Annotated in this window: 111 protein-coding genes and 5 tRNA genes (2 of these 116 only partly in view); 37 read left to right on the top strand and 79 right to left on the bottom strand. The window is 70.1% G+C overall.

Annotation, left to right across the window (positions count from 1 at the left end; genetic code table 11):
- The 4 genes from QRO03_RS09470 to QRO03_RS09455 form a co-directional block, all read left to right on the top strand.
- Positions 1-996, top strand: partial view of an App1 family protein phosphatidate phosphatase gene (locus QRO03_RS09470; protein ID WP_285137249.1) — the 3' portion only. It extends 45 nt beyond the left edge of the window; 996 of the gene's 1,041 nt are visible here — the last part of the coding sequence; the start codon falls outside the window, past its left edge; the stop codon is at positions 994-996.
- Positions 997-1,170: 174 nt separating this feature from the next.
- Complete coding sequence (locus tag QRO03_RS09465) at positions 1,171-1,881, top strand: SOS response-associated peptidase (protein WP_285137248.1); 711 nt, start codon at positions 1,171-1,173, stop codon at positions 1,879-1,881.
- Positions 1,878-2,786, top strand: a complete 909-nt coding sequence (locus QRO03_RS09460) for a 3-methyladenine DNA glycosylase (protein WP_285137247.1) — start codon at positions 1,878-1,880, stop codon at positions 2,784-2,786. Before QRO03_RS09465 ends, QRO03_RS09460 begins: the two co-directional genes overlap by 4 nt.
- Positions 2,787-2,826: 40 nt before the next feature.
- Positions 2,827-2,899 (top strand) — tRNA-Ala (locus tag QRO03_RS09455).
- Between the two features lie 432 nt (positions 2,900-3,331).
- Here QRO03_RS09455 and QRO03_RS09450 read toward each other — a convergent pair.
- Positions 3,332-4,714 (bottom strand): MFS transporter, encoded by a 1,383-nt coding sequence (locus tag QRO03_RS09450; protein ID WP_285137246.1) that lies wholly within the window; start codon positions 4,712-4,714, stop codon positions 3,332-3,334.
- Between the two features lie 189 nt (positions 4,715-4,903).
- On the opposite strand from QRO03_RS09450, the gene QRO03_RS09445 reads away from it, so the two are divergent.
- Genes QRO03_RS09445 through QRO03_RS09435 form a run of 3 tightly spaced genes read left to right on the top strand, consistent with a single transcriptional unit; the run spans position 4,904 to position 7,877 of the window.
- Positions 4,904-5,560: a response regulator transcription factor gene (locus tag QRO03_RS09445; RefSeq protein ID WP_285137245.1), complete on the top strand. Its 657-nt coding sequence runs from the start codon at positions 4,904-4,906 to the stop codon at positions 5,558-5,560.
- Positions 5,557-6,945: a sensor histidine kinase gene (locus tag QRO03_RS09440; protein ID WP_285137244.1), complete on the top strand. Its 1,389-nt coding sequence runs from the start codon at positions 5,557-5,559 to the stop codon at positions 6,943-6,945. Before QRO03_RS09445 ends, QRO03_RS09440 begins: the two co-directional genes overlap by 4 nt.
- Entirely contained in the window at positions 6,942-7,877 is a 936-nt protein-coding gene (locus QRO03_RS09435; RefSeq protein WP_285137243.1) for a TAXI family TRAP transporter solute-binding subunit, read from the top strand. The genes QRO03_RS09440 and QRO03_RS09435 overlap by 4 nt, the downstream gene beginning before the upstream one ends.
- Before the next feature lie 73 nt (positions 7,878-7,950).
- Here QRO03_RS09435 and rsfS read toward each other — a convergent pair whose 3' ends face one another.
- From rsfS to rplU, 9 genes are all read right to left on the bottom strand, one after another.
- The gene (gene rsfS, locus QRO03_RS09430; protein WP_055954363.1) at positions 7,951-8,331 is read right to left on the bottom strand and encodes a ribosome silencing factor; all 381 of its coding nucleotides are present in this window, start codon (positions 8,329-8,331) and stop codon (positions 7,951-7,953) included.
- Positions 8,328-9,392, bottom strand: a complete 1,065-nt coding sequence (locus QRO03_RS09425) for a hypothetical protein (RefSeq protein ID WP_285137242.1) — start codon at positions 9,390-9,392, stop codon at positions 8,328-8,330. Before QRO03_RS09425 ends, rsfS begins: the two co-directional genes overlap by 4 nt.
- Entirely contained in the window at positions 9,389-9,985 is a 597-nt protein-coding gene (gene nadD, locus QRO03_RS09420) for a nicotinate-nucleotide adenylyltransferase (protein ID WP_285137241.1), read from the bottom strand. Before nadD ends, QRO03_RS09425 begins: the two co-directional genes overlap by 4 nt.
- A gap of 10 nt (positions 9,986-9,995) precedes the next feature.
- Positions 9,996-10,220, bottom strand: a complete 225-nt coding sequence (locus tag QRO03_RS09415) for a hypothetical protein (RefSeq protein ID WP_055954353.1) — start codon at positions 10,218-10,220, stop codon at positions 9,996-9,998.
- A gap of 50 nt (positions 10,221-10,270) precedes the next feature.
- Positions 10,271-11,530, bottom strand: coding sequence for a glutamate-5-semialdehyde dehydrogenase (locus tag QRO03_RS09410; protein ID WP_285137240.1), 1,260 nt, complete (start codon positions 11,528-11,530; stop codon positions 10,271-10,273).
- Positions 11,531-11,534: 4 nt separating this feature from the next.
- Positions 11,535-12,371, bottom strand: coding sequence for a glutamate 5-kinase (proB, locus tag QRO03_RS09405; protein ID WP_285137239.1), 837 nt, complete (start codon positions 12,369-12,371; stop codon positions 11,535-11,537).
- Positions 12,368-13,912 (bottom strand): GTPase ObgE, encoded by a 1,545-nt coding sequence (gene obgE / locus QRO03_RS09400; RefSeq protein WP_285137238.1) that lies wholly within the window; start codon positions 13,910-13,912, stop codon positions 12,368-12,370. Before obgE ends, proB begins: the two co-directional genes overlap by 4 nt.
- Positions 13,913-14,021: 109 nt before the next feature.
- The gene (gene rpmA / locus QRO03_RS09395) at positions 14,022-14,282 is read right to left on the bottom strand and encodes a 50S ribosomal protein L27 (protein ID WP_055836932.1); all 261 of its coding nucleotides are present in this window, start codon (positions 14,280-14,282) and stop codon (positions 14,022-14,024) included.
- Between the two features lie 18 nt (positions 14,283-14,300).
- On the bottom strand, positions 14,301-14,609 hold the full coding sequence (gene rplU, locus QRO03_RS09390; protein ID WP_055836929.1) for a 50S ribosomal protein L21: 309 nt from the start codon (positions 14,607-14,609) through the stop codon (positions 14,301-14,303).
- 212 nt (positions 14,610-14,821) lie between these two features.
- On the opposite strand from rplU, the gene QRO03_RS09385 reads away from it, so the two are divergent.
- The gene (locus tag QRO03_RS09385; protein ID WP_285137237.1) at positions 14,822-15,097 is read left to right on the top strand and encodes a DUF4031 domain-containing protein; all 276 of its coding nucleotides are present in this window, start codon (positions 14,822-14,824) and stop codon (positions 15,095-15,097) included.
- A 239-nt stretch (positions 15,098-15,336) separates the two neighbouring features.
- Here QRO03_RS09385 and QRO03_RS09380 read toward each other — a convergent pair whose 3' ends face one another.
- On the bottom strand, positions 15,337-18,054 hold the full coding sequence (locus QRO03_RS09380; protein ID WP_285137236.1) for an Rne/Rng family ribonuclease: 2,718 nt from the start codon (positions 18,052-18,054) through the stop codon (positions 15,337-15,339).
- Between the two features lie 330 nt (positions 18,055-18,384).
- Between QRO03_RS09380 and QRO03_RS09375 the strand changes: the two genes are divergently transcribed.
- The gene (locus QRO03_RS09375; RefSeq protein ID WP_285137235.1) at positions 18,385-18,981 is read left to right on the top strand and encodes a vitamin K epoxide reductase family protein; all 597 of its coding nucleotides are present in this window, start codon (positions 18,385-18,387) and stop codon (positions 18,979-18,981) included.
- 366 nt (positions 18,982-19,347) lie between these two features.
- Here QRO03_RS09375 and ndk read toward each other — a convergent pair whose 3' ends face one another.
- The 9 genes from ndk to QRO03_RS09330 all read right to left on the bottom strand — a co-directional run bounded on the left by ndk (position 19,348) and on the right by QRO03_RS09330 (position 31,705).
- Positions 19,348-19,764: a nucleoside-diphosphate kinase gene (ndk, locus tag QRO03_RS09370; RefSeq protein WP_285137234.1), complete on the bottom strand. Its 417-nt coding sequence runs from the start codon at positions 19,762-19,764 to the stop codon at positions 19,348-19,350.
- 3 nt (positions 19,765-19,767) lie between these two features.
- Complete coding sequence (locus QRO03_RS09365; protein WP_285137233.1) at positions 19,768-20,181, bottom strand: DUF4233 domain-containing protein; 414 nt, start codon at positions 20,179-20,181, stop codon at positions 19,768-19,770.
- A complete protein-coding gene (locus QRO03_RS09360) occupies positions 20,178-21,530 on the bottom strand; it encodes a bifunctional folylpolyglutamate synthase/dihydrofolate synthase (RefSeq protein WP_285137232.1) in 1,353 nt (450 codons plus the stop codon). The genes QRO03_RS09365 and QRO03_RS09360 overlap by 4 nt, the downstream gene beginning before the upstream one ends.
- On the bottom strand, positions 21,527-24,979 hold the full coding sequence (ileS, locus tag QRO03_RS09355) for an isoleucine--tRNA ligase (protein ID WP_285137231.1): 3,453 nt from the start codon (positions 24,977-24,979) through the stop codon (positions 21,527-21,529). The genes QRO03_RS09360 and ileS overlap by 4 nt, the downstream gene beginning before the upstream one ends.
- 669 nt (positions 24,980-25,648) lie before the next feature.
- Positions 25,649-27,196 (bottom strand): dipeptide ABC transporter ATP-binding protein, encoded by a 1,548-nt coding sequence (locus QRO03_RS09350; protein ID WP_285137230.1) that lies wholly within the window; start codon positions 27,194-27,196, stop codon positions 25,649-25,651.
- Positions 27,193-28,008, bottom strand: coding sequence for an ABC transporter permease (locus tag QRO03_RS09345; protein WP_285137229.1), 816 nt, complete (start codon positions 28,006-28,008; stop codon positions 27,193-27,195). Before QRO03_RS09345 ends, QRO03_RS09350 begins: the two co-directional genes overlap by 4 nt.
- A complete protein-coding gene (locus QRO03_RS09340; RefSeq protein ID WP_285137228.1) occupies positions 28,005-28,982 on the bottom strand; it encodes an ABC transporter permease in 978 nt (325 codons plus the stop codon). The genes QRO03_RS09345 and QRO03_RS09340 overlap by 4 nt, the downstream gene beginning before the upstream one ends.
- A gap of 25 nt (positions 28,983-29,007) precedes the next feature.
- Positions 29,008-30,621: an ABC transporter substrate-binding protein gene (locus tag QRO03_RS09335; protein ID WP_285137227.1), complete on the bottom strand. Its 1,614-nt coding sequence runs from the start codon at positions 30,619-30,621 to the stop codon at positions 29,008-29,010.
- Between the two features lie 451 nt (positions 30,622-31,072).
- Positions 31,073-31,705: an endonuclease domain-containing protein gene (locus QRO03_RS09330; RefSeq protein WP_285137226.1), complete on the bottom strand. Its 633-nt coding sequence runs from the start codon at positions 31,703-31,705 to the stop codon at positions 31,073-31,075.
- 609 nt (positions 31,706-32,314) lie between these two features.
- On the opposite strand from QRO03_RS09330, the gene valS reads away from it, so the two are divergent.
- The gene (gene valS, locus QRO03_RS09325) at positions 32,315-34,882 is read left to right on the top strand and encodes a valine--tRNA ligase (RefSeq protein ID WP_285137225.1); all 2,568 of its coding nucleotides are present in this window, start codon (positions 32,315-32,317) and stop codon (positions 34,880-34,882) included.
- Complete coding sequence (locus QRO03_RS09320; protein ID WP_285137224.1) at positions 34,882-35,130, top strand: hypothetical protein; 249 nt, start codon at positions 34,882-34,884, stop codon at positions 35,128-35,130. Before valS ends, QRO03_RS09320 begins: the two co-directional genes overlap by 1 nt.
- Positions 35,131-35,155: 25 nt before the next feature.
- Here the strand turns inward: QRO03_RS09320 and QRO03_RS09315 are convergent, their stop codons facing one another.
- Together QRO03_RS09315 and QRO03_RS09310 are read right to left on the bottom strand one after the other, a co-directional pair.
- Positions 35,156-35,377, bottom strand: a complete 222-nt coding sequence (locus QRO03_RS09315) for a hypothetical protein (protein ID WP_285137223.1) — start codon at positions 35,375-35,377, stop codon at positions 35,156-35,158.
- Between the two features lie 2 nt (positions 35,378-35,379).
- Complete coding sequence (locus tag QRO03_RS09310) at positions 35,380-35,964, bottom strand: winged helix-turn-helix domain-containing protein (protein ID WP_285137222.1); 585 nt, start codon at positions 35,962-35,964, stop codon at positions 35,380-35,382.
- 82 nt (positions 35,965-36,046) lie between these two features.
- Here QRO03_RS09310 and QRO03_RS09305 point away from each other — a divergent pair, with 82 nt between their 5' ends.
- Positions 36,047-38,098, top strand: coding sequence for a M3 family metallopeptidase (locus QRO03_RS09305; protein ID WP_285137221.1), 2,052 nt, complete (start codon positions 36,047-36,049; stop codon positions 38,096-38,098).
- Positions 38,099-38,128: 30 nt separating this feature from the next.
- Here the strand turns inward: QRO03_RS09305 and QRO03_RS16400 are convergent, their stop codons facing one another.
- From QRO03_RS16400 to QRO03_RS09270, 8 genes are all read right to left on the bottom strand, one after another.
- Entirely contained in the window at positions 38,129-38,236 is a 108-nt protein-coding gene (locus tag QRO03_RS16400) for a nuclear transport factor 2 family protein (protein ID WP_502883021.1), read from the bottom strand.
- Positions 38,227-38,508, bottom strand: coding sequence for a nuclear transport factor 2 family protein (locus QRO03_RS09300; protein ID WP_285137220.1), 282 nt, complete (start codon positions 38,506-38,508; stop codon positions 38,227-38,229). The genes QRO03_RS16400 and QRO03_RS09300 overlap by 10 nt, the downstream gene beginning before the upstream one ends.
- A 137-nt stretch (positions 38,509-38,645) precedes the next feature.
- Complete coding sequence (clpX, locus tag QRO03_RS09295) at positions 38,646-39,914, bottom strand: ATP-dependent Clp protease ATP-binding subunit ClpX (RefSeq protein ID WP_285137219.1); 1,269 nt, start codon at positions 39,912-39,914, stop codon at positions 38,646-38,648.
- Between the two features lie 245 nt (positions 39,915-40,159).
- Complete coding sequence (locus tag QRO03_RS09290; RefSeq protein ID WP_285137218.1) at positions 40,160-40,822, bottom strand: ATP-dependent Clp protease proteolytic subunit; 663 nt, start codon at positions 40,820-40,822, stop codon at positions 40,160-40,162.
- Positions 40,823-40,845: 23 nt separating this feature from the next.
- Positions 40,846-41,430, bottom strand: a complete 585-nt coding sequence (locus QRO03_RS09285; RefSeq protein ID WP_285137217.1) for an ATP-dependent Clp protease proteolytic subunit — start codon at positions 41,428-41,430, stop codon at positions 40,846-40,848.
- Between the two features lie 78 nt (positions 41,431-41,508).
- Positions 41,509-41,997, bottom strand: a complete 489-nt coding sequence (locus QRO03_RS09280; protein WP_285137216.1) for a tetratricopeptide repeat protein — start codon at positions 41,995-41,997, stop codon at positions 41,509-41,511.
- A gap of 245 nt (positions 41,998-42,242) precedes the next feature.
- On the bottom strand, positions 42,243-43,724 hold the full coding sequence (gene tig / locus QRO03_RS09275) for a trigger factor (protein ID WP_285137215.1): 1,482 nt from the start codon (positions 43,722-43,724) through the stop codon (positions 42,243-42,245).
- A 73-nt stretch (positions 43,725-43,797) separates the two neighbouring features.
- A tRNA-Pro gene (locus QRO03_RS09270) sits at positions 43,798-43,871 on the bottom strand.
- 183 nt (positions 43,872-44,054) lie between these two features.
- Between QRO03_RS09270 and QRO03_RS09265 the strand changes: the two genes are divergently transcribed.
- A tRNA-Gly gene (locus tag QRO03_RS09265) sits at positions 44,055-44,128 on the top strand.
- An 11-nt stretch (positions 44,129-44,139) separates the two neighbouring features.
- Here QRO03_RS09265 and QRO03_RS09260 read toward each other — a convergent pair.
- Together QRO03_RS09260 and QRO03_RS09255 are read right to left on the bottom strand one after the other, a co-directional pair.
- Positions 44,140-44,502: an A1S_2505 family phage non-structural protein gene (locus tag QRO03_RS09260; protein WP_285137214.1), complete on the bottom strand. Its 363-nt coding sequence runs from the start codon at positions 44,500-44,502 to the stop codon at positions 44,140-44,142.
- A gap of 40 nt (positions 44,503-44,542) precedes the next feature.
- Positions 44,543-45,103 (bottom strand): gamma carbonic anhydrase family protein, encoded by a 561-nt coding sequence (locus QRO03_RS09255; RefSeq protein WP_285137213.1) that lies wholly within the window; start codon positions 45,101-45,103, stop codon positions 44,543-44,545.
- Between the two features lie 168 nt (positions 45,104-45,271).
- Between QRO03_RS09255 and QRO03_RS09250 the strand changes: the two genes are divergently transcribed.
- On the top strand, positions 45,272-45,757 hold the full coding sequence (locus QRO03_RS09250; protein WP_285137212.1) for a Dps family protein: 486 nt from the start codon (positions 45,272-45,274) through the stop codon (positions 45,755-45,757).
- Positions 45,758-45,910: 153 nt separating this feature from the next.
- Here the strand turns inward: QRO03_RS09250 and QRO03_RS09245 are convergent, their stop codons facing one another.
- The 5 genes from QRO03_RS09245 to QRO03_RS09225 form a co-directional block, all read right to left on the bottom strand.
- The gene (locus tag QRO03_RS09245) at positions 45,911-47,404 is read right to left on the bottom strand and encodes an amidohydrolase (protein WP_285137211.1); all 1,494 of its coding nucleotides are present in this window, start codon (positions 47,402-47,404) and stop codon (positions 45,911-45,913) included.
- Complete coding sequence (locus tag QRO03_RS09240) at positions 47,401-48,024, bottom strand: FMN-binding negative transcriptional regulator (protein WP_285137210.1); 624 nt, start codon at positions 48,022-48,024, stop codon at positions 47,401-47,403. Before QRO03_RS09240 ends, QRO03_RS09245 begins: the two co-directional genes overlap by 4 nt.
- A 264-nt stretch (positions 48,025-48,288) precedes the next feature.
- Entirely contained in the window at positions 48,289-49,278 is a 990-nt protein-coding gene (locus QRO03_RS09235; RefSeq protein WP_285137209.1) for an Fpg/Nei family DNA glycosylase, read from the bottom strand.
- Positions 49,278-49,820, bottom strand: coding sequence for a ribose-5-phosphate isomerase (locus tag QRO03_RS09230; protein WP_285137208.1), 543 nt, complete (start codon positions 49,818-49,820; stop codon positions 49,278-49,280). The genes QRO03_RS09235 and QRO03_RS09230 overlap by 1 nt, the downstream gene beginning before the upstream one ends.
- Positions 49,821-49,910: 90 nt before the next feature.
- Entirely contained in the window at positions 49,911-51,098 is a 1,188-nt protein-coding gene (locus QRO03_RS09225) for a ferrochelatase (RefSeq protein ID WP_285137207.1), read from the bottom strand.
- 150 nt (positions 51,099-51,248) lie between these two features.
- On the opposite strand from QRO03_RS09225, the gene pepN reads away from it, so the two are divergent.
- The 5 genes from pepN (at position 51,249) to QRO03_RS09200 (ending at position 57,393) form a co-directional block, all read left to right on the top strand.
- Entirely contained in the window at positions 51,249-53,798 is a 2,550-nt protein-coding gene (gene pepN, locus QRO03_RS09220; RefSeq protein WP_285137206.1) for an aminopeptidase N, read from the top strand.
- A 132-nt stretch (positions 53,799-53,930) separates the two neighbouring features.
- Entirely contained in the window at positions 53,931-54,842 is a 912-nt protein-coding gene (locus QRO03_RS09215; protein WP_285137205.1) for an ABC transporter ATP-binding protein, read from the top strand.
- A complete protein-coding gene (locus QRO03_RS09210; RefSeq protein ID WP_285137204.1) occupies positions 54,839-55,639 on the top strand; it encodes an ABC transporter permease in 801 nt (266 codons plus the stop codon). The genes QRO03_RS09215 and QRO03_RS09210 overlap by 4 nt, the downstream gene beginning before the upstream one ends.
- An 81-nt stretch (positions 55,640-55,720) precedes the next feature.
- Positions 55,721-56,947 carry a mechanosensitive ion channel family protein gene (locus QRO03_RS09205; RefSeq protein ID WP_502883020.1) on the top strand — a complete coding sequence of 409 codons (1,227 nt, stop codon included), beginning with the start codon at positions 55,721-55,723 and terminating at the stop codon, positions 56,945-56,947.
- Positions 56,944-57,393, top strand: a complete 450-nt coding sequence (locus QRO03_RS09200) for a globin (protein ID WP_285137203.1) — start codon at positions 56,944-56,946, stop codon at positions 57,391-57,393. Before QRO03_RS09205 ends, QRO03_RS09200 begins: the two co-directional genes overlap by 4 nt.
- Before the next feature lie 174 nt (positions 57,394-57,567).
- On the opposite strand, the gene QRO03_RS09195 is transcribed toward QRO03_RS09200, so the two are convergent.
- Positions 57,568-58,467: a cation-transporting ATPase gene (locus QRO03_RS09195; protein ID WP_285137202.1), complete on the bottom strand. Its 900-nt coding sequence runs from the start codon at positions 58,465-58,467 to the stop codon at positions 57,568-57,570.
- A gap of 171 nt (positions 58,468-58,638) precedes the next feature.
- Positions 58,639-59,307 carry a DUF8185 domain-containing protein gene (locus QRO03_RS09190; protein WP_285137201.1) on the bottom strand — a complete coding sequence of 223 codons (669 nt, stop codon included), beginning with the start codon at positions 59,305-59,307 and terminating at the stop codon, positions 58,639-58,641.
- A 52-nt stretch (positions 59,308-59,359) separates the two neighbouring features.
- Here QRO03_RS09190 and QRO03_RS09185 point away from each other — a divergent pair, with 52 nt between their 5' ends.
- Positions 59,360-60,229: an acyl-CoA thioesterase gene (locus QRO03_RS09185; protein ID WP_235561243.1), complete on the top strand. Its 870-nt coding sequence runs from the start codon at positions 59,360-59,362 to the stop codon at positions 60,227-60,229.
- 166 nt (positions 60,230-60,395) lie between these two features.
- On the opposite strand, the gene QRO03_RS09180 is transcribed toward QRO03_RS09185, so the two are convergent.
- From QRO03_RS09180 to QRO03_RS09165, 4 genes are all read right to left on the bottom strand, one after another.
- Positions 60,396-60,866: an acyl-CoA thioesterase gene (locus tag QRO03_RS09180; RefSeq protein ID WP_285137327.1), complete on the bottom strand. Its 471-nt coding sequence runs from the start codon at positions 60,864-60,866 to the stop codon at positions 60,396-60,398.
- A gap of 61 nt (positions 60,867-60,927) precedes the next feature.
- A complete protein-coding gene (ettA, locus tag QRO03_RS09175; RefSeq protein WP_285137200.1) occupies positions 60,928-62,607 on the bottom strand; it encodes an energy-dependent translational throttle protein EttA in 1,680 nt (559 codons plus the stop codon).
- Positions 62,608-62,663: 56 nt separating this feature from the next.
- On the bottom strand, positions 62,664-63,167 hold the full coding sequence (locus QRO03_RS09170; protein WP_285137199.1) for a DUF6993 domain-containing protein: 504 nt from the start codon (positions 63,165-63,167) through the stop codon (positions 62,664-62,666).
- A gap of 62 nt (positions 63,168-63,229) precedes the next feature.
- Positions 63,230-63,769, bottom strand: a complete 540-nt coding sequence (locus tag QRO03_RS09165) for a single-stranded DNA-binding protein (RefSeq protein WP_285137198.1) — start codon at positions 63,767-63,769, stop codon at positions 63,230-63,232.
- A 204-nt stretch (positions 63,770-63,973) separates the two neighbouring features.
- On the opposite strand from QRO03_RS09165, the gene QRO03_RS09160 reads away from it, so the two are divergent.
- Complete coding sequence (locus tag QRO03_RS09160; protein ID WP_285137197.1) at positions 63,974-64,231, top strand: hypothetical protein; 258 nt, start codon at positions 63,974-63,976, stop codon at positions 64,229-64,231.
- 65 nt (positions 64,232-64,296) lie between these two features.
- Here QRO03_RS09160 and yczR read toward each other — a convergent pair whose 3' ends face one another.
- The gene (gene yczR, locus QRO03_RS09155; RefSeq protein ID WP_285137196.1) at positions 64,297-65,715 is read right to left on the bottom strand and encodes a MocR-like transcription factor YczR; all 1,419 of its coding nucleotides are present in this window, start codon (positions 65,713-65,715) and stop codon (positions 64,297-64,299) included.
- 61 nt (positions 65,716-65,776) lie between these two features.
- Between yczR and yczE the strand changes: the two genes are divergently transcribed.
- Entirely contained in the window at positions 65,777-66,385 is a 609-nt protein-coding gene (gene yczE, locus QRO03_RS09150) for a membrane protein YczE (RefSeq protein ID WP_285137195.1), read from the top strand.
- A gap of 160 nt (positions 66,386-66,545) precedes the next feature.
- Here the strand turns inward: yczE and QRO03_RS09145 are convergent, their stop codons facing one another.
- Positions 66,546-66,755: a methyltransferase gene (locus QRO03_RS09145; RefSeq protein ID WP_285137194.1), complete on the bottom strand. Its 210-nt coding sequence runs from the start codon at positions 66,753-66,755 to the stop codon at positions 66,546-66,548.
- Between the two features lie 102 nt (positions 66,756-66,857).
- On the opposite strand from QRO03_RS09145, the gene QRO03_RS09140 reads away from it, so the two are divergent.
- The 6 genes from QRO03_RS09140 (at position 66,858) to QRO03_RS09115 (ending at position 69,118) form a co-directional block, all read left to right on the top strand.
- A tRNA-Arg gene (locus QRO03_RS09140) sits at positions 66,858-66,933 on the top strand.
- A 36-nt stretch (positions 66,934-66,969) separates the two neighbouring features.
- On the top strand, positions 66,970-67,596 hold the full coding sequence (gene orn, locus QRO03_RS09135; RefSeq protein WP_285137193.1) for an oligoribonuclease: 627 nt from the start codon (positions 66,970-66,972) through the stop codon (positions 67,594-67,596).
- Between the two features lie 36 nt (positions 67,597-67,632).
- Positions 67,633-67,708: transfer RNA gene (locus QRO03_RS09130), tRNA-His, on the top strand.
- A 350-nt stretch (positions 67,709-68,058) separates the two neighbouring features.
- A complete protein-coding gene (locus tag QRO03_RS09125) occupies positions 68,059-68,340 on the top strand; it encodes a metallopeptidase family protein (protein ID WP_502883024.1) in 282 nt (93 codons plus the stop codon).
- A 14-nt stretch (positions 68,341-68,354) separates the two neighbouring features.
- Positions 68,355-68,639, top strand: coding sequence for an ATP-dependent Clp protease adapter ClpS (clpS, locus tag QRO03_RS09120; RefSeq protein WP_285137192.1), 285 nt, complete (start codon positions 68,355-68,357; stop codon positions 68,637-68,639).
- A complete protein-coding gene (locus tag QRO03_RS09115; RefSeq protein ID WP_285137191.1) occupies positions 68,636-69,118 on the top strand; it encodes a DUF2017 family protein in 483 nt (160 codons plus the stop codon). The genes clpS and QRO03_RS09115 overlap by 4 nt, the downstream gene beginning before the upstream one ends.
- A gap of 37 nt (positions 69,119-69,155) precedes the next feature.
- Here the strand turns inward: QRO03_RS09115 and QRO03_RS09110 are convergent, their stop codons facing one another.
- The 6 genes from QRO03_RS09110 to gatC form a co-directional block, all read right to left on the bottom strand.
- Positions 69,156-69,749 (bottom strand): nucleoside/nucleotide kinase family protein, encoded by a 594-nt coding sequence (locus QRO03_RS09110; protein WP_285137190.1) that lies wholly within the window; start codon positions 69,747-69,749, stop codon positions 69,156-69,158.
- Positions 69,724-70,044 (bottom strand): hypothetical protein, encoded by a 321-nt coding sequence (locus QRO03_RS09105; protein ID WP_285137189.1) that lies wholly within the window; start codon positions 70,042-70,044, stop codon positions 69,724-69,726. Before QRO03_RS09105 ends, QRO03_RS09110 begins: the two co-directional genes overlap by 26 nt.
- A 206-nt stretch (positions 70,045-70,250) precedes the next feature.
- Positions 70,251-71,507 carry a DNA polymerase IV gene (locus QRO03_RS09100; RefSeq protein ID WP_285137188.1) on the bottom strand — a complete coding sequence of 419 codons (1,257 nt, stop codon included), beginning with the start codon at positions 71,505-71,507 and terminating at the stop codon, positions 70,251-70,253.
- A gap of 130 nt (positions 71,508-71,637) precedes the next feature.
- A complete protein-coding gene (gene gatB, locus QRO03_RS09095; RefSeq protein WP_285137187.1) occupies positions 71,638-73,155 on the bottom strand; it encodes an Asp-tRNA(Asn)/Glu-tRNA(Gln) amidotransferase subunit GatB in 1,518 nt (505 codons plus the stop codon).
- Complete coding sequence (gene gatA, locus QRO03_RS09090; protein ID WP_285137186.1) at positions 73,155-74,675, bottom strand: Asp-tRNA(Asn)/Glu-tRNA(Gln) amidotransferase subunit GatA; 1,521 nt, start codon at positions 74,673-74,675, stop codon at positions 73,155-73,157. Before gatA ends, gatB begins: the two co-directional genes overlap by 1 nt.
- 64 nt (positions 74,676-74,739) lie before the next feature.
- Positions 74,740-75,039: an Asp-tRNA(Asn)/Glu-tRNA(Gln) amidotransferase subunit GatC gene (gatC, locus tag QRO03_RS09085; RefSeq protein WP_058231460.1), complete on the bottom strand. Its 300-nt coding sequence runs from the start codon at positions 75,037-75,039 to the stop codon at positions 74,740-74,742.
- A 156-nt stretch (positions 75,040-75,195) separates the two neighbouring features.
- Here gatC and QRO03_RS09080 point away from each other — a divergent pair, with 156 nt between their 5' ends.
- The gene (locus QRO03_RS09080; RefSeq protein ID WP_285137185.1) at positions 75,196-76,875 is read left to right on the top strand and encodes a long-chain-fatty-acid--CoA ligase; all 1,680 of its coding nucleotides are present in this window, start codon (positions 75,196-75,198) and stop codon (positions 76,873-76,875) included.
- Between the two features lie 88 nt (positions 76,876-76,963).
- On the top strand, positions 76,964-77,449 hold the full coding sequence (locus tag QRO03_RS09075; protein ID WP_285137184.1) for a hypothetical protein: 486 nt from the start codon (positions 76,964-76,966) through the stop codon (positions 77,447-77,449).
- A 63-nt stretch (positions 77,450-77,512) separates the two neighbouring features.
- On the opposite strand, the gene ligA is transcribed toward QRO03_RS09075, so the two are convergent.
- From ligA to QRO03_RS09060, 3 genes are all read right to left on the bottom strand, one after another.
- Complete coding sequence (gene ligA, locus QRO03_RS09070) at positions 77,513-80,179, bottom strand: NAD-dependent DNA ligase LigA (protein WP_502883019.1); 2,667 nt, start codon at positions 80,177-80,179, stop codon at positions 77,513-77,515.
- Positions 80,180-80,470: 291 nt separating this feature from the next.
- The gene (gene mnmA, locus QRO03_RS09065; protein ID WP_285137182.1) at positions 80,471-81,568 is read right to left on the bottom strand and encodes a tRNA 2-thiouridine(34) synthase MnmA; all 1,098 of its coding nucleotides are present in this window, start codon (positions 81,566-81,568) and stop codon (positions 80,471-80,473) included.
- A gap of 9 nt (positions 81,569-81,577) precedes the next feature.
- Positions 81,578-82,762: a cysteine desulfurase family protein gene (locus QRO03_RS09060; protein WP_285137181.1), complete on the bottom strand. Its 1,185-nt coding sequence runs from the start codon at positions 82,760-82,762 to the stop codon at positions 81,578-81,580.
- A gap of 47 nt (positions 82,763-82,809) precedes the next feature.
- On the opposite strand from QRO03_RS09060, the gene glgX reads away from it, so the two are divergent.
- From glgX to glgB, 3 genes are all read left to right on the top strand, one after another.
- Positions 82,810-84,888 (top strand): glycogen debranching protein GlgX, encoded by a 2,079-nt coding sequence (gene glgX / locus QRO03_RS09055; protein ID WP_285137180.1) that lies wholly within the window; start codon positions 82,810-82,812, stop codon positions 84,886-84,888.
- 185 nt (positions 84,889-85,073) lie between these two features.
- Positions 85,074-87,041: an alpha-1,4-glucan--maltose-1-phosphate maltosyltransferase gene (locus tag QRO03_RS09050; RefSeq protein WP_285137325.1), complete on the top strand. Its 1,968-nt coding sequence runs from the start codon at positions 85,074-85,076 to the stop codon at positions 87,039-87,041.
- On the top strand, positions 87,038-89,176 hold the full coding sequence (gene glgB, locus QRO03_RS09045; RefSeq protein WP_285137179.1) for a 1,4-alpha-glucan branching protein GlgB: 2,139 nt from the start codon (positions 87,038-87,040) through the stop codon (positions 89,174-89,176). Before QRO03_RS09050 ends, glgB begins: the two co-directional genes overlap by 4 nt.
- An 81-nt stretch (positions 89,177-89,257) precedes the next feature.
- Here glgB and QRO03_RS09040 read toward each other — a convergent pair whose 3' ends face one another.
- Positions 89,258-90,190 (bottom strand): tetratricopeptide repeat protein, encoded by a 933-nt coding sequence (locus QRO03_RS09040; RefSeq protein ID WP_285137178.1) that lies wholly within the window; start codon positions 90,188-90,190, stop codon positions 89,258-89,260.
- Positions 90,187-91,989 carry a DUF8094 domain-containing protein gene (locus QRO03_RS09035; protein ID WP_285137177.1) on the bottom strand — a complete coding sequence of 601 codons (1,803 nt, stop codon included), beginning with the start codon at positions 91,987-91,989 and terminating at the stop codon, positions 90,187-90,189. The genes QRO03_RS09040 and QRO03_RS09035 overlap by 4 nt, the downstream gene beginning before the upstream one ends.
- A gap of 172 nt (positions 91,990-92,161) precedes the next feature.
- Here QRO03_RS09035 and QRO03_RS09030 point away from each other — a divergent pair, with 172 nt between their 5' ends.
- Positions 92,162-93,235, top strand: a complete 1,074-nt coding sequence (locus QRO03_RS09030; RefSeq protein WP_285137176.1) for an AI-2E family transporter — start codon at positions 92,162-92,164, stop codon at positions 93,233-93,235.
- Between the two features lie 2 nt (positions 93,236-93,237).
- Here the strand turns inward: QRO03_RS09030 and QRO03_RS09025 are convergent, their stop codons facing one another.
- The 9 genes from QRO03_RS09025 to rpsB all read right to left on the bottom strand — a co-directional run bounded on the left by QRO03_RS09025 (position 93,238) and on the right by rpsB (position 100,037).
- Positions 93,238-93,960, bottom strand: coding sequence for an alpha/beta hydrolase (locus tag QRO03_RS09025; RefSeq protein WP_285137175.1), 723 nt, complete (start codon positions 93,958-93,960; stop codon positions 93,238-93,240).
- Positions 93,960-94,247 carry an Rv1322 family protein gene (locus QRO03_RS09020; protein WP_285137174.1) on the bottom strand — a complete coding sequence of 96 codons (288 nt, stop codon included), beginning with the start codon at positions 94,245-94,247 and terminating at the stop codon, positions 93,960-93,962. The genes QRO03_RS09025 and QRO03_RS09020 overlap by 1 nt, the downstream gene beginning before the upstream one ends.
- A gap of 9 nt (positions 94,248-94,256) precedes the next feature.
- Positions 94,257-94,973, bottom strand: coding sequence for an aggregation-promoting factor C-terminal-like domain-containing protein (locus QRO03_RS09015; RefSeq protein WP_285137173.1), 717 nt, complete (start codon positions 94,971-94,973; stop codon positions 94,257-94,259).
- 46 nt (positions 94,974-95,019) lie between these two features.
- Positions 95,020-95,592: a DivIVA domain-containing protein gene (locus QRO03_RS09010; RefSeq protein ID WP_285137172.1), complete on the bottom strand. Its 573-nt coding sequence runs from the start codon at positions 95,590-95,592 to the stop codon at positions 95,020-95,022.
- On the bottom strand, positions 95,589-96,638 hold the full coding sequence (locus QRO03_RS09005) for a phosphatidate cytidylyltransferase (protein WP_285137171.1): 1,050 nt from the start codon (positions 96,636-96,638) through the stop codon (positions 95,589-95,591). The genes QRO03_RS09010 and QRO03_RS09005 overlap by 4 nt, the downstream gene beginning before the upstream one ends.
- A gap of 5 nt (positions 96,639-96,643) precedes the next feature.
- Positions 96,644-97,198 carry a ribosome recycling factor gene (gene frr / locus QRO03_RS09000; protein WP_055954162.1) on the bottom strand — a complete coding sequence of 185 codons (555 nt, stop codon included), beginning with the start codon at positions 97,196-97,198 and terminating at the stop codon, positions 96,644-96,646.
- 76 nt (positions 97,199-97,274) lie between these two features.
- Complete coding sequence (gene pyrH, locus QRO03_RS08995) at positions 97,275-97,994, bottom strand: UMP kinase (protein WP_285137170.1); 720 nt, start codon at positions 97,992-97,994, stop codon at positions 97,275-97,277.
- A 131-nt stretch (positions 97,995-98,125) separates the two neighbouring features.
- The gene (tsf, locus tag QRO03_RS08990) at positions 98,126-98,953 is read right to left on the bottom strand and encodes a translation elongation factor Ts (protein ID WP_285137169.1); all 828 of its coding nucleotides are present in this window, start codon (positions 98,951-98,953) and stop codon (positions 98,126-98,128) included.
- Between the two features lie 154 nt (positions 98,954-99,107).
- Complete coding sequence (gene rpsB / locus QRO03_RS08985) at positions 99,108-100,037, bottom strand: 30S ribosomal protein S2 (protein WP_285137168.1); 930 nt, start codon at positions 100,035-100,037, stop codon at positions 99,108-99,110.
- A gap of 304 nt (positions 100,038-100,341) precedes the next feature.
- Here rpsB and QRO03_RS08980 point away from each other — a divergent pair, with 304 nt between their 5' ends.
- A complete protein-coding gene (locus QRO03_RS08980; RefSeq protein WP_285137167.1) occupies positions 100,342-100,815 on the top strand; it encodes a murein hydrolase activator EnvC family protein in 474 nt (157 codons plus the stop codon).
- A gap of 60 nt (positions 100,816-100,875) precedes the next feature.
- Here QRO03_RS08980 and QRO03_RS08975 read toward each other — a convergent pair whose 3' ends face one another.
- The 10 genes from QRO03_RS08975 to QRO03_RS08930 form a co-directional block, all read right to left on the bottom strand.
- The gene (locus QRO03_RS08975; protein WP_285137166.1) at positions 100,876-101,466 is read right to left on the bottom strand and encodes a hypothetical protein; all 591 of its coding nucleotides are present in this window, start codon (positions 101,464-101,466) and stop codon (positions 100,876-100,878) included.
- Positions 101,467-101,756: 290 nt separating this feature from the next.
- A complete protein-coding gene (locus tag QRO03_RS08970) occupies positions 101,757-102,722 on the bottom strand; it encodes a tyrosine recombinase XerC (protein WP_285137165.1) in 966 nt (321 codons plus the stop codon).
- 186 nt (positions 102,723-102,908) lie between these two features.
- The gene (gene dprA, locus QRO03_RS08965; RefSeq protein ID WP_285137164.1) at positions 102,909-104,081 is read right to left on the bottom strand and encodes a DNA-processing protein DprA; all 1,173 of its coding nucleotides are present in this window, start codon (positions 104,079-104,081) and stop codon (positions 102,909-102,911) included.
- Entirely contained in the window at positions 104,078-105,601 is a 1,524-nt protein-coding gene (locus tag QRO03_RS08960) for a YifB family Mg chelatase-like AAA ATPase (RefSeq protein WP_285137163.1), read from the bottom strand. The genes dprA and QRO03_RS08960 overlap by 4 nt, the downstream gene beginning before the upstream one ends.
- Positions 105,598-105,960, bottom strand: coding sequence for a YraN family protein (locus QRO03_RS08955; protein WP_285137162.1), 363 nt, complete (start codon positions 105,958-105,960; stop codon positions 105,598-105,600). Before QRO03_RS08955 ends, QRO03_RS08960 begins: the two co-directional genes overlap by 4 nt.
- 92 nt (positions 105,961-106,052) lie before the next feature.
- Complete coding sequence (locus tag QRO03_RS08950; RefSeq protein ID WP_055836674.1) at positions 106,053-106,376, bottom strand: DUF2469 family protein; 324 nt, start codon at positions 106,374-106,376, stop codon at positions 106,053-106,055.
- A 163-nt stretch (positions 106,377-106,539) separates the two neighbouring features.
- Positions 106,540-107,193, bottom strand: a complete 654-nt coding sequence (gene rnhB, locus QRO03_RS08945) for a ribonuclease HII (RefSeq protein WP_183419905.1) — start codon at positions 107,191-107,193, stop codon at positions 106,540-106,542.
- Entirely contained in the window at positions 107,190-107,939 is a 750-nt protein-coding gene (lepB, locus tag QRO03_RS08940; protein WP_285137161.1) for a signal peptidase I, read from the bottom strand. The genes rnhB and lepB overlap by 4 nt, the downstream gene beginning before the upstream one ends.
- 143 nt (positions 107,940-108,082) lie before the next feature.
- Positions 108,083-108,430: a 50S ribosomal protein L19 gene (gene rplS / locus QRO03_RS08935; RefSeq protein WP_055955342.1), complete on the bottom strand. Its 348-nt coding sequence runs from the start codon at positions 108,428-108,430 to the stop codon at positions 108,083-108,085.
- A 174-nt stretch (positions 108,431-108,604) separates the two neighbouring features.
- Positions 108,605-109,099: an MFS transporter permease gene (locus QRO03_RS08930; protein ID WP_285137160.1), complete on the bottom strand. Its 495-nt coding sequence runs from the start codon at positions 109,097-109,099 to the stop codon at positions 108,605-108,607.
- A 115-nt stretch (positions 109,100-109,214) separates the two neighbouring features.
- On the opposite strand from QRO03_RS08930, the gene map reads away from it, so the two are divergent.
- Positions 109,215-109,997 (top strand): type I methionyl aminopeptidase, encoded by a 783-nt coding sequence (gene map / locus QRO03_RS08925; protein WP_285137159.1) that lies wholly within the window; start codon positions 109,215-109,217, stop codon positions 109,995-109,997.
- Positions 109,998-110,182: 185 nt separating this feature from the next.
- Here map and trmD read toward each other — a convergent pair whose 3' ends face one another.
- Genes trmD through rpsP form a run of 4 tightly spaced genes read right to left on the bottom strand, consistent with a single transcriptional unit; the run spans position 110,183 to position 112,188 of the window.
- Complete coding sequence (trmD, locus tag QRO03_RS08920; RefSeq protein ID WP_285137158.1) at positions 110,183-110,872, bottom strand: tRNA (guanosine(37)-N1)-methyltransferase TrmD; 690 nt, start codon at positions 110,870-110,872, stop codon at positions 110,183-110,185.
- Position 110,873: 1 nt separating this feature from the next.
- The gene (gene rimM, locus QRO03_RS08915; RefSeq protein ID WP_285137157.1) at positions 110,874-111,536 is read right to left on the bottom strand and encodes a ribosome maturation factor RimM; all 663 of its coding nucleotides are present in this window, start codon (positions 111,534-111,536) and stop codon (positions 110,874-110,876) included.
- Complete coding sequence (locus QRO03_RS08910; protein ID WP_058231430.1) at positions 111,536-111,766, bottom strand: RNA-binding protein; 231 nt, start codon at positions 111,764-111,766, stop codon at positions 111,536-111,538. The genes rimM and QRO03_RS08910 overlap by 1 nt, the downstream gene beginning before the upstream one ends.
- A 5-nt stretch (positions 111,767-111,771) precedes the next feature.
- Entirely contained in the window at positions 111,772-112,188 is a 417-nt protein-coding gene (rpsP, locus tag QRO03_RS08905; protein WP_285137156.1) for a 30S ribosomal protein S16, read from the bottom strand.
- A 233-nt stretch (positions 112,189-112,421) separates the two neighbouring features.
- On the opposite strand from rpsP, the gene QRO03_RS08900 reads away from it, so the two are divergent.
- On the top strand, positions 112,422-112,665 hold the beginning of the coding sequence (locus QRO03_RS08900) for a glutamate--cysteine ligase (RefSeq protein ID WP_285137155.1). Its footprint extends 920 nt past the window's final position; the window shows 244 of its 1,164 coding nt (coding positions 1-244); the start codon lies at positions 112,422-112,424; the stop codon falls past the right edge of the window.

Below are 112,665 nucleotides of genomic sequence, written 5' to 3'. Positions count from 1 at the left end.
GCCCGACTCGAGCGCCGCTTCCACCGGTGGCGTGAGCGCCGGGCCCGCTCCCGCGACCTCCGGCCCGCCGTCACGGGGTTCCCGGGCTACGGGACCGAGGAGTGGGTACGCGTCCTCGGTCGCGTGCTGATCGCCCCGCCGCTCAAGCGCACCTCCACCGGGGAGTTCGCGAGCCTCCGCGGCTGGCGCAGCTTCGCCGCCGTGCCGGTCGGCATGGCGAAGGTCGACGTGGTCATCGACGGCGTGACCCACCGTGTGTCGGCCGATCGCGGCGGGGTCATCGACGCGAAGCTGCCCGCGCGGCTGGCACCCGGCTGGCAGTCGATCACCATGTCGGTCGAGGGCAGCGAGCCGGCCGAGACCCGCGTGTTCATCGTGGGCTCCGACGTGCGCTTCGGTGTGGTGAGCGACATCGACGACACCGTCATGGTGACGCTCCTCCCCCGGCCCCTCCTGGCCGCCTGGAACTCCTTCGTCGTCGACGAGCACGCGCGCCAACCCGTGCCGGGTATGGCGGTGATGCTCGAGCGGCTGACGCGAGAGCACCCCGGCACCCCCGTCATCTACCTCTCCACCGGCGCGTGGAACGTCGCTCCGACGCTGACCCGTTTCATGCGCCGGCACCTGTTCCCCGCGGGTTCGTTCCTCCTCACCGACTGGGGCCCGACGCACGATCGGTGGTTCCGCAGCGGCCGCGACCACAAGGAGCTCAACCTCCGCCGCGTCGCGAGCGAGTTCCCGCACGTGAAGTGGCTGCTCGTCGGCGACGACGGGCAGCACGACGATGCGATCTACACCGGTTTCGCGATCGAGCACCCCGAGAGCGTCGCGGCGGTCGCGATCCGCCGTCTGCTGCCGGCCGAGGCCGTGCTCGCGGGTGGCCGGACGGTCGTCGACGATCACTCCGCGGCCGAGGTCCCCTGGGTCACCGGGTCGGACGGCGCGGCCCTGCTGTCCCGGCTCGAAGACGTCGGGGTCATCTCGCACGACGGCTGAGTGGATTCCGGCGGCGGGCGCGAGGCCGGTGATCGGCGCGAAGTCAGCGGCATCCGAGCGTCTCGGGCTGAGCTTGCGCGGATCGCTGAGGTTGCGTCGACGGTTCCGGAGGCCGCGACGGCGGCGCGCGCCAAGGCGTGAGTCGATGTCGGAGGGTGCGCGTACGGTGGAGACATGTGCGGTCGATTCGTCGTGGCAAATGTGGCATCCGAGCTCGTCGGAGTGCTCCGCGTCGACATCGAGGCCGACGAGCTCCCGCCGCCGTCGTACAACATCGCGCCGACCTCGAAGGTCGGCATCGTGCTCGACTCGTCGAAGAGCGAGCCGCCCGTGCGGCGTCTCGAGGTCGCGCGCTGGGGGCTGATCCCGGGGTGGTCGAAAGACGTCAAGATCGGCGCGCGGGCGTTCAACGCGCGCAGCGAAGAGGTCGAAGACAAGCCCATGTTCCGCAACGCCCTGATCAAGCGTCGCGCCGTCATCCCGGCATCCGGGTACTACGAGTGGAAGACCACCGACACGGGCAAGACCCCGCACTACATCCACCCCGCCGATGGCTCGCCGCTGTTCTTCGCCGGTCTGTACGAGTGGTGGAAAGACCCCGCACGAGCCGACGACGACCCCGCACGGTGGGTGCTGAGCTGCACGATCCTCACGCGTGACGCGATCGGGCGCCTGGGCTCGATCCACGACCGCATGCCGCTGTTCATGGACCCCGACTTCGCCGACGCCTGGCTCGATCCGACCACCGAGAACGTCGGCGACGTACTGGATGCCGCGATAGACGCCGCGCCCGACGTGGCCGAGACGCTCGACGACCACGTCGTTTCGGCTGCCGTGGGCAACGTCCGCAACGACTCCCCCGACCTGATCGACGCCGTCGAGTGACCACGATCCTCCAGACGCGGGCGTTGACGCGCACCGAATGGACCGCCCTGGCGGACGCTCATGCCGAACGCGCCGACTCCCTCACCGCCGCGCACCGCGCCCGCGCGAGTCGTGCGGAGAAGCACCCGGTGGAGGACTTCCTCTTCACCTACTACTCGTACAAGCCCGCGATCCTGCGCCGTTGGCATCCCGGCCCCGACGTCGTGCTCGACGATGCGCCGGAACGCGCCGGCTGGCGCTGGTACCGCCCCGAGGGCGCCGGGGTCCGCGTGGACGCCGAGCGCTTCCGCGACGAGCGCGGGTCGCTGTTCCGCGGCGTCGTGACCCTGCTGCGCGCCACGGCGGAGCGACCCGCGCAGTTCGGCTGCTTCGGACTGCACGAGTGGGCGATGGCGTACCGCGCCGACGACGTGCGGCACGAGGTTCCCCTGCGCCTCGGCCGCGACGGCACCGACGCCGTCGTCGACGCGCACGACCTCAAGTGCACGCACTTCGACGCGTTCCGGTTCTTCACCCCGGACGCCGTGCCGCGCAACCGCACGCCCCTGACGCGCGACGACCAGGTCGAACGCGAACAGCCGGGATGCCTCCACGCCGGCATGGACGTCTACAAGTGGGCGGTGAAGCTCGGCCCGCTCGTTCCGGGGCCGGTGCTGCTCGACGCGTTCGAGCTCGCACGCGACATCCGCACCCTCGATATGGAGGCCTCCCCCTACGATCTCCGCGACTGGGGCTACCCGGCGGTGCCGATCGAAACGGCCGAGGGCAAGGCCGAATACGTCACCCGCCAACGGGCGCTGAGCGAGCGCGGACAGCGACTCCGACGTGCCGTGATCGCCGCCGTCACGGGCGGAGACGACACGCCCGGTCGCGCCGATTTCCTGCCGTCACGAACTGTGTTGTAAGCTCATGGAGTTGCCTCGAACGGGGCGGAAAACAAAACAAGGGCCTGTGGCGCAGCTGGTAGCGCACCTGCATGGCATGCAGGGGGTCAGGGGTTCGAGTCCCCTCAGGTCCACACACAGAGAAAGCCTCCGCTTCGGCGGGGGCTTTCGTCGTTTGGTCCGATGGCGCACGCCCGGGTCGCGTCGGCGGGGCTCACCGGCATCCCGAGACCACCGCGTAACCTCAGCAATCCGCACATCCTCACCCGAACGACCCCGGATGCCGCCGACTGTGCGCGGATCGCCGAGATTGCGCGCCGCGGCGACCACCACGGCATCCCGAGCCCACTGCGTAATCTCAGCGATCCTCACATCCTGAGCCGAACGACTCTGGATGCCGCCGACTCTGCGCGGATCGCCGAGATTGCGCGACGCGCCGACAACCACGGCAACCCGAGCCCACTGCGTAACCTCAGCGACCCTCGCATCCTCACCAGAACGAAACGGCATCCCCCCGCCCGCAACGGACGCCCCCACCGTGCGGCGGGGGCGTCCGGAGAGAGGGATCAGCGCGTCGACACCGGCACGCGGGTCCGGGCCGTCTGCGCCTCGCGCATGAGGACCTCGTCGTCGAGCCAGTTCGGCGCCTTGTTGCGCAGGGCGAAGATGTACACGGCGAGCGAGGCCGCGATGATGACCGTCACGTAGACGATGAACAGCGGCACCTGCTCCGTGCTCTGCGCTCCCGCATACAGCAGGGGAGCCGTCCCGCCGAACAGCGAGTTGGCGAGGGCGTATCCGAGGCCGACGCCCAGTGCACGCACGTGGGTGGGGAAGAGCTGGGCCTTCACCAGCGCGTTGATCGAGGTGTATCCGGTGAGGATGACGAAGCCGCCGAACAGGATCGCGAAGGCCGCGAACTCGTTCGTCTGCTGCGGGAGCATCGTGATGAGGAACCACGTGTACAGCACGCCGCCGACGCCGAAGAAGACCAGGAGGGACTTCCGACCGACCTTGTCGCTCAGCCACCCGCCGAGGGGCTGCATGAGCATCAGAGCGGTGAGGGCGATGAGGTTGATCACGGTGCCGGTCACCACGTCGCCGCCCGAGAAGGCGGTCTTGACGATGTTGGGGCCGGTGACCGAATACGTGTAGAACGCGACCGTACCGCCCGCGGTGACGGCGAAGCAGAGCAGCAGCGGACGCCAGTTGTTCACGAGCAGGTCGCGCATCGAGCCCGAGTCCTTCGATCGGCCCGACTTGGTGTCGTCGATGACGCTCTTCTCCAGCGACTCGTCCATCGTGCGCCGCATCCAGAAGACCGCGACCGCGGCGACGCCGCCGATGGCGAAGGCGACACGCCAGCCCCACGACGTGATCGCTTCCTCGTCGAGGGTGAGGACCATGACGAGCAGGGTCGTCTGCGCCAGCACGTGACCACCGACGAGGGTGACGTAGTGGAACGACGAGAGGAAGCCGCGCCGGCCGGGCATGGCCGCCTCCGACATGTACGTCGCGCTCGTGCCGTACTCGCCACCGGTGGCGAAACCCTGCACGAGACGGGCGAAGACCAGGATGACGACGGCGCCGACGCCGATCATCTCCGCGGTGGGGGCGAAGGCGATGATCAGGGAGCAGAACGCCATCAGCGAGACCGACACGGTCAACGACAGCCGTCGACCGTGACGATCGGCGAAACGGCCGAAGAACCACGAACCGATGGGACGCATGAGGAAGGTGACGGCGAAGATCGCCCACACGTAGATCGTCGAGTTCTTGTCGTCGGAGCTGAAGAACTGCGACTCGAAGTACACCGCGAACACCGAGTAGACGTAGACGTCGTACCACTCGACGAGGTTGCCCGCCGAGCCCTTCAGGGTGTTCGAGATCGAGCGCCGGAGGCTCGTGGGGATCGTGGTCGTGGTGGCCGGTGGTGTCGTCGTTGACATGAGAGATCCGATCGGTCGATGGACGGTTCTCGTCTCGTGTGCCCTCGGACTCTCCCGGCGACGACGACGAGGCGTATTCCGACATCCTGTCGAGAAGGAGCGGCCCTCCGCGCGGATCCTTACATCCGCCTTACATTCGCCCACGGCCCGCCGCCGTTCGCCGTGGAGGGGCATGCCTACGATGAAGGCATGCACGTACTCGTGGCCGAGGACGACGGCTCCGTCGCCGCAGCGCTCGTCTCGGCGTTGCAGCGCGCCGGCCACGCGAGCACGCGCGTCAGCCGTGGGAGCGACGTGCTGCTGCGCCACCGCGACGCGCAGGTCGTGCTGCTCGACCTCGGCCTGGAGGACATGGACGGCCTCGATGCCCTCCGCCAGCTGCGCGCGGTGAGTCAGATTCCGGTCATCGTGGTCACCGCCCGTGGCGACGAGCGGTCGACGGTGCGGGCACTGTCGCTCGGCGCCGACGACTACCTGGTCAAGCCGGTGCGCCTGCACGAGCTGCTCGCGCGCCTGATCGCCGTCACCCGCCGCTACAGCCCTCCCGAGGAGCCCACGCGCGTGCAGGTCGGATCCATCGGCATCGACGTCGACGCGCGGCGCGTCACCGCCGACGGGCGCGAGGTGGCGCTCACGCCGAACGAGTTCGGCATCCTGTTCGCCCTCGCCCGACGCGCGGGACAGATCGTCAGCCGCCAGCAGGTGCTCGACGAGGTGTGGGGCGACGCGTACGCGACATCGTCGCGCTCGTTCGACGTGCACCTGGGGCAGGTGCGTCAGAAGCTCCCCGAACTGACGATCACGACGGTGCGCGGTGTCGGTTATCGCCTCGAGGATGCCGGATGAAGCTGCGCGTCCTGCTGCCGCTGCTCGTATTCGGGTTGATCGCGGTCGTCGCCGTGCTCATCCCCGTGGCCCAGTCCCTCGCCGATTCGCGCACGCAGCAGCTCGCCCTGCAGCGCACGGCCGCCCTCGACCAGGTGGTCCAGCGCGCCCGCACCGCGCTCGTGCAGGGCGATGCCGAAGGCCTCCAGACCTACCTCCAGCGCTTCCACGCCGTCTATGGAGAATCGGTGCTCGTCCTCGACGAGAGCGGGGATGCCGTCGCCTCCGCCGGCGACCTGTCGCGCGACGAGCGTGTCGACGAGCTCGTGACCGCGGCATCCCGGGCCCTCCCCCAGCTCGTGCTCCCCCGCGTCACGCCCTGGGGTCCGGACACCGCCGTCGTGGCCGTGCCGGTGATCGCCGCCGGCGACCTGTCGACCGGCGTCGTCGTGCTGGCCGTCGACCTGCGCGACGCGCAGACGGACGTGGCGCGCGCCTGGGCCGTGATCGTCGTGGTCGGCGTGCTGCTGCTCAGCGCCTTGATGGGTGCGTCGCTGCTGTGGACCCGGTGGATCCTGCGTCCCGTTCGCGCCCTCGACGCCGCCGTGGCCGATGTCACCGCCCATCGCGACCCCTCGCCGTTGCGACCCTCCGGCCCACCCGAGCTGCGGCGCCTCAGCCGCGCATTCGGGGAGATGACCGCCGAGGTCGAGAGCAGTCTCGAGCAGCAGCGCGGCTTCGTCGCCGACGCGTCGCATCAGTTGCGGACGCCCCTCGCCGCGATCCGGCTACGGGTGGACGGTCTGCCGCGGGAGGGCGAGGCGGCCACCGACCTCGCGGCCGTCGACGACGACCTCGATCGGCTCGAGTACACGGTGGAGCGCATGCTCACCCTCGCCAACGCGGAGCACCGCGCCTCGGCCCAGTCGCAGGGGCGCGATCCTGCCCGCGACGACGGCGCCGCGCGGGAGTGCACGGTCACGGCGGCCGAGGTCGCCGAGCGTCACCGCGACCGCCTGGAGGCGGCCGGGCTCAGGCTGACCACCGCCCCCGGCCCGCCGGTCACGGTCCCCTGCGGGCGGGCCGACCTCGACGAGATGGTCGACGTGCTGCTCGACAACGCGGCCAAGTACGCCGGTCCCTCGGCCGAGGTGCGCGTGAGCCTTGCACAGGATGCCGATGGCATCCGGCTCGTGGTCGAGGACTCCGGGAAACGGCTCGCCGACGACGACCTCGTACGGATGGGCACGCGGTTCTGGCGCGCCGGTCGCGACGCCACGCAGACCGGGACGGGCCTCGGACTCGCGATCGTCGCCCAGCTGATGCGGGCCGCCGGCGGGCGGCTCGTCCTCGATCGCTCCGCGGCCGGGGGACTCGCGGCTCGCTTGGTCTGGGGGCGATCGTGACGCAGCTCACCCGACGCGGGTTCCTGTGGGCGGGCATCGCCGCCGGAGCGGTCGGTCTGGCCGGGTGCTCCCCCGCCCCGCCCCGCGCCCTGACCCTCGGGTGCGGCGAGCCGGGAGGGAGCTACCTGCAGTTCGGCGAACTGTTGAGCGCCGTCGCGCGGGAGACCGGCGGCGTCGAGATCACGGCGCTCGCGACCGAGGGCAGTGTCGACAACCTCGCACTGCTCGACGCGGGGAGCGTCGACCTCGCGCTCTCTCTCGCGGACTCCGCGGCAGCGGCCACCCCGAGCGACGATCTCGTCGCCATCGGGAGGGTGTACCAGAACTACCTGCAGTGCATCGTGCGCGCCGGCGACGGCCTGACCTCTCTCGCCGACCTGTCGGGGCGCGTCGTCTCTCTGGGAGCGGCGGGATCGGGGGCGGCCGCCACCGCCCGCCGGCTCCTGGACGCCGGCGGCCTGACGTCGGCGTCGACGCCCCCCGTCACGGTCGAGCGGCCGTTCCGCGACGCGGTGGACGACCTCGAGCAGGGTCTGATCGACGCGCTCTTCTGGTCGGGCGGCGTTCCGACGCCTCAGATCGCCGCCCTGGCCGGTCGGACGCCGATCCGCGTGCTCGACACGACACCCGTCCTGCCCGAGCTGCTGCGACGCTACCCCGACGCATACGTGGCCACGACGATCCCCGCGGGTGTCTACGGCGCCGATACGCCGATTCCGACGATCGGCGTGGCCAACCTGCTCCTCGCCCACCCCGATCTCGACGACGACCTGGCGCGCCGACTGGTCGACGTGCTCATCGACGACGCCGCGCGTCTCGTACCGCCCGGTTCCCTCGGCATCCAGTACCTGACGCCGGCGAGCCTCATCGACACACTTCCCGTGCCGTTGCACCCCGCCGCCGAGCGGCGGTACCGCGAACGGTACGGCTGACCGGCACGGCCACGAGGCTCCGGACACGAGGAACGCCCCCTGCCGTGGGGCAGAGGGCGTCGTCGGATGGTGGTCACTCCGCGGCGTGCGCCGGCGTGGGGATCTCGAGCGGGACCACGGGGCAGTCCTTCCACAGGCGCTCCAGGCCGTAGTACACGCGCTCCTCCTCGTGGAAGACGTGCACGACGAGGTCGCCGAAGTCGAGGAGCACCCAGCGGGACTCCTGACGGCCCTCGCGGCGGAGGCGCTTGTGGCCCGCCTCGAGCAGCTTCTCCTCGATCTCGTCGGCGATCGCGGCGACGTTGCGCTCGTTGCGACCGGTGACGAGGAGGAAGACGTCGACGAGGGGAAGGGGCTCCGACACGTCGAGGGCGACGAGGTCGTCGCCGCCCTTCGCGTCGGCGGCGAGAGCGGCGATCTGCGCCATCTCTTTGCCGTTGGTGGTGGCGGTCATCGGAAGACTCCTGTCGTGAAGGCGAGGCCGAGGGTTCCGACCACCGCCAGGAAGAGAGCACCCGTCGTGATGATGAGACCCACGAGGAGCTTGCTCCCCTTCTCGGGTGCCGGGGGACGGATGATCTCCCCGGGCTGCTTGACGGTGCTGATCGCGGCGCTGGCCGCGATCGGGGTGGGTGACGAGGCGGCCGGGAGCTCGCCGTCGAGGAGGACGGCGTCGGCATCGCGGCCATCGGTGGTGCCGGGGGCGTGCCCGACCGAGCCGAGGCCCTCGGGCAGGTCGAACGTGCCCGTGATCATGATCTCGCCGGTCGCGCTCACCGGGCCGACGAGCGGCGCGCCCGTCGGCGTCTGCGAGAGGATCAGCGAGTTCGGGGTCGAGACGGTTCCGGTCGCGCCGGTGGTGCGCGAGAGGAGCTGATCGAAAGACGACGGCAGCGACACGTCGGGCGACGCGCCGTCGAGCAGTTCCGAACCGAGGGCGGGGTTGACCACCGACGGCGCGGGAGCAGCCGCGGGGGCGGGGGCCTCGGCCGCCGCGGGGCGGAAGATGGCCGGCTGCGGGGTGTCTTCGGGCGTCGGCGCGACGACGGGCGCCGACGTCTCGAGGTCGGGGCTGATCACGGGCACGGATGCCGTGCGGATCTTCTCCTGCTCGCGCGCTTGTCGGCGGGTGAGGCCGGACACGCCGTGGTCGGCGCCGGCCTCGGTGTACGAGTCCAAGACCGCGGCGGGCGCCGGCTCGACCGGGCGTGCGGCGTCGGCCGACGAGCGTTCGTCAGCGGTCGGCACGGCCTCGATGACGGCGTGCGCCTCGGCCTCGGCGGCCGGAGCCACGGCATCCGAGGTCTCGGGCTCGGGGGCCGGAGCCGCGGTGTTCGAAGACGGGGACTCGGATGCCGGGGACTCGGCGGCCGGGGACTCGGCGGCCGGGGTCGCGGCATCCGGGGTCGCAGCGTCGCCGTTCGACGTGATGATCGGCGTCGCGCCGGTCTGACGCAGCTCTCGCAACTGACGGCGGGTCAGGGCGGGCGTCTCGGGGGTGTCGGGAGTGCTCATGCCTTACTCCGGTAGAGATGGTGCTTCGCGATGTACTGCACGACGCCGTCGGGCACGAGGTACCACACAGGGTGTCCTCGGCGCACACGGGCGCGGCAGTCTGTGGACGAGATCGACAGGGCGGGGATCTCCAATTGGCTCACGTTCTCGGAAGGGAGTCCCTCGGTGCTCAACACGTGGCCGGGACGCGAGACGGCGACGAAGTGCGCCAGGTCCCACAGCTGTTGGTGATTGCGCCAGCTGAGGATCTGCTCGACCGCGTCGGCACCGGTGATGAAGAACAGCTCGGCGCCCGGACGCTGTTCGTGCAGATCGCGCAGCGTGTCGATCGTGTAGGTCGGGCCGGCCCGATCGACGTCTACGCGGCTGACGGTGAACTGCGGATTGGATGCCGTCGCGATCACCGTCATGAGGTAGCGGTGCTCGCTCTCGGTGACGTCGTCCTTCTGCCACGGGCGACCCGTGGGCACGAAGACGACCTCATCGAGATCGAACGACTGCGCGACCTCGGACGCCGCGACCAGGTGACCGTGATGGATGGGATCGAACGTCCCACCCATGACCCCGATGCGAGGGGCGCGCGTCACCGACATACGGTGGGCCTCAGTGGCCGTGCGCCTCGGGGACAGGCGCGCCGTGCTTCTGCGCGTAGGCCTCGGCCTTGTGCGCGTGACGGTTCGACACGTTGCGGTACGACAGCGTGACCAGGCTCAGCAGCACGAAGACCACGAATGCCACGGCGCCGACCCAGAAGGTCTCGGCCTGCACGTTGCCGCCGTGGTGTCCGCCTTCTTCGGCGGCGTGGGCGAGAAGCGTGGCGAAAGTCATCAGTACTCCGTTCGAGTGGTCTGCGCGGCGCGCAAAGCCATTTTAGGCGGTCAGGCGCGGACCTGGCCGCCGCCGCGCCCGAGCCACTTGGTGCTCGTCAGCTCGGCGAGGCCCATGGGTCCGCGGGCGTGCAGTTTCTGGGTCGATATGCCGACCTCGGCGCCGAAGCCGAACTCGCCCCCGTCGGTGAAGCGCGTCGAGGCGTTGACCAGGACCACGGCCGAGTCGACCTCGGCGAGGAAACGGTCGGCGGCGGCCTGGTCGTCGGTGATGATCGACTCGGTGTGGTGCGTCGAGTAGCGACGGATGTGGGCGAGGGCGTCGTCGAGGTCGTCGACGACACGGACGGCCAGATCGAGGGTGCCGTACTCGCGCGCCCAGTCGTCGTCGGTCGCCGCGACGACACGCCCGTCGTGCGCCCGGGTCTCGTCGTCTCCGTGCACGGTGACACCGGCGTCGGACAGGGATGCCAGCAGCTCCGGCAGCAGGCGGTCGGCCGCGCCGCGGTGCACGAGCACGGTCTCGACGGCGTTGCAGACGCTCGGGCGCTGCGTCTTGGCGTTGAGCACGATGTCGCGCGCCCAATCGTCGCGGGCGGTGGCGTCGAGGTAGACGTGGACCACTCCGGCCCCCGTCTCGATCACCGGCACCGTGGACTCGGTGACGACGGTCTCGATCAGCCCGGCGCTCCCCCGCGGAACCAGCACGTCGACGAGACCGCGGGCGTTCATGAGGGCGCGCGCCCCCTCGCGACCGAAGTCGTCGACGCTCTGCACGGCTTCGGGCGACACGCCCTGGGACTGCAGGGCATCGCGCATGATCGACACGAGGACGGCGTTCGTGCTCTGCGCGGCGGACCCGCCGCGCAGGACGACGGCGTTGCCGGAGCGAAGGGCCAGCGAGGCGATGTCGACCGTCACGTTGGGGCGGGCCTCGTAGATGGAGCCGACGACGCCGAACGGCACCGCGACCTTCTGCAGCCGGATGCCGTTGGGCAGGGTGCGCTCGTCGAGCACGCGTCCGACCGGGTCGGGCAGGTCGGCGACGTCGCGCACAGCGGCGGCCAGGGCCGCCACCCGCGCGGTGTCGAGGCGCAGACGGTCGAGGAGCGCCTCGCCGATGGCATCCGTCCGCCCCCGCTCGAGGTCGTCGGCGTTGGCGGCGACGATCTCGTCGGTCGCGGTCACGAGGGCGTCCGCCACGGCGTCGAGCAGCGCGCTCTTGCGAGCGGAGTCGAGGAGGGCGATCTCGCGCGCCGCGTCTTTGGCGAGACGCAGGCGCTCGTCGACGGAGGCGGCGATGACGGTCATGCGCTCAGTGTACCGGCGCGCTCACGGCGCCCACGGGCCCCGTCGCCAGGGTGACGGGATCGGGATTGGGCGCGAACCACGTGCCGACCGACTCACCGGCGAGGGCGGATGCCACCAGGTCCGCGCTCGTGACGAGGACGCCGACTCCGGCGGTCGAGGCGAGCTTGGCAGCCGAGGCCTTCGTGGCCGCTCCCCCGGTCCCCACGCCGTTGACGACGCCGGCGCCGAACTCGAACTCCGACAGGTCGTGTCCCCATTCCACGTCGGTGATGGGGCGTGCGCCCGGCTCGCTCGGCGGCCGGGTGAAGAGCGTCTCGATGTCGCTCAGCAGCACGAGGGCGTCGGCGCCGATGAGCTGGGCGACGAGGGCTGCGAGACGGTCGTTGTCACCGAAACGGATCTCGTGGGTGGCCACGGTGTCGTTCTCGTTGACGATCGGGAGGATGCCGAGTCCGAGCAGTCGCTCCATGGCCCGACGGGCGTTGGAGCGGTGCGTGGCGTTCTCGAGGTCACCGGCGGTGAGCAGCACCTGACCCGCGAGCAACCCGAAGCGATCGAGCGAGGTCTGGTAGCGCCACATGAGCACGTTCTGCCCGACGGCGGCCGCGGCCTGCTGGGTTGCCAGGTCGTTGGGACGCCCGCCGAGGTCGAGCAGCGGAAGCGCGGTGGCGATGGCGCCCGACGACACCAGCACCACCTCGGTGCCGGAGCGATGGGCGCCGGCGAGGGCCTCCACGATCGTGTCGATACGGTGCGCGCCGTCGCCGCTAATCGACGACGACCCCACCTTCACCACGACCCGGGCGGCTCCGGGGATGTCGGCGCGGGACTCGGCCGTCACCGGTCGTCGTCCTCGTCGTCGATCACCGTCGAGTCGCCGTCGGGGCTGATGCCGGCGGCACGCGCCGCGCGGCGTTCGGTCTCGAGCTCGGCGCGGGCCTCGGCCTTGGCATCCATGCGCTCGTGGTACCGCTCGCGGCGTTCCGACGACGTTCGACGGGGGTTCTGCACGAGGCGCGGGTCGGTACCGCGCGGGGCGGTCATCAACTCGGCGGCGGAGGTGAGAGTGGGCTCCCAGTCGAAGACGATGCCGTCGCCGGGACCGATGACGACGGTGGCGCCGGCGACCGCTCCGGCGCGGAAGAGACCCTCTTCGACACCGAGGCGGGCAAGACGGTCGGCGAGGTAGCCGACGGCCTCCTCGTTCTGGAAGTCGGTCTGCTGCACCCACTTGACCGGTTTGTCGCCGAGGATGCGGTAGACGGGACCGTAGGTGCCGCCCTCGACCTTGACCTCGAAGTCCTTGCGCGACCCCTGCGGGCGGATGACGATGCGCTCGACGGGCGCGTCGTCGATCGTGGCCAGGCGGTGCTGCTCGACCACGTCGGCCAGCGCGAACGTGAGTTCGCGCAGCCCCGCGCGGCTCACCGTCGAGATCTCGAACACGCGGAAACCGCGGGCTTCGAGGTCGGGGCGCACGAAATCGGCGAGCTCCCGCGCCTCGGGCACATCGATCTTGTTCAGGGCGACGATCTGCGGACGCTCGAGCAGCGGCGTCTGACCCTCGGGCACGGGGTAGGCACCGAGCTCGGCGAGGATGATGTCGAGATCGCTCAGCGGGTCGCGGCCCGGGTCGAGCGTGGCGCAGTCGAGCACGTGCACCAGCGCGGTGCAGCGTTCGACGTGGCGCAGGAACTCCAGGCCCAGGCCCTTGCCCTCGCTCGCGCCCTCGATGAGTCCGGGCACGTCGGCGATCGTGAAGCGCACATCGCCGGACTGCACGACACCGAGATTGGGGTGAAGGGTCGTGAACGGGTAGTCGGCGATCTTGGGACGCGCTGCGGACACGGCGGCGATGAGGCTCGACTTGCCGGCGGAGGGGAAGCCGACGAGCGCGATGTCGGCGACGGTCTTCAGCTCGAGGACGACGTCGCCCTCCCAGCCGGGGGTACCCAGCAGGGCGAAACCGGGCGCCTTGCGCTTCGGAGACGACAGCGAGGCGTTGCCGAGACCACCGAGGCCGCCCGGCGCGACGACGAAGCGCATGCCGGGGGTGAGCATGTCGACGAGCACCGTACCGTCGGGGTCTTTCACGACCGTGCCGAGCGGAACAGGGAGCTCCTGGTCTTCACCCTCCGCGCCGGAGCGGTGGTCACCCATCCCGAAACCGCCGTTGCCCGCCGAACGGTGCGGCGAGTGGTGGTACGACAGCAGGGTCGTGACCTGCGGGTCGGCGATGAGCACGACGTCGCCGCCACCGCCACCGTTGCCGCCGTCGGGACCGGCGAGCGGCTTGAACTTCTCGCGGCGCACGGAGACGCAGCCATTGCCGCCCTTGCCCGCACGCAGGTGCAGGGTGACGCGGTCGACGAAGGTGACCATGGCGGGTCCTTCCGGGTGATCGAGCAAACCAGACGCGCGGCAGCCGGTTCGGGAAAATGAAACGAGGGGGTGGGCTTCGCCCACCCCCTCGAGCGCCGAAGCGCGGGAATTACTCCGCTGCGGCGGTGACGATGTTGACGACCTTGCGGCCGCCCTTGGCGCCGAACTGGACCGCACCGGGAGCCAGAGCGAACAGCGTGTCGTCGCCACCACGGCCGACGTTGGCGCCGGGGTGGAAGTGCGTGCCGCGCTGGCGGACGATGATCTCGCCGGCGAGGACGACCTGACCGCCGAAGCGCTTCACGCCGAGGCGCTGTGCGTTGGAGTCACGACCGTTACGGGTGGAGCTTGCGCCCTTTTTGTGTGCCATCTCTGCGTCTCCTGGCTCTTACTTGATGCCGGTGATCTTGACGCGCGTGAGGTCCTGGCGGTGGCCCTGGCGCTTCTTGTAGCCGGTCTTGTTCTTGAACTTCTGGATCACGATCTTCGGACCGCGCTCCTCGCCGAGCACCTCGGCCGTGACCGAGACCTTCGCGAGCTTGTCGGCGTCGGTCGTGACCGCGTCGCCGTCGACGAACAGGACGGCGGGCAGCTGGATGCTCTCGCCGATCTTCGCCTTCTGGCGGTCGAGCACGACGACCGTGCCGACCTGGACCTTCTCCTGGCGGCCGCCGGCGCGCACAACTGCGTAAACCACTTCACACCTGTTTCGTTCGGGAGCGCGGGGCTCCGGTTGTCTGATGACGTTGGGAGGGTCTGATGACCCAAGTCTCAGTGCGATCCGGCCGACGAAAGTCAGCGGGGTCACGCTCACGTAGAGCGGACGCGACGCACCAAGGGTCGAGTTTAGCTCACCGGGCGGCATCCGGCAAAAGCATTCGACCCGCGTGTCGACCGTAGGATCGCGGAATGGCGATCCTCATCGACGACCCGCAGTGGCCCGCGCACGGACGCCTGTGGGCGCACCTCGTGAGCGACAGCGACCTCGAGGAGCTGCACGCCTTCGCCGCGGCCGCCGGCATCCCCCGCCGCGCCTTCGACCTCGACCACTACGACGTGCCCGAGGAGCGCCACGCCGACCTGGTCGCGGCCGGTGCCGAACACATCGGCGGCAAGGAACTCGTGCGGCGCCTGCGGGCCTCGGGCCTGCGCATCACCGCTCGCGAGCGACACGCCGGCTCCTGAGTGCGGTGCCGTCGAGGTGGCGGCCGAGAACGCATAAACACGATTCGTGCGCATAAACACCCCGACAGCGTGTTTCCGCGCACCGATGGCGTTTATGCGAGAGCCCGTGCCACGGCATCCCGGGCGGTCCCGACAGCACTTGAGCGACCGCTCCACCCCGGAAAGGCGTGTGGAGTGAGGCTCCCCGTCGCGCGAGCGTTGCTCAGCGACGGGGAGCCCCCTCACGGAGGATCTCGTGTTCAGGACTCCGTCGCGGGCTGCGCGTTGACCGGGGTGCCGGTGAGGGCGGCCGTGGTCACCCGACGGCGCGAGCGGCCCTGACCCGGTGCCTTGGGCTCGGGAAGAGCTTCGAGCACCGACTCCAGCAGGGCGTCCTTCTCGGTGCGCGGCGCCTTGGGCTCGCGCTTCTTGCGCGGGCGCTTCTCGCGCGCGGGTGCCGGCGCCTCGGCTTCCGCCTTCGCCTCGAGGACGGCCTCGACGGATGCCACGACCGCCGCCTCGACGACGGCCGGGTCGTCGACGGTGGGCTTGACGGTGGATGCCGCGATCTGCGCGAGCGCCGACTTCACGCCCTCGGTGATGACGTGCGTGCCGCCGTTCGCCGCCGCCGCGGCACCGTTGCCGGTGCTGTGGCCGGTGTTCGTCGCGGAGGAGGCCGCGGTGTTCGACGAACCGCCGTTGCCCCCGCGTCCGCGACGGTTGGAGGAACCGCCGTTCGTGTTGCCGTTGCCGTTCGGGGTGCCCGACGGACGGTGCTTCACGACGGGGTCGTGGTGCACGACGACGCCGCGGCCGGCGCAGACCTCGCACGCCTCGCTGAAAGTCTCGAGCAGGCCGAGGCCGAGCTTCTTGCGCGTCATCTGCACGAGGCCGAGCGAGGTGACCTCGGCGACCTGGTGCTTCGTGCGGTCCCGGCTGAGGCACTCGATGAGTCGGCGCAGCACGAGGTCGCGGTTGGACTCGAGCACCATGTCGATGAAGTCGACCACGATGATGCCGCCGATGTCGCGCAGGCGCAACTGGCGGACGATCTCTTCGGCCGCCTCGAGGTTGTTCTTCGTGACGGTCTCTTCGAGGTTGCCGCCCGAGCCCACGAACTTGCCGGTGTTGACGTCGACGACGGTCATCGCCTCGGTGCGGTCGATGACGAGCGAGCCGCCGGAGGGCAGCCAGACCTTGCGGTCGAGGGCCTTCTCGATCTGCTCGGTCACGCGGAACGCGTCGAACGGGTCCTGTTCGCCCTCGTACTTCTCGACGCGCTCCAGCAGATCGGGGGCGACGCCCTGGAGGTAGCTCGAAATGGTCTGCAGCGCCTCCTCGCCCTGGATGAGCATGCGGGTGAAGTCCTCGTTGAAGACGTCGCGCACGATCTTGACGAGCAGGTCGGGCTCGGAGTGCAGCAGGGCGGGAGCCTGGATGGTCTTGAGCTGGCTCGACACGTGCTCCCACTGCGAGGTGAGGCGCTGCACGTCGAGGGTCAGCTGCTCTTCCGTGGCGCCCTCGGCGGCCGTACGCACGATCACGCCCGATGACTCGGGGAGCACCTCTTTGAGGATCTTCTTCAGGCGCGCGCGCTCGGTGTCGGGGAGCTTGCGCGAGATGCCGTTCATCGTGCCGTTCGGCACGTACACGAGGTAGCGACCCGGCAGCGAGATCTGGCTGGTCAGGCGAGCGCCCTTGTGACCCACGGGGTCTTTCGTCACCTGCACGAGAACACGGTCGCCCGACTTGAGGGCGAGCTCGATGCGGCGGGGCTGGTTGTTGGTCTCGACGCCCTCCCAGTCGACCTCGCCGGAGTACAGCACGGCATTGCGTCCACGACCGATGTCGACGAACGCGGCCTCCATGCTGGGCAGCACGTTCTGGACGCGGCCGAGGTAGACGTTGCCGATCAGGGAGGCGTCCTGGTTGCGGGCGACGTAGTGCTCCACGAGCACGTTGTCTTCCAACACGGCGATCTGGATGCGACCGGCCTTCGAGCGGACGACCATGACGCGGTCGACGGCCTCACGGCGGGCGAGGAACTCGGCCTCGGTCACGACGGGGCGACGCCGCCCGGCCTCGCGACCGTCGCGACGACGCTGCTTCTTCGCCTCGAGGCGCGTCGAGCCCTTGATGCGCTGCGGTTCGGTGATGACCTCGACGGCGCGCTGGCGCACGGGGGCTGCCGGCGGATCGTTCTGCTCGACGGGGGCGGGCTCGGTTCCGCCACGGCGCCGGTTGCGGCGACGGGCGTTGGCGGACACCCGCTCGGTGGGGCCCTCGTCGTCGCGGTCGTCACGATCGTCGAAGTCGTCGCGCAGCGCGAGCGGCGGCAGCGCGGGGGCGTAGAAGTGCAGCGCCGTCGATACGGCCGACACGAAGTTCTCGGGCAGCAGGCCGAGCGAGACCGCGGTGGGGCGTTCGGGCTCAGCGGGGGCTTCGGGCTCGGGTGCTGCCGGGGGCTCCGTCGCGGCGGGAGCCTCGGGGGCGGCTTCGGGCTCGTTCGCTTCGCTCTCGCCCGTCGTGGGCGTCGCCGTCTCGGCCGTGGCCGCGGTGTCGACCGGGGTCTCGATCGCCGCCGCGGCGGGCTCCTCGGCGGGGGATGCCGCGGACGCGCCCTCCTCGGACGCCTCCTCGGCGGTCTCGTTCGCCGCAGCGTCGTCCGCCGGGGTCTCGGTCACCGACACGGTGGCCGCGTCCTCGGCCTGAGCGACGTCGTTCTGAGCGGAGTCGCCCTCCACCGAGCCGGCGGCCGGCGCGTCGTCGGCCTCGAGCACCGCGGGGGCGCCGGTGTCGTCGGCGACGGCGTTCTCGGCATCCTGGACCGCCGCCTCGTCTTCGTCGGCGGTCGAAATGCCGGCCTCGGTGGAGTCGGCCTCGGCCGAACCCTCACCCTCGGTGACCGCAGCGTCGGTCTGCGGCGTGTCGGTCGCGCTCTCGTCGGTGGGGGTCTGATCGTCTGTCACATCGGCCATGTCGGGGTTCTCCCTGGCGGGCGACACCGCGCGTCGCCCGACGAAATCTCATGCAGCGCCGCACCCGGCGGGGCCACGAACTCATTCGGTCTGCAGCAGGCCTGCGGCTCGTGCTGCGAAGGGCGGTCGTCGCCCGAAGTCTTCTGGGTGATGTTCCTGCGGCGCGGCCGCGGTCACATCGGCCTTCATTATCGCACGGACCGGGGCCAGAGCCAGCGGACACGTCGGTACGCCGTCCGCGGAACACCACCCGTGCCCCCGGGCGGCAGCACGGAGGGATGGATGCCACGTCCTCAGCGCTCGGAAAAGTCACGGTGGCAGGATTGCCGTATGAGCGAAACCGTCACCCCCCGACGCCCGGTCGTCGTCGCGATCTGGCTGATCTTCGCCGGCGCCGTCGGCTGGTGGGCGGCCTTCTCGCTGACGATGGAGCGCTTCCACCAGCTGGAGAACCCGGGGGCGGCGGCATCCTGCGACATCAGTGTGCTCGTGCAGTGCTCGGCCAACCTGCAGTCGTCGCAGGGCGCGGTCTTCGGTTTCCCGAACCCGATCATCGGTCTCGCCGCCTGGATCGCCCCCATCGTGGTCGGCGTCGCCCTGCTGGCCGGCGCCCGGTTCGCGCGGTGGTTCTGGGCGCTGTTCTGGCTCGGCTTCGCCCTCGCGCTGACCTTCGTCATCTGGCTCATCGCGCAGAGCCTGTTCGTGCTCGCGACGCTGTGCCCGTGGTGCATGGTGACGTGGTCGGTCGTGATCCCGTCGTTCTTCGTGGTCACGCTGCACGTGCTGCGCGAAGGGGTCATCCCGGGCGCGCGCGTTCGCGAGGTCGCGGATCGGTTGATGGTGTGGGTGCCGCTGATGACGATCGCCGCCTTCGTCGTCGTCGCGGTGCTCGCACAGGTGCGCCTGAACGTGCTCGCGCAGTTCTGATCGCTCGGTGCGAGGGGCGGTCCCGGATGCCGCTCCCTCGGCGATCCGCGCGGCCGGCGTGGCGGCGACGAGACCCGTGGCCGTCCACGACACCCGGAGCGCTCCGCCTCGGCATCCGGGTTTCGTGGACACTCACGGTCGAGCGGGTCGCGCGCTCGGCGCCCCAGTGTCCACAACACCCGGACCGCTGAGCGTTCGCATCCGGGTTTCGTGGACACTCACGGTCGAGCGGGTCGCGCGCACGGCGCCCCAGTGTCCACAACACCCGGACCGCTGAGCGTTCGCATCCGGGTTTCGTGGACACTCGCCTTGACGAAAGATGGCCGCCACCCCCCTCGGGAGTGGCGGCCATCGTGGCATCCGGGATCAGGCGAACCAGATCGCGAGCTCGCGCTCGGCGGATTCGACGCTGTCCGACCCGTGGACGAGGTTCTGCTGCACCTTGAGGCCCCAGTCGCGGCCGAAATCGCCGCGGATCGTGCCGGGGGCGGCGGTGGTGGGGTCGGTGGTGCCGGCGAGGGAGCGGAAGCCCTCGATGACGCGGTTGCCCGCGAGGCGGATGGCCACCGAGGGGCCGGAGAGCATGAACTCCAGCAGGGGCTCGTAGAAGGGCTTGCCCTCGTGCTCGGCGTAGTGCTGGGCGAGGGTCTCGCGGTCGGGTTCGACGAGGCGGATGTCGACGAGCGCGTAGCCCTTCGCCTCGATGCGGGCGAGGATCGAGCCGGTGAGGCCGCGAGCGACGCCATCGGGCTTGACCAGGACGAGGGTCTCTTCGGTGGCCATGGGTCATTCTCCGTTCGAGAGGTCGGGGTCAGCGGCCCGCCGCGCGTTCGCACGATCGAGGGCCGCTCCCTTGATCGTCGCATACGCCCACATGCCGCCGAAAATGAGCGCGACCACCGCGAGGGCGGGAACGAGCAGACCGCCGAGCAACAGGAGTACCTGCAGCCCCCATCCGGCGAACAGAGCCCACCGGTGGCGGAGCAGCCCCGAGACCGCGACCATCGCGACGGCCATCACGACCCCGCCGACGATGCCCCACCACGGCGCGATCCCGAACGGGAGCACCTTGAGTCCGTAGACGACCAGGCCGCCGAGGAAGACGATGACCGATTCGAAGCCGAGCACGACGGCGCCGAGCGACTCCTGCGCGCCGCGTTGGCGGCGGGGCCGCGGAGCGCGGGGCTCGCGGGGGCTCACGCCTGCCACCCCGACTTCCAGTCCTCCAGCGCCGATAGACGCAGGGCCTCGCCGGCGAGCACGACCGATCCGGCGATGACGACGGCACGGCGGTCGGACTCCGCGGCCCAGGCGCGTGCGGCATCGGCGGCGTCCTCGAGGGTGGGGTGCACCGTCACGGGGAGGTCGGCCGCCTCGGCGACATCGGCGATCACGTCGGGGTCAGTCGCACGGTCGCTGTCGGGGGCGGTCGCGAACACGCGCGCCACGGCCGGCACGAGCGCCGACATGATGCCCACGGCATCCTTCCCGTCGAGGATGCCGACCACGGCGCCCCACTCGTCGATGTCGAACGCCTCGTCGAGGGCCGTCACCAGCGCCCGTGCCCCGTGGGGGTTGTGGGCGGCGTCGACGAGCACGGTCGGCGCGGTGCCGACGAGCTGCAGTCTGCCGGGCGAGGTGGCGTTGCCGAGGCCGTCGGCGACCACCTCTGCGGCCAGCGGCTGCGTTCCCCCGCCGATGAGCGACTCGACGGCGGCCACCGCCAGCGCGGCGTTCCTGCCCTGGTGCGCGCCGTACTGCGGCAGGTAGACCTCGGAGTACGTGCCGGCGACTCCGCGGATGGAGAGCTGCTGCCCGCCCACTGCGAGGGTCTGCGCCTCGAGTGCGAAGCCGTCGCCGTCGACCGACAGCGCCGCGCCCTCCTTCTCGACGCGAGCGCGGATGACGCGGAGTGCCTCCTCGGGCTGTGCGGCCGAGACGACGGCGGCGGCGGGCTTGATGATCCCGGCCTTGACGGTGGCGATCTCGGCAATCGTCGAGCCCAGCCGATCGACGTGGTCGATGTCGATGGGCGCGAACACGGCGACGTCGCCGTCGGCCGTGTTCGTGGAATCCCACTCCCCGCCCATGCCGACCTCGAGCACGAGCACGTCGATCGGCGCGTCGGCCGCGACGACGAACGCGAGCACGGTGAGCAGCTCGAAGAACGTCAACGGGGCGTCTCCGCCCGCGGCGAGCTCGGCGTCCACCAGGCCGACGAACGGCTGGATCTCGTCCCACGCGTCGGCGATCGCGGCATCCGCCACCGGTTCTCCGTCGATGAGGATGCGCTCGGTGAAGCGTTCGAGGTGGGGGCTGGTGAACAGCCCCGTCCGAAGCCCCATGGCGCGCAGCAGGCTCTCGATCATGCGGCTGGTCGAGGTCTTGCCGTTCGTGCCGGTGACGTGGATCACGCGATACGTGCGCTGCGGGTCGGCGAGCAGCTCGAGCACGCGCCGCGTGCGCTCGACCCGCGGCTGCACCCACTGCTCGCCCTGTCGCTCCAGCAGTGCGCTGTAGACGGCATCCGCCCTGGTGCGGTCGCTCATGCGGGGGCTCCGATCCGGGCGACGGCCACCGTCACGGCGCCGACGTTCGCGTAGGTCTTCGCGGCGATGACGGTCTCGTACTCGGCGGGCAGGGCGGCACCGTACTCGATGAGCCGGCCCTGGGGACCCGCGAGCACGACGGCTTCGGCGAGGGTCTCGGATGCCACCCCTGCGACGTCGAACGCCTGGGCCACGGCCTGTGCATCGGCGTCCTCGACGAAGGTCAGCGAGAGGGCGATGCGGTCGCTCACGTCGAAGCTGGCCGCCTTCCGAGTGTCCTGGATGCCGCGGATCATGTCGCGTGCCAGGCCTTCGGCCTCGAGCTCGGGGGTGGTGACGGTGTCGAGCAGCACGAAGCCGCCCGACGACAGCACGGCCAGAGCCTCGCCCTCGGGGCGCCCCGCGGTCTCGACAACGAGGTCGTACTCGGTCGGCTCGAGGGCGATGCCGCCCGCCACGACCTGTCCGTCGATCTCGCTCCAGTCGCCCTCGCGGGCGGCCTTGATGGCCTGCTGCACCTGCTTGCCGAGGCGAGGCCCTGCCGCGCGCGCGTTGACCGACAGGCGGTGCGTGATGCCGTACGCCCCCGCGGTGCCGTCCTCGAGCGCGACCTGCTCGACGCTCTTCACGTTGAGCTCCTCACGGAGGATGTCGTCGAACTGCGCCAGGCCCGCGGCATCCGGAGTCACCACCGTCAGGCGCGGCAACGGCAGGCGCACGCGCTTGCCCTCGCGCTTGCGCAGGGCGTTGGCGACGCTGGAGACCTCGCGGACGGTGTCCATCGCCGTGCGGATGTCCTCGGCCGCGGGGAACGCCGAGGCGTCGGGCCAGTCGGTCAGGTGGACGCTCCGCCCGCCCGTCAGGCCTTGCCAGACGCGCTCGGTCACGAGCGGCAGCAGCGGGGCGGCCACCCGGGTCAGCGTTTCGAGCACCGTGTAGAGCGTGTCGAACGCCTCGCGGCTGCGACGGTCGTCGGTCACTCCCACCCAGAAGCGGTCGCGCGACCGGCGGATGTACCAGTTGGTGAGCACCTCGGCGAAGTCGCGCAACCGCTCGGCCGCGGTCGTGGAGTCGAGCCCCTCGAGGTCGGCGGCGACACCCTGGACGAGGTCGCGGGTGAGGGCGAGGATGTAGCGGTCGAGCACGTCGGTGGAGTCGGTGCGCCACTCGGCGGTGTAGCCGTCGGGGCCCGAAGCGTTGGAGTAGGTCGCGAAGAAGTACCACGCGTTCCACAGCGGCAGCAGGAACTCCCGGACGCCGGAGCGGATCCCCTCCTCCGTCACGACGAGGTTGCCGCCGCGCAGGACGCTCGACGACATGAGGAACCACCGCATGGCATCCGAACCGTCGCGGTCGAACACCTCGCGTACGTCGGGGTAGTTACGCAACGACTTCGACATCTTCTGTCCGTCGTTGCCCAGCACGATGCCGTGACACGACACCCCCGTGAAGGCGGGGCGGTCGAACAGGGCCGTCGAGAGCACGTGCATGACGTAGAACCAGCCGCGGGTCTGCCCGATGTACTCGACGATGAAGTCGGCCGGGGCGTGCTCGTCGAACCAGTCGTGGTTCTCGAACGGGTAGTGCACCTGCGCGAACGGCATGGAGCCCGAATCGAACCACACGTCGAGCACGTCCTCGATGCGGCGCATCGTCGACTTCCCCGTCGGGTCGTCGGGGTTCGGACGCGTGAGGTCGTCGATGTAGGGGCGATGCAGGTCGACCTCGCCGTCGGCGTTCACGGGCAGGCGGCCGAAGTCGGCCTCCATCTCGGCGAGCGATCCGTACACGTCGACGCGCGGGTAGTTCGCATCGTCGCTCTTCCATACCGGGATGGGCGAGCCCCAGTAACGGTTGCGGCTGATCGACCAGTCGCGCGCGCCCTCGAGCCACTTGCCGAACTGGCCCTCCTTGACGTTCTCAGGCACCCAGGTGATCTGCTGGTTGTTCGCCAGCAGGTCATCCTTAATGTCGGTCACGCGCACGAACCAGCTCGACACGGCCTTGTAGATGAGGGGGTTCCGGCAGCGCCAGCAGTGCGGGTACGAGTGCTCGTACGACGCCTCGCGCAGCAGACGCCCGGCCTGCGTCAGCAGGCGGATGAGCGGGCGGTTCGCCTCGAACCACAGCTCCCCCGCCACGTCGGTCACGGCCGAGAGGAACCGGCCGCCGTCGTCGAGCGAGATGATCGTGGGAAGGCCCGCGGCGTCCGCGAGCCGCTTGTCGTCCTCACCGTAGGCGGGGGCCTGGTGGACGATGCCGGTGCCGTCCGACACGGTGACATAGTCGTCGGCGAGGATCTTCCAGGCGGTACCCGTCCCCCACGTTTCGGCGTCGGCGTAATAATCGAAGAGGCGGTCGTACGACACGCCCTCGAGCTCGGCGCCCGAGATCGTCGTCTCGACGGCCGCGCGGGCGGCATCCGGAGTCTCGTACCCGAGGTCCTTCGCGTAGTTCGGCAGCAGGTCCTCGGCCAGCAGGTAGCGGTGCGCGACGGCTTCGAACGCCTCGTCGGCCGTGCCGTCGGGAGCGCGGTGCACGTCGGCGGCACCGTTCGGGCCGCCCTCGATCACGGCGTACCGGATGCCGGGACCCACCGCGAGCGCGAGGTTCGTCGGCAGGGTCCACGGCGTCGTCGTCCACGCGAGCGCACGCACGCCGGTGAGGCCGAGCGCCTCCGCCTTGGCGCCGACCAGCGGGAAGGTGACGGTGACCGAGGGATCCTGGCGCATCTTGTAGACGTCGTCGTCCATGCGCAGCTCATGCGTCGACAGTGGCGTTTCGTCTCGCCAGCAGTACGGCAGCACGCGGTAGCCCTCGTAGGCGAGGCCCTTGTCGTGGAGCGTCTTGAACGCCCACAGCACGCTCTCCATGTAGGTCGTGTCGAGCGTCTTGTAGCCGCGCTCGAAGTCGACCCAGCGCGCCTGTCGGGTGACGTAGTCCTGCCAGTCGCGCGTGTATTCGAGCACCGACTCGCGGGCCTTGGCGTTGAAGGTCGCGACGCCCATCGCCTCGATCTCGTCCTTCTCGGTGATCCCGAGCTGTTTCATCGCCTCGAGCTCGGCCGGGAGACCGTGGGTGTCCCACCCGAAGACGCGGTCGACCTTCTTGCCGCGCATGGTCTGGAAGCGCGGGAAGACGTCCTTGGCGTAGCCGGTGAGCAGGTGGCCGTAGTGCGGCAGGCCGTTGGCGAACGGCGGGCCGTCGTAGAAGACCCATTCTTCGGCGCCCTCGCGGTTCGCGATCGAGGCACGGAAGGTGTCGTCTCGGGCCCAGAAGTCGAGCGTGTCGTCCTCGATCGATGGGAAGCGAGGGCTCGGGACGACGGATGCCGTGGCGGCGACGCTCTGCGCGTCCGCGGCCGGGGCCGTGGCATCCGGGGTCGACGCGTGCGCGGTCGCGGCCGAGTCGGCGGCGGGGCCGAAGGATGAGGGGCGTGGGTAGGTCATGTCTCTCCGCAGGTTGGGATCCACCTGCGGGGACGATCCGTGCGGACCGCGGTACCACCCCGCGTTGCGCCGCCCCCGTTCGGGACCGGTGCCACTCTCACTGCGGCTGTGACGGGCCTGCCCCGCGCGGTTCTAGTCCGGGCCTGGACCCGTTTCTTCCGCGAGCTCCCCGGTGATGGCCGGATCGGTGCTGATGCTCCGAGTCTACGCGAGCCGGGCTCGGTGCGCTGCGGTGGGTCGGTGTCCGTCGAGTGTCCAAGACACGCCGCCCGCCGGGCCGCGGGCGCGGCGTGTTGCGGACACTCGAGGTGCAGTCGGGTGCCCAGCCTCGTTGAGTGTCCAAGACACGCCGCCCGCCGGGCGCGGGCGCGGCGTGTTTCGGACACTCAACCTTCCGCGGGGCCGAATTCTGCGGAGTGTCCACAACACCCGGAAGCGCGGCCGGGCTCGCCAGGGTGTTGTGGACACTCAGGTGCCCTGCGAGCCCGAACCTCGCTGAGCGTCCACGACACGCCGCTCGCCGGGCGCGGGCGCGGCGTGTCTTGGACACTCGACCTCCCGCCGGCCCTACCCCTGCTGAGTGCCCAAAAAACCCGGACGCGCGGCCGGGCCGGTCCGGGTGTTGTGGACACTCAGACGAGGCGGCGGGGCGCGCACGCGACCCGGGGCTCACGCGCCGGGCGCGCCCAGACCCGCCGCGGCCAGCAGTTCGCGAGTGAACGGATGCCGCGGCGCGGCGAAGACGCGTGACACGGTGCCCGAGTCCACGACGCGCCCGTCCTTCATCACGATCACGTCATCCGCGATGCCGGCGACCACGTCGAGGTCGTGCGTGACGAACACCATCGCGAGGTCGCGTTCGGCCTGCAGCGCGCGCAGGCGATCGAGGATCCGCGCGCGCACCGACGCGTCCAGTGCCGACACCGGCTCATCGAGCACGAGGAGGTCGGGCGTGACAGCGAGGGCGCGGGCGATCGCGACGCGCTGGCGCTGCCCGCCGGACAGCTGTGCGGGCCGGCGCCCGATGAACGCGGGCGCGAGGCCCACCTCCTCGAGCAGTGCGGCGACGGCCGCGCGACGCCCGGAGCGCGCGACTCCCCCGGCGGTCACGGCCTCGGTGAGCGTTCGCCCCACCGTCCAGCGGGGGTCGAGAGCGCCCCACGGGTTCTGCTGTACGAGTTGCACGCGGGTGCGCGCGGCACCGCGGGCGACCCGCGACGACCACGGGCTTCCCGCGAACGTCATGGACCCGGCATCCGGATCCCCCACCCCGACGATCAGGCGCGCGAGGGTCGTCTTGCCCGAGCCCGATTCCCCCACGACCGCGAGGGTGCGACCGCGGCGCACCTCGATCGACACGTCGTCGACCGCCGCCCGGTCACCGAAGCGCTTGATCAGGGAGTCGGCGGTGAAGATCGGGGCGTCGGTCCGTGGGGCGCGTCGGAGCGGCTCGTGCGACACCGAAGCCACCAGCGCGCGCGTGTGGGGGTCGCGAGGAGACGCCAGCACCTCGGCGGTCGGCCCGGTCTCGACGACGCGCCCCTCGTGCATGACCACCACGCGATCCGCCACGCGGGCGACCGCCCCGAGGTCGTGGCTGATGAAGACCACGGCCACGCCGTCGTCGGCGATGCGGCGCAGCAGAGCGAGCACGCGGGCTTGCACGGTGGCATCCAGCGCCGTCGTGGGCTCGTCGGCGATGAGCACGGCGGGGTTCGCGGCGAGCGCCGAGGCGATCAGCGCGCGTTGACGCAGACCGCCCGACAGCTCGTGGGGGTATTGCCGCGCTCGCGCGTCGGGCTCGGGCAACGAGACACGCTCGAGGCTCTCGCGCACCCGCGCGGCCAGCGCCGTTCCCCGGATGCCGGGCTCGTGGATGCGGATGGGCTCGGCCACCTCGGCCCCGATGCGGCGCAGCGGGTCGAGCGAGACGAGGGCGTCTTGCGAGACGAGGGCGATGCGGTCGCCACGCAGCCCGCGCCACTGCCGCTCGCCGAACGATCGGGCGTCGACCCCGTCGATCTCGAGCTCGTCGGTGCGAGCCGTGAGGCCCGCGGGCACGAGACCGAGCAAGGCGCGCGCGCTGACCGACTTGCCGGTGCCCGACTCCCCCACGATCGCCACGCATTCGCCCGGGGCGACGTCGAGGTCGAGTGAGCTCACGATCGCGCCGACGGGGCCGTCGATGCGGAGTCCCCGCACCCGCAACCCGCTCATGCGTCGCGCTCCTCGGCTCGCGCGCGCAGGATGCGCCCGATCACGCTGACGCTCACGACGGTCGCGGTGATCGCGAGGCCGGGGAACACCGCCACCCACGGCGCCTGCAGCAGAAGATTCCGGCCCGCGGAGAGCATGAGGCCCCATTCGGCGGTGGGCTCGGTGGGGCCGAGCCCGAGGAAGCTGAGTCCGGCCGCCGCGAGGATCGACGTGCCGATCCCGATCGTGGCCAGCACGCTCACCGCGCCCAGCACGCCGGGGAGCACGTGTCGCACGTGGACGACGGCGGCCGGAACCCCGATGATCCGTGCGGCCTCCACGTGCTCCGCGGCGGAGAGGGTGCGCGTCTGCGCGCGCGCGATACGGACGTACACGGGTACCGCGGCGATGGTGACCGCGACCGCGAGGTTGACCGGGCCGGGACCGAGCACCGCGACGACGAGCAGGGCGACCAGGAACTCCGGGAACGCGAGCAGCACGTCGACGACGCGCATCGCGGCGGCATCCGCCCATCGCGGTGCGACGGCGGAGAGCGAACCGGCGATCACCCCGACGACCAGGGCGAGGCCGGTGGCCAGCAGGCCGATGCCGACGGAGCGCCCGGCGCCGGAGACCACGCGCGAGTACACGTCGCGTCCACTCTGGTCGGTGCCGAACCAGTGCGCCGCGCTCGGCGGCTGCAGCGTCGCGCGCACGTCGGTCAGCAGCGGGTCGTGGGTGGCGAGCAGCCCCGGTGCGACGGCGGCCAGGGCGACGAGCGCGAGCACGGCGCCGGCCACCCACAGCGCGGCGGCTCGACCGCGGCGTTTCACGAGGGCAGCGCCGTTCGCACGGAAAGCGCCGGGGCCGCGGTTCGCAGCCGCGGGTCGATCAGGGGCACGACGAGGTCGACCACAGTGTTCACGACGACGAACACCAGCGCGCTCAACAGGATCACGCCGGTGATCACGGGCAGGTCGCGGTCGGTGATGGCGGTCAGGGTCACGCGCCCGATGCCGGGCCGCGCGAAGACCGTCTCGACGAGCACGGCCCCGCCGAGCAGTGAACCGACCAGGTACGCCGCGAGCGTCAGACCGCCCACGCTCGCGTGACGCAGCGAATGGTGCACGCTCTCGCGAAGGGGCGTCGCTCCGCGCGCCCGCACGGTCAGCAGGAACGGCTCCCGCTCGGCCGCCTCGACCCCGTCGCGCAACACCTGCGAGAGCAGAGCCGCGACCGGCAGCGCGAGGGTGACCGCCGGTAGGACGATCGCAGCGTTGTCCCTCGCCCCCGACACCGGGAACCATCCGAGCTGGAACGAGAACACGCTCAGCAGCACCAACCCGGTCCAGAACACCGGCGACGAAAGGATGACGAGCTCGATCCCGGATGCCACGGCGCGCCCCGTCCGCCCCCGGACCAGCAGCGCGGATGCCAGAGCGAGCACCACCGCGATGACCAGTGCCAGGGCCGAGAGCTGCAGCGTCGGACCGAGCTGTCGACCGATCACCTCGGCCACCGGGAGGCGCAGCTGGTAGGACTCCCCGAGGTCACCGCGCACCAGTCGTCCCAGGAATGCGCCGTACTGCTCGAAGACGGGTCGATCCAGCCCGAGGTCGGCGCGGATCGCGTCCTTGACCGTGTCGCTCACCTGCGCCTGCGGCCCGAGCATCACGTCGACGGGGTCGCCCGGGATGATGCGGAACGCCACGAACGCCAGCGTCGCCGCACCCCAGAGGACCAGGACGACGGATGCCACGATCCCGCCGAGGCGCGAGAGGATCGCGCGGGAGCGAGAGCGTGGCATCCGGGGTCTGACGTCGAGCGGGGACTCAGCCGACCGACGCGGTGGCGAAGAGCGGACGACCGTATAGGTCGAACGTCAGGCCGCTGACGTCGGGACGCACGGCGCTGATCAGAGCGGGGCTGTACAGCGGCACGATGGCGGCGTGCTCGGCGTTCCACTGCTGCACCTGGGCGTAGACGGCGGCCCGGGCGTCGGTGTCGGTGGTCGAGGCGCCCTGTTCCAGCAGCGCGTCGAGCGCGGGATCGCTCACCTGGGAGGCGTTCTGGAATCCGTCGGTCGCGAGGTGGCTCTGCAGCAGGTCGGCGTCGACGCCCGAAAAGCCCCAGTCGGTGACGTCGAAGGTCTTCGGGCCGTACTGCTCGTTGTACGCGCCGGGTTCGAGCACCTCGCGCTGCAGGTCGAAGCCGACCGCCTTGAGGTCGCTCTGCACGGCGTTCGCGAGCGCGGCGCGATCGTCGGGCACCGGGGTCCAGGCGATCCAACGGGCCGTGAGGCGCTGACCGTCCTTGGTACGGATGCCGTCGGCATCCCGTCCGGTCCAGCCCGCCTCATCGAGCAGGGCACCTGCCGCCGACGGGTCGAAGGGCCACGAGTTCTCGAGGCTCGCGTCGTAACCGGGGGTGGTGGAGCCGAGGATGCTCCACGCACGCGGGTACTGGCCGAAGAAGATCTCCTGCACCGCGGTGTCGACGTCGATGGCACGGGTGAAGGCCTGGCGCACCTTCTGATCGGCGAAGACGCCGTTCTTCTCGTTGAGGAACAGCGAGTAGGGAAGACCGGGGTATTCGAGCGACTCGACGGTGTCGTCGGCGGGCACCTGGCTCACGAGGTTCGGCGGCAGGTTCGTCACGACATCGGCCTGGCCGCTCGACAGTGCGCCGACACGCACCGACGCCTCGGGCAGGATGTCGACGCGCAGCGTCTCGAAGGTCGGCGCGCCGGAGCCGTCGGGGCCCCATGTGTAGTCGGCGTTGCGGGTGTAGACGATGTCCTGGTCGGGCGTGTATTCGGTCAGCTCGAACGGGCCGGTGCCGACCGTGATGCCCGGGCCGCCGGCCTTGAGCTGATCGGCCTTGGTCTCGAGCACGGCCGGCGAGTAGAACCCGAGCAGCGACGTGCTGGCGGCCTGGAGGAACGGCGCATAGGGCTGCGTGAAGCGCACGCGCACGGTGTGGTCGTCGACGACGTCGGTGCCGGCGTACAGGTCGCCTCCGAGCATGGATGCCGCCTGCGCCGACGCGGTGTCGGGATCGGCGATCCGGTCGAAGTTCGCCTTCACCGCGGCGGCGTCGAAGGGGGTTCCGTCGTGGAAGGTGACGTCGGTGCGCAGGCGGAACAGGTAGCTCGCGCCGTCGTCCTCGACGTCCCACGACTCCGCGAGCCACGGCGAGAACGTGCCGTCGGCTTCCTGGTAGACGAGCGAATCGAGCACCGCGCGCTGCACCATGGCCGATACGTCGAGTTGGCTGGTCTGCGGGTCCATGTGCCCGGCGGAGAGATTGGCGCCTTCGATCGCCCAGACGATCTCGCCGTCGCCGGAGGCCTCGGGGTCGGACCCCGCGCACGCGGAGAGGGAGAGGGCGGCGACGGCGGCCACGGCGACGGCCGTCAGCACGCGGCGGGTATGCACAGAAGGCATGGAGAGACCTCGGAAATCTCGATGGGGAAGCTCCAGCCTACCCGCGTTCCTGGACCCGGTGCGGAAACCCCGGCGCCGCCCGCTCGCCCTCGGCGAACGCGCGCCCGCGCCGGTGCCCGGCGTCGCGTCGCAGCCAGTCAGCGATTCGCGTGCGCTGAGTCGGCATCCGCCCCCCACGGATCGAAAGTGTGCCATCACGGATTTTGCTGGCGGGGCAACGTCCACACGGGCACTCACAAGTGCAGTGATCCGCGCAACCTCCGTCGGCATCCGCCCCTTAGCGCTGAGGTCGCGCGAATCGGTGAGTTTGTGCGGATTGCCGAGCCAGCGTGGCCGGCGTCTCGCTCGCGGCCCGCATAACCTCTCGGATTTGCGGAACCTCCGTCGGCATCCACCCCACCTTGGTGAGAATGTGCGAATCACTGAGTGTGCGCCACGTCGGGCGGACCACTCACGCCTTGTGCAACCCCTGCGCCACGGCGTGCATGATCTGCTCCTGCACCTCGGGCCAGCGGTTCATGACCTGCTCGTATCCCACGCGGATGACGTGATAACCCAAGAGCATCAATTCGGCGTCGTGGCGGATGTCCTCCGTGCGCTGCACCCCAACGTGGTGTCCGCCGTCGACCTGGAAGACGAGTCGCTCTCCGATGAGGAAGTCGACGCGATGACCGCAGATCCAGATCTGGGATCGGATGGGCAGGCCTATCCACCGCAGCCGGATGATCACGAATGTTTCGAGACCGGAGTCGGCCCATGGCGACGCCTCTCGAACGAGCAGCCGTGCAGCACCGGTCCAGGGCAGACGGCGCAAGTGCGCCAAATCGACCAGCTTCTTGTTCAGCGCGGAGTCCCAGATCGCACGAGCCGCCTCGTAGGGCTGGCACGAGGCGACAGTGAGCAGAATGTTCTCGATCTCATCTTCGAGCAGGTCCGGATGCCGAGGGACAATGGGCCGCTGCCAGCGCACGACGGCGGCAGGACCGTCAACCCTTCCTCGGCCGGGATACGCGACATGTGGCCTGTCCGGCCTCGCGGCGACCCACAGCCCGCGCCTTTCGGCGGCGGTGATGCACGACAGCACGACGCCCGTTCGAGCGGCGGAGACCACATGCGCGTCGGCTGTCGGGAGTGCGATCCAGTCCCGCCTGACCCTCAGCAGGAGTCCTCGTTCGAGCGCTTGGGAGATGCGAGCCGACCGTGCCCCTCGCGGATGAGACGGGTCGGGCGAACGACGCCTCCGAGTTCAGCGGTTCGCGTCGCGACAGCACGGGCGAGGGCGTCATCCATGTGCGTCATCGTCGCCCTCTCCAGGACGCGAGAGCTCAGCGCAGATGAGCCTGTGGACAGGAACCGCGCTGGGGAGGAGAGGCGCCGCCGGCCCGTCCGCTGCGGCGCAACCTCACGCCTCCGCAACCTCAGCGGTCCGCCCAATCTCAGCCAGCATCCGCCCCAGGCAACTGAAATTGCGCGAATCCCTGACACTGCGCGGCACGTGACTCCCGTCGTTCGCGAAGTCAGCAGTCCGCCCAACCTCAGTCAGCATCCGCCCCGTCGCGCTGAACCTGCGCGAATCACTGAGTCTGTGCGGCGCGACGCGCGCTCGCGCGCGCCCCGGCCCCGGTATCGTGGATGCCACACCCCATCAGGCACGCTCACACAGTGCCGCCCATATCGCTCGAGGAGTACCGCCATGGCCACGATCCCGGAAAAACCCGCGCTGGAAGGCCTCGAGCAGAAATGGGATGCCGCGTGGCGCGAGCGCGGCACGTACGTCTTCGACCGCCTGCGCGCCGCTGAGCTCGGCCGTCAGGGCGTGTACTCGGTGGACACGCCGCCGCCGACGGCATCCGGAAGCCTCCACATCGGCCACGTGTTCTCGTTCACGCACACCGACGTGAAGGTGCGCTTCGAGCGGATGCGCGGCAAGACGGTGTTCTACCCGATGGGCTGGGACGACAACGGCCTGCCGACCGAGCGCCGCGTGCAGAACTACTACGGCGTGCGGTGCGACCCCTCGCTCCCCTACGACGCCGACTTCACCCCGCCGTTCGCGGGCGGCGACAACAAGAGCAGCAAGGCCGCCGACCAGGTGCCCATCAGCCGCCGCAACTTCATCGAGCTGTGCGAGCAGCTCACGATCGAAGACGAGAAGCAGTTCGAGGAGCTCTTCCGCGAGCTCGGTCTCAGCGTCGACTGGACCCAGACCTACCGCACGATCTCCGACGACTCCATCCGCACGAGCCAGCTGGCGTTCCTGCGCAACATCGAGCGCGGCGAGGCGTACCAGTCGATGGCACCGACGCTGTGGGACGTCGACTTCCGCTCCGCGATCGCCCAGGCCGAGCTCGAAGATCGCGATCAGCCCGCCGCGTACCACCGCGTGGGCTTCGCCAAGACCGACGGCTCGGGCGACGTGTTCATCGAGACGACCCGCCCCGAGCTGCTGCCCGCGTGCGTGGCGCTCGTGGCCAACCCCGACGACGAGCGCTACCAGCCGTTGTTCGGCACGACGGTGCGCACCCCCCTCTTCGACGTCGAGGTGCCGGTGCTCGCGCACCCCCTCGCGCAGAAGGACAAGGGATCGGGCATCGCCATGATCTGCACCTTCGGCGACGTGACCGACATCATCTGGTGGCGCGAGCTCGACCTCCCCAACCGCACGATCATCGGCAAGGACGGCCGAATCGTGGCCGATGCCCCCGATGTGATCGTGACGGATGCCGCGACGGCGGCGTACGGCGAGCTCGCGGGCAAGACCGTGTTCAGCGCCAAGAAGCGCATCGTCGAGCTCCTGCAGGAGTCCGGCGCCATGGAAGGCGCCCCGAAGCCGTTCACCCACCCCGTGAAGTTCTTCGAGAAGGGCGACCGGCCCCTCGAGATCGTGTCGACCCGCCAGTGGTACATCCGCAACGGCGCGCGCGACGCCGAGCTGCGCGAGCGCCTCGTGTCGCTCGGTCGCGAGATGTCGTGGCATCCCGACTTCATGCGCGTGCGCTTCGAGAACTGGACCAACGGCCTCACCGGCGACTGGCTCGTCTCGCGCCAGCGCTTCTTCGGCGTGCCGATCCCCGTCTGGTACGGCCTCGACGATGACGGGGAGCGTGACTACGGCCGCGTGCTGACCCCCGACCTCGCCAGCCTTCCCGTCGACCCGACGGTGGACGTGCCCCCGGGCTACACGGAAGACCAGCGGGGTGCGGCGGGCGGCTTCGACGCCGAGCGCGACATCCTCGACACGTGGGCGACCTCCTCGCTCACCCCGCAGCTCGCCGGCGGCTGGCAGCGCGACGAGGAGCTGTGGAACCTCGTGTCGCCGTTCGACCTGCGCCCGCAGGGCCAGGACATCATCCGCACGTGGCTGTTCTCGACGATGCTGCGCAGCACCCTCGAAGACGACCGCTCGCCGTGGACGGATGCCGCGATCTCGGGCTTCATCGTCGACCCCGACCGCAAGAAGATGTCGAAGTCCAAGGGCAACGTGGTCACCCCCGCCGACATCCTGAAGCAGCACGGCTCCGACGCGGTGCGCTATTGGTCGGCCTCGAGCCGCCTCGGCACCGACGCGGCGTTCGACCCGCAGAACCCCACCCAGGTGAAGATCGGTCGCCGCCTCGCGATCAAGCTGTTGAACGCGGCAAAGTTCGTGCTGTCGTTCCCCGTGCCCGAGGGCGCCGAGGTGACGCACGCGCTCGACTCGTCGATGCTCGCCACGCTGGATGCCGTGGTGCGCGACGCCACCGCGGCCTTCGAGGCGTACGACCACGCGCGGGCACTGGAGATCACGGAGTCGTTCTTCTGGACGTTCTGCGACGACTACCTCGAACTGGTCAAGGAGCGCGCATACGACCAGACCGACGTCGGCCAGGCCTCCGCCGCCCTGGCGCTGCGCACGGCCCTGTCGACCCTGGTGCGTCTGTTCGCTCCCGTACTGTCGTTCGCCGCCGAAGAGACCTGGTCGTGGTTCGAGGACGGCTCCGTGCACACCGCCTCATGGCCCGAACCCCTCGGCATCGAGGGCGACCCGGCCGTGCTCACCGCGGTGAGCGCCGCGCTCATCGGCATCCGTCGCGCCAAGACCGAGGCGAAGGCCTCGCAGAAGACGGCCGTCACCTCGCTCACGGTCGCCAGCCCTCACGTCGAGGCGCTCCGCCTCGCTGAGGGAGATTTGTGCGCCGTCGGTCGCATCGAGACCATCTCGTTCGCGCCGGGCGAGACCACCACCGTCACCGACATCGTGTTCGCACCCCAGGAGGACTGATGCAGCTCGGAACCCGTTGGACCGCCCGTGAGCAGCCGCCGAAGGCCGTTCCCGAGGCGTTGCACGCGCAGATCGCCGCTGTCGAAGAGGCGCTGAACCCCGACGGACTCAGCGCGCCCGCCCCGCGGTGGACGCTCACGTTCCTCGAGGGGCGCCCCGTCGCCGAGCTCGACACCGGGGTCATCGTGACCCAGGATGCCGCGGGCGACGTGGTGGTCCGCTACGACGAGGGCGACGAGTTCGCCTGAGCCGGCCGTCCGCGAAGCGAGGTGCTCAGCGCACCCGCAGCGTGAATTCGGCTTCGGCAATCGGGGAACGCCCGTGGTCGCGCGCGGCGAGACGTGCGTGATCCTGCGAAACGCGCATGGCGCGAGCCTGCATGCGGGTTTCGACGGCGCGCGCCAGGGCACGCGAGAGGGCGAGGAGCGCCCGGTCGCCCGCGGTCGGCGCGAGCGCGCGCGGCGAGGTGGGCAGCGACGTGGTGAGGGTGCTCATGGTCAGGCTCCTTCTGCGGGCAGGGGAAAAACGTCGGCGCGCATCGTGACCACGCGGAGGTCGTCGCCGGTCTGATCGCGGTATCGCTCGACCGTCTCCGAGATGACCGCCTGGAGACGGTCTGCGAGGTCGGCCATCTGGGCGACCGTCAACCGCGCACTGGCGGTCGAGATCAGACTCTTGTCCAGCCACTGCTCGTCTTCGTCCCACCCGTGGGTGACGAACGTCATGAGCTGTTGCTGACGCAGGGTCAACGTCTCGGAGTGCACCGCCTCCATGACGGCCCGGCCGGCCGGGGTCGCGGCCATCTGCGGATTCACCAGGGTCACCGACCCGGCGGGGCGTTCCCACCACCGCTCGCGAGCGGTGCCGCGTCCCGGCACCTCGCGGATGAGGTCCTGGCGCGCGAGGGCGCGCAGGTGGTAGCTGGTCGCACCCGTCGATTCGCCGGTCAGCGCGGCCAGACCGCTCGCGGTCTGAGCGCCGTACTGGCTGAGCAGGTCGTAGAGACGCACGCGCAACGGGTGCGCCAGAGCGCGCAGCGCCCCCGCGTCGAGGATGCGTCCTTCGGGGCGTTGATCGGTCATGAGTACAAAGATACCTTTGCAATCATCGCAATGCAAACACTTCTTTGCATTACTGCCTTGACGGCGTGACTACGCTGGAACGATGACGGATGCCGTGACCAATCCCCTCCTCTCACCGCCCGCTCTCCCCTACGACCTCCCCCCGTACGGACGCATCCGGCCCGAGCACTACCTGCCCGCGTTCCACGAGGCGTTCGCCGCCCAGCGCGCCGAGATCGACGCCATCACCGCCCTGACCGACGAGCCCACGTTCGAGAACACCCTCGTGGCGCTGGAGCGCAGCGGCGAGCTCCTCGATCGCGTGGCGCGGACGTTCTACACCGTCACCTCCGCCGACGGCACCGCCGAGGTCCAGGCGATCGAGGAGGAGCTGGCGCCCCTGATGGCCGCGCACGGCGACGCGATCCAGCTCGACGCAAGCCTCTTCGCGCGCATCTCGGAGGTGCACGCTCGCCTCGACCACCTCGATCTCGACGCCGAGAGCCGCTACCTCGTGGAGCGCCACCACCGCGAGATGTCCCTGGCCGGTGCGGGCCTCGACGACACGCAGAAAGCGCGACTGACCGACCTCAACCAGCGCCTCTCCGTCCTCACCACGACGTTCGAGAAGAACCTGCTCGCCGACACCAACGACCTGGCCGTCGTCTTCGATCACGCGGGCGACCTCGACGGCCTGAGCGCGGGCGAGCTGTCGGCCGCGGCCCAGGCGGCGACCAGCCGCGGCCTCGACGGACGGTACGTCGTCACCCTGACCCTCTACACCGGTCACCCCTACCTCGCCTCGCTGACCAACCGAGAGAGCCGGCGCCGTCTGCTCGAGGCGTCCCGCTCACGTGCCGCGCGCGGCAACGCCCACGACAATCGCGACGTCCTCCGCGAGATCGTCCGCGTGCGCGCGGAGCGCGCCGCGCTTCTCGGCTACCCCTCGCACGCCGCCGCCGTCCTCGCGGACCAGACGGCGGGGTCTCCGGATGCCGCCCGCGATCTGCTGCGCCGGCTCGCAGCCCCCGCTGCCGCCAACGCGCGTACCGAGCAGGACGCCCTCCAGAAGATCGCCGACGCCGACGGCATCCGGATCGAGGCCCACGACTGGGCGTTCTTCACCGAGAGGGTACGCGCCGAGCGGTACGACCTCGACCGCGCGACACTGCGTCCCTGGTTCGAGGCGGAGCGCGTTCTGCGCGACGGCGTCTTCTTCGCCGCCTCGCAGCTGTACGGCGTGAGCATCGCCGAGCGTCACGATCTGCAGGGGTATCACCCCGAGGTGCGCGTGTTCGAGGTGCGTAACGCCGACGGGGGCGAGCTCGGACTCTTCCTGCTCGACCTCTACACGCGCGACACGAAGCGCGGTGGCGCATGGATGAACTCGATCGTGGCGCAGTCGACGCTGCGCGGCACCGCCCCCGTGGTCGTCAACAACCTCAACGTCAACAAGCCGGCCCCGGGAACACCGACCCTCCTGACGTTGGATGAGGTCACCACGCTCTTCCACGAGTTCGGTCACGCCCTGCACGGCCTGTTCGCCACGGTGACCTACCCGCACTTCGCCGGTACCGCGGTCTACCGCGACTTCGTCGAGTTCCCCAGCCAGGTGAACGAGATGTGGATCCTGTGGCCCGAGATCCTCACGAACTACGCCCGTCACAACGAGACCGGTGAGCCGCTCCCGGCCGACGTGGTCGAGCGCCTGCACGCCTCGGAGGCGTTCAACCAGGGTTTCGCCACGAGCGAGTACCTGGCGGCATCCTGGATCGACCAGGCATGGCACGGCCTGTCGGTCGATGAGGCCTCGGCCGACATCGACGTCGCCTCGTTCGAGGCCGCTGCGCTGGCCGACATCGGCCTCGACAACCCCGTCGTGCCGACGCGCTATGCCTCGACGTACTTCGCGCACGTGTTCTCCGGTGGGTACAGCGCCGGGTACTACTCGTACATCTGGAGCGAGGTGCTCGACGCGGACACCGTCGAGTGGTTCCGCGAGAACGGCGGTCTGACCCGCGCGAACGGTGAGCGCTTCCGCCACAAGCTGTTGGGCGTCGGGGGCGCCGGCGACCCGCTCGCGGCGTATCGCGACTTCCGTGGACGGGATGCCGACATCCAGCCGCTGCTGGAGCGACGCGGCCTCGCCGGCTGACCCACCCGAGGAGTCGGCGCGCCCGCCGTCTCAGAACATCGTGTTGGCGTTCGCCGACTCCTCGGGCACCTCCTGCACCACGTCCCAGTGCTCGACGATCTTGCCGTCTTCGAGCCGCCAGAAGTCCGCTACGGCCATGCCGCGGTCACCGGCGCGAGGTGCAGGTTGCTGTGCGTGACGACCATGTCGCCGTCGGCGATCACGCGCTTGATATCGAGGTGCAGTTCGGGGAACTGCCCACGCAGCCAGTGCGTGTAACCGACGAACGCCGCGACTCCGTCCTGCGCCCCGGGATTGTGCTGCGTGTACGTCTCGGCGAGGGCGCGTGCCGCGGCTTCCTCCGGCTGGCCGTCGTTGAAGGCCTGCTCGTAGAACGAGACCACGAGGCGGGTGTCGTCGGTGTCCGTCATCTGCTGCGTCCCCCTGCTCGGCAGCACCGCTCGTCGGTGCCTGCGGGCATGGTCGCACCGACGATGTCCTCGCGCGAGGGTGAGCGGACCTGCGCAACTGCGCCCTGTCGGGCGCCCGCGCGGAACGCGGCTTCGTATCAGGCGCTGCGGCGCTTCTGCGCCAGCACGATCGTCGGCTGCGCACCATCGTCGACGGCCGCGCGGGTGATGACGATCTTGGCGATGTCGTCGGCGGAGGGCACGTCGAACATGATCGGCCCGAGCACGTCTTCGAGGATGGCACGGAGCCCACGGGCGCCGGTCTTGCGCAGCACGGCCAGGTCGGCGATGGCGCGCAGGGCGTCGTCGTCGAACTCGAGCTGCACCCCGTCGAGCTCGAACATGCGCTGGTACTGCTTGACCAAGGCGTTGCGGGGAGCGGTGAGGATCTCCATCAGAGCGTCCTGATCGAGCGGCGACACGGATGCCACCACCGGCAGTCGACCGATGAACTCGGGGATCAGACCGAACTTGTGGAGGTCTTCCGGCAGCGCCTCGCTGAAGAGGTCGGGGGCGTCTTCCTTGCGGTGCAGCGGGGCACCGAAACCGACGCCGTGCTTGCCGACGCGGGCGGAGATGATCTCTTCGAGCCCCGCGAAGGCACCGGCGACGATGAACAACACGTTGGTCGTGTCGATCTGGATGAACTCCTGGTGCGGGTGCTTGCGGCCGCCCTGCGGCGGCACCGACGCGACGGTGCCCTCGAGGATCTTCAGCAGCGCCTGCTGGACACCCTCACCGGACACGTCGCGCGTGATCGAGGGGTTCTCCGCCTTGCGGGCGATCTTGTCGACTTCGTCGATGTAGATGATGCCCGTCTCGGCGCGCTTGACGTCGAAGTCGGCGGCCTGCAGGAGCTTCAGCAGGATGTTCTCGACGTCTTCGCCGACGTAGCCGGCCTCGGTCAGGGCCGTCGCATCGGCGACGGCGAACGGCACGTTGAGACGCTTCGCGAGCGTCTGCGCGAGGTACGTCTTGCCACACCCGGTGGGTCCGAGCAGCAGGATGTTGCTCTTGGCGATGTCGATCTCTTCGGCACGGGCCTCGGCGGGCTGCAGGGTGCCGTGGGCGCGGATGCGCTTGTAGTGGTTGTAGACGGCGACGGCGAGAGCGCGCTTCGCGGCATCCTGACCGACGACGTACTCCTCGAGGAAGGAGAAGATCTCGCGGGGCTTGGGCAGATCGAACTCGGCGACCTCGCCGGCCGACGATTCGGCCATGCGCTCTTCGATGATCTCGTTGCACAGCTCGACGCACTCGTCGCAGATGTACACGCCGGGACCGGCGATCAGCTGCTGCACCTGCTTCTGACTCTTGCCGCAGAAGGAACACTTGAACAGGTCGGCGCTCTCACCGATGCGTGCCATGCCGGTTCCTCCCGTCACCCGGCCCCCGCCGGTGTGTAGTCGAGCCTAACCCGAGCCCGGAGCAACAGCGGGCATTTGCGCGCAGTGACGTCATGATCGCCCACCCTCCGCCTCGTTCTCGCGTGGCTTCGAAGGAAACTGCGGCTCGGAAGCGACGGTCTTCCGCGACTCGCGCGCGAGGCGCCCGTGCACGACGAAGCCCCGCAGACCGAAACGGGTCTGCGGGGCTGGTCGTACGTGTTGCGTCAGGCCGTGAGCGCGGCCGGCACGCGCTTGCGCGTGGTCAGCACCTGGTCGACGATGCCGTAGTCCATCGCCTCCTGAGCGGAGAGGATCTTGTCGCGGTCGATGTCCTTGTTGATCTTCGCGACGTCCTGACCGGTGTGGTGGGCCATCGTCTCTTCGAGCCAGGTGCGCATGCGAAGGATCTCCTGCGCCTGGATCTCGATGTCGGACGCCTGACCGTGACCCGCCTCGCCCATGGCGGGCTGGTGGATCAGGATGCGGGCGTTCGGCAGGGCGAGACGCTTGCCGGGGGCACCGGCCGCGAGCAGAACGGATGCCGCGGATGCGGCCTGTCCGAGCACCACGGTCTGGATCTGCGGCGAGACGTACTGCATCGTGTCGTAGATCGCCGTCATGGCCGTGAACGAGCCGCCGGGCGAATTGATGTACATGATGATGTCGCGGTCGGGGTCCTGCGACTCGAGCACGAGCAGCTGGGCCATGACGTCGTCGGCCGAAGCGTCGTCGACCTGCACGCCGAGGAAGATCACGCGATCTTCGAACAGCTTGTTGTACGGGTCCTGACGCTTGTAGCCGTAGGCCGTGCGCTCCTCGAACTGAGGAAGAACGTAGCGGCTGCTCGGCATGTGGGCTGCGGTGCCGCCGAAGGTGGGGATTGTCATATCGGTGTCCTTTCCTCTCGGCCTCAGGCCGCGGTCCCGCCGCCGCCGGTGACGTCGGTGGCGTGCTCGCGCATGTGGTCGACGAAGCCGTACTCGAGGGCCTGCTGCGCCGTGAACCAGCGGTCACGGTCGCCATCTTCGTTGATCTGCTCGACGCTCTTGCCCGTCTGCGCCGCAGTGATCTCGGCGAGACGACGCTTCATGTCGAGGATGAGCTGCGCCTGCGTCTGGATGTCGCTCGACGTTCCGCCGAAGCCGCCGTGCGGCTGGTGCAGCAGCACGCGGGCGTTGGGCGTGATGTAGCGCTTGCCCTTGGTGCCGCTGGTCAGCAGCAGCTGACCCATCGAGGCCGCCATGCCGATGCCGACGGTGACGATGTCGTTCGGCACGAACTGCATGGTGTCGTAGATCGCCATGCCGGCCGTGATCGAGCCGCCAGGCGAGTTGATGTAGAGGTAGATGTCCTTCTGCGGGTCCTCTGCCGCGAGCAGCAGGATCTTTGCGCAGATCTCGTTGGCGTTATCGTCGCGCACCTCGGAACCGAGCCAGATGATGCGGTCCTTCAGCAGCCTGTCGAAGACGCTCGTTGCCATAAGGGGTTCGGGCATGTGTGCTCCTCTTCCGGTGATCTTCCACGAATCTACCGGCGCGTTCCGGGGCGGGATGCCGTGTTCGCCGCGGGCGGATCAGCGCGGTTCTTCGATGATGTCGAGCGCATAATCCGTCACGGACCGGGTATAGCGCGGTAGGTGCGGGGCGAGGGCCTGCAGGGCGATGGATGCCGCCCGCTCCGACTCTCCGTTCGACACCAGCGCCAGCGCGTAGAAGGCGGCGGCTGCGTCGTGCAGGTCGCCGCGCGGCTCGCGCACGTACTCCGCGCGCAGCAGCGCCAGCGCCTCGGCGGTCTTGCCGAGGTTGCGGATCGTGCTGGCGAGCTGGATGGTCGCCCGGGTACGACGCTCGTCGTCGAGCCCGATCTCGAGCGCCCGGCGGTACAACTCCTCCGCCTCCCGCTCGCGTCCGGCCGAATCGCGCGCCCCGGCTCGCTCGAACAGCGCGACCGCGTCGTCCGCGTGCCGCTCCCCCGCCAGCGCGTCGATGCGCAGGACCACCTCGTCGGGCGAGATCGTCTCGTCGGCCCATACAGCGTCCACTCGGTTCTGCCAGTCGTCCATCACTCATCTCTTTCCGGATCGGCCTTCGCGCACGGGCCGCCCTTGTTCCGGCACCGGTCGGCGCCCGGGCCGGCCGCACGGCCGAGCCCGCACTGTCGTGACCCACGTGAGCGTCCACAACACACGGACGCTCTCCGATGTCGTCCGGATGTCGTGGACAGTCACGCGGTTCGTGACGGCTCGCGAACGGCATCCGGGAACGAAAAAGGGGGCGGATGCAATGCATCCGCCCCCTTCGTCATGACTTACTCGCTGTCGGCGGCCTTGTCGTCGGCCTTCTCGGCAACCTTCTTCTTGGCAGGGGCGCGCTTCTTGGCGGGGGCCTTCTTGGGGGCCTCTTCGACGGGCGCCTCTTCGGCCTCGACGACGGCGTCGGCGTCGGCCGCGGCGTCCGCGATCTCCTGCGCCTCTTCGACGACCTCGTCGTCGGCGTCGGTGGGCTCTTCGCCCTCGACGGCGACGAAACCGGTCAGGTCGACGGGCTTGCCGTCGGTGTCGACGACGGTGACCTTGCCGAGCGCGATGGCCAGGGCCTTGTTGCGGGCGACCTCGCCGACGAGCGCGGGCAGCTGGTTGCCCTGCTGCAGTGCGTTGACGAAGTCCTGCGGCGCCATGTTGTACTGCGCGGCCGACTGGATGAGGTACTGGGTCAGCTCGTCCTGCGACACCTGGACGTTGGCGTCTTCGGCGATCTTGTCGAGGACCATCTGCGTGCGGAACTGCTTCTCGCTGGCCTCGGTCACCTCGGCGCGGTGCTCGTCGTCCTCGAGGCGGTTCTCACCCTCGAGGTGGTTGTGCACCTCGTCTTCGATGAGCGCCGGGGGCACGGGGATCTCGACGGCCTCGAGGAGCGCCTCGATGAACTTGTCGCGTGCGGCGGCACCCTGCGTGAACACCGACTGCTGCGAGACGCGCTCGCTGAGCGACTCGCGGAGCTCGGCGATCGTGTCGAACTCGGATGCCATCTGGGCGAAGTCGTCGTCGGCCTCGGGAAGCTCGCGCTCCTTGACGGCCTTGATGGTGACGGCCACCTCGGCCTCTTCACCGGCGTGGTCGCCGCCGACGAGCTTCGAGCGGAACGTGGTCTCTTCGTCGGCGGTGAGCGACTCGATGGCCTCGTCGATGCCCTCGAGCAGCTCGCCGGAACCGATCTCGTACGACACGCCCTCGGCGCGGTCGATCTCGGCGCCGTCGATGGTGGCGACGAGGTCGAGCTCGACGAAATCACCGGTCGTCGCGGGGCGGTCGACGGTGACGAGCGTGCCGAAACGGGCGCGCAGGCGGTCGAGCTCAGCGTCGATGCCGGCCTCGTCGACCTCGGCCGCGTCGACGGTCACGGTGATGGTGTCGTACGCGGGAAGGTCGAACTCGGGGCGCACGTCGACCTCGACGTCGACGATCAGGTCGCCCGAGAAGTCCTTGAGCTCGGGCAGTTCGATGATCTCGGCGTTGGGGCGACCGATGACGCGGAGGTCGTTCGCCTCGACGGCTGCGCGGTAGAAGCCGTCGAGCCCTTCGTTGACGGCGTGCTCGATGACGGCGCCGCGGCCCATGCGCTGGTCGATGATGGGCGCGGGGACCTTGCCCTTGCGGAAGCCGGGGATCTGCACGTCTTTGGCGATGTGCTCGTAGGCGTGCGCGATGCTCGGCTTGAGCTCGTCGGGCGAGACCGTGATGTGGAGCTTGACCCGGGTGGGGCTGAGCTTCTCGACGGTGCTGTTGACCATGCGGTTCGTTCTCCTCGTGTGGCCCGCGCGCACGCGGGGGCCGGCTAGGCCTGTGGTCTGTGGGGCCGTGACGTCGGGGCGACAGGATTTGAACCTGCGGCCTCCCGCTCCCAAAGCGGGCGCTCTACCAAGCTGAGCTACGCCCCGGGGCGGCGCGCGGCACGCGCCGACGAAACGACCGCTGAAAGTCTAGTCGATCGGCCTGAGCGCGCAGGTCTCGCCGCACAGGAACCGGCGCGGGCGTCCGCGGGTGGCGTTCGCACCACCCTCGCAGGTGTCGTAGAGTGGTCGAGTTCGAGTTCGTCGCCCTTTCCGGAGCGGCTGAATTTCGGGGCTGTAGCTTAGTGGTAAAGCCTCTGTCTTCCAAACAGATGATGCGAGTTCGATTCTCGTCAGCCCCTCCACATTCTCTGGGTCATGGGGCGTCCGTCACCGCGCGGAAAGACTCCGGCAGGACGACGTTCTCTCCGGCATCCGCGAAGAAGCCCGCGACCTGCTGCGGGCGGTAACCGGCGATCCCGCAGCCGACCTCGGTGACGAGGAACCGCAGCTCCGGGTGCTCGGCCGCGAAAGCGACGAACCGCCGCGCCTGCTCCTCGAACACCGTCAGCCCCGACATCGTGTCGATACCGTACGACTGCCCCTGCAGCCCTTCGCTCTGGCCCCATACCGCGCCGAAGCGGTCGAGGGCGAAGCGCGCCGCTCCCCCGCCGTGTGCGCCGGATGCGTTGGATCCGAAGACGAAGACCTCTCCCGGCTGCAGCGACGTGATGTGCATGGCGTGAGCCTACGGACGGATCCGCATCCCGCAAGGGGCTTCACTCGCCGGGCACGGGCGGCTCGCCGGCGGGCAGCGCCGCGCGGTGCCGTGCGCTGTGCGTGAGATACGTCTCCGCGTTCCGCAGGATCTTCTGCCGCTCCTCGTCCGTCAGCGCGCGACGCACCTTCGCGGGCACCCCGGCGACGAGGGAACCCGCCGGCACCACCGTGCCCTCGAGCACGACCGCTCCCCCGGCCACGAGGCATCCGGGTCCGATCTCGGCACCCGAGAGCACGACGCTGCCCATGCCGATGAGCGATCCGTCGCCGATGGTGCAGCCGTGCACGACGGCGTTGTGTCCGACCGACACGTCGGCCCCGATGTGTACGGGGCGCCCGGCGTCGACGTGCACCGACACGTTGTCCTGCAGGTTGCTGCGTGCCCCGACCGTGATCGACGCGCTGTCCCCGCGGAGCACGGCGTTGTACCAGACGCTCGCTCCCGCGGCGAGGTGCACCCGCCCCACGATCCGCGCCCCGGATGCCACGAACGCGGTGGCATCGATCGACGGTGTGGAGTCGGGGAGGGCGAGCACAGTGGCATCCGGGGCGATCGTCATGCGCCCGACCCTATCCATCGCCACGGACACCGCCGTGACGGCTCCGGAGAGTAGGTGAGGATTGCCTATTCACCAGGCATTTAGCCGAGCCTCATCTTGCTTGCGGAATGGAACAGAGTGAGTAGCGTTCTGTACATCGAGACTTCGAACGTCGCCTAAGGAGCAAAAATGAGCACCGTTCAGACCCCCGCCGCCACCACCGTCGACCCGACCATGGCTGCCGGCACCGCCCAGTTCCTCTCCCCCGTCGTGATCGGCCTCGAGGCGCTCGTCGTCAACGGCAAGCAGGCGCACTGGCACGTGCGCGGCGCCAACTTCATCGGTGTGCACGAGCTGCTCGACACGGTCGTCGCCCACGCGCAGGACTGGGCCGACCTGGCCGCTGAGCGCATCGTCGCCCTGGGCCTGCCCATCGACTCCCGCCTGTCGACCGTCGCCGCCAAGGCGAAGGCCACCGAGGTGCCGGCCGGCTTCGCGCAGTCCGACGTCGTCATCCGCGCCGTCATCGCCGACATCGACGCCGTGCTCGTCGACCTCGAGGCCGCTATCGAGGGCCTCAACGAGGTCGACATGTCGAGCCAGGACGTCGCGATCGAGATCAAGCGCGGCCTCGACAAGGACCGCTGGTTCCTCTTCGCGCACCTCGCCGCGTAAGACGTTCATTCGGAGGGGGAGGTGCTTCGGCGCCGCCCCCTCCGTCGTCCCCGCGTGAGTCGCCACGATTTGTCGCTGCCAGCGAGGTCGAAGCGACACATCTCGGCGACTCACGCGCGAACGTCTTGGCGACTCACGCGCGAACGCGTGGGCTCAGGCGTAGTGCGTCACCCGACCGGCCAGAAGGGTTGTGCGCACGGGCATCGTGCGCAGGCGCTGCTCGTCGGCGGTCAACGGATCCGCATCGACGATCACCAGATCCGCTAGGGCACCGGGCGAGATCTCCGCCGGCGCCGTCGATCCGCCGACGGTGGATGCCGCGATCGCCGTGCCGATGTCGACCCGCTGGTGCGGTTGCCAGGCGTCGCGCCCGTCGCGCGTGCGGAACACCGCCGACGCCATCGCCGCCCAGGGATCGAGCAGCGCCACCGGGGCGTCGGAGCCGAACCGCACGTTCGCCCCGCTGTCGACCAGGGCCCGCAGGGGGTACGGCTGTGCGGACTGCTCCGCCCAGATGGCATCCGTCATGTCGCGGTCGTCCAACGCGTGTTCGGGTTGGACGCTCGCAGCCACCCCCAATCGCGCGAAGCGCGGGATGTCGGCGTGGGCGACGAGCTGCGCGTGCTCGATGGTGCCGACGGCGCCGCTCAGCGCGAATGCGTCGAGGGCATGACTGTTGGCGACGTCGCCGATCGCGTGGATGGCGCACTCCAGTCCGGCGGCCGTCGCCCGCGTCATCATGTCGACGAGCTCGTCGGGCGCCACGGTGAGCAGTCCGTGATTGTCGACGTCGCCCGGGTAGTGGTGCGCGCACGCGGCGGTGCGCGTGCCGAGCGATCCGTCGGTGATGGCCTTCAACGGACCGACGCGGATCAGGTCGTTCACCGCACCGCGCACCAGATCTCCGGTGCGGAGCCCCTCGGCGATCGCCCGGTCGAGGTGCTGCGGATACGTGCCGTACGACACGCGCACCGTGTCGAAGCCGCGCGCCGCGCGTCGCTGCCACGGACCGTCGTTCCACGTCATGTCGAGATCGACCAGGCCCACGATGCCACGGGCGGCCGCCGCTCGCGCCATGCGGTCCACGGCCCGGTCGGCGACCTCGGGGTCGACGTCGTTGAGGCGCCGCGAGATCTCGAAGGCGTCCTCCTCTCGCAGCATCCCGGATGCCACGGGCTCGAAGCCCTCGCGTCGGAAGGCGGCGGAGTTCAGCCAGACACTGTGCACGTCGGCGTTGATGAGATAGGTCGGGACGACGCCGGTCGTGGCATCCAGCATCTCCAGGCTGGGCGCGTCGGACCAGAGGCCGTCGCGGAACCCGGCGCCGACACGGCATCCGTCGTTCACCGCCGCGGCGCCCATGACGCCAGCCGCCTCCCGCGCGGACCCCACATCGCCGAGGGGGACGCGATCAGCGACCAGCGCCCACTGGAGCGCGTGGACGTGGTGATCCCAGAGGCCGGGGAGCAGCCAGCCCCCCTCGCCGTCGATGACGAGACCGGCCGGGCGGAGGTTGCCGGTGGGCGCGATGTCGGCGATCCGACCGCCGTCGATGACGATGTCGACCGGCTCGTCGGTGGGCAGGAACTCCCGACCCGGACCGGCGACCCGGACAGCACGGAGGAAGCCCGCGTTCGCGCCGATCACGGGCGCATCCGCGCGTCGGCGGCCCGGCGCATCTCGGCGGCGAGCTCGGGGTTCTGGGCGCCGACCCCGGCGATGACGGTCTCGACGACCTCGGCGCTCTTGTTCTGACTGAGCTTGCGCTTCGCGGTGACCCGCGTGGGGGTGAGCCGGAAGCCGACGGTTCCGCGCTCGAGCCGCTCCACGAACGCCGCGTCGTTGGGCAGCGCGTACAGGCCGCGTGCGTCGGCGTCGTCGCCTTCGAAGCGATCCACCAGACGCTCGAGCACGCGGAGATTCTCTTCCGCCGTGAGCAGTTCCGGGATGCCGGAGAGGTGCGCCGACACGAAGTTCCACGTCGGGACGGCGGGGACGTCGCCGTACCAGCGCGGGGTGACGTACCCGTGGGGACCCTGCACGACCACGAGCAATTCGCGATCGCCGAGACCGAGGATGAGGTCGTCGGGCTTGCCGACATGACCGACGATCGTGAGGTCGTCACGTTCGTCGTCGAGCATGACGGCGTAGTGCGAGGCGACGAGGCCATCGTCGGTCTGACTGACCAGGGTGACCCACGGGTGGCGGTCGATCAGGCGACGGATCTCATCGACGTCGGTCATCGCGAAGCTGGGGTTCTGACGCACCGGTTCAGCCTAGAACGCCGCACCCGCCGGCATCGACAGGCTCAGCCACCTCCACTCCCCGGTCACCGAGCCACGCCGAGGTCCCCGAGCCACGCCGAGGTCCCCGAGCCACGCCGAGGTCCCTGAGCCGCGCCGAGGTCCCTGAGCCGCGCCGAGGTCCTCGAGTCTCGCCGAGGTCCCTGAGCCTGCCGAAGGGACCGGAACACGCGTACGCCCGGAGGCTTCTACCGGCTCAGTCTTCTGTGCCCGGAGCACGCCGCAACATCACGCCTGGCAGCTCGGGCACCAGTAGAGCTTGCGCCCGGCGGCCTCCTCCATCACGATCGCGGTCCCGCACACGCGGCACGGCAGGCCCTCGCGGTGATAGACCCAATGCCGGTCGGCACGACGCGCCATCGCGCGGCGATAGGCGGCGGGGTCGAGCCCGTCCATCGTCATCATCTGACCGGTTTCGACGCCGATCGGCAGGAGCGTCGCCCAGTCTCGCCAGATGCCGCGCACGACCTCTTCGGGCACGTCGCGGCCGGGTGTGTGGGGATTCTGCCGCGCACGGAACAGCAGCTCGGCACGGTAGACGTTGCCGATGCCGCTCACCACGGCCTGGTCCATGAGCAGCAGACCGATCGGCGTGGGCTTCTTGCGCACCGTCGAGGTGAAACGCTCCTCTCCCTCGGTGAGGTCGTCGACGAGGGGGTCGGGCCCGAGCTTCGCGATGGTGGCCTGCACCTCATCGGGTGTCTGCAGAACGCACGCGGTGGGCCCGCGCAGATCGGCGCACGTGGCCTCGGTGAGCAGACGCAGGCGCACTTGGCCGACCACCGGCGGCGGCCATTCCGTCTGCTCGTCGAGCCCGGTGGTCTGCTCCGACATGCGCACGCGAGCACGCCGCGGGGCGCCGATCGAGCTGAGGGAGTTCTCTCCCGCGGCATCCATGATCGCGTCGTCGATCACCGTGCCGCGCTGGTTCGTCTGCCCCATGCGTCCGTTCGACGACGCGATGGTCGCATCGACCGACACGTCGCCCGAGAAGTCCCAGGCGCCGTACATCCCCAGGTGTACGCGGAGCCACACATCGCCGTCGAACCGCAGGAACATCTGCTTCGCCACGGCTCGCACCTCGAGGGCCTCGCGCCCGTCGATGACCTCGGCGCCCTCGACGAAACGGCCCTGGGGACTGGATGCCGCGACCGTGCGGCCCACGATGTTGCGCTCGAACTGCCGGGCGATGCGGTGGACGGAATGCCCTTCGGGCATCAGCCTGCCTCGGGGTCGAACGAGTCGCTGGCGTCGGTCATGGTGTTCTCCGACGCCCCCGCGCGGGGATCGGGCAGGAGTACCCCGTCTTGTTCAAACGCGGCGAGCTGCCCGATCCGGCGGGCGTGGCGCTCTTCGCCGGAGAATGGGGTCGCGATGAAGCGATCGATGAACGAGCTCGCCTCTTCGAACGAGTGCTGGCGCGCGCCGATCGAGATGACGTTGGCGTCGTTGTGCTCGCGCGCGAGCTCGGCCGTGGAGATGTTCCACACCAGCGCCGCACGCACGCCGAGCACCTTGTTCGCGGCGATCTGCTCGCCGTTGCCCGACCCGCCGAACACCACACCGAGGGCGTCGACGCCCTGCGCCTGGTCGCGCACGACCGCCTGGGCCGCCCGGATGCAGAAGGCGGGGTAGTCGTCGAGCGGGTCGTACTCGATGGGCCCGTGGTCGATCACCTCGTGCCCCTGCGAGGCGAGGTGGTGCTGGATCTGGGTGGAGAACTCGAGACCGGCGTGATCGGTGCCGATGTGGATGCGCATGAGGGAATCCTATTGAGGATCACCGACATCGCGGGGCGGATACGCCGACGCCGCCCGCCCCCTCCACGGGAACGGGCGGCGTCGACGCAGTCAGGGACGAAGCCCCGCGGCGACCGGCTTGAAGCCCGCGCGGATGTTCTCGCAGCATCCGGGGCGGCATACGTCATACCAAGGTCCGAGGTCGGTCAGATGCGGACGCTCGGCCTTGGGAGCGCCCGTGAGCCGCTCCTCCACCAGGTCGACGAGCCCCGACACGTAGGCCGGGTCGATGCCGGGGGTCGGGGTGCGCACCGCCTTGATGCCCGCCTCCTCGGCCGCCTCCATCGCCTCGGTGTCGAGGTCCCAGAGCACCTCCATGTGGTCGCTGACGAAGCCGAGGGGCACGATCACCACGGCCTCGGCGCCGCGGCCGGGCAGTTCGGCGATGACGTCGTTGACGTCGGGCTCGAGCCAGGGCTGCGTGGGCGGGCCGGAGCGCGACTGGTAGACCAGCTCCCACTCGACGTCGGCGACGGCGCCGGCGACCTCGGCCATGACGAAAGCGGCGACGGCCTTGTGCTGGGCGGCGTACGCACCGCCCTCGCCGAAGTCGACGTCGCGGGGGCCGGAGCGCTCTGCGTCCGCCGAGGGGATGGAGTGGGTGGAGAAGAGCACGCGGATCTTCTCAGGCGAGATGCCCTCCGCGACGTACGCCGAGACGGCATCCGTCACTCCGCGAACGAAGGTCGACACGAAACCGGGGTGGTCGAAGAACTGGCGCACCTTGTCGATGGTCACCGTCTCGCCGAGTCCCGTCGCCTCGAGCACGCGCGCATAGTCTTCGCGGTACTGACGGCAGCTCGAGAACGAGCTGTAGGCGCTCGTCGCGATCGCCAGCAACGTGGTGTCGCCGGCCTCCGCCGCCTCGGTCACGGCCTCTTCGAGGTAGGGCTCCCAGTTGCGATTGCCCCAGTAGACCGGCAGGCCCAGGCCGCGCGCGGCGATCTCCGCCTCGAGCGCCGCCTTCAACTCGCGGTTGTGCTGGTTGATGGGGCTCACCCCACCGAAGTGCCGGTAGTGGTGCGCCACCTCCTCGAGACGTTCGTCGGGGATGCCGCGGCCGCGCGTGACGTTGCGCAGGAACGGGATGACGTCGTCCTGGCCCTCGGGTCCGCCGAAACCGGCGAGGAGGATGCCGTCGTAGGCGACGGGCGTCTCGACCCACTTGGGTCCGGAGGACGCGGCGGGAGAGGCGTAGAGGACGGTCTCGGGGGTGCTGTCCGTGTCGGTCGTGCTCACGCACACATCCTCCCACCTGCCCGGTACGGCCGGACGCGGGTTGTCTCGTGACTAGGCTTATCTGGTTGTCATCGTCGCCGACGGCGTTCGTCGTCACCACGCCAGCACGTCATCGCGACGATCCCCACCCACATCCCCGGGAGAACGCCAGTGCCAGGAGAGAACCTCACCCGCATCGAAGCGCAGGAACGCCGCGCGATCGTCGACACCCGCGAGTACCGCGTGGAGCTCGACCTCACCCGCGGTGACGAGGTCTTCTCCTCGCGCACGGTGGTCACCTTCGACGCCACCGAAGGCGCGTCGACCTTCATCGACCTGATCGCCCGCACGGTGCGCACCGTCACGCTCAACGGTCGTTCCCTCGACCCGGCCGAGGTCTTCGCCGACTCGCGCATCGCACTCGACGATCTCGAAGCCGCGAACGAGCTCGTCGTCGAGGCCGACTGCGAGTACACCAACACCGGTGAGGGGCTGCACCGCTTCGTCGACCCGGTCGACGGCGAGGTCTACCTCTACTCGCAGTTCGAGGTGCCCGACTCGCGCCGCGTGTACACGGTGTTCGAGCAGCCCGACCTCAAGGCCGCGTTCACCTTCTCGGTCATCGCCCCCGCGCGGTGGAGGGTCGTGTCGAACTCCCCCACACCCGAGCCCGTCGCCGTCTCCGACGATGTCGCCCGCTGGGACTTCCCGCCGACTCCGCGCATCTCGTCGTACATCACCGCGTTGGTCGCGGGCCCGTACGAGGCGACGTACAGCGAGCTCACGAGCGCCGACGGCCGCGTCATCCCCCTCGGCGTCTTCGCCCGCAAGAGCCTGTGGCAGTACCTCGACGCCGACTACGTGTTCGACAAGACCCGCCAGGGCTTCGCCTACTTCGAGGAGAGGTTCGGCTTCCCCTACCCCTTCGCCAAGTACGACCAGCTCTTCGTGCCGGAGTTCAACGCGGGCGCCATGGAGAACGCCGGAGCGGTGACCTTCACCGAGACCTACGTCTTCCGCAGCAAGGTGACGGATGCCGTCAAGGAACGCCGCGTCGTGACGATCCTGCACGAGCTGGCGCACATGTGGTTCGGCGATCTCGTCACGATGAAGTGGTGGAACGACCTCTGGCTGAACGAGTCGTTCGCCGAGTGGGCTTCCACCATCGCCACCGCCGAGGCCACCGAGTGGCACGCGGCGTGGACGACGTTCAACGCGATGGAGAAGACCTGGGCCTACCGCCAGGATCAGCTCCCCTCCACCCACCCCGTCGTCGCCGAGATCAACGATCTCGAAGACGTGCAGGTCAACTTCGACGGCATCACGTACGCCAAGGGCGGGTCGGTGCTGAAGCAGCTGGCCGCGTGGGTCGGTATCGAGCAGTTCTTCGCCGGCGTCGCCGCCTATTTCCAGAAGCACCAGTGGTCGAACACCGAGGTGGGCGATCTGCTCACCGAGCTCGAGGTCACCAGCGGCCGCGACCTGGGCGACTGGGCGAGGAAGTGGCTCGAGACCGCGGGCGTGAACACCTTGACCCCGCTGATCGAAGAGGGATCCGACGGCACCATCTCGCGCTTCGCCGTCGTGCAGACGGCCCCGAGCGACTACCCCACGATCCGCCCGCACCGCCTGGGCATCGGCTTCTACTCACTGACCGGCGACGGCGCCCTCGAGCGGGTGCATCGCGTCGAGCTCGACGTCGACGGCGACCGCACCGAGGTCGCGGAGCTGCGCGGCATCCGTCGTCCCGACCTCGTGCTGCTCAACGACGACGACCTCGCCTACGCGAAGATCCGCCTCGACGAGCGCTCGCTGGCCACCGCCATCGCGCACCTCGGGGGCATCTCCGACCCCCTCGCCCGCTCGCTCGTCTGGGGCGCCGCGTGGGATCAGACCCGGGATGCCGAGGCCTCGGCGACCGACTACCTCGACCTCGTGCTGCGCAACATCGGCTCCGAGACCGAGTCGACCACCGTGCGCACGACGCTGGCTCAGCTGCAACTCGCCGCCAACTCCTACGTCGCCCCCGCCACCCGTGACGAGGCGCGTCGGCGCGTCGCAGACGGACTGTGGGAGCTGGCGCAGTCGGCCGAGGCGGGCAGCGACAGCCAGCTGCAGTTCGTGACGGCCTTCGCCTCTGCGGCCGCCACCCCGGCGCACGCCGAGACGGTGAAGGCCCTCCGCGACGGCTCGATCACGCTCGAGGGCCTCGAGATCGACACCGACCTGTCGTGGCAGCTGCTCGTCTCGCTGGCCGCCGCGGGAGCTGCGACCGAGGCCGACATCGAGGCTGCACGTGCCGCCGACAACACCGCCAAGGGCGGCGAGTTCGCCGCGACCGCGCTGGCTGCCCTTCCCTCGCGTGAGGCGAAGCAGAAGGCGTGGAGCTCTCTCATCGATTCGGCCGACGCGCCGAACACGATCGTGCGCGCGACCGCCGCCGGCTTCACGCACCCCGCGACCGTCGATGCGCTGGCCGACTTCGTCGAGCCGTACTTCGCGATGCTGCTGCCCATCTGGGAGTCGCGCAGCTACCAGATCGCGCAGTACCTCATCGTGGGGCTCTACCCCGCGGCGCTGGCGAGCAAGGCGCTGCGCGATGCCACGCGCCAGTGGCTGTCGCAGAACGCCGACGCGGCCCCGGCACTTCGTCGCCTGGTCGGCGAGAACCTCGCCGGCGTCGAGCGCGCACTGTCGGTGCAGGAGCGCGACGCCCGGTAAGCGATCCCGTGTCATCGGATGCCCCCTCCCCCTTCGGGAGGGGGCATCCGTCGTCTCTGATCATCCTCAGGATGCGGGCACGTCATCCCCGGGGAGGACGACCGATCGGGCGCTTCTTCCTAGCGTGGAAGCATGATCGTTGCAGACAACCTCACCAAGAGATTCGGCGCCAAGACCGCGGTCGACGGCGTCTCGTTCACCGTCGCCCCGGGCCGGGTGACCGGCTTCCTCGGCCCCAACGGAGCGGGCAAGTCCACGACGATGCGCATGATCGTCGGGCTCGACCGGCCCACGGCCGGTTCCGTCACCGTCGGTGGTCAGGACTACCGCCGGCTGCGTTCCCCTCTCACCGAGGTCGGCGTGCTGCTGGATGCGAAGGCCGTCCACACCGGCCGCTCGGCCCGTGACCACCTGCGCGCCCTCGCCGCGACGCACGGCATCGGCCGGGCGCGTGTCGACGAGGTGATCGAACTCACCGGGATCGGCTCCGTCGCCGGGAAGCGCGCCGGGAAGTTCTCGCTCGGCATGGGCCAGCGTCTCGGGATCGCGTCCGCCCTGCTCGGCGACCCGCACACCCTCATCCTCGACGAGCCGGTGAACGGTCTCGACCCCGAGGGGGTGCGGTGGGTGCGCCAGTTCGTCCGCCACCTCGCCGCCGAGGGCCGGACCGTGCTGCTGTCGAGCCACCTGATGAGCGAGATGTCGCAGACCGCCGACCACGTCATCGTGCTGGGCCGCGGCCGTGTGCTCGCCGACGCTCCCCTCGCCGAGCTCGTCGGCTCCTGGACGACGACGACGCTCCTCGTCCGCTCCCCACGGCTGTCCGACCTCGTCGCCGCCCTCCAGATCCCGGATGCCACCATCGCCGGCCTCGAGCCCGGCGCGGCGCAGATCACCGGGGTCACCGCGCAGACCATCGGGGATGTCGCCGCCCGTCACGGCATCCCGCTGTACGAACTGACGCCGCGCAGCGGCTCGCTCGAAGACGCCTACCTCGCCCTGACCGACGACTCGGTCGAGTACAAGACCAAGGAGATCGCATGACCGCGCTCGCCCCGGCGCCCCGGCGCGCCACGCACGCCCACCCGCACCGCCTGACCTTCGGCCACATCCTGCGCAGCGAGACCATCAAGGTCCTGACGCTGCGCTCCACCTGGTGGTCGCTCGGCCTCACCGCGGCGATGTCGCTCAGCATCTCGTTCCTGCTCGCGCTGGCCTCGAACGACAACGGGGGCATGTTCTCCCCCGTGATGATCCTGGTGGCACCCATCCAGTTCACGATGCTCGTCGCCGGCATCTTCGGCGCCATCGTGATCACCGGTGAGTACTCCACCGGCATGATCCGCTCCACCCTCACCGCCGAGCCGCGCCGTGGCGCGGTCGTGCTCGCCAAGGCCCTCGTCATCTCCCTGGTGATGGCGGTGACCACGGTCCTCACCTACGTCGTCGCCGCCCTGATCACCGCTCCCTTGGTCTCGGGGGGTCTGGACTGGTCGGAGCCGGCTTCGTCGTTGCTGCCGCTGCTGTTCGGTGTGGCGTCGATGGTCGCCTTCACGCTGATCGGCCTCGGCTTCGGCTTCCTCATCCGAAACGGTGCCGGAGCGATCGCCGCGACGGTCGGTGTCCTGTTCGTCCTGCCCATCGTGATGAGCCTGTTCACGCTGGCGGGAGAACGCTGGGCGTGGATCTCCGAGTCCGTCGCCTACCTCCCGTCGAACGCCGCCACCACCCTGACCACGGCCGGCGCCACCGATCTGTCGGGAGCGGCCATCGCCCTGATCGCGTGGGCGGTCGTTCCCCTGACGCTGGGCTGGGCGACGCTCCGCCTCCGCGACGCCTGACCCCTCCTCCCCACCCGTCCGAACCGACGGATGCCTCGACGCTCAGCCGGCGCCGAGGCATCCGTCGTTAGTCTGAAGCCGATGCTCGTCCTCGCCGAAGACCCCGAACCCACCCCGTCGCCCTCGATCACCTCGCCCGCACAGCTGGCCGACCTCGACACCTGGACCTGGATCGGGGGTCAGCTGCTCGGCTTCGGAGGCATGCTCCTGCGGGTCCTCGGCATCATCATCGGGATCGCCGTCGCGGCCTGGATCCTGCGCGTGATCATCCGCCGCGTCGTCGACCGCATCGTCAACGGCGCGAAGAGCAAGGCCCGCGTCGACGACACGCAAGCGCTCGACCGCTCTCCGCTCAGCGCCGTGCGCCTCGTCCAACGCACGCGCACGCTCGGCACGATCCTGCAGAACATCGTCAACGTCATCCTCGTGATCGTGGCGCTCGTGTGGATCGCCGGCATCGTCGCGCCCGACGCACTGGCCTCGCTGACGCTGCTGACCGCCGCTATCGGTGCGGGCCTCGGGTTCGGTGCGCAGAACATCGTCAAAGACGTGCTCAACGGCATCTTCATCGTCGCCGAAGACCAGATCGGGATCGGCGACGTGGTGGATCTGGGCCTCGCGACCGGGATCGTCGAGTTCGTCAGCGTGCGCATCACGCACGTGCGCGACGTCAACGGCACGCTCTGGTACGTCCGCAACGGTGAGATCACCCGCATCGGCAACATGTCGCAGGGCTGGTCGCGCGTCATCATCGACCTGGCCGTGCCCGTGGATGCCGACCTCGACATCGTCGAGAAGGCGATGCTGAGCGCCGCGAAGACGATGGCCAAAGAGAACAAGTGGCGCTCGCGCATCATCGAGCAGCCCGAGATCTGGGGCCTCGAATCCATCGGGGGCGACGCCATCGTCATCCGACTGGTGATGAAGACGCGGTCGAGCGCGAAGGACGACGTGGCGCGCGAACTGCGCGCCCGCCTCAAGCGCGCGATCGACGAGCTGGGCATCTCTCTGCCGCAGCTGAACTCCATCGTGCTCACCGGCGCCGAGGGTGCCCAGAGCGTCCGCGGAGCGCACCCGCCCAAGACGAAGGAGACGCCGGTCGCCGCGACCGACGCACGTCCGGTCTGGAAGCCGCGCCGACGCAGCAAGCCCCTCGCCCCGGCCGACGATGACCACGACGGTGCACCGGTGACGCAGAAGAAGACGGTGCACGACGCCGCGCCCACGACGACGCTCGACCTCCCGGGCGCCGACACCCCCAAGCCCACGCCCCCGGCCGTCCGCGCCGACGAAGAAGGCACGAGATGAGCGAACCCGTCAGCTTCTACGAGCAGGTCGGGGGGATGGACACCTTCCGTCGCCTCGTCGATGCGTTCTACCGCGGCGTGGCCTCCGACGAGGTGCTCAAGCCGATGTACCCCGAAGAGGATCTGGGACCCGCGGCGGAGCGCCTGACGCTGTTCCTGGCGCAGTACTGGGGCGGCCCCCCGATCTACGGGGAGACGCGCGGGCACCCGCGCCTGCGCATGCGGCACATGCCCTTCCACGTCGATCCCGACGCGCGCGACCGATGGCTCGGGCACATGCGCGCGGCCGTCGACGAGATCGCGCTGCCACCCGCGTTCGAGGCGCCGCTCTGGGACTACCTCGAGCGCGCCGCGTACGCGATGGTCAACACGTTCGAGCCCCGCGGGATCGGCCCGCAGCAGAACGGTCGCCCCGACACCGGGCTTCCCGTCCGCGCCGCCGAGTAGTGAGGCGCGTCCGCGGAAACGCGTTGCCGTCTGCATCGCGGCGAACACCGGACGGAACGACGCAAGGCAGCAGAGGAGACCATGCTCCCCGTGCGCCGTGCGCATCCCGCCGATCCCCGTCGACGGCGGTGAGGCGGGTCCGAGCCCGCCCGCACCACACGACGACCTGTTCGGCTACCGACCGAGGAAGTCTCCGAAGCCGGGGATGTCGAGATTCGACAGGCTGTCGCCGAACCCACTGATCTGATCGCCGGCACCCGATACGGCGTCCTGCGCGCCGCCCGCCCACTCCGCAGCGCCGCCGGCCCACTCGCCCGCGGCCCCGACGTCGACGCCCTCCGCGAGGCTGGCGAGATCGACTCCGGATGCCAGACCCTCGAGGTCGACGCCCTCCGCGAGCCCCGCGAAGTCGACACCCATCTGACCGGCCTGTGCGAGCAGCGGACCCGCGACGGCGCTCACGACGGCGCCGCCCGCGACGGCGGCGAGAAGTCCTCCGGCACCCACCACTCCGGCCCCGATCAGGCCGCCCCGACCCGCGCGGGCGAGCAGGGCCGACATGCGCCCGGGACGCGCCGCTTCGGCGCGCGCAGCGGTTCGAGCGAGGTCATCGGGGGCATCGGAGCGCGGGCGCTCGTGGGGTGCGAGGTCGGCGTCCATCCGCTCCCGCACGTGCGCGCGCTGCGCCGGTGTCAGGCGTTCGAAGGCTTCGCGGTGCATCTGCTCGACCCGGTCGGGGTCGGCGGTTCGAAGAAGGTAGTCGTAGCGCGCGATCGCGGCGCGGTCGTCGGCCGAGAGGTTCGACGAGGCGCGGGATGCCGCGGGCGGGGCGTATCGCCTCGACGAACTCGTCGACGGGATGTTCGGCGTACCGCGACCCGTCGGCGGGGCGGGCGGCGGAGTGGCCGCCGAACCCGTGCGTCGATCGCCGGTCACGGCATCCGCCGCGGAGCGCACCATGCCGCGCCAGTCCTTGCCGCCGCCCGCCGCCGGGGGACGCTGCGATGACGACGACGACGAGGCCTTGTCGACGGCCTTGGATGCGAGATCGAAAAGACGGGAGAACGAGACCACGAGGGCACCCTTCGACGGGCAGCGCGAGGCTGCGACGTCAAGGTCTCCTCCGCCCGGAACGGACCGATGCACCCGGAGACCAACGGTGGCCTCGTGATGACGGATGCATCGCGACGGGAGTACTCCCCTTGCTGCACTCATCGTATGGCGGCCACCTATGCGCTTGCTGGGTCACGCACCCGTCGCGCGCACGGCCGTCAATCCCGAGCGCACCGGCCCCCGCACGAGCACGTGACCGCGCGCGAGGGTCACGCGCGTCCAGGCGCCGCTCCTCCTCACGGCGGCGACCTCGCCACCGGCGATGAATCCGAGGGCGAACGCGGCGAAAGCCGTCCCGAGAGGCAGGCCCCCCAGCGCGTCGTCGGGCTGACCCCACACCTGCGCACGGACGACGCGCACGACATCCTCCCCCGCGTTCGCGGGCAGGGCATCGGCGACGGCCGCGACGCCGTATTGGGCGCGGGATGCCAGAACGGCGGCGTCGATGGCATCCGTCTGGTCCCATCCGCTACGCGGGGGCGAGATCCCCGCCCATGCGGGAGAGGTCGCGGTCTCCGGCAGGATGACGGCCTGCGCATCGTCGGGGGCCGGCAGCAGGGCAGCGGCGTCGACGACGAGGTCGCACTCCAGCTCGGGGTCGATGGCCGACACGCGCAGTCCCAGCACCGTAGGCGTGGTGTCGAACAGTCCGCGAGGGGCCAGCGGGGCGGCGGTGGCGACGAGGACGCCGTTCTCGGCCCGAAGTCGCACCGTGCCGTCGCCCAATCGGATCGCCCGAGAGGCGAAGGTGAGCAGGTCGGCTGCCGCCTGCGGATCGGGGAACAACAGACGCGCGGACACCCGCCCTAAACTACCAAGCGGTACGGGCACGCCGTACCGGAATGGAGTCAGCGTGACCGACGCCGTCGATCCCGTGGCGTCGTTGCTCGCGGTCCTCGACCTCCGCGACGCCGGAGCCCGGACCACCGAGGACATCTTCACCGGCGTCTCGCAGGCCATGCCGTTCGGCCGCGTCTACGGCGGTCAGGTGCTCGCGCAGTCGATCGTCGCGGCGTCGCGCACGCTCCCCCCGGAGCGAACGGTGCACTCGATGCACGGGTACTTCCTGCGGCCCGGAGACCCCGCCGACGGCATCACGTTCTCGGTCGACCGCATCCACGACGGACGCTCGTTCTCGACGCGCCGGACACAGGCGTATCAGGCGGGCGTACCGATCTTCTCGATGATCGCCTCGTTCCAGGACGACGACCCTGGTCTCGAGCACGCCGAGCCGATGCCCGACGGCATCCCCCTCCCCGAAGACCTGCCGGAGTTCGACCCGCAGGGTCTGCATCCGCTCAGCCGTCGGATGTTCTCCGAGCGTCCGGCCGATGTGCTGCACGTCCCCTCGCCCCTGTACACCTCGGTCGAAGGTCCGCACGTGCCTCGGCAGGCCGTCTGGATGCGCACGCGCCGCCCCCTGCCCGACGACCCGGCGGTGCACCGTGCGGCGCTCGCCTACCTGAGCGACCTCACCATTCAGGAGACGATCCTGCGCGCGCACGGTGTGGCGTGGAGCACGCCGGGCCTCAAGGTCGCCAGCCTCGACCACGCGATGTGGTGGCACCGCCCCGGCCGCGTCGACGATTGGCTCCTGTACGTGCAGGAGTCGCCCAACGCGCGCGGTGGCCGCGGCCTGTCGACCGGACGCATCTACACACGCGACGGTCTGCTGGTGGCCAGCGTGGCGCAGGAGATCATGGTGCGGGTGCCCCGCGACTGAGGCCGCAGGGGGATCGCGGAGGCCGATCGTAAGAGGCGGCCAACGGCTCGCACCTGCTGAGCTGGGCGCCCTAGATGAGCGCGCTGGGCTGATGGCATCCGAGATACCGGACGTTCCGCGCCGCCGACGCCGTGAACGATCGTCGGGGGCGCACAGGCTGTCGTCGTCAGCCGCGGGCGGAGCGCCGACGGTACTCGATCGGGTCGCCGGTGTACGGCGCCCACGCCTCTCGCTCGGCCGAGCTCCAGCGGATCGGACGACCGCTGGCGGTGTCGACGAGCACGACGACGGCGGTGGCCCGGGCGTACAGCACCGGCTCACCGGAGCCCGCCGGGCTGTAGACCTCGAAACAGATGTCGGCGCTCGACCCGCCCATCGCGCCGATCCACAGGCGCACATCGAGGGGGCGTTGACTGTAGGGCACGGGGCGAAGGTACTCGATCTCCTGGCGCGCGATGAGCGTTGCGCGCTCTCCCCCGCTTTCGAGCACGCTCATGTCGAAGACTGCTGTCGGCAAGGGGCTCGCGTCGTCATCGCCCCGCCAGAAGGCGCGCAGGCGCGCCTCTTCGAGCAGCTTCAACATCGAGGTGTTGTTGACGTGACCGAGCGCGTCGAGATCGCCCCACCGCAGGGGCATCGGCACGTGCACCCGCTCGGGCCCGGCGCCGGCCGGACCCGAGTCGGGTGTTGCGGAGGTGTCAGTCACGCGTGAGCTTGCGGTACGTCGACCGCGCCGGGTTGGCGGCATCCGCTCCGAAGCGTTCGATCTTGTTGGCCTCGTACGCCTCGAAGTTGCCCTCGAACCAGTGCCACTGATCGGGGTGCTCCTCGGTGCCCTCGTAGGCGAGGATGTGCGTGGCGATGCGGTCGAGGAACCACCGGTCGTGGGTGATGACCACGGCGCAGCCGGGGAACTCGAGGAGCGCGTTCTCGAGGGAGCTCAACGTCTCGACGTCGAGGTCGTTCGTCGGCTCGTCGAGGAGCAGCAGGTTGCCGCCCTCTTTCAGCGTCATCGCAAGGTTCAGGCGGTTGCGCTCGCCACCGGAGAGCACGCCGGCCTTCTTCTGCTGGTCGGGCCCCTTGAAGCCGAACTTCGACACGTAGGCACGCGAGGGGATCTCGGTCTTGCCGACCGTGATGATGTCCAGTCCGTCGGACACGACCTCCCAGAGCGTCTTCTCGGGGTCGATGGCCGCGCGCGACTGGTCGACGTAGCTGATCTTGACCGTCTCGCCGATCTTCAGCGTTCCCCCGTCGAGCGGCTCGAGACCGACGATCGTCTTGAAGAGCGTCGTCTTTCCGACGCCGTTCGGGCCGATGACGCCGACGATGCCGTTCGGGGGCAGGTTGAAGCTGAGGTTGTTGATCAGCGAACGCTCCCCGAAGCTCTTCTCGAGCTTCTTGGCGTCGATGACGATGCCGCCGAGACGCGGACCCGCGGGGATCTGGATCTCGTCGAAGTCCAACTTGCGCGTGCGCTCGGCTTCGGCCGCCATCTCTTCGTATCGCGCGAGGCGCGCCTTCGACTTGACCTGACGGCCCTTGGCGTTGGAGCGCACCCACTCGAGTTCGTCCTTGAGGCGCTTGGCGAGTTTGGCGTCCTTCTTGCCCTGAACCTCGAGACGCTGCCCCTTCTTCTCGAGGTAGGTCGAGTAGTTGCCTTCGTAGGGGTACAGGTGCCCACGGTCGACCTCGGCGATCCACTCCGCGACGTTGTCGAGGAAGTACCGGTCGTGCGTGATGGCGATGACCGCGCCCTTGTACGCCTTGAGGTGCTGCTCGAGCCAGAGCACGCTCTCGGCGTCGAGGTGGTTGGTGGGCTCGTCGAGGAGCAGCAGGTCGGGCTTCTGCAGCAGGAGCTTCGCGAGCGCCACGCGGCGGCGCTCTCCACCGGAGAGCGGAACCACCGACGCGTCGGCGGGCGGCGTGCGCAGCGCGTCCATCGCCTGCTCGAGCTGGGAGTCGAGGTCCCAGCCGTCGGCGGCGTCGATCTCTTCCTGCAGGGTGCCCATCTCGGCGAGCAGCGCGTCGAAGTCGGCATCGGGGTCGGCCATGAGTGCCGAGATCTCGTTGAACCGGTCGAGCTTGGGCTTGATCGCGACGCCGTCCTGGATGTTCTCCAGCACCGTCTTGGTGTCGTCGAGCTCGGGCTCCTGCATCAGGATGCCGACCGAGAAGCCAGGGCTCAGACGCGCCTCGCCGTTGGAGGGGCTGTCGAGCCCGGCCATGATCTTCAGGATCGTGGACTTTCCGGCACCGTTGGGGCCGACCATCCCGATCTTCGCACCGGGGAGGAACGACATCGTGACGTCGTCGAGGATGAGCTTGTCGCCCACAGCCTTGCGGGCACGGACCATGGAATAGATGTATTCGGCCATATCCCGTCCAGTCTAGGGGCGGCGTGCGTCGGCGGCCTACGGGCGTCGGACGCCTCTCACCAGTCGATCGGCCGGGTCTGCCCGATCAGGCATCCACCTGAGGAGAGGCCGGGCAGCACCGTCGTCACGGGATTGCCGATGGAGGGCCCGACCTGGCCGACGAGGCAGTCCGCGCCGAGTCGCACGGAGAATTCGATGCTCTCGGCCGCATTCCCGATCGTCGACTCGTCGGGCGTCACCTGCATCGCGCCCTTGTCGAACCCCGCCCCCGCGAGCGCATCGACGTAGGCGCGTCCGTCGACCTGACCGGATCCGGCCCAGACCGTGCCGACGACCTGCGTGAAGAACGGGAGGTTCTGCTGCGCGCTCCCGCCCGGGACGAGGGCCACAGCGGCCGGCGAGCTCGGCGCGGGAGTGCCCTCCGCCGGAGCCGACGACACGGGGGCGCTCGTCTCGGCCGAGTCGGCCGGCGTCGTGGGAGATTCGCCGGTGCAGCCCGCGAGGGCCAGAGCGGCCAGGAGGGTCAGGGCGGCGAGAGGGCGACCGTGGGAGCGAGACACGGCTCCGAGTCTACGGACCCGCACGCCGCGCTCCCTCAGTCGCCGCTCGCGGCCAGCCGTCCTCAGAACGGCCGGTCGGGGTCCATCGCGTCCGCGCCTCCCGCGCCTGTGCCGACCCCGACCGGCTCTCGCGATGCACCCGGCACCGACCACGCCGACTCCTCCGCGGCATCCTGCCTTGCGGCTCCGGCGCTGCCGCTGTCGTCCGCCGGGGACGCGGGCGCGGCTTCCGCCTGACCGCCGGGCTTGGGTGTGCGGTCGAAACGCGTGGTCCCCCACCGCAGATCGTGACCGATGGCGTCGGCGACGACATCGGCACTCACGCCGCGCTTGGTCTCCGTCTCCCACTCGCGCAATCGCAATCGTCCGCTCAGAACGACGCGCTCGCCTTTCCGGAGCGATCGAAGCGCATTGGCGCCCAACTCTCCGAACACGGAGATCGAGTAGTAGTTGGTGTGCGCGTCGACCCACTCTCCGCGCTCCTTGTCGAGCCTTCGCTCGCCGACGGCGAGTCGGAAGGCGGCGACGGAGCCGCCCGCGCGCGTCGCCCGCTGTTCGATGTCCCCGACGATGTTGCCCACGAGGGTGATGTGGTCGCTCATGTTGTGTCCTCTCGACGTGATGTGCGCTCCGGCACCCGTGTGCCCGACGGGTGCCGGAGCACGCTCAGAATGACCGGCATGGGCGGGCACGGGCGGTGGAATCCCGCCGTTCCGTGGAGAGATCACGCTGACACTCGACTGGGGAGGAGCGGCCCCTCCCCCCACGCCGGAGCCGATGTCGGAGGTCGGTCGTACCGTCAGGGCATGACCACCGCACTGTGGAACGATCTCGCCCCGGCTCCGCGCTCGGCCGGGTGGGGAGCGGCGACGCACGTCGCCGCGGGGCTGTGGCGCATCGCCGATCCGCGCGGCATCGTCGTGGGTCACATCCGGGCGATCTCGTCCGAAGGCGGTTGGCGTTACGCGGCCGAGCGGTTCCACATCGCGTCCGGCGACTTCCGCCGGCTCGGCGAGTTCTGGTCGTCGAGCGATGCGGTCGAGTGCCTGCGTTACGCCCGCTGACACGCGGTCTACCGAGCGGCAGCCCGCGTCAGGGGCGACACCCGATCCAGGTCGTGCCGGGCGCGTCAGACGACGCGGGCGAAGTCCTCGCGGGCGGGACTCGTTCGACCGCCGCGCACATCGTCCCAGGCTGCGCGCAGCACATCGACGGCACGCTCGAGAGTCGCCGGGGGCGCCGTGAACGGCACACGCAGGCGCCGGTCGTGGCCGCCCTCGACGGCGAAACGCGACCCCGCCGACAGTGCCAGCCCCCGGGCTCTGGCGTTCATGACCAGGGGGGTGCTGAGCGGCTCGCCGAGGCCGACCCACACCGAGACACCGCCGGACACGTCGGGCACCTCCCACTCGGGAAGCTCTCGGCGAAGCGCCGCGACGAGGTGGTCGCGGCCCGCGCGCAGCAGCTCACCGCGCTGGAGCGCGATCTCGTCGAGACGGGGGACGAGTCGCCGGGCGATGGCCTGCTCGATCTCCGGCGTGCCGAGATCGTGCACCGGGCGCCCGCTCGCGAGGCGCCTGACGATATCGGGGGCCGCGCGGACCCATCCGACGCGGAGGCCACCCCACACGGTCTTCCCGAGCGACGCGACGCGAATGATGCGGTCGTCGTCGGGGAACGGTGCGGCACCGACCGCGCGGTCGATGTCGAGCTGCGCCGTGGTCTCGTCGAGCACCAGCAGGGTGCCCGCCGACTGTGCGGCGGAGACGAACGCCGACACCTCCTCGGCGGTCATGGTTCGGCCCGTCGGATTGTGGAAGTCGGGCATGAGATAGGCCAAGGTCGGCAACGCGCGCGCGAAGCTCTGGGCCGCGCGCTCGAGGTCCCAGCCGGTGTACGAGTCGACCGGCACACCGATGAGCCGTGCACCGACGCGCCGGAAGGCGTCGGCCGCGTGCGGATACGTCGGCGTCTCCAGCATCACCCGGTCCGCACGGCCGAGCAGCACCGACGCGATGAGGTGGATGGCGCTCTGGGCGCCCGTCGTGACCAGGATCTGGTCGGGCGACGTGGGCAGTCCGCGGCCCGCGTAGTGATCCGCGATCGCCGCCCGCAGTCCGGCGTCGCCGACGACGTCGTAGCCGATGCGCGCGACCAACGCCGGTGCGTCCTGCGTCGCCTCGGCGATGATCGCCGGAAGGCCCGGCCACGCGGCGGGGCTCGCCTGCTGCAGGTCGATGGCCGCATCGTCGGCGTCCAGCCGCCCGGGATCGGTCCTGCGGAGCGGGAGCGTCACGCTGCCGCTCCCGCGCAGACTCTCGATGTGGCCGCTGTCGCGCAGGCTGCGGTACGCGGCGGCGACCGTCGTTCGGCTCAGGTGCAACGCCGACGCGAGCTCCCGCTCCGCGGGCAGCGCCGTCGAGGGGGCGAGCCTGTTGTCGAGACACAGCAGACGGATGCCGTCGGCGAGCGCCTCATAGGCGGGCCCGCTCCCCCGCCATCCGCCGAGGGCGACAGAGAGTGCGCGAGCGGAGATGCGGGAATCCATAGGGCCACGATAGCTGAATTGGCCTCATGGCCTGCATCCAATTTCATGATTGGATCTCTCCATGCTCTCCCGGATCTCCCGCCTTCTCATCGGACTCGTGCTGTACGGCGTCGGCTGCGCCCTCACCGTCGCCGCGTGCCTGGGCGTCGACCCGTGGACGGTCTTCGCACAGGGTCTCTCGCGGGTCACGGGCCTCGGGATCGGTTGGGTCACCAACATCGTCGGACTCGCCGTGCTGCTGCTGTGGATCCCGCTGCGCCAGAAGCCCGGGGTCGGCACCATCGCCAACATCCTGCTCGTCGGAACGAGCATGCAGGTCGCCCTGTGGGTCCTCCCCCACCCCGACGAGCTCTGGGCGCAGGTGCTGCTGCTGGTCGCGGGTGTCGTCCTGGTCGCGGTCGCCTCGGGGCTCTACATCGGCGCACGCTTCGGGCCGGGGCCGCGCGACGGGCTCATGACCGGTCTGCACGGACGGTTCGGGTGGCCCATCTGGGCGTGCCGACTCACGGTCGAGGGATCGGTACTCATCCTCGGTTGGCTTCTCGGGGGAACCGTCGGCGTGGGCACGCTCGTCTTCGCGCTGGGCATCGGCCCGCTCGTGCACGTGGCGATGCCGCTGCTCTCCTTCACCCGCCCGACGTCCCGCACCCGACGGCTCGCCCGCGTGTGAGGCCGAGCCGGAGAACCCCTCGCCTCGAGGGGATGCCGCATCGACAGCGCCGACGCGTGCTCCCCGAGCGGCGAGGTCGCCCGGTACGTCATCCGGCACCGGGTACGCGCAGTCGCACCCCCCGGGCGGGATCACCCTCACCCGAGAGGCGCGGCGCTCCTCAGTGCTCCCGGAACTCGGGCCGGTCGCTGCCGGGCTTGAGGTGGGAGTGCAGGGCGTTCTTTGCGATCTCCATCGACGGATAGACGCCCAGTCGCTCGTCCTTGCCCGCCATGTGCACGCTGTATCCCTCGGCATCCTGCTGGATCTTCCCGACGACCCCGACGGGCCCGTAGGCCACCCAGAGGCGCTTGGTCACCGTTTCCGACATGAGTGCTCCTTCGCTCTCGTTGCGCGGGAGATTACGCCCGCATCAGCGGGCGCGCCAGGGGCTGGTGCGGCGCGTCGGCGACGACGGATATCCTGAAGACGACCCCCAGTAGCTCAGTGGATAGAGCAGCGGCCTTCTAATCCGCCGGTCACACGTTCGAATCGTGTCTGGGGGACCAGATCCCCTCGCCGAGCCCCCTCACTAGAATGTGGGGATGGTAAACGCCTCCGAGAACGACCGGCTCGTCTGGATCGACTGCGAGATGACGGGCCTCGACCTCGCGGTCGACGAACTCGTCGAGATCGCCGTCGTCATCACCGACTTCGAGTTGAACGTGCTCGACCCCGGCTTCCAGATCGTCATCAAGCCCGACGACTCCGCCCTGGCCAACATGGGTGACTTCGTCACCGAGATGCACCGGTCCTCCGGTTTGCTCGACGAGATCCCGCACGGTGTGAGCCTCGCGGATGCCGAGTTCCAGGCGCTCGAGTACATCCAGCGCTTCGCCCCCGTCGAGGGCAAAGCCCCTCTGGCCGGCAACACGATCGGCACGGATCGCATGTTCCTGGCGAAGTACATGCCGCGCGTCGACCGGTGGCTGCACTACCGCAACGTCGACGTCTCGAGCATCAAGGAGCTCTCGCGCCGGTGGTACCCGCGCGCCTACTACCAGGCGCCGGCCAAGCACGGGGGCCACCGCGCCCTCGCCGACATCCGCGAATCGATCCGCGAACTCGCCTACTATCGCGCCGCGGTTTTCGTTCCTCAGCCCGGTCCCACGAGCGACGAGGCGAAGGCCGTCTCGACGGCGGCCGTGTCGTCGTTCGCGCTGGACGTATGACATAATCGTTCAGTTGTCTGCTGCGGCAGACACATGGTGGCTATAGCTCAGTTGGTAGAGCACCGCGTTGTGGTCGCGGGGGCCGCGGGTTCAAGTCCCGTTAGCCACCCCAGTGAAATCAAAGGCAGACAGGGCTTCCCCGAATCCCTTGCCCACACGAGAGCCCGGCGGACACACTCCCCCGGGCTCTCGTGTTCCCGGCCCGCCACGACCTCGCGCCCGTAGAATCGACGACGGAGTAGCGACCCGACGCCGGAGCCGACCATGTGCTCCACACACCCCCGGGAGGTTCGCGTGCACGACGGCGAAGACCCGTACGCGGGGAACGCGACGACATCGATCGAAGACCGATCGGCCGCGGTGTCGGATGACGACGGCATCCGTGATCCTCCCGTTCTGCTCCTCGACGCCGAGGCCTTCGAACGCCTCGTGGTCGACGAGCTCGATCAGCTTCCCGACGACATGGTCGAAGGTCTCGACAACGTCGCCTTCGTCGTCGAGGACCGCCCCGAAGACGGCTCCCTCGACGTGTTGGGCCTCTACGACGGGTGGGCGTTGACGGAGCGTGACCGATACGGCGTCGGAGAACTCCCCGACCGCATCATCCTGTACCGCGAACCGCACCTCGCGGCCTGCGCGGACGAGCAGGAGCTGCGCGATGAGATCCACACGACCCTCGTGCACGAGATCGCCCACTTCTACGGCATCGACGACGAGCGGCTCCACGAGCTCGGGTGGGCGTGATGGGTGGCCTGGCCATGCCCGATCTCGACGCCGAAACGGATCGTGCGCTCTCGGAACAGCCGCCCTCCACGTGGCAGACCGTCGTGTGGAACGATCCCGTCAACCTGATGAGCTACGTCTCCTATGTCTTCCGCAACTACTTCGGGTTCGACGCCCCGACCGCGCATCGTCTGATGCTCGCCGTGCACCACGACGGTCACGCGGTCGTCGCCCGCGGACCCCGAGAGGTGATGGAGGCGCACACGCAGGCCATGCACGATTTCGGCCTCTGGGCCACCGTCAGAAAGGACCCGGCGTGAGTGAGCGCATCGTCGTGCTCGAGATCAGCGGACTCGAAGCGCTGCACCTCGCCGGCATCGTCGGCCAGTTCCGCGACCTCCTCGCCGACACGCGTTCGGCCGCCGACCCTGCCGTGACGCGGCTGCTCCCCGACGCGTACCCCGACGATGAGGCCGCGAGCGAGGAGTTCCGTCGTCTCACCGGCGGCGACCTGCTCGAGCGTCGTGGGCAGGATGCCGCGACCGTGCTCCGGACGCTGGGCATCGACGGCGCCGGTCTCGACCCCACGAGCGACCCGGATGCCACGATCGCCGTCGCCCTGGGCGAAGGTGAAGCCCTGGCGTGGATGCGGACGCTCTCGGCGGTCCGTCTCGTGCTGGCGACGCGGCTCGGCATCCGGAGCGAGGACGACCACCAGCCCGACGACCCCCGCTTCGGGGTGTACGACTGGATCGGTTACCGCCTCGACGGGCTGATGACCGCACTCGATCGACGCTGACCGGCACCCGCGCGACGACGGCTCGCGGGCGCCGCATTCACGGCACGCGCACGACCAGAGACGCGAGCGAGACGGGATCGTCCGTGGCGATGTGGTGGTCTTCCTGACGCGCCCACCGGTCCCAGTGCGGACGGTAGGTGTCGCCGTCCCGGTCGAGCGCGCGCGCCTTGCGTGACGGGTCCGGCGCCTCGACCCAGACAGACACGTCGGCGAGGGCAGCGACCTCCGGGGTGAGAAGCCCCGAGCCTTCGACGACGAGGGGCAGCGACGGATCGACCGCGTGGGCTTCGGCGCGCGCCCCCGCCTCCCAGTCCCACCGTTCCCACACGCCGATCAGGCCCCGCGCGTGCGGGCGCAGGATGCTCTCGCGCGCGTAGGCGACACCGTCACCGAGGCCGTCCCACCCCGGATATACGTCATCGAGAGCGACGAGCTGCACGCGGCCGCGAGCGGGCCAGCCGGCCACCAACCGGCGGGCAAGGGAACTCTTGCCCGCACCGCTGCGCCCATCGAGCACGACCACAGGATTGGGCGCGCCGACAGCGGCTATGCGGTCGGCGAGCGCCACCACCGCCGCGCCGAGGGCGGCGTCGACCGGATCGGTACTACTTCTTGAGGGCGCGGATGACACGGCTGAGCGCGCGACCGGCGACCCACACGAACGGGATGCCGACAGCGAGCAGCGCGACGAGGTTCGGGTCGAAACGCAGGTCGTCGCCGCGGCGGATGTATGCGCCGAGCGGCAACGTGTACCCGCCACCGCCGCCTCCGCCGTTGCCCTGCTCATCGGAGCCTCCGCCGTAACCGGCCCACACGAGGGCGACCGGGACGATGCGCACGCCGTCGACGTCCTGCTGCTCGCCGTAGGCGGCGGAGACGCCGAATTGTGTGGACTGCTTGCCGAGTTCGAGTGCGATGTTGGGCATGTGCACCACCGTAGCGGGTGGATCGGCCCGGTCGAAGGGGCGTTGCATCGGGCCCGCGCGCGTGCGACGGGCGGCGCCGATCTCGCCGAGGAAGGTTCGCGAGTCGTTAGCAGGCGGACGTCGTCAGGACCCGGCGCAAGCCCCGCTCACCCGCACCGGACCGGCCCACTTCCCGGACCCGCGGACGCACCGCGCGCCGCCTCGACTCAGTGGTCGTACGACGGTCTCGGGTTCGTCGGCAACGCTCCCCCGCCGCGGGACGGGCCCAGCAGAGAGCCCCGCGTCACCGCACCCCGGCCGAAGCGCGCGGTGGCCCCATCGAGCGCGCCCTCGACGCGGCGCCACTCCGCGTCGTCGTCCCACAGGGTGGCGGCCATCGCCGCGGGTTTGAGCTTCTCGCCGCGGACGCCGACGAGTCGCACGGCCTGGCGGCGGTCGACGGAGTCGAACAGCTCGATCGCCGCATCGCCGATGCGCTGGCCGACCGATGTCGGCTCCGGCAGCGTCCGCGAACGGCTCAACGTGGTGAAGTCGGAGAAGCGCACCTTGATCGAGATGGTCGCCGCCTCGTACTGCTGGGCCCGCAGACGAGCACCCACACGGTCGGCGAGACGCCGGAGTTCGACGTGCAGCGTCGCGGTGTCGGAGATGTCGGCGTGGAAGGTCTCTTCGTGCCCGACGCTCTTCTCGGAGCGGCCCGTGTGCACCTCTCGCGCATCGATGCCGCGCGACAGATGCCAGATCCGGTCGCCCATCGCGCTCCCCAGCACCTGATCCAGGGAGTGCCGCGGGGTGTCGAGGATGTCGGACACGAGCCGAATGCCGCGGGACTCCAATGCCTCGGCCGCCTTCGGCCCGACGCCCCACAACGCCCGTACCGAACGGGGTCGGAGGAAGGCCTCGGTGTCGGCCGCCGCGACGACGAGCAGCCCGTCGGGCTTCGAGATCGTCGAGGCCATCTTGGCCACGTGCTTGGTGGCCGCCACGCCGATGCTGCACGTCAGTCCCGTCTCGGCCTTGACCCGGGCGCGCAGCTCCCGGGCGATCGTCCCGGGACTGCCCCAGAGCCGCCGCGCGCCGCGGACGTCGAGGAACGCTTCATCGATCGAGAGGGGTTCGACCAGCGGGGTGACATCGTGGAAGCGCGCCATCACCTGGCGTGACATCTCGGTGTAGCGGTGGAACGGCGGATTGACCACGATCGCCGTCGGACACAGACGGAGGGCGATGGCGACGGGCATGGCGGACTTGACCCCGTACCGCCGTGCCTCGTACGACGCGCTGGAGACGACCCCGCGGCCCTCGGACCCACCGATGATCAGCGGTTTGCCCGCCAGCGACGGGTCGTCGAGGACGGCGACGGAGGCGAAGAACGCATCCATGTCGACGTGCAGGATGCCGGTACCGGTGTCATCGGCATCGGGGCGCGAGACGATGCGCCCCGTGCCGTCTCCGCGTCCCATGCGTCCATTGTCTCCCGGACCTCCGACATCGGGCCGGGGCACGGCCTCGCCGGAGCGCCGGTGATCGGGGGAATGACGGATGCCACGACCCGAGCCGTCTCTGACGGCCGAGGTCGTGGCATCCGGTGTCTTACAGCGTGGCAGCGCGCTCGAGCACGAGCTCGCGCACGCGCGCGGCGTCGGCCTGGCCCTTCATGGCCTTCATGACGGCGCCGATGACGGCGCCGGCGGCCTGCACCTTGCCGTCGCGGATCTTCGCGAGCACGTCGGGCTGGGCGACGAGGGCCTCGTCGATCGCGGCGATGAGTGCTCCGTCGTCCGAGACGACCGCGAGGCCGCGCGCGTCGACCACCTCTTGCGGGGTGCCCTCCCCGGCGATGACGCCCTCGAGCACCTGGCGCGCGAGCTTGTCGGTCAGGGTCCCGGCGTCGATGAGCTTCTGCAGCGCGGCGACGTTCGCGGGCGACACCAGATCGGCGGCGTCGCGGTCCTGCGCGTTGGCGACGCGGGTGATCTCACCCGTCCACCACTTACGGGCCGACGCCGGCGCCGCACCCGCGGCGATGGTGTCGGCCACCGCGTCGAGCAGGCCGCCGTTCGCGACGTCCTGGAACTCGAGGTCGGTGAAGCCCCACTCACCCTTGAGCCGGCGTCGACGGGCGGCGGGCGGCTCGGGGAGGGCTGCGCGCAGCTCCTCGATCAGCTCGGGCGCGGGCACGACCGGCAGCAGGTCGGGCTCGGGGAAGTACCGGTAGTCGTCGGCATCCGACTTCGGGCGCCCCGGCGAGGTGCGACCGGTGTCTTCGTGCCAGTGACGCGTCTCCTGCGTGATCGTCCCGCCCTTGGCGAGGATCGCGGCCTGACGCTGGATCTCGTAGCGCACCGCCCTTTCGACCGAGCGCATCGAGTTGACGTTCTTCGTCTCGGTGCGGGTGCCCAGCTTCTCCTGCCCGCGGGGGCGCAGCGAGACGTTCGCGTCGCAGCGGAGGTTTCCGCGCTCGAGCTTCGCCTCCGAGATGCCGAGGCCGCGCACGATGTCGCGGATCGTCGCGACGTAGGCTTTCGCCAACGTCGGGGCGGAGTGCTCGGCGCCGAAGATCGGCTTCGTAACGATCTCGACGAGCGGCACACCGGCGCGGTTGTAGTCGACCAGCGAGTACTCCGCACCCTGGATGCGACCGGTCGAGCCGCCCATGTGCGTGAGCTTGCCGGCGTCTTCCTCCATGTGCGCGCGCTCGATCGGCACGGTCACGATGGTGCCGTCTTCGAGCTCGACCTCGACCGACCCCTCGAAGGCGATCGGCTCGTCGTACTGCGAGATCTGGTAGTTCTTGCCGAGGTCGGGGTAGAAGTAGTTCTTCCGCGCGAATCGGCTCGACGGCGCGATCGAGCAGCCGAGGGCGAGCCCCAGGCTGATCGACGAGCGGATCGCCTCGGCGTTCACCACGGGCAGCGCGCCCGGAAGACCCATGTCGACGGGAGCCACGAGCGTGTTCGGCTCGGCACCGTGGTGGGCCTCGTTGGCCGGGTTGGGCGCGGCCGAGAACATCTTGGTCGCGGTGTTGAGCTCGACGTGCACCTCGAAACCGAGGACGGGCTCGAACATCTCGAGCGCCTCGTCGAAGTCCATCAGTGCATCTTTCGCCATCAGAGCGACGCTCCGTTCGTGAGAGAGGGGGCCTTGTCGAGCAGCGGGGCGCCCCACTGGTCGACGAGCAGCGCTTCGAGGGCGGCACCGACACGGTAGAGGCGGGCGTCTTCGCGGGCGGGGGCGAGGAACTGGATGCCGACGGGCAGGCCGTCTGCTTCGGCGAGGCCGCTGGGGATCGAGATGCCGGGGACCCCCGCGAGGTTCGCCGGGATCGTGGTGATGTCGTTCAGGTACATCTGCAGCGGGTCGTCGATCTTCTCGCCGAGGCGGAACGCCGTGGTCGGCGCCGACGGGGTCGCGATGACGTCGACCTGGCCGAAGGCCGCATCGAAGTCCTGCTGGATGAGCGTGCGCACCTTCTGGGCGCTGCCGTAGTAGGCGTCGTAATAGCCGGCCGAGAGGGCATAGGTGCCGAGGATGATGCGTCGCTTGACCTCGGGGCCGAAGCCGGCGTCGCGCGTCGCGGCCATGACGTTCTCGACGGTGGCCGCACCCTGCGGGTTCACGCGCATGCCGAAGCGCACGGAGTCGAACTTCGCAAGGTTGCTCGACGCCTCGGCGGGCAGGATCAGGTAGTAGGCCGCCACGCCGTACTCGAAGTGCGGCGCGCTGATCTCGACGATCTCGGCGCCCTGCGCCTCCATCGCCGACAGCGCCGCACGGAACGACGCGGTGACACCGGACTGGAATCCGCTGCCGTCGAGCTCGCGGACGACACCGACGCGGAGCCCCTTGAGCACCTCACCCGTCACACCCTCGCGGGCGGCGGCGGCGAACGACGGCCACGTGTCGGACAGCGAGGTCGAGTCGTTCGCGTCGTGCCCGCCGATGACGTCGTGCAGCAGACCCGCGTCGAGCACGGTGCGGGTCACCGGGCCGACCTGGTCGAGGCTGGAGGCCAGCGCGATCGCGCCGTACCGGCTCACTCCGCCATAGGTGGGCTTCACACCCACCGTGCCGGTGACGTGCGCGGGCTGGCGGATCGAGCCGCCGGTGTCGGAGCCGAGGGCGAGCGGCGCCTCGAAGGCGGCGACGGCCGCGGCCGACCCCCCGCCGGAACCGCCGGGGATGCGATCGAGATCCCACGGGTTGCGGGTGGGACCGTATGCCGAGAACTCGGTGGAGGAGCCCATCGCGAACTCGTCCATGTTGGTCTTGCCCAGGGGCACCAGGCCCGCGGCGCGCGCGCGCGCGACGACTGTGGCGTCGTACGGCGACATGTAGCCCTCGAGGATCTTCGATCCGCTCGTGGAGGGCATGTCGGTGGTGACGAGCACGTCTTTCACGGCGAGCGGGACACCGGCCAGCTCGTGCAACGGCTCGCCAGCTGCGCGACGGCGGTCGATGTCGCGCGCGACGTCGAGGGCGTGGTCGCTGACGTGGAGGAAGGCGTGGACGTCGCCGTCGACGGCCGCGATGCGGTCGAGATGCGCCTGCGTGGCTTCGACGCTGGACACCTCGGATGCCGAGAGCTTCGCGGCCAGCTCTGCTGCGGTCAAGCGGGTGAGATCGCTCATCGTCGCTGCTCCTTCGTCACGGCCTCGGTACGCGCACGGTCGGTGGTGGACAGCACGTCGCCGGTCACTGTTCCTCCCCCAGGATCGCGGTGACGCGGAAACGGCCGTCGGCTTGATCGGGCGCGTTCTGCAGAACCTGCTCGCGCGTGAGCTGCTGCTGCACGACATCGGGGCGGAAGACGTTCTCGAGCGGGATCGGGTGGCTCGTCGCGACGACATCCGGGGTCGCGACCTCGGATACCTTCGCGATGTTGTCGACGATGGCATCCAGTTGGCCGGTGAGGCTCTGCACCTCTTCGTCGCTCAACTGGATCCGAGCGAGCACACCGAGATGGCGCACGAGGTCAGGGGTGATTTCAGACACCCGTCGAGTCTAGTTCGCGCGTCGCCGACACCCGGGCCCCGGTGGATGGCTCGCGCGTGGATTGCTCATCCTCCCGGGGGACGGCGTGCTCCATCGTCCCGCGTCGGCTGTGGACAGGTCGGGCGGCCGGAACAGCCCACGTCCTAGGCTGGCCGGGTGACGAGCTTCGATCCGCCGCGACCCTGGACCACGAGTTACGCCGCGGGGGTGCCGGAAGACCTGGCCCCGCAGAGCGGTTCGCTCATCGACATCGTCGACGCCTCGGTGCGCGACTATCCGGACGCCCCGGCCCTGCAGTTCTTCGGGCGAGAGACGTCCTACGCCGAGCTCTCCCGACAGATCGCGTGCGCGGCCGCCGCGCTGGCAGCCCACGGCGTGCGTGCGGGAGATCCCGTCGCCATCGTGTTGCCGAACTGTCCGCAGCACATCGTCGCGTTCTACGCCGTCCTCCGCCTGGGCGCGGTGGTCGTCGAACACAATCCGCTCTACACCCCGCGCGAACTGCGCAAGCAGTTCGAGGACCACGGCGCGAAGCACGCGATCGTCTGGAGCAAGGTCGTCGCGACGGTGCAGGAGTTCCCGGCCGACCTCCGCGTCGACACGCTCGTCTCGGTCGACGTCACCCGCGCGATGCCGCTGATGACGCGCCTCGCCCTGAGACTCCCCGTCGCCAAAGCACGAGAGTCGCGATCGGCGCTGCACGCGAAGACGAAAGGCGCGACCGACTGGGAGGGTCTCATCCGTCACGAGCCGCTTCCCGCGTCGCATCCCCGCCCCGCGGCCGACGACCTCGCGATCATCCAGTACACCAGCGGCACGACGGGCACGCCGAAGGGGGCGATGCTCACCCACGCGAACCTCCTCGCGAACGCGGCTCAAGCCCGGGCCTGGGTCCCGCAGATCGTCCGCGGTGAGGGATGCGTGGTCTACGCGGTCCTGCCCATGTTCCACGCCTACGGCCTCACCCTGTGCCTCACGTTCGCGATGTCGATGGGCGCGCGTCTCGTGCTCTTCCCGAAGTTCGACCCCGATCTCGTGCTCGCCGTCACGAAGAAGCATCCGGCCACGTTCCTCCCCCTCGTGCCGCCCATCGCCGACCGCCTGCTGACGGCGGCGCAGCAGAAAGGTGTCTCGCTCGCCGGCACCGACGTCGCCATCTCCGGCGCCATGGCGCTGCCGCACGAGCTCGTCGTTCCGTTCGAGGAAGCCACGGGCGGGTTCCTCGTCGAGGGATACGGCCTCAGTGAGTGCTCCCCCGTGCTGATGGCGAACCCGGTCGCCGACAACCGCGTCGCGGGCACGGTGGGACTGCCCCTCCCGGGAACAGAGTGCCGCGTCGTCGACCCCGACGATCCGCACACCGACGTCGAGCGCGGCGAGCTGCTCGTGCGCGGGCCACAGGTGTTCCGCGGGTACTACGGCAAGCCCGAAGAGACCGCGAGCGTGTTCGTCGACGACTGGTTCCGCACAGGTGACATCGTCACGATCGACGAGGCGGGCTTCGTCCGCATCGTGGACCGCATCAAGGAGCTGATCATCACGGGCGGCTTCAACGTCGCCCCCACCGAGGTCGAGAGCGTGTTGCGTCAGCACCCGTCCGTGATCGATGTCGCGGTCGTCGGACTGCCCGACGAGCACTCCGGCGAGCAGGTCGTCGCGGCGGTGGTCGCCTCGGACCCCGACACCTTCGACGCCGAGGCCGTCCGCGCTTTCGCGCGCGGCATCCTGACGCCCTACAAGGTGCCGAAACGGATCGTCGTGGTGGAGGAGCTCCCCCGCTCGCTCATCGGCAAAGTCCTGCGGCGGCAGGTGCGCGACCAGTTGCTGTCCGACTGAGCCGCCGAGCCCGAAGACGGAGCGCGTGCTTCGCTACGGTGGCAACGGGGGCCGATCGCGGCCCTGCTGTGACCTGTGGGGGGAAATCATGACCAGAACACGTGCATCGTTCGCTCTCGTCGCCGCGTCGGCGCTGCTCCTGCTCGCCGGCTGCTCCGCCGGTGGCGCCACGACGGCGGCTGACGAGACGGAGTCATCGCCGATCGCGACCCCGGCCGCATCCGCGCCGGAGGCCACGGAGGCCGCCAGTGGACAGTCGAAGGCCGACGCGTGCCAGATCGTCATCGCGTCCTTCAGCGACGTGGTGTCGACCAGCCAATCCATGGACACCTCCGACCCGCAGGCGACCCTCGCGGCCTTCACCGCATTGACCGAGAAGGTGCAGGGCGACTTCTCGCGCATCACGAACGAGGAGATCGCTCCCGTCGCGCAAGCGGCCGGTGCCCAGCTCGACGAGTACGCCGCGTTCCTCGAAGGCTTCACGGCCGACCCCGCCCGGGCGAGCGAGTTCGGCGCTCAAGTGACCGCGCTGCAGGACAGCTTCACGCAGGCGGGAACGGCCTGCCAGGGGTAAGAACAGACCTGGGGGCGGGAGCCGGCTCTCCTGCCCTTCACGTCGTCTCCGGCCGAGGCCGCGTCAACCGGCGGAACCGCCGGCCGGGCTCCCGTCGGTCGCCGAGCCGCCGGCCGGGCTCCCGTCGATCGCGGTCTCGTCGGCCGCGTCGTCCTCGGCCGTGCCCCGGTCGGTCGCGGTCTCGTCGGCCGGGTTCCCACCGGCCCCACCCGGGTCGGTCGCGGTCTCGCCGGCCGGGTTCTGTTCGGTCGGGTCCTCGTCGGCCGGGTTCCCATCGGCCGGGTTGCCATCGGTCGTGCTCTCGCCGGCCGTCTGCTGACCGCCGTCGAGCGCCATAGGACCCTGCTCGACGAGGATGCGGAACTGCGCGGCATCCAGGATCCGCAGTCCTAGTTCTTCGGCCTTCGCGAGTTTGGATCCGGCACCCGGGCCCGCGGCGACGAAGTCCGTCTTCTTCGACACGCTCGACGCCGCCTTGCCGCCGGCGGCGAGTATCGCCTCTTGCGCGCCCTCGCGCGTGTAGCCCTCGAGCGAGCCCGTCGCCACCACGGTGACCCCCGCGAGCACTCCGCCCGCGGCTGCCGCGGCTCCGGGACCGGGGTGGCCGGGAATGGCGAAGCGCACACCCGCGGCCTGCCAACGCTCGACGATGTCGCGGTGCCACTCGACCTCGAACCAGTCGATCACCGCGTCGGCGATGATGCCGCCCACCCCTTCGACGGCGGCGAGTTCTTCGCGCGAGGCCGCGCGGATGGCATCGAGAGAGCCGAACCACTGTGCAAGGGCGCGGGCGGCGACCGGTCCGACGTGACGGATGTTCAGCGAGACGAGCAGTCGCCAGAGGTCTTTCGTCTTGGCCTTCTGCAGTTCGGCCACCAGCTTGGTCGCCTGCTCCGACGGGAGCACCTCGCGGAAGTCCTTGCGGATGCCGCGGCGCCGCCGTTCGGCGGCGTCGAGGTGTTCGCTGCCCGGCGGGTACGACGCGGGGCCGAGCTTCTGGAAAGGAGCCCGTCGCACGAGGTCGCCGGTGTCGGGGTCGATCTTGCGCTCACCCGTTTCGGAGTCGCGGACGACCACCTCGATCGGGACGAGCTCGTCTATCGTCAGGTCGAAAAGACCGGCCTCGGTGTCGAGCGGCGGCCGCTCGGGTACGTCGGGCTGCGTGAGGGCCGCGGCCGTCACCTCGCCGAGGGCCTCGATGTCGAGGGCGCCGCGCGAGCCGATGTGCTCGACGCGCCCGCGCACCTGTGCCGGGCAGGACCTCGCGTTCGGACAGCGCAGGTCGATGTCGCCCTCTTTCGCGGGTCGCAGCGGCGTGCCGCACTCGGGGCAGTCCGTGGGCATGACGAAGGCGCGCTCGGTCCCGTCGCGCAGCTCGACGACGGGCCCGAGCACCTCGGGGATGACGTCGCCGGCTTTTCGCAGCACGACCGTGTCACCGATGAGGACGCCCTTGACCTTCACGACGTCCTGGTTGTGCAGGGTCGCCTGCCGGACGACGCTGCCGGCCACTTTGGCCGGTTCCATCACCGCGAACGGCGTCGCGCGGCCCGTCCGCCCGACCGAGACGACGATGTCGAGCAGTTTCGTGTTGACCTGTTCGGGCGGGTACTTGTAAGCGATGGCCCAGCGCGGAGCGCGGCTCGTCGCCCCGAGTTCGTCGTGCAGCGCGAGCTCGTCGACCTTGACGACGACTCCGTCGATCTCGTGCTCGACGTCGTGCCGATGCTCACCGTGGTGGGCGACGAACGACAGGACCCCCTCGATCGTCGACTCGACCCGGCTGTAGGGGGACGTGGGCAATCCCCATGACCCCAGAAGGTCGTAGATCTCGCTCTGCGCCGCCACCGGCGGCTCGGCCCACGCGCCGATGCCGTGGACGTACAGCGCGAGCGAATCGATGCGGGCGAGACCCGCTTCGAGCTCCAGCCCGGACTTCTTCTCGATCTGTTGACGGAGGCCGCCGCTGGCGGCGTTGCGCGGATTGGCGAAGGCGGGGAAGCGTCGGGCCGCGGCGATCTCGGCCTTCTCTTCGTCGAAGGCGCGCGCACCCCGACGGCCCGCCGCGCGCTCGCGCGCATCGGCGACCGCGCGATCGCGGTACTCCCCCTGCAACCGGTTGAGGTTCTCGAACTTCGCGACCGGGATGAAGACCTCACCGCGTACCTCGACGAGAGCCGGATGGCCCTCGCCGGAGAACCTGCGAGGGATCCCCGTCACCCGCAGGGCGTTGTCGGTCACGATCTCACCGACGCGCCCGTCTCCGCGGGTCGCCGCCGACGTCAGCACCCCGTTCTCGTAACGCAGATTGATCGCCAGGCCGTCGATCTTGAGTTCGCTGAGCCAGTGCACCGTGCGCCCGGCAGCCGCCTCGGTCTTCACCGCCCAGTCGCGGAGCTCGTCGGGCGAGAAGACGTTGTCGAGACTGAGCATGCGCTCGGCGTGCTCGATGGTGGCGAGGTCGGTCGCCTCAGCGGCACCCACCGAGAGGGTGGGACTGTCCTGCCCCTGCAGTTCGGGATGCAGCCGTTCGAGGGCTTCGAGCCGATGCATCCAGCCGTCGTAGGTGGCATCGTCGACGAGCTCGGCGTCGCGACCGTAGTACGCGTCGCGCGCATCGACGATGCGCTGGGTGAGGTGGGCCGCCTCGACGCGCGCGTCGTCGAGGGGGAGGTCGGGAAGCGAGTAGTGCTCGGTCACGTGATCCAGCTTAGGGAGGGGGTCCGACATCGCCACCGGGCGTTGCCTGCGTCACCGTCGCCCGTCGTGCGAGACCCCTGACCCCACGGAGGAGATACGGGGAGCGGAGGACACCCGACCACATGGGCGTCCTCCCGTGCCGGAAAGTCCTCCCGTCCCGGGACATCCTCCCGTCCCGGGCAGCCCTCTCGCCCCGAGCAGCCCTGCCGCCCAGCGAACCCTCGCATACCCGCTACCGAGGTCGTCGCGACGCAGAGGGCCCGCCGTCACGAGCCCGTGGCATCCGCCGCGCGAACGATCCGCCGACGCGACGGGCCCGCGTCAGGCGTCGACCGGGACCGCGGACACGGTCCGGTCGATGGTGAACTGACCGACCACGCGCGTGCCGTCGTACAGCACCGCCGTCTGCCCGGGAGCCACGCCGTCGAAGGGCGTGTCGGGGCGGACGGTCAGAAGGCCGTCGACCAGCGACGCGAACGCGGGGACCGGGTCGGCGTGCGCACGGATCTGCACGTCGCAGGCGAACGAGTCGGTCGACGGCTCGCGTCCCGCCCAGGTGAACCGCTCCCCCGCGATCTCGGAGCAGGCGAGCGCCTCCTTCGGGCCCACGACGACGGTGTTGTTCACCGGCCGCACCTCCAGCACGAAGCGGGGCTTCCCATCGGCCGCCGGAACACCCAGCTGCAGTCCCCGGCGCTGTCCGACGGTGAAGGCGTGAGCACCCTCGTGCGATCCGATCACGGCGCCGGTGCGGTCGAGGATCTCGCCGCGCTCGGCCCCCACCTTGTCGGCGAGCCACCCGCGCGTGTCGCCGTCGGGGATGAAGCAGATGTCGTGGCTGTCGGGCTTCTGCGCCACCGAGAGTCCGCGCGCCTCCGCCTCCGCGCGCACGAGCGCCTTCGACGGGGTGGACCCCAGGGGGAAGTAGGTGTGCGCGAGCTGCTCGGCGGTGAGCACGCCCAGCACGTACGACTGGTCCTTGGCGTTGTCGGATGCGCGGTGCAGTTCGCGGCCCTCGGGCGTGTCGACGAGGGTCGCGTAATGGCCGGTGCACACGGCGTCGAAGCCGAGTTCGATCGCACGCTCCAGGAGGGCGGCGAACTTGATCTTCTCGTTGCAGCGCATGCAGGGGTTCGGGGTTCGGCCGGCGCGGTACTCGGCGACGAAGTCGTCGATCACGTCGTCGCGGAAACGCTCCGAGAAGTCCCACACGTAGAACGGCATCCCGAGCTTGTCGGCGGCGCGGCGCGCGTCCATCGCGTCCTCGATCGTGCAGCAGCCGCGGCTACCCGCGCGAAGGGTGCCTCCGGCACGCGAGAGGGCGAGATGCACGCCGACCACGTCGTGCCCCGCCTCGACGGCACGGGCGGCCGCCACCGCGGAGTCGACCCCACCGCTCATCGCCGCCAGAACTCGCATGCACCCAGTCTACGAAGGTGCCGCTGTACGGGCGCCGGATGCCACGGCCCGGGCGTACGCCTCGGGCAGGCGGGCGAGCACGGCGTCGATGTCGGAGGGGGTGGAGGTGTATCCGAGGGTGAATCGCAGCACAGACCGCGCCGCCCTGTCGTCGAGGCCGAGTGCCAGGACGACGTGCGACGGCTCGGCGACGCCCGCTTGGCACGCCGACCCGGTCGACACCGCGATGCCCGCCATGTCGAGGAGGAACAGCAGCGTCTCGCCCGCGGCATCCGGAAACAGCACGTGCGCATTGCCGGGGAGGCGATCGTCGGGGTCGCCCAGCAGACGCGCCCGCGGGATCGACGAGCGGATGCCGTCGATCAACCGCTCGCGGAGGGCGACGAGCCGTGCGCCCTCGCTCAGACGCTCGGTCTCGGCGGCCCGGGCCGCGGCGGCGAACGCGGCCGCCCCCGCGACGTCCTGGGTCCCGGCGCGAAGACCGCGTTGCTGACCGCCGCCGTGCACGAGGGGCGTGAGCCGCGCGTGCCGCGACACGACCGCCGCACCCACCCCGACGGGGCCGCCGACCTTGTGCGCCGAGACCGACATGGCCGCGAGCCCCCCGGGAGCGGTGCCTCCCCCGCGCCAGGCGGCGAAGTCGACCGCGACCTGTCCGAGCGCCGACACGGCGTCGAGGTGCAGGGGCACTCCGACCCCGGATGCCGCCCGGGCCAGGCCCGCGGCATCCTGCAGCGTCCCCACCTCGTTGTTGGCCACCAGCGCGGTCGCGAGGCCGGCCCCGGGCAGAGCGGTGTGAAAAGCCCCCGCGTCGATCCGGCCGAGGGCGTCGAGCGGCACGGCCCGCACCGCCGAGCCTTCAGCGGTGGCGAGCCAGCCGACGACGTCGAGCGTGGCGTGGTGTTCGCCGTCGGGCAGCACGACGGCATCCGTCCCCTCGGGCCGCGACCACCACAGTCCCTTCAGCGCGAGATTCGCGGCCTCCGTGCCGCCGGAAGTGAAGACGATCTCGATGGGCTGACAGCCGAGCACCTCGGCGAGCTGGTCACGGGCGTCTTCGAGCAGCCGACGCGCCGCTTGGCCGGCTCCGTGGATGGACGACGGATTGCCGAGCACCTCATGGGCGTCCAGCCAGGCGTCTCGGGCTTCTGCGCGCAAAGGCGTCGTCGCGGCGTGATCGAGGTAGACCTGCACCCTACGTCCCCCTCACGCTGTCCGCTGCCTTCACTACCCTAAGACGCATGGTCCGAACCGAGCCCGCCCTGGCGACCCGTCCCGCTCTGCTGAACCCCGCGTTCGACGACCTCGGTGTGCGCCTCGGCCCCGACGGCGGCACGCTGCGCGTCTGGTCGGCGTCGGCCGACGCGATGCAACTGCTGATCTTCGACGACGTCGACCTCGACTGGGCCACCGAGACGATCGCCCTCTCCCCCGTCGGCGGCGGGGTCTTCGAAGCCACCACGCCCCTGCTGCGCCCCGGAGCGCGCTACGCCATCCGGGTCGGCGGTCCGCACGGCGCGGGGCACACCTTCAACCCGCAGTCGCTGCTCATCGAGCCCTATTCTCGAGGACTCGTGTCCGGCAGCTTCGGCGACTGGCGGTCGGTGGTGGTCGACGGTTCCTTCGACTGGGGCACCTCGATCAAGCCGCGCGTGCCGCTGGATCGCACGGTGATCTACGAGGGACACGTGAAGGGCCTGACCAAGCGGCATCCCTTCATCCCTCCGGCGCTGCACGGCACGTACGCGGGCCTCGCCCACCCCGCGATGATCGAGCACCTCCTCTCGCTCGGCGTCACCAGCGTCGAGCTGCTGCCGGTGCACGCCTTCGCGACCGAACCGCGGCTGCTCCAGCTCGGACTCACCAACTACTGGGGCTACAACTCCCTCAATTTCTTCACCCCGCACGCGCCCTATGCCACCGCGGCGAACCGCGCCGACGGACCCGAGGCGGTCCTGCGCGAGTTCAAGGGGATGGTCAAGCTGCTGCACGAGGCGGGGCTCGAGGTCATCCTCGACGTCGTCTACAACCACACCGCCGAAGAGGGACTCGGCGGACCCCGCACGAGTCTGCGCGGCATCGACAACCGTTCCTATTACCGACAGACGGCCGAGGGCGCTTACATCGACGAGACCGGGTGCGGCAACGCGGTGAACACGTCGACGGATGCCGCCGCCCGTCTCGTGCTCGACTCGGTGCGCTACTGGGCCGATGAGGTGCAGATCGACGGTTTCCGCTTCGATCTCGCGGTGACCCTCGGTCGCGACGACCGGCACTCCTTCACGCCCGACCACCCGCTGCTCACGGCCCTCCGCGAAGAGGCCGCCGTATCGGGCACGAAACTGATCGCCGAGCCGTGGGACGTCGGGATGGGCGGCTGGCAGACCGGCAACTTCGGCGACGGCTGGCTCGAATGGAACGACCGCTACCGCGACCGTGTCCGCAACTTCTGGTTGAGCGACATCGACTACGCCCGTCGTGCCGACACCGCTCCCGTGGGCATCGGTGGGTTCGCCACGCGCCTCGCCGGCTCCTCCAACACCTTCAGCGAGGAGCGCGGGCCGCTCGCGAGCGTGAACTTCGTCACCGCGCACGACGGCTTCACCCTGCGCGACCTCGTGTCGTACGACGTCAAGCACAACCTCGGTAACGGCGAGCAGAACCGTGACGGCGCCGACACGAACCGCTCCTTCAACCACGGGGCCGAGGGGCCGACCGACGACGAACGCGTACTCGCCACCCGGCGCACGGCGATGCGCAATCTGATGGGCACGCTGCTGCTGTCGGCGGGCGTGCCGATGATCACCGCCGGCGACGAGATGGGGAGGACGCAGCGCGGAAACAACAACGCCTACTGCCACGACTCGGCCCTGACCTGGCTGTCGTGGGAGACCGCCCCGTGGCAGCGCGACCTGTTCGCCCACACGCAGCGGCTGCTCCAGTTGCGACGGGAGAATCCGGCGCTCCGCCCCCAGCGCTTCGCGCGCCTCGGGGAGAACATCCCTTCGGCATCGGTGATGGAGTGGTTCGACGAGCACGGCGAGACGATGTCGAGCGACCGGTGGAACGACCCCGCCCACCGGACGCTGCAGTACCTCGCGACCTCGACGCCCGAGCTCGAGGCCCCCAACCGTGTGCTGCTGGTCATCCACGGCACGGAGCACCCCACCGACATCGTGCTCCCCGACCTCGAGGACGCGGTGTTCGTCGAGCTGTGGTCCAGCGCCGACGAGGCACCTTCCGACGCCCGCACGACGTTCGCGCCGGGCGACGTCGTCCCCCTCGTGGGCGCGTCGATGCGGTTGTTCCGCGTCGACTGATCAGGCCCCGCTGTCAAGGCCGCACGAAACGATGCGGCAACGTCGGCGGCCCGCGGTAGGTTCGGACCGTGGCCACCACGACGACACTCTCGCCCGAGCTGCCCTGGCGCAGCGCCGCCTCGATCCCCGTGCGTCCGGTCAAACCGACGCCCACGTCGCGCCGCGTGGTCACACCGCGCATTCCGATGGCGCTTCCGCACCCGAGCGTGCCGGGCGGTGCCTTCCGTCCGTCGGCCTACGTCGGCGAGGCCGTGCCGTTCACCGTCACCGCCTTCCGCGAGGGGCACGATCGCATCGGTGTGAACCTGCGGTTGTTCTCGCCCTCGGGCGACGAGTCGTTGCACCGCCTCAGCCCGCTGAACGACGGCTTCGACCGGTGGTCCACCGTGGTCGCACCCCTCGAGCAGGGCGTATGGCGCTTCCGCTTCGAGTCCTTCGCCGACGACTTCGCCACGTGGGAGCACGCCGCCGACCTCAAGATCGCGGCGGGCGTCGACAGTGCGCTCATGCGCGAGATGGGCGCGCAACTCTTCGACCGCGCGCGCGGCGAGAAGAAACGCCCCGGCGCCGACAAAGACGCCCTGTACGAAGCCGCGCGTTCACTGCGCGACCCCGACGTGCATGACGACGTCGCCCTGTCGATCGTGCGCGATCCCGCGATCGCCGCGCTGTTCGCCGCGCGGCCGATGATGGGGCTGGTCTCGGTCGGTCGGGATGCCGAGCTGCTCGTCGAGCGCGAACGCGCCGGCGTCGGCGCCTGGTACGAGTTCTTCCCGCGCTCCGAGGGGGCCACGCGCAACGACGACGGATCCGTCGTCAGCGGCACGTTCCGTACCGCGGTCGACCGTCTCCCCGGCGTCGCCGGCATGGGTTTCGACGTGCTCTACCTCCCGCCGATCCACCCGATCGGCGAGACCAACCGCAAAGGCCCCAACAACACCCTCGTCACCCAGCCGGGCGACCCGGGTTCGCCGTGGGCGATCGGCGGTGCCGCGGGGGGTCATGACACGGTGCACCCCGACCTCGGCACCCTCGACGACTTCCGGGCCTTCGTGGCGGCGGCGCGGGAGAACGGCCTCGAGGTTGCCCTCGACCTCGCGCTCCAGGCCTCGCCCGATCACCCGTGGGTCGCGGAGCACCCCGAGTGGTTCACGACGCTCCCCGACGGCTCGATCGCGTTCGCCGAGAACCCGCCGAAGAAGTATCAGGACATCTACCCGGTCAACTTCGACAACGACCCCGACGGCATCCGGGCCGAAGTGCTGCGCATCGTGCGCCACTGGATCGCCCAGGGTGTGACGATCTTCCGCGTCGACAACCCGCACACCAAGCCCCTGCAGTTCTGGGAGTGGCTCATCGCCACGGTCAGCGCGGAAGAGCCCGACGCGGTCTTCCTCGCCGAAGCCTTCACCCGCCCCGCCCCCATGCAGGGCCTGGCCATGGCCGGCTTCCAGCAGAGCTACACGTACTTCACCTGGCGCAACACGAAAGAGGAACTCGAGGAGTTCCTCGGCGCGCTCGCGCACGAGACCGACGACTTCCTGCGCCCGAACCTCTTCGTGAACACCCCCGACATCCTCACCGAGTACCTGCAGTACGGGGGCCGGCCCGCGTACAAGATCCGCGCCGCCATCGCCGCGACCGCGGCGCCGACCTACGGCGCCTACGCCGGGTACGAACTCATCGAGAACGTGGCGCGCCCGGGTTCCGAAGAGAACATCGACAACGAGAAGTACGAGTACAAGTTCCGCGACTGGGAGGGAGCCGAGGCCTCCGGTCACTCGATCGCCCCGTACCTGCGTATGCTCAACGCCGCGCGACGGGCGCACCCGGCGCTGCGCCAGCTGCGAAACCTCGAGGTGCACTGGAGCGACGACGACGCGACGCTCGTGTACTCCAAGCACCTGCCCGCCGAGCTTTCGCCGACCGGCGCCTCCGACACGATCATCGTCGTGGCCAACGTCGACCCGCATTCCGCCCGTGAGACGACCGTCCACCTCGACACGACCGTCTTCGGCATCGAGCCGGGTTCGTCCTACGACGTCGAAGACCTCGTGACCGGTCAGGTGTGGACGTGGGCCGACCACAACTTCGTGCGTCTCGACGCCTTCCACGAGCCCGTGCACATCCTGCACGTCAAGGAGAACCGATGACCCTGCTCCCCAGCGAGATCCTGGATGCCGTCGCCCACGGCGCCCACCACGACCCCCACAGCGTGCTGGGCGTCCACGAGACCGGCGATGGCTGGGTGATCCGTTCCCGGCGTCCCCTCGCCCGCGAGGTGGTCGTCGAACTCGCCGACGGTCGCAGCGTGCCGCTCGAGCATCTGCGCGGCGGCATCTGGGAGGCGCAGACCGAGAACCACCCTGGCGCGTACACCGTGCGTGCGAGCTACGAGGGCACGGAGCACGTCACCGACGACGGCTACCGGCATGCGCCCTCCATCGGCGAGCTCGACCTCCACCTCGTCTCCGAGGGCCGCCATGAAGAGCTGTGGCGCGTGCTCGGAGCGCACGTGCGCGAACTCGACGGCTCGCACGGCGTGGCCTTCACGGTCTGGGCACCCGACGCGCGTGCTCTCCGCGTCATCGGCGACTTCAACGGGTGGGACGGCTCGGGCAGTGCGATGCGCTCGATGGGCGGCAGCGGCGTGTGGGAGCTGTTCATCCCGGGGATCGGCGCCGGCACGCGGTACAAGTTCGAGATCCTCACCCGCGGTGGTCAGTGGATCGAGAAGGCCGATCCCATGGCGCGCCTCGCGGAGGTGCCGCCGGCGACCGCGTCGGTCGTCACCGAATCCGACTACACCTGGTCGGACGACGCGTGGATCGCGCACCGCTCCTCCACCGCGCCGATCGATCGTCCGATGTCGATCTACGAGCTGCACCTCGGCTCGTGGAAGCAGGGCCTGTCGTACCGCGACGCGGCCGACCAGATCATCGACTACGTGGGCTCCCAGGGCTTCACCCACGTCGAATTCCTCCCCCTGTCCGAACACCCGTTCGGCGGGTCGTGGGGGTATCAGGTTTCCGGCTATTACGCCCCCACCAGCCGCTTCGGCGACCCCGACGACCTGCGCTACCTCATCGACCGCCTGCACCAGGCCGACATCGGCGTGATCATGGACTGGGTGCCCGGGCACTTCCCCAAAGACGACTTCGCCCTCGCCCGCTTCGACGGCGAGGCGCTCTACGAGCACCCCGACCCTCGTCGCGGCGAGCACAAGGACTGGGGCACGCTGATCTTCGATTACGGTCGCAACGAGGTGCGCAACTTCCTCGTCGCGAACGCGCTGTACTGGTTCGAAGAGTTCCACGTCGACGGACTCCGCGTGGATGCCGTGGCATCCATGCTCTACCTCGATTACTCCCGCAACGACGGGGAGTGGGCGCCCAACCAGTTCGGGGGCCGCGAGAACCTCGAGGCCATCCGCTTCCTGCAGGAGGTGAACGCGACCTCCTACAAGCGCTACCCGGGCATCGCGCTCATCGCCGAGGAGTCCACCAGCTTCCCCGGGGTGACCGCTCCGACGTCGGCCGCGGGCCTGGGCTTCGGCTTCAAGTGGAACATGGGCTGGATGAACGACTCGCTGCAGTACATCGGGCGCGATCCCATGTACCGCTCGCACCACGAAGGGGAGCTGTCGTTCTCGTTCGTCTACGCCTTCAGCGAGAACTTCATCCTGCCGATCAGCCACGACGAGGTCGTGCACGGCAAGGGCAGCCTGTTCGGGCGGATGCCGGGAGACCACTGGCAGAAGCTGGCCAACATGCGGGCGTTCCTGGCGTACATGTGGGGCCACCCCGGCAAGCAGCTGTTGTTCATGGGCCAGGAATTCGGCCAGATGTCGGAGTGGTCCGAGTCGCGCAGCCTCGACTGGTGGATGCTCGACCAGCCCGCGCACCGGCAACTTCACGACTTCGTCGCCGAGCTCAACCGCGTGTACAAGGATCAGGCGGCCCTGTGGTCGCGCGATCACGACGGCGCCGCGTTCTCGCGCCTCGGCGCCCCGGCGTGGAACCCGAACGTGCTCGCCTTCGCGCGCCGCGACCACCACGGCAACACCGTCGCCGTGATCTGCAACTTCTCGGGCGTCCCCCTCGGTGACTTCCCGCTGGACCTGCCCGAGGCGGGCACCTGGACCGAGGTGCTCAACAGCGACGCCGGAGCCTTCGGCGGGTCCGGTCAGGGCAACCTCGGGGCGGTGACGACCGACGCGCGCGGCAACGCGACGCTGACGCTCCCGCCGCTGGGCGTGCTCTGGCTGCACCACCGCGCCGACGCCTGACACACGAACGACGAAGGCCCCGTCTGCGGACGGGGCCTTCGTGCGCGGCCGGGGTGCACGGATCACACCCTCGCCTCGGGCTCAGAAGAGCAGGGATGCCAAACGGGTACGCGCGCGGATGACGCGGGCGTCGTCGTCGCCGATGAGGCCGAACAGCTCGAGCAGTCGCTCGCGCACGGGGGCGCGCTCGTCGGTGGGAAGCGCTGCGAAGAGTTCGAGCAGACGTCCGAAGGCATCGTCGACGTGTCCGCCGACGACATCGAGGTCCGCGACGAGGAATTGCGCGTCGATGCCGGTGGGCGACGCGGCGGCGGCGGCGCGTGCGGCCTGCAGATCGGCGTCCTGCACGCGAGCGAGCAGACGCACCTGCCCGAGACCGGCGCGGGCGTCGGCATCACGCGGATCCTCGACGAGGGCCTTCTCGTAAGCGGCGACGGCGCGGGCGTAGTCGCCTTCTTCGATCGCGGCGAAGGCTTCGGCGTGCAGCGGAGGGAGGGGCTCGTCACCGGGCGCCTCGGCGGGTTCGGTCCCCTCCACCGGGACGGTACCCGTCACACCGTGCTGAGCGGCGAGCTGCAGCAGCTGGGCGAACACGTCGCGCACCTGCTGCTCCGGCACCGCTCCGGTGAAGAGCGGGACGGGCTGCCCCGCGACGAGCGCGAGCACCATCGGGATGGACTGTGCGCGGAACCCCTGCGCCAGCTGCGGGTTGGCGTCGACGTCGACCTTCGCGAGCACGAGGCGTCCACCGAGTTCGGTGACGACCTTCTCGAGCACGGGGCTCAACTGCTTGCAGGGCTCGCACCACTCGGCCCACAGGTCGATGACGACCGGCACGGTGCGCGAGAGCTCGAGGACGTCGCCGAAGGTGGCATCCGTCACATCGAAGACGAGGGGGGTCGCGCCACCCGCCGGGGCGTCGGGAGACGCGGGCGCGGGGGTCTGGGGGCGGTTGCGCAGCGACGAGAGGTCGACGGCACCGCGCAGGACGGAGCCGGGGGCGGGAGTGCTCACGGGGAAACCTTCGCTTCGAGGAGGCTGGATCGGTAACCGAGCAGGCGGATCTGGTCGTCCGAGCCCTGGCTGGGCACGTAGAAGAACACCTGATCGGAGTAGGTCGTGGTGAAACCGGTCGCGGACTGGTCGACGCCGGTGAGCGCCTTGACGGCGGGGTTGTTGTCGAGCTTGATGACCGCGTCGGCGTTGGTCGGCTTCGCGGTGTCGCTCTCGTACACGTTGACCGCGACGATCGCGCCGGTGTCGAGGGTCGCGAGGGCGATCGGGGTCGCGGGTCCCGCCGACGCCGCGAAGCTGATCTCCGCGGTTCCCGCACCCGTCTGGTTCAACTCGTCGGTGCGTTTGGTCTTGTTGTCCTGGATCGCCGACAGCAGCAGATCGTTGGCGGTGTCGAACGTCGACCAGAACGCACTGTTCTGCCCGTTGTTGATGATGTCGGCGTAGGCCGCAGCCACCTTCTCGGGCGCCAGCACGAGGAAGCTCGAGTCCGGCGGGATCTGCGTCGCCCCCACGTATTCGGCGGCGAGCTCCGGCAGGTTGGTAGACGCCTCCAGGTTGCCGACGTAGGACGCCTTGTACTCGTCCCACGGCGTCTCCTGCGACATCATCATGATGGTCGTCGTCGGCGTCGCGGCATCCGCGGACTCCACGACCGTCATGAGCGTCCGGGGCCAGGTCCCGGTCGTCTGAGGCAGGACGATCTGCACCGGCTCGGCGGGGATCGCGGGCAGGGGGGCCCGGTCGGGGATCGCCGCGCGCAGTGTGTAGTTGGTCTGACGTTCGGCCAATGCGGGGCCGGCGAGACGCTCAGCGGCTCCCGTCGCGTCGAGGGCGGCGTCGGCCTGCGCGACGGTGGAGGACACGCGCGACACGATTCGCTGCGCCTGCGCCTCGGTGACGGCGGGCGGGAACTGCCCCTCCGGGACGATCACGGTCGGTGTGGGGCTCGGCGTCTCCTCAGCGGCGAACTGGGGCCACGCGTCGGCGGAGCACCCCGCGAGGAGGGCGACGGAGACGCCGAGGGCGGGAACCGCGATGAGGGCCCGTCGTCCGCCGAGGGCGCCGCGGCCGCGCGAACCGCGTCGGCCCGGGCTGTCGCTGATGACGCCCTTCGCCTCGGCGTCGCCGACCATCGAGATCGGCTCGGTGACGGGCAGGGGCAGACCCTTCCGGCGCGGACGACGCGAGCGGCGAACGTGCCGGATGCCGAGCAGGTAGAGCACGAGACCGATGAGCAGCACGATGCCGCCGCCGACGATGAGGGGGCCGGCCCACGGGGTCGAGTCGTCGATGGGCCAGCTCACGCTGACGTTGGCGGGAGCGGGGGCGGTGCCGTCGGAGGCGATGAGCACGCTCATCTCGCTCGGCAGCTGCAATGTCGCCGACAGCGTGCCCGTCTGCTCGTACTCGTCGAGCCACAGGTCGGAGTCGACGGGGCTGCGACCGGCCGCGGCGGCGCTCGTCGCCCTCACGGTCGGCTCCACCTCGCTGGTCTGCACGACGCCCTCGCCGTCGACGGTCACGGCGGTGTACGGCACGTCGGCGAGCCACGCCTGCATGTCGGCGGTGCGGCCGTAGGCGGCGAACACCTCGCCGTCACCCTCGACGCGCAGCGTCTGGGCGCCCGGCACACTGGTCAGCAGCGCGCCGTCGACGAGCGTGTAGGCGGACGTTCCCTCGGTCTGAACGGTCGCCGAGGCCTCGGATGGACCCTGGAACACCGTCCTCTGGGCGATTCCGGCACCGATCATGACGGCCGCGATGACGAACGCCACCACAGCCCAGACGAATCTCACGCTTCACACCATCCCCACCGGCGGCTCGGGCGCCACCGAAGAATCGACGTTTCAGACTATCCGAGGGCGGCTGAAAGTTCTCGGCGAGGCCCGTCGCGCGCAATCGGCGCCGCTGGCGTCAGTATCCTGACGTCACGGGCACGAACGCCCGCTGAGGCGGGAGTCTGGCGGCATGAAGATCCACAACCCCTTCCGGGTCGCACTGCTGGCAACACTGGGCGTCGGAGTCGGTCTGCTGCTCATCGGCAGCGTGCAGAACCTCTCGACGATCCTCCTCTACGTCGGAACGGCGCTGTTCCTCTCCCTCGGGCTCGACCCCGTGGTGTCGTTCCTCGAGAGGCGCGGACTCCCCCGTTGGGCGGCCGTGCTCGTGACGATCCTCGGGGTCCTCGGGATCTTCGCGGGGATCATCGTGATGGTCGTGCCCATCATCGTCGGGCAGATCGCTCAGCTCGTCGTGCAGGTGGAGCAGCTGCTGCAGCCCGATCGCTGGAACGAGGTCGTGCAGCAGGTGCAGGACTGGGTGTCGGCGAACCTCCCCTGGCTGCGTCTGGACGACGTGTGGGCGGGCGTGCAGCAGTGGATCTCCACGCTCGACGTGGGTTCCATCTCGACCATGATCGGCAACAGCCTCCTCACCGTCGGCGGAGCGGTGGCGGCGGGCCTGGGCGGCGCGTTCATCGTGCTCATCCTGACCATCTACTTCACGGCATCGACCCCGTCGCTGAAGTCGGCGGTGTACCAGCTCGTGCCGGCGTCCAAGCGTGCGCGTTTCATCGAACTCGCCGAGAAGATCACCGACTCCGTGGGTTACTACGTCATGGGGCAGGTCAGCCTGGGCGTCATCAACGGCGTACTCAGCGCGATCTTCCTTTCGATCATCCAGGCGCCGTTCCCCGCCGTGCTCGCGGTCATCGCCTTCTTCTTCTCGCTCATCCCGCTGGTCGGAACGCTCACCGGATCGACCATCATCGTGCTCAGCTGCCTGATCCCGGGGGTCGGGTCTCCCACCATCGCGATCATCGCCCTGGTGTACTACCTCGTCTACATGCAGATCGAGGCGTACGTGATCTCTCCGCGCATCATGAACCGCGCGGTCTCGGTGCCCGGATCCGTCGTGGTCATCTCGGCGCTCGCGGGCGGCGCGCTGCTGAACCTGTTGGGCGCGCTCATCGCGATCCCCGTGGCCGCCAGCATCCTCATCATCTACCGCGAGGTCATCATCCCGCGGCAGAACGAGCGCTGAACTCAGTCGGCGACGTCGCCGTCCCATTCGACGGGCAGCGGCAGGGCGTCGGGGGCGACCGCGGCGACGATCTCGGTCAGCACGCGGCGCGTCTGCGTCTCGCCCACCCACAGGTGCTTACCGCCTTCGACGGCGATCAGCGTGGCATCCGGAACCGCGGCGAAACGCTCGCGCGCCTCGTCGGGCCGGAGGTAGTCGTCGAACTCCGGCACGAGCACCACCATCCGGCGAGCGTCACCGGCCCAGGCGGCGACCTCGTCGGCGGTGGCGCGGTGAAGGGGCGGCGAGAGCAGGATGACGCCCTCGATGTCGTGATCGCGGCCGTACTTCAACGCCAACTCGGTGCCGAAGGACCAACCCACCAACCACGGACGCGGGAGGCCCCGCTCGCGGACGAAGTCGACCGCGGCGGCCACGTCGAACACCTCGTTCGCTCCGCCGTCGAACGCGCCCTCGCTCGTCCCTCGCGGCGAGGTCGTCCCGCGGGTGTTGAAGCGCAGCACGGCGATGTCGGCGAGGGCGGGGAGGCGGCCGGCGGCCTTGCGCAGGATGTGCGAGTCCATGAACCCACCCGCTGTCGGCAGCGGATGCAGGGTCACCAGCGTGGCGACCGGCTCGCGGTCGGCCGGGAGCGCCAACTCGCCGACGAGGGTGAGGTCGTCGACCGTGTGCAGTTCGATGTCCTCCCGACGGGCGGGAAGCAGGACGGGGCCGCGAATCTCCATCAGGCGATCCTCCAACAGTGCGTGTGCCAATGTCGACGTGCCGCGAGATCGGCGGCGTCGCCGAGCACGCCATCCGCGCGCCAGACGACGAGGTGGGCGGTCCCCGCTGGCACCGTGCGCCCGCAGCCGGGACAGATGTAGTCCTTCTGCGCCTGCGGGGCCGAGATCGGCTGCACGGTCCACTCGGTGCCGCGTTTGACCTCGCTGCGCTTCCACCCCGCGATCAGCCGGTCGAGGGAGTCCTCGCCGCGATCGGGATCAGGGCGCCGTTTACGGGAGCGGGGCATGGATGCCGCTCACCACCAGTGATTGTTGGTCCAGAACGCGTAGGCGCCGGCCCAGCTGCCGTAGCGGCCCGTGGCGTAACCGGTGGCCCAGCGCAGGTTGTCGACCGGGTCGTACCCGTTGCCGGGCACCTTGCTGCACGGAAGGGCCTGGACGAGCCCGCACGCCCCGGACGAGCGGTTGGTGGCGTTGGGGTTCCACCCGCTCTCACGGCTGACGATGTAGTCGACGTAGCCCATGTCGGACTCGGCGATGCCGGCGGCGGCCATCCACTCGGCGGGAGCCCCGCCGCCCGTGTAGAACAACGGCCCGGAACTGCCCGCCGACGACTCTCCGTTGGACTCGCTCGTACGTGTCGGGGTCGGCGTGGGAGTCGGTGTCGGCTTCGGCTTTACGTAGACGTTGTAGCTGGAGCGATCGAGCTGCGGCGCCTGCTTCTCACCGAGGGTGGAGACCGCCTGCGTGTCGTCCAAACCCTCGGCGTAGAGGGTGACCGTCCGCGGCTCGTCGGCCTGAGCGGGCTGGAGCGCCGCCCCCATGGGGCCCACGTACGCCGCAGTGAAGAGCACCGCCGCGCACGCGCCGAACGCGCCCACGACACCGCGACGCCGTGACCACCGGGGGTTCGTTCGACGGGGCATCACCGGAGGGACCACGTCGTGGCCCGTCTCGCCGCGGCGGGCGACACGGGACGAGGAGGTGCGGGAGAGATGCGAACCGGAAGTCACAGTGCCGCTGAGTCTACCGAGGCGCGACGCGACGTGTCATCCGCGCTCATCCGACGGCGAGCATCACGTCGACGACGGCGTCGAGCACGGCGTCGACCTGTGCCTCGCGGTATCCGCCGCGTTGCATCCGGAAGGCCACCGCACGCACTTGGTCGGGGGTGACGGAGTCGCCCGCCGCGAGATAACGCGCCACGCGGTCGGCGACGACGTCGACCTCGTCGACGCGGTAGCCGTAATGCAGGATGCCGACGCGCTCGAAGCGCGACCCTTTGGGACGCCGCAGACGGTCGAGGACGACCTGAGCGGTGTCACGGGTCTCGGCGACCCACGCGCGGGCTCCGAGTCGCGAGAGGGCGTGCTCGCGCTCGCGTGCCGCGAAGGCGTCTTCGACGCGTCCGAGCGCCGCGTCGACGGCGGTGACGGAGTAGCCCCCGCGCACGAGGGGGAACGCGGCCGCGCGGACGTCGGAGGATCGCAAGGTCCCGACGTCGTCGCTTTCGAAGACCTCACGTGCCCGGGAGAGGAAGGTGTCGACGGCGCGCCTCTCGTATCCCTTCGCCCGGCCGGAGCCGGGGAACGGCGTGGCCTCGGACGTGTCGTGGATCTGCGTCTCGCTCATGACACTCCCAACGGTGCGAGGAGGTAGTAGGTCACCAGGGCGGCGGTGGCCGACGGCAGGATCGAATCGAGGCGATCGAGGACCCCGCCGTGGCCGGGCAGCCACGAACTCATGTCCTTGATGCCGAGGTCGCGCTTCACCATCGACTCGCCGAGATCGCCGACCGTCGCCGTGGCCAGCACCACGGCGCCGAACACGAGGCCCGCCCACCACGGGACCTGCAGCATGAACACGGCCAGCAGCGCCCCCGCCACGAGGGCGGCGACGCAGGCGCCGGCGAAGCCTTCCCAGGTCTTCTTCGGGCTGATGCGGGGTGCCATCGGATGCCGCCCGCCCCGCCCGAAGGTGAGGCCCGACACGTAGGCACCGGTGTCGGCGGCGACGGCCAGGATGATGAAGGCCAGGACCCACCACTCGCCTCGGGGCTGGGCGAGGAGCACGACCGCCATGCTCGTGAGGAAGGGGACGTACAGCTGGACGAAGCCCCCGACGAGCACGTCGCCGATCACGTCGATCCGCGCCCGGCCGTCCGACGCGATCATCTGCGCGATCAGACGCCACACGACGACGACGACCACCGCGGCGAGGGTCGCGATCCAATGCACCCAGGGACCCAGGAAGAACCCGCTCAGCAGCAGCAACGACCCCATCACGAGCTGCGGAACGACGTCGACGCGACGCCCCGCGACCTGCAGCGCGCGGGAGAACTCGAGCACCCCGAGGACCATGGCCGCCCCGGCGAAGAACACGAAGGCCCACTTCACGAAGATGAGGGAGGCGACGAGGACCGCGCCGATCGCGACGCCGATCAGGGTCGCGACGATGAGGTCGCGACCGGTGCGCTGCTTGAGTCGCTCGTTCGCTTGACCGAACTCCGCGCGGGCGTGCGCGATGTGCTGCTCGGCATCCGTGCGCATGGCACGCAGCTGCGACTCGATCGCCGTCACGCCCTCTCCCGTGGTCGGCGAGCGGCGCGCAGCCTCTTCCCGACGCGAGCCGGGCGGATCGACCGGCTGATCTTCGCCGGTCTCAGGGGCGTCGGGCATGCGGATCAGACCTCGAGAAGCTCGGCCTCTTTGCGCTTGAGCGCCTCGTCGATCATGTCGACGTGCGTGCGCGTGACGGTGTCGAGCTCCTTCTCGGCGCGCACGAGCTCGTCTTCGCCGACGTCGCTCTTGAGGGCGTCCAGATCGTCTTTGGCCTTCCGTCGGAGGTTGCGCACCTGCACCTTGGCGTCTTCGCCCTTGCCGCGCACGATCTTGACGTACTCCTTGCGGCGGTCCTGGGTGAGCTCGGGCATGGTGACACGCACGATCGTGCCGTCGTTGGTGGGGTTCACGCCGAGGTTCGGCATGTCGCGGATCGCCTGCTCGATGGCCTTCAGCGCCGTCTTGTCGTACGGGTTGATGACCAGCGTGCGGGCCTCGGGGTTGTTCAGCGAGGCGAGCTGCGCGAGGGGTGTCGGCGACCCGTAGTAGTCGACCAGCACCTTCTGGAACATCTGGGGGTTCGCGCGCCCGGTACGGACGGTCGCGAAGTCCTCCTTGGCGGCCTCCACGGCGCGATCCATGCGCGCTCCGGCATCGGCGAGGACATCGGCGATCACGGTGACTCCATTCGTTGGGACTTGACGTCTCAGTCTAGTCGCGCGCGGGCCCGGCTCCCCGGGCCCGCGCGGCGCGTCACGCGGTGACGAGCGTACCCATCGTGTCGCCCAGCAGTGCCCGGGTGACGTTGCCGGCCGGCTCCATGCCGAACACCCGCATGTCCATGCCGTTGTCCATGCAGAGGCTGAACGCCGTGGAGTCGACGACCTTGAGACCCTTCTGGAGGGCGTCGCCGTACGTCACGTGGTCGAGCTTGGTGGCCGAGGGGTCGGTGCGGGGGTCGGCGGTGTAGACGCCGTCGACGCCGTTCTTCGCGACCAGCACCTCGGTGGCGCCGATCTCGAGTGCACGCTGGGCGGCGACGGTGTCGGTGGAGAAGTAGGGCAGGCCCGCGCCGGCGCCGAAGATCACGACGCGACCCTTCTCGAGGTGACGCATCGCGCGACGCGGGATGTAGGGCTCGGCGACCTGGGTCATCGAGATGGCCGACTGCACGCGGGTGGCGGCACCGGCCTGCTCGAGGAAGTCCTGCAGGGCGAGGGCGTTCATGACCGTCCCCAGCATGCCCATGTAGTCGGCGCGTCCGCGGTCCATGCCGCGCTGGCTGAGCTCGGCCCCGCGGAAGAAGTTGCCCCCGCCCACGACGATGGCGATCTCGACGCGGTCGGTCGCCTCGGCGATCTCGCGGGCGATCTGGCTGACGACGTCGGGGTTCACGCCCAACTGGCCTCCGCCGAACGCCTCCCCCGACAGCTTCAGCAGTACTCGGCGGCGCTTGCTGGCCTCATCGATCACGTGTGGTGTCCTCTCGTCTTGAACAAACTATCCCGCGCGCGTTTCCTGCGCGCGTCGGCGGCGGTCGGCGGGAGCCCGGGCAGGGAAAAGGCCCGGGATGCCGTGGCATCCCGGGCCTTGTCATGCGGGCGTTACGCGCCGACCTTGAAGCGGGCGAAGTCGGTCAGGGTGAGACCGGCGTCGGACGCGACCTTGGCGACGGACAGCTTGTTGTCCTTCGCGTAGTCCTGGTCGAGCAGCGAGACCTGCTTGAAGAACGCGTTGACGCGTCCCTCGACGATCTTCGGCAGGGCAGCCTCGGGCTTGCCCTCGTTGCGGGAGATCTCGGTGACGATTTCGCGCTCCTTGTCGACGTCGGCCGCGGGGACGGCGTCGCGGGTGAGGTACGAGGGGTTCGCGAACGAGATGTGCTGCGCGATCGAGCGAGCGGTCTCGGCGTCGTCACCGGTGTAGGCGAGCACCACGCCGACCTGCGGGGGCAGGTCCTTGCTGGTCTTGTGCAGGTACACCTCGAACTTGTCGCCCGAGATGGTGCGCACGCGACGCAGTTCGACCTTCTCACCGATGATGGCGGCCTCGTCGGAGATGAGCTGCTCGACGGTCTTGCCGTCGGCGTCGGCGGCCAGGGCCGCCTCGACCGAGTCGACACCGGCGGCGGCGGCCGCGTCGACGACCTTGTCGGCGAGAGCGATGAAACGCTCGTTCTTGGCGACGAAGTCGGTCTCGCAGGCGAGCTCGAGAAGCGTCACCGAACCGTTGTTCTCGCGAGCGGCGACGAGGCCCTCGCTCGTGGAACGGTCGGCGCGCTTGGCGTTGCCCTTGGCACCCTTGAGGCGCAGGATCTCGACGGCCTTCTCGACGTCGCCGTCAGCCTCTTCGAGCGCCTTCTTGGTGTCGACCATGCCGGTGCCGAGCTGCTCGCGCAGCGCCTTGATGTCGGCGATCGTGAAGTTTGCCATGGTGTGGCGGTCTCCTTGTCGTTTTCGTTCTCGATGTGAGCCCGGCGGGGCCGTGTCGCCACCCTCGAGCGAGGGGGCAGTCACGACCCCGCCGGATCGTAGCCTGTGCGGGTGACGCGCCGTTCACGCGAGGGTGAACCGGGCGTCGCGCGGCTTACTTGCTGTCGGTGGCCTCGGCGGCGTCGGCGTCGGTCGCCTCGGCGTCGGCGACCTCGGTCGCGGTCTCGTCCGACTCGGCGGCGACGGTCTCGTCGTGAGCCTCGGCACCGGCGGCGTCGGCGGGCGACTCCGTTGCGGCCTCGGTGGTCTCGGCGTTCGTCTCGGCCGGCGTCTCGAGCAGCTCGCGCTCCCACTCGGCGAGGGGCTCGGCGGCCTCGTCCTCACCGGCGGGCTGGTGACGCTGGATCAGGCCCTCGGCGGCGGCATCGGCGATGATGCGCGTGAGCAGGCTCACCGAGCGGATCGCGTCGTCGTTACCGGGGATCGGGTACTGGAACTCGTCGGGGTCGGCGTTCGTGTCGAGGATGCCGATCACGGGGATGCCGAGCTTCTTGGCCTCGTCGACCGCGAGGTGCTCGCGCTTGGCGTCGACGACCCAGATCGCCGACGGGGTCTTCTGCAGGTTGCGGATACCACCGAGCGACTTGTGCAGCTTGTCGAGCTCGCGCTTCTTCAGCAGCAGTTCCTTCTTGGTGAAGCCGCTCTCGGCCGGGTTCTCGTAGTCGAGCTCCTCGAGCTCCTTCATGCGGGCGAGGCGCTTGGACACCGTCTGGAAGTTGGTGAGGAGGCCACCGAGCCAGCGCTGGTTGACGTAGGGCTGGCCCACGCGGGTCGCCTGCTCGGCGAGGACTTCCTGCGCCTGCTTCTTGGTGCCGACGAAGAGGATGGTGCCGCCGTGCGCGACGGTCTCCTTGACGAACTCGTACGCCTTGTCGATGTAGCCCAGCGACTGCTGCAGGTCGATGATGTGGATGCCGGAGCGCTCGGTCAGGATGAAGCGCTTCACCTTCGGGTTCCACCGGCGGGTCTGGTGTCCGAAGTGAACGCCGCTGTCGAGCAGCTGGCGGATGGTGACGACGGCCATGGTCGTACTCCTGTTTCTGGGCGCTTTCGCGCCGTGGTTGTGGTTGTTCGCGTCAGCCGATCCGACTGACGAGCCTGGTGCCCGGCGCACACCCGCCACCCGCCGAAGCGGAGGACCATGGGGTGTGGATGCCGCGCGGTGCGTCATTCGCGAGAAGGACGCGGTGCGCAATGGGCACGCGGAGTCATCCCGACATGCGGGATGCGTCCCCCAGCATACAGGACCGTTCCTCCCCACCGCGTGCCGGCCCCCGCCCGTGTCGGTGGCGCCGGATCACGCGATGCGTACGCGACAGACTGCCCCGATGATCTCGGCATCCCTCCGTCCCCTCGCGGTCTACGCCGCCCTCCTGCTCGCGCTCCCCGACCCGCTCGCGGGTCTCGGATGGGTGTGGCCGGTCGAGCGCGTGCAGGTCGTCCGCGCGTACGAAGCGCCGGCCCACGCCTACGGCCTGGGCCACCGGGGAATCGACGTGGCGTCGGGTGAGGTCGTCCGCTCCCCCGCCGACGGGCACGTGGCGTTCGCGGGCGAGGTGGCCGGCCGCCCGGTGGTGACCATCGATCACGGCGGTGGGTTGGTGACGACGCTCGAACCCGTGGTGTCCGATGTCGCCGTCGGAGACGCCGTCGCCCGGGCGGCACCGGTGGGTCGGCTCGCGGCGGGCGGACACACCGCACCGGGGACCCTGCACTTCGGCGTGCGGCTGGACGGGGAGTACATCAACCCGTTGCGGCTGCTCGGCGGCGTTCCGCGGGCGGTGCTGCTGCCGTGCTGCTGACGCTCTGCTGTTCGCCGAGCCCCGACTCGGGTGGCCCGCCGGTGTTGTCCGGCGAGATCGTCAGCGGATCTTGTTGCCGCTGCCCGACACGACCGCCGACCCGACTCCACCTCCGGAACGGACGACGTTGTCGTGCCCGCGGACCGTGACCGAGGGGATGCCCGACGCCGCCTCGGTCGTCGTGCGGTCGCCCCGGATCTCGAGGCGTCCGATTCCGGCGGCCGAGGTCACCGCACCGTCGTCTCCCTCGACGATCACCTCGTCGGCTCCGGCGACCTGCGTGCGGATGCGATCCCCGGTGATCCGGAGTGTCGACACGGTGACGCCGGACGCGTCGATCGTGAGTGCGGAGCCGGTGACCGTCAGCTCGGCGCAGGTGCCCGTGACGCGGAACGATCGATCGGAGCCCGACGCGATCTGACTGCCGCCGTCGCCGCAGTCGAGCGCGTCGGCGTCGGCCGGTGAGGATGCCACGGGTGACGGAGCGAGGGGGGTCGCCGTCGACGACGGGGCCGCGGTCTGCGCGGTCTGTCCTTCGGGGCTGGGCGGGAGGCGCGATTCGGACGGTCGCGGGGCGCCGACGAAGATGCACCCCGCGAGAAGGACGGTGAGGGCGGCCACGCCGGAAAGTGCGAGCAGGCGCCTGTTCATGACCTCACGGTAGGCCCGGGCGAGAGCGCTCACCAGGGGGACCGCTCCCCCGACCGGTGGGGCGGGTGGGGTGACCCTCAGGGGGGCGATCCACTCGATCCGTCCGCGCGGGAGAGACGGCCGCTCGGGCGTCCTCACCGAGGGTGGGTCAGTTCGCGGGTGCGGCGGTCTTCTGTGGGCCAGGCTCATGCCTCCCCTCGGGCGCGCCGTCCGGGCGCGAGTCAGGCCCACGTCGATGTCGACCCGGCGGTGGCGTGGCGGAGGTCCGGATGCCGTCGGCAGGCAAGGAGTCAGGCGCGCGGGTGCGCCAACCGGTAGGCCTCGCGCAAGCGTTCCGCCGAGACGTGCGTGTAGATCTGCGTGGTTCCCAGGCTCGCGTGGCCGAGGATCTCCTGCACAGCGCGCAGGTCGGCTCCCCCGTCCAGCAGGTGCGTCGCCGCCGAGTGGCGGAGGGCGTGGGGGCCGAGCACCTCCGCACCGACGCGCGGGGCGACCGTTCGCGACACGAGCGTGTGCACGGCCCGAGCACCCAGTCGCGCGCCCTTCGCACCCAGGAAGACGGCGCGCTCGTCACCCTTCGCGGGGAGCCCGCGGGGTTGCGGTTTCTCCTCGCCGCCGTGTACCTCGTGCAGGGCCGCCTGACGGCGCGCCACCAGCACGGGACGACCGCGCACGAGGTAGGCCTGCAGAGCGTGTTCCGCCGGAAGACCGAACGGCACCACGCGCTCTTTGTCGCCCTTTCCGCGCAGCCGAAGCGTCCGCCGTTCGTGATCGACGTCGTGGAGGTCGAGTCCGCAGATCTCCGACACCCGAGCGCCCGAACCGTACAGCGCCTCGAGGACCGCGTGGTCGCGAAGGGCGATCGCGTCCCCGGTTCCCGCGGCTGAAGCGGCGTCGGAGAGCACGCCGTCGAGCGCTTCGGCCGTCGCCACCGTCGGCAGTGTGCGACCTCGCTTGGGCGAGACCATGCGCTGCGACGGATCGGCCTCGACCAGTCCCTTCTCCGCGGCCCACGCGAACATCCCCCGCACGGTCGAGGCCCGCCGGGCGGCCGTCGCCTTCGCCTGCCCGGCTTTCGTCGCCTGCCACTGCCACTCGCGGAGGTCGTCGACCTCGATGCGGGTGATGTCGCCGTCGCCCACCGCACGGACGAGGTCGGCGAGATCCGCCCGGTAGGCGCGAACCGTCGCGGGCGACAAGCGCCGCACGTCGGCGACGTGAGCGAGATAGCCCTCGACGACCTCGGATGTGCGCATTCACCCAGATTGCCCCCCGGAGCCGCTCGAATGCATCCGCCACGCGCCGGCACTCCGCGACACGAACCGGTCGCATTCGCACTGTCACCCCGTTCCTCGCCCGCCCGCCGCGGCATCAGCGGCCGGCCCCCACGCTCGTACGTCGGCACGCGAACCGGTCGGGCTCCCCGACGAGGCGGCGCCTCCTCACCCCGTCGTTCGCCCGCCCGCCGCGGCACGCGCGGCCGTCCTCCACGCGCCGTCATCGTCGCGGAGCACGCGACCCTCCAGTTCGGCGAAGCCCAGCAGGATCGCCGCCTCGTCGGGCGCGAGTCCGCTGCGGCGTGCAACGTCGTCCGACGAGCGTCCCGTGCGCGGCGACAGGGCGTCGAGCAGACGCGTGGTCGCGTCGGTCCGCGCCTGCTCCCACGCCGGCGGTGGCGACCCCCCGGCGCCGAGCATCTCCAGGACATCGGAAGCCGAGGTCACGCACACGCCGTCGTACTCGCGCAGGACGCGATGGCACCCGGCCGAGGCGGCACTGGTCACCGGCCCCGGGACGGCGCCGAGCGGTCGTCCGAGTGTCGCCGCATGAGCGGCCGTGTTCAGCGATCCGCTGCGCCACCCGGCCTCGACCACGACGACCGCATCCGACATCGCGGCGATCAGACGGTTTCTGCTGAGGAACCGCCATTTCGTCGGCGCGGCCCCGCAGGGTGTCTCGCTCCACACGGTCCCCGCGGCGGCGATCTGCGCGAGCAGCGCTTCGTGACCGCGAGGGTAGGGACGATCGACGCCGCCCGCGAGGAAGGCGACCGTCGCCCCGCCCGCCGACAGGGCGGCTCGATGGCAGGCGCCGTCGATGCCGTACGCGGCACCGGAGACGACCGCGACCCCCGCTGCGGCCAGGTCGGCCGCCAGGTCGGCCGCGACACCCTCGCCATACGCCGTCGAGGCGCGCGCACCCACCAGGGCGACGGCGGGGCGTTCGGCGTGCGTCGCCACACCCCGCCGCCAGAGCGCGAGCGGTGCGTGCGCGCCGAGGTCGTCGAGACGGGTCGGCCACGCGGCGTCGCCCGGCACGACGAGTGCTGCTCCGCAGCGACGGGCCGCATCGAGCACGGCCTCGACGGCGCCCGGCTGTCGGCGCGGTGCCCAGCGTGCGCGCGCCCGCCGCACGTCGGGGTCCGCCGAATCGTCGATACGGCGCAGCGCCTCGGCCGCTCCGTGCTCGGCCACGAACGCGCCCGCCACACCGTCTCCGGGCTCGACGAGCACGCTCCACACGGCGCGGGCGTACGCCTCCTCGGCGGACGTGTGCTCTTCGCCGCGCAGGCCCCGCACCGCCACCCTCGCCGCGGACTCGTCGAACGCGATCATGCGCCCGCCCCCTGCCGGAGATACAGCGCTCGTCCGACGTCGTCGAGCTGGAGCCGTTCGTGGCCCGCGAGGTCGGCGACGGTCCAGGCGACGCGCAGCAGACGATCGTAGCCGCGGAGCGTCAGCGCCCCACGCCGGAGGGCCGTGTCGAGGGGCCGGAGCACCTCCGATGGCGGGGCGGCCGGTCCTCTCAGCCAGGTGCCGGGCACGTCGGCGTTCCGGCGCCAGGCGGTCGACGACCACCGGCGAGCCGCTCGCGTCCTCGCCTCGGAGACCCTGCCCCGCGCGTCGGCGGAGGTGACCACCCGCGCGTCGCCCTCCTGTCGGGCCGACGACACCCGGTGCAGTCGCAGGTCGATGTCGATGCGATCGAGGAGAGGTCCCGACAGACGCCGGGTGTACCGCCGGATCGCCTGAGGCGGGCACTCGCACGCTCCGTCGGGGACGCCGTACTGGCCGCACGGACAGGGGTTGGTCGCGACGACGAGCTGGAAACGCGCGGGATAGGTGGCCGCGACACCTGAGCGGTGCACCTGGATCGTGCCGCTTTCGAGCGGTTGCCTCAGCGCATCGAGCACGGACGCGGGAAACTCGCCGCCCTCGTCGAGGAACAGCACGCCGTCGCTGGCGCGGGCGATCGCCCCCGGGCGCACGACGCCGGATCCGCCGCCGATGAGGGCCGCAGCCGTCGCCCCGTGGTGCGGGCTCTCGAAGGGAGGGGTTCGCGAGAGCCTCGTCACGGTGTCGCCCGCGAGCGAACGGACCGAGGCAACCGACAGTGCCGCCTCATCGTCGAGGGGTGGGAGGATGCCGGGGAGCCGACGAGCGAGCATCGTCTTGCCCGCCCCGGGCGGGCCGCTCATGAGGATGTGATGGCCGCCCGCGGCCGCGACGATCAGTGCGTCGACCGCTTCGGGCTGCCCGACGACGTCGGCGAGGTCGAGCGGCACCTCGTCGGAGGCGGCACCCACCGGCGCCTCCACGGCGACCAGCTCGGCCGCATCGCTGCTGCCGCCGTGCCACCGCACGACCTCGGCCAGGCACGCGGCCGCGAACACCTCCACCCCCTCGACGAGCCGGGCCTCGGCGGCGTTGGCGCTCGGGACGACGACGCGGGTGTGCCCGGCTCGCTGCGCCGCGATGACCGAGGGCAGGACGCCGGGGACCGGCCGCAACCGGCCGTCGAGACCCAGCTCGCCCACGTGGACGGTCGTCGCGACGCGCGCGGCATCCATGTCGACGGACGTCGCCAGCGCGGCCACGGCGATCGCGACGTCGAAGCCGGATCCGCGTTTCGGCAGGCTCGCCGGCGAGAGGTTGACCGTGATGCGCCGCTTGGGCAGGTCGAGTCCGCGATTGGTGCAGGCGTTGCGCACACGTCGACCCGCTTCACCGAGCGCCTTGTCGGGGAGGCCGATGATCGAGAACTCGGGCGTCTGCGACGAGACGTCGGCCTCCACCTCGACGAGATCACCGCGCAGTCCCGACAACGCCACCGCCCAGGTGCGCGCCACGGTCACAGGGCGTCCTCGAGGTGCTCGAGCCGGGCGGTCGCCGGATCGCCGCCGGTCACCCCGATGGCGTCGACGCGCAGCCGCTTTCCTCGTGCGAGATCGGGGTGCGCCGCGAGCCACGCCATCGCCAGCCGCCAGAGCCGCGTCGCCTTGCGCTTGTCGATCGCCTCGAACGGGTGCCCGAAGTCTTCGCTGCGGCGGGTCTTCACCTCCACGACGACGAGGGTGTCGTCGCGCTCGGCGACGATGTCGATCTCGCCCTGGGTGCACCGCCAATTGCGGGCGATGATGCGGTAGCCGTCGCCTGTGAGATAGGAGACGGCGCGGTCTTCCCCGGCTCGGCCGAGATCGTCTTTCGCTGCCATGCCCGAGAGCGTGGCATCCGGGTCAGCCGTCTCGTGGGCCGATCCGGCGCATCCGTGGAGAGCTCAGAGCAGACGCGTCTTGGGGAGGAACCTCAGTTGTCGAGCGACAGCTCGTCGGGCAGCTGGAAGTCGTGCCGCGAGAGCTCTTCGACGTTCACGTCCTTGAACGTGAGCACCCGCACCGACTTCACGAATCGGTCGGCGCGGTAGATGTCCCAGACCCATACGTCGGTCATCGAGATCTCGAAGTAGAAATCGTGTTCGGTGTCGCGGCGCACGACGTTGACGTCGTTCGCGAGATAGAACCGACGCTCGGTCTCGATCACGTAGGTGAACTGGCGCACGACATCGCGGTACTCGCGGTACAGGGCCAGCTCGAGTTCGCGGTCGTAATCCTCGAAGACGTCGTCATCCATGGTCTTTCCATCCTAGGCGCGCGCCATGGTCGCGGTGGCATGGGGTTGGACGCCCGGGCGCGTCCGCCGGACGCCCGACCGGACCGGGCGCCGGTCAGGGCGACTCGATGCTCGCGAGACCCGCGCCGTCGACGGAGGAGGGACGGACCCGCCGGTCACCGGATCAGAACAGCGTCGGCGCCGCAGCGATCGCCCACGAGTGGCGGTGGTGCACGCTCATGCCGTGGGTCGTGATCGCGTCGCGGTGGTCGAGGCTGGCATAGCCCTTGTTGCGCGCCCAGCCGTAGGCGGGCAGGTCGTCGTGCAGCCCGGTCATGAGCGCGTCGCGGGCGACCTTGGCGATGACGGATGCCGCGGCCGCACTCGCGCAATCGCGGTCGGCCTTGATGACGGGCTTCACGGTCAGACCGGACTCCCCCGCCGGGGTGATGTAGTCGTGGTTGCCGTCGAGGATGACGAGCGCCTCTTCGGGCACGACGCCGTGCGCGCGCAGGTCGGCGATGGCCCGGACGGCGGCCAGGCCGAGCGCCCGGATGATGCCGATCTCGTCGATCTCGACGGAGCTCGCCCACCCCACCGCACTGTGCTGCACGAATGCGGCGGCCCGCGCCGCCACCTCGGGCCGGCGGGCCTCGGGCACGAGCTTCGAATCCCTGAGGCCCACCGGCACGCGCTTGCGCGAGCGTGCCGGGTCGATGACGGCGGCCCCGACCGCCACGGGTCCCGCGAGGGCGCCGCGGCCGACCTCGTCGCACGCGATGACGATCGCGTGCTGCTTCAGCACGCGACGCTCGAAGGTGAGGGTCGGTTCGATCACTGCCCGCTCGGCGCGGGGACGCCCGCGAACACCTCGTGATGGAAGTCGATCAGTCCGAACCGCGTGAACGGCCAGGTGATGAGGAACGCCCGGCCCACCACGTTGTCGACGGGCACGAAGCCCTGGTTCGGCTGATCCTGGTTGAAGCGCGAGTCGCGCGAGCTGTTGCGGTTGTCACCGAGCACCCAGAGCGACCCCTCCGGCACGGTGACGTCGTACGGCACCGGCTCCGGCGACGTCGCACCCGGGGCGAGACGCACGTAGCTCTCGTCGATGGGGACGCCGTTGACGGTCGTCTGGCCGAGGGCGTTGCAGCAGACCACGTGGTCGCCCTCGGTGCCGATCACGCGTTTGATCAGATGGTCGTCACTGTCGGGGGCCGAGAGGCCGAACAGCGACAGAACCCAGTCGGCTCCTTCGACGACCGGAGAACGCTCCTCGGTGGGCTGGGAGGGGAGCCATCCGCCCGGGTCGCGGAACACGACGATGTCTCCGCGGGAGTACTCCCCGAACCGAGGGGTCAGTTCGTCGACGAGGATGCGGTCCTTGATGAGGAGCGTGTTCTCCATCGACGCGGACGGGATGTAGAACGACCGCACAACGAACGTCTTGACGAGGAACGACACCAGAAGCGCGATGGCGATGATGACGATCAGGTCGCGGAAGAAGGCCCCCCATCCGCGGCGACGCCGCTGGGGAGCGGCGGTTTCCGTGGCATCCGGGGTCGAGGCGGTCTGGTCGCTCATGTGTTCCTTCACCGGGTTCGTCGCACGCCGACCGAACCGCACAGACCAGGGTCGCACACCCGGATGCCGTGCGACGACCGTGTCGCCCGCGAAAACGCCGAACGCCCCGCGGGTGAACCCACGGGGCGTTCGAGAGAGCGGACTCAGCGGTCGCGCTTCTCCTTGATCTTGGCCTTCTTGCCGCGGAGGCTGCGGAGGTAGTACAGCTTCGCGCGACGCACGTCACCGCGGGTGACGACCTCGATGTGGTCGATCACGGGGCTGTGGACCGGGAAGGTGCGCTCGACGCCGACCTGGAAGCTGACCTTGCGGACGCAGAAGGTCTCGCGCACGCCGTCGCCCGAGCGGCCGATGACGACGCCCTGGAAGACCTGAATACGCGAGCGGCTGCCTTCGACGATGTTCACGTGCACCTTGACGGTGTCGCCGGGGCCGAAGGTGGGGATGTCGGAGCGGAGCGAGGCCGCGTCGACGGAGTCGAGGATCTGCATGATCATCACTTCCTGCGACCGCCACAGGTCGATCGCACGATAAGAGGGAAAAGGATGAGGCGTGCCCGAGGCCGCGGATGCGACGTGACTCCCCTGAGGCAGAGCCGGTCAGGGCACAATCGTCTATTCTGCCACGCCGGAGCCGCCCCGCCAAAACGGTCGGCCCACCTCGGGTCAGTCGGCGTGTCGGTTCTCCGGCACGACGATGACCTCGCCTGTCACGGGCGACCGGGGCGTCCGCTCGGCCGTCGGCGGAATGTACGCGGTCCCGTCGGTGGTGTGCAGGACGGTCACCGCACCGCGCGCCTCGTTCCACAACTGCGCGAGCGACGACCAGAACAGCAGCAGGGCACCGACGATCGACAGGACGAGCAGCGGGAAGAACACCCGCGAGTCGAAGAGTCCGAGCGCGATGATCACGAGGTGCCAGACGCCGAGGCCGCCGAGGTCGCGCCACGACACCGCCCGCGTCTCACGAACGCTCGTGCGGGCGCGGATCACCAGCGACAGCAGCAGTTGCGAGACGAACACCGCCGGCACGGCCACGAACAACCACAGCAACGCCCATCCACTGCCGCCCGAGAACACGATCCACCCGACGAAGAGCCAGAGCGGCAGGACGAAGGCGGCCGGGAACAACCAGCGGAGGAACAGTCGGCGCAGCACCATGAGCCGATGCTAGAACGCGTCGATGTGCGGGGCCTTTGAGAATGCCATGGCGCGACGGCACGACGGCATCCGGTGTCCATCGGAGACAATGGAGGTTCCACGAGAGGATTCACCCATGATCGAACTGCGTACGCCGGCCGAGATCGATGCGATGCGACCCGCGGGGCGCTTCGTCGCGGAGGTGCTGGCGACGCTCCGCGACGAGACGAAGGTGGGCACCAACCTGCTGCACCTCGACCGCCGCGCGCACGACATGATCCGCAAGGCCGGCGCCGAGTCCTGCTACATCGACTATCACCCGTCGTTCGGCGCCAGTCCCTTCGGCAAGGTGCTGTGCACCTCGATCAACGACGCGGTCCTGCACGGCCTCCCCCACGACTACGTGCTGCGCGACGGCGACCTCGTCTCGCTCGACTTCGCCGCCTCGGTCGACGGATGGGTCGCCGACTCGGCCGTCTCGTTCGTGGTGGGAACCGCGCGCGACGAGGACCTCGCGCTCATCGACACGACCCAGCGTGCTCTCGCGGCGGCGATCGACTCCGCGACCGTCGGCCACAAGATCGGTGACATCTCCGCCGCCATCGCCGCCGTCGCGCACGCCGAGGGCCTGTCGATCAACACCGACTTCGGCGGGCACGGCGTCGGCCGCACCATGCACGGCGATCCGCACGTCGCCAACGACGGCAAGGCGGGGCGCGGCTACCCGCTCCGCGCGGGACTCGTCGTCGCCCTCGAGCCGTGGTTCCTCCACACGACCGACGAACTCATCACCGACCCCGACGGGTGGACGCTGCGCAGCGCGGATGGATCGCGCGGCTCGCACTCGGAGCACACCGTCGCGATCACGCCCGAGGGTCCCCTCGTGCTGACCGACCGCTCTTTCCTCGGCGTCGACTGACCTCTTGAAGCGGATGCCGCGGCCTCGGGGTCGCGGCATCCGTCACGTCCGGCTCGCTCCGCGCGCCCGGATGCTCGCAGAAACGCTCGCATCTCGCAGATTCCGCGTCGAAAGCTGCGAGCAAGCCGCCGATCCGCGAGATCGACGAAGCCGCCGGATGCCGAAACCTCAGGATCGCGGACGCGTCAGTCGGGCAGCAGGTCGGGCCGACGCTCGCGCGTGCGCACGAGCTGCTGCTCACGTCGCCACGCGGATACGGCACCGTGGTTTCCGCTCAGGAGCACGGGCGGCACCTCGCGCTCGCGCCACAGGGCGGGTTTGGTGAAGGAAGGGTACTCCAGGAGGCCGTCCTCGTGCGATTCCTCGACCAGGCTCTCGGGGTTCCCCACGACGCCGGGGATGAGGCGGCCGATCGCCTCGACCATCGCCATGACGGCGACTTCTCCCCCGTTGAGCACGTAGTCGCCCAGGCTCAGCAGACGCACGTCGCCGAGCTCCGCGGCGTAGTCGAACACGCGCTCGTCGATGCCCTCGTAGCGCCCGCAGCCGAAGACGAGGTGCGGCGCGGTCGACAGCTCGCGGGCGGTGGCCTGTGTGAAGCGCTCACCGGCGGGCGAGGGGAAGACGATGACCGGACGATCGACCGCGTCGCGCGTGACGGCGTCGAGGGCTTCTCCCCACGGCTCAGGTTTCATCACCATGCCGGCACCGCCGCCGTAGGGCGTGTCGTCGACGGTCCGGTGACGGTCGTGGGTGAAGGCGCGGAGGTCGTGCACGTGCACGTCGAGGAGACCGCTCTGTCGAGCCTTGCCCAGAAGCGACACCTCGAGGGCGTCGAAGATCGTGGGGAAGATCGACACGACGTCGATGCGCACGTCAGTCCTCGCGGGTGTCGGAGTCCGCCTCGGCCGCGATCGGCTCGGAGGCGGCCGAATCGGCGTCGGCCGGCTCGGGCTCGTCGTCGGCCTCGGCCGGCAGCTCCTCGAAGAGTCCGGCGGGCGGAGTCACGACGACACGGCCGCCGGCGATGTCGACCTCGGGCACGATGGCGCTCACGAAGGGCACGAGCACCTCGCGGTCCTCACCGGAGGGGCGGACGATCAGAAGGTCCTGCGCGGGGAAGTGATCGACCCGTGCGACCCGCCCGATGACGGCGCCGTCGCGGACGACATCGAGACCGACCAGCTGATGGTCGTACCAGGCGTCTTCCTCGGCCGGGGCGGCCTCGGTGTCCTGGTCGATCCAGAGGATCGCCTTCACGAGGGCCTCGGCCGCGTTGCGGTCGTCGACGCCCTCGAAGAACACGACGGGGTGGGAGTTCATCCAGCGGAATTCGCGGACCGTCAGCTCGCGGCCGTGCCACGGCGAGGACTCGGGAACCTGCAGGGTGAACGAACTGCCCGCGACGAAGCGTCCGTCGGGGTCGTCGGTGTAGAGCTCCAGCTTGAACGCGCCCTTGAGGCCGTGGGCCTTGACGAGGCGTCCGACGCGGAGCTGGGTGTTGGCGGGCTGCGCGCCCGCCGTGTCGCCGGTCGCCATCAGTCGTCGGCGACGTCGACGCGCACGCGGCGGCCGTCGGCGAGAGCGGTGATGAGCGTACGCAGCGCCTTGGCGGTGCGTCCGCCGCGCCCGATCACGCGACCCCGGTCATCGGGGTGCACGCGAACCTCCAGCACGTCTCCGCGAGGAGAGGTGCTGGAACGGATGGTCACGGCGTCGGGGTGATCGACGATCCCCTTGACGACGTGTTCGAGCGCGGCAGACAGCACGAGGATTACTCGGCCGAGGTCTCGGCGGCGTCCTCAGCGGGCGCCTCGGCGGGGGCCTGGTCGGCCTTCTTCTCGGCCTTGGGCTTCACGACCGACTTCTTCGAGGCGTCGACCTCGAACGCGGCCTTGGGCTCGCGCACCTTGACGGTGGAGACGGCGTCCTTGTCGCCCTTGAACTTGCCCCAGTCGCCCGTGAGCTTGAGGATGGCGGCGACCTGCTCGGTGGGCTGCGCGCCCACCGACAGCCAGTACTGCGCCCGCTCCGAGTCGACCTCGATGAACGAGGGCTCCTCGGTCGGGTGGTACTTGCCGATCTCCTCGATGACACGACCATCGCGCTTGGTGCGCGAATCGGCGACGACGATGCGGTAGTAGGGCGCGCGGATCTTTCCGAGGCGCTTGAGACGGATCTTGACAGCCACGATGACTCCTGATGATGAAAATGAACGAACCGAACGCCTGGAGCGTGGGGTGCACACCCGGCGGAAGCTCAAAAGGGGGGACCGCCACTGGATAGAGGGTCGAGTGGTGGGTCCGACCCTCTATTCTGCCAGATCCTTTCGCCTTGCCGTGACAGGTGAAGCGAAACGACACGGTACGTCGCGCAGAGTAGCGGAGCGTCCCCCGGCGAGGGCACCGTGTCAGACTGGGCCGCATGAGGCTGCCGTTCGCTGCATCGACGCGTTCGTCCGTGGGTCTGGAGTGGGAGCTCATGCTCGCCGATCGCGAGACGGGCGATCTCGTCCCCCGCGCTCCCGAGGTCCTGGAGCATCTCGAGGACAAGACCGCGCTGGAACGCTTCACCGTCACCGGGGAGCTGCTGACCAACACGGTCGAGGTCACCAGCGGCGTCGGGCACACCGTCGCCGAGGCGGTCGACGACATCGCGGATGCCATCG

The organism is Microbacterium sp. lyk4-40-TSB-66 (assembly GCF_030209475.1).
Taxonomy (GTDB): Bacteria; Actinomycetota; Actinomycetes; order Actinomycetales; family Microbacteriaceae; genus Microbacterium.
The sequence above is the reverse complement of the archived record's forward strand: the minus strand, read 5'-3'. Positions and strand labels throughout refer to the sequence as shown.

Bases quoted from the DNA above. Each gene is read 5' to 3' on its own strand.
- QRO03_RS09465 (WP_285137248.1), top strand. From the start codon at position 1,171: ATGTGCGGTCGATTCGTCGTGGCAAATGTGGCATCCGAGCTCGTCGGA.
- QRO03_RS09450 (WP_285137246.1), bottom strand. From the start codon at position 4,714: ATGTCAACGACGACACCACCGGCCACCACGACCACGATCCCCACGAGC.
- QRO03_RS09445 (WP_285137245.1), top strand. From the start codon at position 4,904: ATGCACGTACTCGTGGCCGAGGACGACGGCTCCGTCGCCGCAGCGCTC.
- QRO03_RS09440 (WP_285137244.1), top strand. From the start codon at position 5,557: ATGAAGCTGCGCGTCCTGCTGCCGCTGCTCGTATTCGGGTTGATCGCG.
- rsfS (WP_055954363.1), bottom strand. From the start codon at position 8,331: ATGACCGCCACCACCAACGGCAAAGAGATGGCGCAGATCGCCGCTCTC.
- QRO03_RS09425 (WP_285137242.1), bottom strand. From the start codon at position 9,392: ATGAGCACTCCCGACACCCCCGAGACGCCCGCCCTGACCCGCCGTCAG.
- nadD (WP_285137241.1), bottom strand. From the start codon at position 9,985: ATGTCGGTGACGCGCGCCCCTCGCATCGGGGTCATGGGTGGGACGTTC.
- QRO03_RS09415 (WP_055954353.1), bottom strand. From the start codon at position 10,220: ATGACTTTCGCCACGCTTCTCGCCCACGCCGCCGAAGAAGGCGGACAC.
- QRO03_RS09410 (WP_285137240.1), bottom strand. From the start codon at position 11,530: ATGACCGTCATCGCCGCCTCCGTCGACGAGCGCCTGCGTCTCGCCAAA.
- obgE (WP_285137238.1), bottom strand. From the start codon at position 13,912: ATGGTCACCTTCGTCGACCGCGTCACCCTGCACCTGCGTGCGGGCAAG.
- rpmA (WP_055836932.1), bottom strand. From the start codon at position 14,282: ATGGCACACAAAAAGGGCGCAAGCTCCACCCGTAACGGTCGTGACTCC.
- QRO03_RS09385 (WP_285137237.1), top strand. From the start codon at position 14,822: ATGGCGATCCTCATCGACGACCCGCAGTGGCCCGCGCACGGACGCCTG.
- QRO03_RS09380 (WP_285137236.1), bottom strand. From the start codon at position 18,054: ATGGCCGATGTGACAGACGATCAGACCCCCACCGACGAGAGCGCGACC.
- QRO03_RS09375 (WP_285137235.1), top strand. From the start codon at position 18,385: ATGAGCGAAACCGTCACCCCCCGACGCCCGGTCGTCGTCGCGATCTGG.
- ndk (WP_285137234.1), bottom strand. From the start codon at position 19,764: ATGGCCACCGAAGAGACCCTCGTCCTGGTCAAGCCCGATGGCGTCGCT.
- QRO03_RS09360 (WP_285137232.1), bottom strand. From the start codon at position 21,530: ATGAGCGACCGCACCAGGGCGGATGCCGTCTACAGCGCACTGCTGGAG.
- ileS (WP_285137231.1), bottom strand. From the start codon at position 24,979: ATGACCTACCCACGCCCCTCATCCTTCGGCCCCGCCGCCGACTCGGCC.
- QRO03_RS09350 (WP_285137230.1), bottom strand. From the start codon at position 27,196: ATGAGCGGGTTGCGGGTGCGGGGACTCCGCATCGACGGCCCCGTCGGC.
- QRO03_RS09340 (WP_285137228.1), bottom strand. From the start codon at position 28,982: ATGCCACGCTCTCGCTCCCGCGCGATCCTCTCGCGCCTCGGCGGGATC.
- QRO03_RS09335 (WP_285137227.1), bottom strand. From the start codon at position 30,621: ATGCCTTCTGTGCATACCCGCCGCGTGCTGACGGCCGTCGCCGTGGCC.
- valS (WP_285137225.1), top strand. From the start codon at position 32,315: ATGGCCACGATCCCGGAAAAACCCGCGCTGGAAGGCCTCGAGCAGAAA.
- QRO03_RS09320 (WP_285137224.1), top strand. From the start codon at position 34,882: ATGCAGCTCGGAACCCGTTGGACCGCCCGTGAGCAGCCGCCGAAGGCC.
- QRO03_RS09315 (WP_285137223.1), bottom strand. From the start codon at position 35,377: ATGAGCACCCTCACCACGTCGCTGCCCACCTCGCCGCGCGCGCTCGCG.
- QRO03_RS09310 (WP_285137222.1), bottom strand. From the start codon at position 35,964: ATGACCGATCAACGCCCCGAAGGACGCATCCTCGACGCGGGGGCGCTG.
- QRO03_RS09305 (WP_285137221.1), top strand. From the start codon at position 36,047: ATGACGGATGCCGTGACCAATCCCCTCCTCTCACCGCCCGCTCTCCCC.
- QRO03_RS16400 (WP_502883021.1), bottom strand. From the start codon at position 38,236: ATGGCCGTAGCGGACTTCTGGCGGCTCGAAGACGGCAAGATCGTCGAG.
- QRO03_RS09300 (WP_285137220.1), bottom strand. From the start codon at position 38,508: ATGACGGACACCGACGACACCCGCCTCGTGGTCTCGTTCTACGAGCAG.
- clpX (WP_285137219.1), bottom strand. From the start codon at position 39,914: ATGGCACGCATCGGTGAGAGCGCCGACCTGTTCAAGTGTTCCTTCTGC.
- QRO03_RS09290 (WP_285137218.1), bottom strand. From the start codon at position 40,822: ATGACAATCCCCACCTTCGGCGGCACCGCAGCCCACATGCCGAGCAGC.
- QRO03_RS09285 (WP_285137217.1), bottom strand. From the start codon at position 41,430: ATGCCCGAACCCCTTATGGCAACGAGCGTCTTCGACAGGCTGCTGAAG.
- QRO03_RS09280 (WP_285137216.1), bottom strand. From the start codon at position 41,997: ATGGACGACTGGCAGAACCGAGTGGACGCTGTATGGGCCGACGAGACG.
- tig (WP_285137215.1), bottom strand. From the start codon at position 43,724: ATGGTCAACAGCACCGTCGAGAAGCTCAGCCCCACCCGGGTCAAGCTC.
- QRO03_RS09260 (WP_285137214.1), bottom strand. From the start codon at position 44,502: ATGCACATCACGTCGCTGCAGCCGGGAGAGGTCTTCGTCTTCGGATCC.
- QRO03_RS09255 (WP_285137213.1), bottom strand. From the start codon at position 45,103: ATGACGATCGCCCCGGATGCCACTGTGCTCGCCCTCCCCGACTCCACA.
- QRO03_RS09250 (WP_285137212.1), top strand. From the start codon at position 45,272: ATGAGCACCGTTCAGACCCCCGCCGCCACCACCGTCGACCCGACCATG.
- QRO03_RS09235 (WP_285137209.1), bottom strand. From the start codon at position 49,278: ATGCCCGAAGGGCATTCCGTCCACCGCATCGCCCGGCAGTTCGAGCGC.
- QRO03_RS09230 (WP_285137208.1), bottom strand. From the start codon at position 49,820: ATGCGCATCCACATCGGCACCGATCACGCCGGTCTCGAGTTCTCCACC.
- QRO03_RS09215 (WP_285137205.1), top strand. From the start codon at position 53,931: ATGATCGTTGCAGACAACCTCACCAAGAGATTCGGCGCCAAGACCGCG.
- QRO03_RS09210 (WP_285137204.1), top strand. From the start codon at position 54,839: ATGACCGCGCTCGCCCCGGCGCCCCGGCGCGCCACGCACGCCCACCCG.
- QRO03_RS09205 (WP_502883020.1), top strand. From the start codon at position 55,721: ATGCTCGTCCTCGCCGAAGACCCCGAACCCACCCCGTCGCCCTCGATC.
- QRO03_RS09200 (WP_285137203.1), top strand. From the start codon at position 56,944: ATGAGCGAACCCGTCAGCTTCTACGAGCAGGTCGGGGGGATGGACACC.
- QRO03_RS09180 (WP_285137327.1), bottom strand. From the start codon at position 60,866: ATGCCCCTGCGGTGGGGCGATCTCGACGCGCTCGGTCACGTCAACAAC.
- ettA (WP_285137200.1), bottom strand. From the start codon at position 62,607: ATGGCCGAATACATCTATTCCATGGTCCGTGCCCGCAAGGCTGTGGGC.
- QRO03_RS09165 (WP_285137198.1), bottom strand. From the start codon at position 63,769: ATGAGCGACCACATCACCCTCGTGGGCAACATCGTCGGGGACATCGAA.
- QRO03_RS09160 (WP_285137197.1), top strand. From the start codon at position 63,974: ATGACCACCGCACTGTGGAACGATCTCGCCCCGGCTCCGCGCTCGGCC.
- yczR (WP_285137196.1), bottom strand. From the start codon at position 65,715: ATGGATTCCCGCATCTCCGCTCGCGCACTCTCTGTCGCCCTCGGCGGA.
- yczE (WP_285137195.1), top strand. From the start codon at position 65,777: ATGCTCTCCCGGATCTCCCGCCTTCTCATCGGACTCGTGCTGTACGGC.
- QRO03_RS09145 (WP_285137194.1), bottom strand. From the start codon at position 66,755: ATGTCGGAAACGGTGACCAAGCGCCTCTGGGTGGCCTACGGGCCCGTC.
- orn (WP_285137193.1), top strand. From the start codon at position 66,970: ATGGTAAACGCCTCCGAGAACGACCGGCTCGTCTGGATCGACTGCGAG.
- QRO03_RS09125 (WP_502883024.1), top strand. From the start codon at position 68,059: ATGGTCGAAGGTCTCGACAACGTCGCCTTCGTCGTCGAGGACCGCCCC.
- clpS (WP_285137192.1), top strand. From the start codon at position 68,355: ATGCCCGATCTCGACGCCGAAACGGATCGTGCGCTCTCGGAACAGCCG.
- QRO03_RS09105 (WP_285137189.1), bottom strand. From the start codon at position 70,044: ATGCCCAACATCGCACTCGAACTCGGCAAGCAGTCCACACAATTCGGC.
- QRO03_RS09100 (WP_285137188.1), bottom strand. From the start codon at position 71,507: ATGGGACGCGGAGACGGCACGGGGCGCATCGTCTCGCGCCCCGATGCC.
- gatB (WP_285137187.1), bottom strand. From the start codon at position 73,155: ATGGCGAAAGATGCACTGATGGACTTCGACGAGGCGCTCGAGATGTTC.
- gatA (WP_285137186.1), bottom strand. From the start codon at position 74,675: ATGAGCGATCTCACCCGCTTGACCGCAGCAGAGCTGGCCGCGAAGCTC.
- QRO03_RS09075 (WP_285137184.1), top strand. From the start codon at position 76,964: ATGACCAGAACACGTGCATCGTTCGCTCTCGTCGCCGCGTCGGCGCTG.
- ligA (WP_502883019.1), bottom strand. From the start codon at position 80,179: ATGTCGGACCCCCTCCCTAAGCTGGATCACGTGACCGAGCACTACTCG.
- mnmA (WP_285137182.1), bottom strand. From the start codon at position 81,568: ATGCGAGTTCTGGCGGCGATGAGCGGTGGGGTCGACTCCGCGGTGGCG.
- glgX (WP_285137180.1), top strand. From the start codon at position 82,810: ATGGTCCGAACCGAGCCCGCCCTGGCGACCCGTCCCGCTCTGCTGAAC.
- QRO03_RS09050 (WP_285137325.1), top strand. From the start codon at position 85,074: ATGGCGCTTCCGCACCCGAGCGTGCCGGGCGGTGCCTTCCGTCCGTCG.
- glgB (WP_285137179.1), top strand. From the start codon at position 87,038: ATGACCCTGCTCCCCAGCGAGATCCTGGATGCCGTCGCCCACGGCGCC.
- QRO03_RS09030 (WP_285137176.1), top strand. From the start codon at position 92,162: ATGAAGATCCACAACCCCTTCCGGGTCGCACTGCTGGCAACACTGGGC.
- QRO03_RS09025 (WP_285137175.1), bottom strand. From the start codon at position 93,960: ATGGAGATTCGCGGCCCCGTCCTGCTTCCCGCCCGTCGGGAGGACATC.
- QRO03_RS09020 (WP_285137174.1), bottom strand. From the start codon at position 94,247: ATGCCCCGCTCCCGTAAACGGCGCCCTGATCCCGATCGCGGCGAGGAC.
- QRO03_RS09010 (WP_285137172.1), bottom strand. From the start codon at position 95,592: ATGAGCGAGACGCAGATCCACGACACGTCCGAGGCCACGCCGTTCCCC.
- QRO03_RS09005 (WP_285137171.1), bottom strand. From the start codon at position 96,638: ATGCCCGACGCCCCTGAGACCGGCGAAGATCAGCCGGTCGATCCGCCC.
- tsf (WP_285137169.1), bottom strand. From the start codon at position 98,953: ATGGCAAACTTCACGATCGCCGACATCAAGGCGCTGCGCGAGCAGCTC.
- rpsB (WP_285137168.1), bottom strand. From the start codon at position 100,037: ATGGCCGTCGTCACCATCCGCCAGCTGCTCGACAGCGGCGTTCACTTC.
- QRO03_RS08980 (WP_285137167.1), top strand. From the start codon at position 100,342: ATGATCTCGGCATCCCTCCGTCCCCTCGCGGTCTACGCCGCCCTCCTG.
- QRO03_RS08975 (WP_285137166.1), bottom strand. From the start codon at position 101,466: ATGAACAGGCGCCTGCTCGCACTTTCCGGCGTGGCCGCCCTCACCGTC.
- QRO03_RS08970 (WP_285137165.1), bottom strand. From the start codon at position 102,722: ATGCGCACATCCGAGGTCGTCGAGGGCTATCTCGCTCACGTCGCCGAC.
- dprA (WP_285137164.1), bottom strand. From the start codon at position 104,081: ATGATCGCGTTCGACGAGTCCGCGGCGAGGGTGGCGGTGCGGGGCCTG.
- QRO03_RS08955 (WP_285137162.1), bottom strand. From the start codon at position 105,960: ATGGCAGCGAAAGACGATCTCGGCCGAGCCGGGGAAGACCGCGCCGTC.
- QRO03_RS08950 (WP_055836674.1), bottom strand. From the start codon at position 106,376: ATGGATGACGACGTCTTCGAGGATTACGACCGCGAACTCGAGCTGGCC.
- lepB (WP_285137161.1), bottom strand. From the start codon at position 107,939: ATGAGCGACCAGACCGCCTCGACCCCGGATGCCACGGAAACCGCCGCT.
- rplS (WP_055955342.1), bottom strand. From the start codon at position 108,430: ATGCAGATCCTCGACTCCGTCGACGCGGCCTCGCTCCGCTCCGACATC.
- QRO03_RS08930 (WP_285137160.1), bottom strand. From the start codon at position 109,099: ATGGTGCTGCGCCGACTGTTCCTCCGCTGGTTGTTCCCGGCCGCCTTC.
- map (WP_285137159.1), top strand. From the start codon at position 109,215: ATGATCGAACTGCGTACGCCGGCCGAGATCGATGCGATGCGACCCGCG.
- rimM (WP_285137157.1), bottom strand. From the start codon at position 111,536: ATGGCGACCGGCGACACGGCGGGCGCGCAGCCCGCCAACACCCAGCTC.